The 115343-nt window shown below is 67.4% G+C and carries 92 protein-coding genes (2 of these 92 cut by a window edge); 45 read left to right on the top strand and 47 right to left on the bottom strand.

What is annotated here, in order from left to right:
- The 3 genes from AK36_RS05690 to AK36_RS05700 form a co-directional block, all read right to left on the bottom strand.
- Nucleotides 1-748, bottom strand: partial view of a GMC family oxidoreductase gene (locus AK36_RS05690; RefSeq protein WP_034193481.1) — the start only. The gene continues 1031 nt to the left of window position 1, outside the view; 748 of the gene's 1779 nt are visible here — the first part of the coding sequence; the start codon lies at nucleotides 746-748; the stop codon falls past the left edge of the window.
- Complete coding sequence (locus AK36_RS05695) at nucleotides 748-1488, bottom strand: gluconate 2-dehydrogenase subunit 3 family protein (RefSeq protein WP_045578068.1); 741 nt, start codon at nucleotides 1486-1488, stop codon at nucleotides 748-750. Before AK36_RS05695 ends, AK36_RS05690 begins: the two co-directional genes overlap by 1 nt.
- A gap of 533 nt (nucleotides 1489-2021) precedes the next feature.
- A complete protein-coding gene (locus tag AK36_RS05700) occupies nucleotides 2022-2438 on the bottom strand; it encodes a DUF3995 domain-containing protein (RefSeq protein ID WP_014724998.1) in 417 nt (138 codons plus the stop codon).
- A 322-nt stretch (nucleotides 2439-2760) separates the two neighbouring features.
- Here AK36_RS05700 and ald point away from each other — a divergent pair, with 322 nt between their 5' ends.
- Complete coding sequence (ald, locus tag AK36_RS05705; protein WP_011882076.1) at nucleotides 2761-3876, top strand: alanine dehydrogenase; 1116 nt, start codon at nucleotides 2761-2763, stop codon at nucleotides 3874-3876.
- 66 nt (nucleotides 3877-3942) lie between these two features.
- Here ald and AK36_RS05710 read toward each other — a convergent pair whose 3' ends face one another.
- Nucleotides 3943-4335 carry a TraR/DksA family transcriptional regulator gene (locus tag AK36_RS05710; RefSeq protein ID WP_011882075.1) on the bottom strand — a complete coding sequence of 131 codons (393 nt, stop codon included), beginning with the start codon at nucleotides 4333-4335 and terminating at the stop codon, nucleotides 3943-3945.
- A gap of 335 nt (nucleotides 4336-4670) precedes the next feature.
- Here AK36_RS05710 and AK36_RS33900 point away from each other — a divergent pair, with 335 nt between their 5' ends.
- Nucleotides 4671-4844: a hypothetical protein gene (locus tag AK36_RS33900; protein WP_014724999.1), complete on the top strand. Its 174-nt coding sequence runs from the start codon at nucleotides 4671-4673 to the stop codon at nucleotides 4842-4844.
- A 142-nt stretch (nucleotides 4845-4986) separates the two neighbouring features.
- Here the strand turns inward: AK36_RS33900 and AK36_RS05715 are convergent, their stop codons facing one another.
- From AK36_RS05715 to AK36_RS05725, 3 genes are all read right to left on the bottom strand, one after another.
- Nucleotides 4987-6159: a glycosyltransferase family 4 protein gene (locus AK36_RS05715; protein WP_052691546.1), complete on the bottom strand. Its 1173-nt coding sequence runs from the start codon at nucleotides 6157-6159 to the stop codon at nucleotides 4987-4989.
- 154 nt (nucleotides 6160-6313) lie between these two features.
- The gene (locus tag AK36_RS05720) at nucleotides 6314-7720 is read right to left on the bottom strand and encodes an undecaprenyl-phosphate glucose phosphotransferase (protein ID WP_045578436.1); all 1407 of its coding nucleotides are present in this window, start codon (nucleotides 7718-7720) and stop codon (nucleotides 6314-6316) included.
- Nucleotides 7721-7731: 11 nt separating this feature from the next.
- A complete protein-coding gene (locus tag AK36_RS05725; protein ID WP_011882072.1) occupies nucleotides 7732-8514 on the bottom strand; it encodes a Crp/Fnr family transcriptional regulator in 783 nt (260 codons plus the stop codon).
- A 957-nt stretch (nucleotides 8515-9471) separates the two neighbouring features.
- On the opposite strand from AK36_RS05725, the gene AK36_RS05730 reads away from it, so the two are divergent.
- The 6 genes from AK36_RS05730 (at nucleotide 9472) to AK36_RS05755 (ending at nucleotide 16325) form a co-directional block, all read left to right on the top strand.
- Nucleotides 9472-10212, top strand: a complete 741-nt coding sequence (locus tag AK36_RS05730) for a Crp/Fnr family transcriptional regulator (protein ID WP_011882070.1) — start codon at nucleotides 9472-9474, stop codon at nucleotides 10210-10212.
- A gap of 168 nt (nucleotides 10213-10380) precedes the next feature.
- Nucleotides 10381-10632 carry an acyl carrier protein gene (locus AK36_RS05735; RefSeq protein WP_011882069.1) on the top strand — a complete coding sequence of 84 codons (252 nt, stop codon included), beginning with the start codon at nucleotides 10381-10383 and terminating at the stop codon, nucleotides 10630-10632.
- Entirely contained in the window at nucleotides 10629-11825 is a 1197-nt protein-coding gene (locus tag AK36_RS05740; RefSeq protein ID WP_014725002.1) for an acyl-CoA dehydrogenase family protein, read from the top strand. The genes AK36_RS05735 and AK36_RS05740 overlap by 4 nt, the downstream gene beginning before the upstream one ends.
- Nucleotides 11822-12802, top strand: a complete 981-nt coding sequence (locus AK36_RS05745) for an amino acid--[acyl-carrier-protein] ligase (RefSeq protein ID WP_041494149.1) — start codon at nucleotides 11822-11824, stop codon at nucleotides 12800-12802. The genes AK36_RS05740 and AK36_RS05745 overlap by 4 nt, the downstream gene beginning before the upstream one ends.
- Complete coding sequence (locus AK36_RS05750) at nucleotides 12799-13854, top strand: DUF1839 family protein (protein ID WP_041494294.1); 1056 nt, start codon at nucleotides 12799-12801, stop codon at nucleotides 13852-13854. Before AK36_RS05745 ends, AK36_RS05750 begins: the two co-directional genes overlap by 4 nt.
- Nucleotides 13855-13883: 29 nt before the next feature.
- A complete protein-coding gene (locus AK36_RS05755) occupies nucleotides 13884-16325 on the top strand; it encodes a glycosyl hydrolase 2 galactose-binding domain-containing protein (RefSeq protein ID WP_224383359.1) in 2442 nt (813 codons plus the stop codon).
- A 45-nt stretch (nucleotides 16326-16370) separates the two neighbouring features.
- Here AK36_RS05755 and AK36_RS05760 read toward each other — a convergent pair whose 3' ends face one another.
- A complete protein-coding gene (locus AK36_RS05760) occupies nucleotides 16371-17762 on the bottom strand; it encodes a sigma-54 dependent transcriptional regulator (RefSeq protein WP_011882064.1) in 1392 nt (463 codons plus the stop codon).
- A 689-nt stretch (nucleotides 17763-18451) separates the two neighbouring features.
- On the bottom strand, nucleotides 18452-19684 hold the full coding sequence (locus AK36_RS05765) for a glycosyltransferase family 4 protein (RefSeq protein WP_034193476.1): 1233 nt from the start codon (nucleotides 19682-19684) through the stop codon (nucleotides 18452-18454).
- A 278-nt stretch (nucleotides 19685-19962) separates the two neighbouring features.
- Between AK36_RS05765 and AK36_RS05770 the strand changes: the two genes are divergently transcribed.
- Nucleotides 19963-20547 carry a GNAT family protein gene (locus tag AK36_RS05770; protein ID WP_045578069.1) on the top strand — a complete coding sequence of 195 codons (585 nt, stop codon included), beginning with the start codon at nucleotides 19963-19965 and terminating at the stop codon, nucleotides 20545-20547.
- The gene (locus tag AK36_RS05775; protein ID WP_014725008.1) at nucleotides 20544-22064 is read left to right on the top strand and encodes a mannose-1-phosphate guanylyltransferase/mannose-6-phosphate isomerase; all 1521 of its coding nucleotides are present in this window, start codon (nucleotides 20544-20546) and stop codon (nucleotides 22062-22064) included. The genes AK36_RS05770 and AK36_RS05775 overlap by 4 nt, the downstream gene beginning before the upstream one ends.
- A gap of 82 nt (nucleotides 22065-22146) precedes the next feature.
- On the opposite strand, the gene AK36_RS05780 is transcribed toward AK36_RS05775, so the two are convergent.
- The 4 genes from AK36_RS05780 to AK36_RS05795 all read right to left on the bottom strand — a co-directional run bounded on the left by AK36_RS05780 (nucleotide 22147) and on the right by AK36_RS05795 (nucleotide 28741).
- A complete protein-coding gene (locus tag AK36_RS05780; RefSeq protein WP_045578070.1) occupies nucleotides 22147-23379 on the bottom strand; it encodes a right-handed parallel beta-helix repeat-containing protein in 1233 nt (410 codons plus the stop codon).
- A 96-nt stretch (nucleotides 23380-23475) separates the two neighbouring features.
- Nucleotides 23476-24621, bottom strand: a complete 1146-nt coding sequence (locus tag AK36_RS05785) for an acyltransferase family protein (RefSeq protein WP_011882058.1) — start codon at nucleotides 24619-24621, stop codon at nucleotides 23476-23478.
- Between the two features lie 220 nt (nucleotides 24622-24841).
- Nucleotides 24842-26266 carry a DUF6418 domain-containing protein gene (locus AK36_RS05790; RefSeq protein WP_011882057.1) on the bottom strand — a complete coding sequence of 475 codons (1425 nt, stop codon included), beginning with the start codon at nucleotides 26264-26266 and terminating at the stop codon, nucleotides 24842-24844.
- 159 nt (nucleotides 26267-26425) lie between these two features.
- Nucleotides 26426-28741 carry a GNVR domain-containing protein gene (locus tag AK36_RS05795; protein WP_045578438.1) on the bottom strand — a complete coding sequence of 772 codons (2316 nt, stop codon included), beginning with the start codon at nucleotides 28739-28741 and terminating at the stop codon, nucleotides 26426-26428.
- A 590-nt stretch (nucleotides 28742-29331) separates the two neighbouring features.
- Here AK36_RS05795 and AK36_RS05800 point away from each other — a divergent pair.
- Nucleotides 29332-30513, top strand: coding sequence for a polysaccharide biosynthesis/export family protein (locus AK36_RS05800; RefSeq protein ID WP_034193548.1), 1182 nt, complete (start codon nucleotides 29332-29334; stop codon nucleotides 30511-30513).
- Nucleotides 30514-30640: 127 nt separating this feature from the next.
- On the opposite strand, the gene AK36_RS05805 is transcribed toward AK36_RS05800, so the two are convergent.
- From AK36_RS05805 to AK36_RS05815, 3 genes are all read right to left on the bottom strand, one after another.
- Entirely contained in the window at nucleotides 30641-31894 is a 1254-nt protein-coding gene (locus AK36_RS05805; RefSeq protein WP_045578071.1) for a flippase, read from the bottom strand.
- Between the two features lie 37 nt (nucleotides 31895-31931).
- Nucleotides 31932-33122 (bottom strand): glycosyltransferase family 4 protein, encoded by a 1191-nt coding sequence (locus AK36_RS05810; RefSeq protein WP_041494151.1) that lies wholly within the window; start codon nucleotides 33120-33122, stop codon nucleotides 31932-31934.
- Nucleotides 33123-33477: 355 nt separating this feature from the next.
- A complete protein-coding gene (locus AK36_RS05815) occupies nucleotides 33478-35253 on the bottom strand; it encodes a serine aminopeptidase domain-containing protein (protein ID WP_045578072.1) in 1776 nt (591 codons plus the stop codon).
- Between the two features lie 1016 nt (nucleotides 35254-36269).
- On the opposite strand from AK36_RS05815, the gene AK36_RS05820 reads away from it, so the two are divergent.
- Nucleotides 36270-38471, top strand: a complete 2202-nt coding sequence (locus tag AK36_RS05820) for a glycoside hydrolase family 3 C-terminal domain-containing protein (RefSeq protein WP_045578439.1) — start codon at nucleotides 36270-36272, stop codon at nucleotides 38469-38471.
- A 195-nt stretch (nucleotides 38472-38666) separates the two neighbouring features.
- Here the strand turns inward: AK36_RS05820 and AK36_RS05825 are convergent, their stop codons facing one another.
- The 3 genes from AK36_RS05825 to AK36_RS05835 form a co-directional block, all read right to left on the bottom strand.
- Nucleotides 38667-40235 carry a methyl-accepting chemotaxis protein gene (locus tag AK36_RS05825; RefSeq protein ID WP_045578073.1) on the bottom strand — a complete coding sequence of 523 codons (1569 nt, stop codon included), beginning with the start codon at nucleotides 40233-40235 and terminating at the stop codon, nucleotides 38667-38669.
- A gap of 326 nt (nucleotides 40236-40561) precedes the next feature.
- Complete coding sequence (locus tag AK36_RS05830) at nucleotides 40562-41839, bottom strand: ATP-binding protein (RefSeq protein WP_045578074.1); 1278 nt, start codon at nucleotides 41837-41839, stop codon at nucleotides 40562-40564.
- Entirely contained in the window at nucleotides 41823-42581 is a 759-nt protein-coding gene (locus tag AK36_RS05835; RefSeq protein ID WP_045578075.1) for a response regulator, read from the bottom strand. The genes AK36_RS05830 and AK36_RS05835 overlap by 17 nt, the downstream gene beginning before the upstream one ends.
- A gap of 327 nt (nucleotides 42582-42908) precedes the next feature.
- Here AK36_RS05835 and AK36_RS05840 point away from each other — a divergent pair, with 327 nt between their 5' ends.
- The 3 genes from AK36_RS05840 to AK36_RS05850 are packed head-to-tail and all read left to right on the top strand — an operon-like array spanning nucleotide 42909 to nucleotide 48841.
- Nucleotides 42909-44192 (top strand): efflux RND transporter periplasmic adaptor subunit, encoded by a 1284-nt coding sequence (locus AK36_RS05840; protein WP_011882046.1) that lies wholly within the window; start codon nucleotides 42909-42911, stop codon nucleotides 44190-44192.
- A 12-nt stretch (nucleotides 44193-44204) separates the two neighbouring features.
- Nucleotides 44205-47417, top strand: coding sequence for an efflux RND transporter permease subunit (locus AK36_RS05845; protein WP_045578076.1), 3213 nt, complete (start codon nucleotides 44205-44207; stop codon nucleotides 47415-47417).
- Nucleotides 47414-48841 carry an efflux transporter outer membrane subunit gene (locus AK36_RS05850; RefSeq protein ID WP_045578077.1) on the top strand — a complete coding sequence of 476 codons (1428 nt, stop codon included), beginning with the start codon at nucleotides 47414-47416 and terminating at the stop codon, nucleotides 48839-48841. The genes AK36_RS05845 and AK36_RS05850 overlap by 4 nt, the downstream gene beginning before the upstream one ends.
- A gap of 70 nt (nucleotides 48842-48911) precedes the next feature.
- Here AK36_RS05850 and AK36_RS05855 read toward each other — a convergent pair whose 3' ends face one another.
- On the bottom strand, nucleotides 48912-49817 hold the full coding sequence (locus AK36_RS05855) for a LysR family transcriptional regulator (protein ID WP_045578078.1): 906 nt from the start codon (nucleotides 49815-49817) through the stop codon (nucleotides 48912-48914).
- A gap of 95 nt (nucleotides 49818-49912) precedes the next feature.
- Here AK36_RS05855 and AK36_RS05860 point away from each other — a divergent pair, with 95 nt between their 5' ends.
- From AK36_RS05860 to aroE, 5 genes are read left to right on the top strand one after another with little or no spacing between them, the layout of a single operon-like run.
- Nucleotides 49913-50863: a ketopantoate reductase family protein gene (locus AK36_RS05860; RefSeq protein ID WP_045578440.1), complete on the top strand. Its 951-nt coding sequence runs from the start codon at nucleotides 49913-49915 to the stop codon at nucleotides 50861-50863.
- Nucleotides 50860-51252: a VOC family protein gene (locus AK36_RS05865; RefSeq protein ID WP_011882041.1), complete on the top strand. Its 393-nt coding sequence runs from the start codon at nucleotides 50860-50862 to the stop codon at nucleotides 51250-51252. The genes AK36_RS05860 and AK36_RS05865 overlap by 4 nt, the downstream gene beginning before the upstream one ends.
- Before the next feature lies 1 nt (nucleotide 51253).
- Complete coding sequence (locus AK36_RS05870) at nucleotides 51254-51712, top strand: MaoC family dehydratase (protein WP_011882040.1); 459 nt, start codon at nucleotides 51254-51256, stop codon at nucleotides 51710-51712.
- Nucleotides 51712-52932 carry a CaiB/BaiF CoA transferase family protein gene (locus AK36_RS05875; RefSeq protein ID WP_045578079.1) on the top strand — a complete coding sequence of 407 codons (1221 nt, stop codon included), beginning with the start codon at nucleotides 51712-51714 and terminating at the stop codon, nucleotides 52930-52932. Before AK36_RS05870 ends, AK36_RS05875 begins: the two co-directional genes overlap by 1 nt.
- Nucleotides 52932-53765, top strand: coding sequence for a shikimate dehydrogenase (aroE, locus tag AK36_RS05880; RefSeq protein WP_014725027.1), 834 nt, complete (start codon nucleotides 52932-52934; stop codon nucleotides 53763-53765). The genes AK36_RS05875 and aroE overlap by 1 nt, the downstream gene beginning before the upstream one ends.
- A 189-nt stretch (nucleotides 53766-53954) precedes the next feature.
- Here the strand turns inward: aroE and AK36_RS05885 are convergent, their stop codons facing one another.
- Entirely contained in the window at nucleotides 53955-55595 is a 1641-nt protein-coding gene (locus AK36_RS05885; RefSeq protein WP_034193458.1) for a methyl-accepting chemotaxis protein, read from the bottom strand.
- Nucleotides 55596-56242: 647 nt separating this feature from the next.
- Here AK36_RS05885 and AK36_RS05890 point away from each other — a divergent pair.
- Nucleotides 56243-56830, top strand: coding sequence for an IMPACT family protein (locus AK36_RS05890; RefSeq protein WP_011882035.1), 588 nt, complete (start codon nucleotides 56243-56245; stop codon nucleotides 56828-56830).
- 33 nt (nucleotides 56831-56863) lie between these two features.
- Here the strand turns inward: AK36_RS05890 and ppk2 are convergent, their stop codons facing one another.
- Both ppk2 and ggt read right to left on the bottom strand, forming a co-directional pair.
- On the bottom strand, nucleotides 56864-57814 hold the full coding sequence (gene ppk2, locus AK36_RS05895; RefSeq protein ID WP_014725030.1) for a polyphosphate kinase 2: 951 nt from the start codon (nucleotides 57812-57814) through the stop codon (nucleotides 56864-56866).
- 107 nt (nucleotides 57815-57921) lie between these two features.
- The gene (gene ggt, locus AK36_RS05900; protein WP_045578080.1) at nucleotides 57922-59643 is read right to left on the bottom strand and encodes a gamma-glutamyltransferase; all 1722 of its coding nucleotides are present in this window, start codon (nucleotides 59641-59643) and stop codon (nucleotides 57922-57924) included.
- Nucleotides 59644-60085: 442 nt separating this feature from the next.
- Between ggt and AK36_RS05905 the strand changes: the two genes are divergently transcribed.
- Nucleotides 60086-60610 carry a metal-dependent hydrolase gene (locus AK36_RS05905; RefSeq protein ID WP_011882032.1) on the top strand — a complete coding sequence of 175 codons (525 nt, stop codon included), beginning with the start codon at nucleotides 60086-60088 and terminating at the stop codon, nucleotides 60608-60610.
- On the opposite strand, the gene AK36_RS34195 is transcribed toward AK36_RS05905, so the two are convergent.
- Nucleotides 60543-61028 (bottom strand): hypothetical protein, encoded by a 486-nt coding sequence (locus AK36_RS34195; RefSeq protein ID WP_144410627.1) that lies wholly within the window; start codon nucleotides 61026-61028, stop codon nucleotides 60543-60545. The two genes, AK36_RS05905 and AK36_RS34195, sit on opposite strands and share 68 nt — an antisense overlap.
- A 126-nt stretch (nucleotides 61029-61154) precedes the next feature.
- Between AK36_RS34195 and AK36_RS05915 the strand changes: the two genes are divergently transcribed.
- Nucleotides 61155-65672: a DEAD/DEAH box helicase gene (locus AK36_RS05915; protein ID WP_045578081.1), complete on the top strand. Its 4518-nt coding sequence runs from the start codon at nucleotides 61155-61157 to the stop codon at nucleotides 65670-65672.
- 131 nt (nucleotides 65673-65803) lie between these two features.
- The gene (locus tag AK36_RS05920; protein ID WP_034193867.1) at nucleotides 65804-67078 is read left to right on the top strand and encodes an APC family permease; all 1275 of its coding nucleotides are present in this window, start codon (nucleotides 65804-65806) and stop codon (nucleotides 67076-67078) included.
- Nucleotides 67079-67299: 221 nt separating this feature from the next.
- Here AK36_RS05920 and pcaQ read toward each other — a convergent pair whose 3' ends face one another.
- On the bottom strand, nucleotides 67300-68286 hold the full coding sequence (gene pcaQ / locus AK36_RS05925; RefSeq protein ID WP_011882029.1) for a pca operon transcription factor PcaQ: 987 nt from the start codon (nucleotides 68284-68286) through the stop codon (nucleotides 67300-67302).
- Nucleotides 68287-68364: 78 nt separating this feature from the next.
- Nucleotides 68365-69102 carry a helix-turn-helix domain-containing protein gene (locus AK36_RS05930; RefSeq protein WP_011882028.1) on the bottom strand — a complete coding sequence of 246 codons (738 nt, stop codon included), beginning with the start codon at nucleotides 69100-69102 and terminating at the stop codon, nucleotides 68365-68367.
- A gap of 120 nt (nucleotides 69103-69222) precedes the next feature.
- On the opposite strand from AK36_RS05930, the gene AK36_RS05935 reads away from it, so the two are divergent.
- The 7 genes from AK36_RS05935 (at nucleotide 69223) to AK36_RS05965 (ending at nucleotide 76698) form a co-directional block, all read left to right on the top strand.
- A complete protein-coding gene (locus AK36_RS05935; protein WP_045578082.1) occupies nucleotides 69223-69786 on the top strand; it encodes a YiiX/YebB-like N1pC/P60 family cysteine hydrolase in 564 nt (187 codons plus the stop codon).
- A 287-nt stretch (nucleotides 69787-70073) separates the two neighbouring features.
- Complete coding sequence (pcaH, locus tag AK36_RS05940) at nucleotides 70074-70781, top strand: protocatechuate 3,4-dioxygenase subunit beta (protein WP_014725036.1); 708 nt, start codon at nucleotides 70074-70076, stop codon at nucleotides 70779-70781.
- A 3-nt stretch (nucleotides 70782-70784) separates the two neighbouring features.
- Nucleotides 70785-71378 carry a protocatechuate 3,4-dioxygenase subunit alpha gene (gene pcaG, locus AK36_RS05945; RefSeq protein ID WP_011882025.1) on the top strand — a complete coding sequence of 198 codons (594 nt, stop codon included), beginning with the start codon at nucleotides 70785-70787 and terminating at the stop codon, nucleotides 71376-71378.
- A gap of 580 nt (nucleotides 71379-71958) precedes the next feature.
- Nucleotides 71959-72900 (top strand): class A beta-lactamase, encoded by a 942-nt coding sequence (gene bla / locus AK36_RS05950; protein ID WP_224383346.1) that lies wholly within the window; start codon nucleotides 71959-71961, stop codon nucleotides 72898-72900.
- Complete coding sequence (locus AK36_RS05955) at nucleotides 72897-74099, top strand: acyltransferase family protein (RefSeq protein WP_045578442.1); 1203 nt, start codon at nucleotides 72897-72899, stop codon at nucleotides 74097-74099. Before bla ends, AK36_RS05955 begins: the two co-directional genes overlap by 4 nt.
- A gap of 427 nt (nucleotides 74100-74526) precedes the next feature.
- Nucleotides 74527-75846, top strand: a complete 1320-nt coding sequence (locus AK36_RS05960; protein WP_045578084.1) for an NAD(P)/FAD-dependent oxidoreductase — start codon at nucleotides 74527-74529, stop codon at nucleotides 75844-75846.
- A 9-nt stretch (nucleotides 75847-75855) separates the two neighbouring features.
- A complete protein-coding gene (locus tag AK36_RS05965; protein WP_011882021.1) occupies nucleotides 75856-76698 on the top strand; it encodes a VOC family protein in 843 nt (280 codons plus the stop codon).
- 67 nt (nucleotides 76699-76765) lie between these two features.
- On the opposite strand, the gene AK36_RS05970 is transcribed toward AK36_RS05965, so the two are convergent.
- The gene (locus tag AK36_RS05970; protein ID WP_014725042.1) at nucleotides 76766-77725 is read right to left on the bottom strand and encodes a LysR family transcriptional regulator; all 960 of its coding nucleotides are present in this window, start codon (nucleotides 77723-77725) and stop codon (nucleotides 76766-76768) included.
- Nucleotides 77726-77844: 119 nt separating this feature from the next.
- Between AK36_RS05970 and AK36_RS05975 the strand changes: the two genes are divergently transcribed.
- From AK36_RS05975 to AK36_RS05995, 5 genes are all read left to right on the top strand, one after another.
- Nucleotides 77845-79056, top strand: coding sequence for an MFS transporter (locus AK36_RS05975; RefSeq protein ID WP_045578443.1), 1212 nt, complete (start codon nucleotides 77845-77847; stop codon nucleotides 79054-79056).
- Nucleotides 79057-79317: 261 nt separating this feature from the next.
- The gene (locus AK36_RS05980) at nucleotides 79318-79746 is read left to right on the top strand and encodes an ester cyclase (protein ID WP_045578085.1); all 429 of its coding nucleotides are present in this window, start codon (nucleotides 79318-79320) and stop codon (nucleotides 79744-79746) included.
- Entirely contained in the window at nucleotides 79743-80195 is a 453-nt protein-coding gene (locus AK36_RS05985; protein ID WP_045578086.1) for a MarR family winged helix-turn-helix transcriptional regulator, read from the top strand. Before AK36_RS05980 ends, AK36_RS05985 begins: the two co-directional genes overlap by 4 nt.
- A gap of 593 nt (nucleotides 80196-80788) precedes the next feature.
- Nucleotides 80789-81943: a bacteriohopanetetrol glucosamine biosynthesis glycosyltransferase HpnI gene (hpnI, locus tag AK36_RS05990; RefSeq protein WP_014725045.1), complete on the top strand. Its 1155-nt coding sequence runs from the start codon at nucleotides 80789-80791 to the stop codon at nucleotides 81941-81943.
- A 220-nt stretch (nucleotides 81944-82163) separates the two neighbouring features.
- Complete coding sequence (locus AK36_RS05995; RefSeq protein ID WP_041494158.1) at nucleotides 82164-83138, top strand: lysylphosphatidylglycerol synthase transmembrane domain-containing protein; 975 nt, start codon at nucleotides 82164-82166, stop codon at nucleotides 83136-83138.
- A 398-nt stretch (nucleotides 83139-83536) separates the two neighbouring features.
- On the opposite strand, the gene AK36_RS32650 is transcribed toward AK36_RS05995, so the two are convergent.
- The 3 genes from AK36_RS32650 to AK36_RS06005 all read right to left on the bottom strand — a co-directional run bounded on the left by AK36_RS32650 (nucleotide 83537) and on the right by AK36_RS06005 (nucleotide 85877).
- Nucleotides 83537-83767, bottom strand: coding sequence for a hypothetical protein (locus AK36_RS32650; protein ID WP_106919417.1), 231 nt, complete (start codon nucleotides 83765-83767; stop codon nucleotides 83537-83539).
- A gap of 415 nt (nucleotides 83768-84182) precedes the next feature.
- The gene (locus tag AK36_RS06000; protein WP_011882013.1) at nucleotides 84183-84944 is read right to left on the bottom strand and encodes a hypothetical protein; all 762 of its coding nucleotides are present in this window, start codon (nucleotides 84942-84944) and stop codon (nucleotides 84183-84185) included.
- Between the two features lie 153 nt (nucleotides 84945-85097).
- Nucleotides 85098-85877, bottom strand: coding sequence for an AraC family transcriptional regulator (locus AK36_RS06005; RefSeq protein WP_041494159.1), 780 nt, complete (start codon nucleotides 85875-85877; stop codon nucleotides 85098-85100).
- Between the two features lie 142 nt (nucleotides 85878-86019).
- Between AK36_RS06005 and AK36_RS06010 the strand changes: the two genes are divergently transcribed.
- Entirely contained in the window at nucleotides 86020-86790 is a 771-nt protein-coding gene (locus tag AK36_RS06010) for an alpha/beta fold hydrolase (protein ID WP_045578087.1), read from the top strand.
- A 35-nt stretch (nucleotides 86791-86825) separates the two neighbouring features.
- Here the strand turns inward: AK36_RS06010 and AK36_RS06015 are convergent, their stop codons facing one another.
- The 9 genes from AK36_RS06015 to AK36_RS06060 form a co-directional block, all read right to left on the bottom strand.
- Entirely contained in the window at nucleotides 86826-87653 is an 828-nt protein-coding gene (locus AK36_RS06015; protein WP_011882010.1) for a M55 family metallopeptidase, read from the bottom strand.
- Nucleotides 87650-88750 (bottom strand): DmpA family aminopeptidase, encoded by a 1101-nt coding sequence (locus tag AK36_RS06020; RefSeq protein WP_045578088.1) that lies wholly within the window; start codon nucleotides 88748-88750, stop codon nucleotides 87650-87652. The genes AK36_RS06015 and AK36_RS06020 overlap by 4 nt, the downstream gene beginning before the upstream one ends.
- The gene (gene gsiD, locus AK36_RS06025) at nucleotides 88750-89643 is read right to left on the bottom strand and encodes a glutathione ABC transporter permease GsiD (RefSeq protein ID WP_011882008.1); all 894 of its coding nucleotides are present in this window, start codon (nucleotides 89641-89643) and stop codon (nucleotides 88750-88752) included. The genes AK36_RS06020 and gsiD overlap by 1 nt, the downstream gene beginning before the upstream one ends.
- A 7-nt stretch (nucleotides 89644-89650) precedes the next feature.
- Entirely contained in the window at nucleotides 89651-90571 is a 921-nt protein-coding gene (gene gsiC / locus AK36_RS06030) for a glutathione ABC transporter permease GsiC (protein ID WP_011882007.1), read from the bottom strand.
- A 76-nt stretch (nucleotides 90572-90647) separates the two neighbouring features.
- Nucleotides 90648-92210, bottom strand: a complete 1563-nt coding sequence (gsiB, locus tag AK36_RS06035) for a glutathione ABC transporter substrate-binding protein GsiB (protein WP_011882006.1) — start codon at nucleotides 92208-92210, stop codon at nucleotides 90648-90650.
- 165 nt (nucleotides 92211-92375) lie between these two features.
- A complete protein-coding gene (locus AK36_RS06040) occupies nucleotides 92376-94358 on the bottom strand; it encodes a dipeptide ABC transporter ATP-binding protein (protein WP_045578089.1) in 1983 nt (660 codons plus the stop codon).
- A gap of 28 nt (nucleotides 94359-94386) precedes the next feature.
- Nucleotides 94387-95373 (bottom strand): isoaspartyl peptidase/L-asparaginase family protein, encoded by a 987-nt coding sequence (locus AK36_RS06045; protein WP_045578090.1) that lies wholly within the window; start codon nucleotides 95371-95373, stop codon nucleotides 94387-94389.
- Nucleotides 95370-96314 (bottom strand): MurR/RpiR family transcriptional regulator, encoded by a 945-nt coding sequence (locus tag AK36_RS06050; protein ID WP_011882003.1) that lies wholly within the window; start codon nucleotides 96312-96314, stop codon nucleotides 95370-95372. The genes AK36_RS06045 and AK36_RS06050 overlap by 4 nt, the downstream gene beginning before the upstream one ends.
- Before the next feature lie 512 nt (nucleotides 96315-96826).
- Nucleotides 96827-101755, bottom strand: coding sequence for an autotransporter-associated beta strand repeat-containing protein (locus tag AK36_RS06060; RefSeq protein WP_045578444.1), 4929 nt, complete (start codon nucleotides 101753-101755; stop codon nucleotides 96827-96829).
- 668 nt (nucleotides 101756-102423) lie between these two features.
- Between AK36_RS06060 and AK36_RS06065 the strand changes: the two genes are divergently transcribed.
- Nucleotides 102424-102735, top strand: a complete 312-nt coding sequence (locus tag AK36_RS06065; RefSeq protein WP_011882001.1) for a hypothetical protein — start codon at nucleotides 102424-102426, stop codon at nucleotides 102733-102735.
- Nucleotides 102736-102989: 254 nt separating this feature from the next.
- Here the strand turns inward: AK36_RS06065 and AK36_RS06070 are convergent, their stop codons facing one another.
- A complete protein-coding gene (locus AK36_RS06070) occupies nucleotides 102990-103838 on the bottom strand; it encodes a class I SAM-dependent methyltransferase (protein WP_043292440.1) in 849 nt (282 codons plus the stop codon).
- Nucleotides 103839-103984: 146 nt separating this feature from the next.
- On the opposite strand from AK36_RS06070, the gene AK36_RS06075 reads away from it, so the two are divergent.
- The 6 genes from AK36_RS06075 to AK36_RS06100 all read left to right on the top strand — a co-directional run bounded on the left by AK36_RS06075 (nucleotide 103985) and on the right by AK36_RS06100 (nucleotide 109703).
- Nucleotides 103985-105445, top strand: coding sequence for a metallophosphoesterase family protein (locus AK36_RS06075; protein WP_045578092.1), 1461 nt, complete (start codon nucleotides 103985-103987; stop codon nucleotides 105443-105445).
- 164 nt (nucleotides 105446-105609) lie between these two features.
- Nucleotides 105610-106947, top strand: coding sequence for a cytochrome-c peroxidase (locus AK36_RS06080; RefSeq protein WP_045578093.1), 1338 nt, complete (start codon nucleotides 105610-105612; stop codon nucleotides 106945-106947).
- 399 nt (nucleotides 106948-107346) lie between these two features.
- On the top strand, nucleotides 107347-107919 hold the full coding sequence (locus AK36_RS06085) for a PAAR domain-containing protein (RefSeq protein WP_045578094.1): 573 nt from the start codon (nucleotides 107347-107349) through the stop codon (nucleotides 107917-107919).
- A 2-nt stretch (nucleotides 107920-107921) separates the two neighbouring features.
- A complete protein-coding gene (locus AK36_RS06090) occupies nucleotides 107922-108557 on the top strand; it encodes a type VI secretion system amidase effector protein Tae4 (protein ID WP_080938614.1) in 636 nt (211 codons plus the stop codon).
- Nucleotides 108554-108889, top strand: coding sequence for a hypothetical protein (locus AK36_RS30740; RefSeq protein ID WP_080938615.1), 336 nt, complete (start codon nucleotides 108554-108556; stop codon nucleotides 108887-108889). Before AK36_RS06090 ends, AK36_RS30740 begins: the two co-directional genes overlap by 4 nt.
- Before the next feature lie 514 nt (nucleotides 108890-109403).
- On the top strand, nucleotides 109404-109703 hold the full coding sequence (locus tag AK36_RS06100) for a CppA family protein (protein ID WP_011881997.1): 300 nt from the start codon (nucleotides 109404-109406) through the stop codon (nucleotides 109701-109703).
- Nucleotides 109704-109844: 141 nt separating this feature from the next.
- Here AK36_RS06100 and AK36_RS06105 read toward each other — a convergent pair whose 3' ends face one another.
- A complete protein-coding gene (locus tag AK36_RS06105) occupies nucleotides 109845-111329 on the bottom strand; it encodes an aminotransferase-like domain-containing protein (RefSeq protein ID WP_085954507.1) in 1485 nt (494 codons plus the stop codon).
- Nucleotides 111330-111532: 203 nt separating this feature from the next.
- Here AK36_RS06105 and AK36_RS06110 point away from each other — a divergent pair, with 203 nt between their 5' ends.
- The gene (locus AK36_RS06110) at nucleotides 111533-111883 is read left to right on the top strand and encodes a hypothetical protein (protein WP_045578096.1); all 351 of its coding nucleotides are present in this window, start codon (nucleotides 111533-111535) and stop codon (nucleotides 111881-111883) included.
- Between the two features lie 202 nt (nucleotides 111884-112085).
- Here AK36_RS06110 and AK36_RS06115 read toward each other — a convergent pair whose 3' ends face one another.
- The 6 genes from AK36_RS06115 to AK36_RS06140 form a co-directional block, all read right to left on the bottom strand.
- Nucleotides 112086-112505, bottom strand: coding sequence for a DUF6691 family protein (locus AK36_RS06115; RefSeq protein WP_045578097.1), 420 nt, complete (start codon nucleotides 112503-112505; stop codon nucleotides 112086-112088).
- A gap of 1 nt (nucleotide 112506) precedes the next feature.
- Nucleotides 112507-112941, bottom strand: coding sequence for a YeeE/YedE family protein (locus tag AK36_RS06120; protein WP_014725065.1), 435 nt, complete (start codon nucleotides 112939-112941; stop codon nucleotides 112507-112509).
- Nucleotides 112931-113281: an ArsR/SmtB family transcription factor gene (locus AK36_RS06125; RefSeq protein ID WP_045578098.1), complete on the bottom strand. Its 351-nt coding sequence runs from the start codon at nucleotides 113279-113281 to the stop codon at nucleotides 112931-112933. Before AK36_RS06125 ends, AK36_RS06120 begins: the two co-directional genes overlap by 11 nt.
- A 164-nt stretch (nucleotides 113282-113445) precedes the next feature.
- Nucleotides 113446-114720, bottom strand: coding sequence for an NAD(P)/FAD-dependent oxidoreductase (locus AK36_RS06130; RefSeq protein WP_045578099.1), 1275 nt, complete (start codon nucleotides 114718-114720; stop codon nucleotides 113446-113448).
- Nucleotides 114717-114950, bottom strand: coding sequence for a 2Fe-2S iron-sulfur cluster-binding protein (locus AK36_RS06135; protein WP_045578100.1), 234 nt, complete (start codon nucleotides 114948-114950; stop codon nucleotides 114717-114719). The genes AK36_RS06130 and AK36_RS06135 overlap by 4 nt, the downstream gene beginning before the upstream one ends.
- Nucleotides 114947-115343, bottom strand: the end of a protein-coding gene (locus tag AK36_RS06140; protein ID WP_045578101.1) for an NAD(P)/FAD-dependent oxidoreductase. The gene runs 734 nt beyond the window's last position; only the last 397 of its 1131 coding nucleotides appear in the window; the start codon falls outside the window, past its right edge — the gene reads right to left on this strand; the stop codon is at nucleotides 114947-114949. The genes AK36_RS06135 and AK36_RS06140 overlap by 4 nt, the downstream gene beginning before the upstream one ends.

A 115343-nucleotide genomic window follows, 5' to 3' on the forward strand; every position in this document is an offset into this window, starting at 1 on the left:
TGTAGCACGCGTAGCCGCTGCAATAGCCGCAGAAGTTGCACGGCCCCATCTGCACGCCGTACGGGTTCGTGTACGGCCCCGACGTGTTGGCCGACGGCAACCGGTACGGATGCAGCCCGAGCGACTTCGCGGCATCGAAGAAGCGCTGTGCCGAATAGGTATTGAGCTGCGCGGGCAGCGGAAAGTGGTCGCTGCGGTTCGCCTCGAACACATTGCCGTCGCCGACCACCTTGCCGCCGACCTGGTACGCCTGCCCCGACGTGCCGAACACCTTCTCCGCAAAATCGAAGTACGGTTCGAGCTCGTCGTAGCTGACGCCCGTGTCCTGGATCGTCATCCCGTCCGGGATGAACTTCTTGCCGTAGCGTTCTTCGTAGTGGCTGCGCAGCCGCAGTTCTTCGGGCGTGATCCGGAAGTGCACGCCCGACCAGTGCAGCCCCGCGCCGCCCACGCCCTCGCCCGGCAGGAACGCCGCCAGCTGCCGGTACGGCAGCGCGGTGTCCTGCACGCCGTGCCGGATCGACACGGTCGTCTTCGACAGGTCGAGGAACAGCTTCTTGCGCACGTTGTAGGTCAGTTCGTCGATCGTGTTCGGGTACGCGCCGTCCGGATAGGTGTCGCGATACTCGCCGCGCTCCAGCGCGACCACGTTCAGCCCCGCTTCGGTCAGTTCCTTCGCGAGGATCGCGCCGGTCCAGCCGAAGCCGACGATCACCGCATCGACGTGCGGCTTGTGTTCTGCGGCCATCAGGTGCGCTCCCCGTTGATCGAAACTGGGCCGTACGGATACGGCTTGCCGTTCTGGTTGACGAAGTCCATGAAGTCGGCGCGCGCGCCCGGAAAACCGATCATCTTCCACGCGGCCATGTCGCGATTGCCGCCGTGCACCGGATCGCAGAAATACCCTTCGCGCGTGTTCTGCAGCAACTGGCCGAAGAACACCGCGGACGGCACGTCGTCGATCGGCGTCGCGCCCTTCTCGAGCGCGCCGAGCACGCTATCGCGCGTGGGCGCGTCGAGATCGGCGAAGGCCTTGCCGTGCGCCTTCTCGCAATAGCGGTTGACGGCCGCGATGCCGAGCCGGTAGATGTCGCGCGGCACGAGCTTCAGCTGGTAGCCGAGCTCGGGCACGCCCTGCTGGAACGGCCCCTGCATGTACCAGGTCGCGCCGTGCGCATACGGCGTTTCCATCTGCCGGTCGATGAACTCCGGCACGCCGGTCTCCAGCGCGCCGGGGCCTTCCGCATCGGCCGGAATCAGACGGTCGACGGCGGCCTGGACGAACGCCCACTCCTTCGCGTCGAAGAAGGTCGGCTTGTACGGCGCGCGTTCGGCGCTCGCCGATGCCGCGGAGGCCGCGCCGGACGGGCTGCCGGAAGATGGCGGCGAGCGCAGATCGCAGCCTGCGACCGAGGCGATCGGCACGAGGGCGACCGACGTGCGCAGGAAGCGGCGCCGCGAGTTGGATTTGTCGGTGGGCGTGGACATGGTCGGGATGTTGATCGTTGGGGGCGAGATCCGGGAAGGCGCGTTCCGCATGCGGCATGCCCGGCACGGCAGCCATGCCGCGTGCGGCCGGCCGTCCTGGATTGGCAACACTGCGAACCTCGGCGCGTCCGGCATCGGCCGGACGCCGCACGCGGTGCGTCAATGCCCGCGCGCGGCGTGCCGGCTGCGGCCCGCCGCGCATGGTCGGCCTCTTCGCGGGCCTATCGTCTGGCAAACGCACGGCTATTGCCGTCATCCGCCCTCATCGCCCTTCCCCCGAATTACCTCGAACGCCGCGCCCGCCACCGGCAAGCGCGACGCGCACGGCCCTCGTCAGGGGCAAGCGACGTGCTGCGCATTATAAATGGAACCGGTTCCATTGCAAAATGAGTTCGAGGCATGCCATTGCATCGCGAAGCGCAACAGTTGAAAAATGGCGCGGCGCGATCGCCGGCCGCCGCAGCGCGAGACGGCGGGCGGCAGGCAGGAGCGCGCCAGCCGGATGGCTCCGGTCGACCCGGCGCGCGCGCCGCTCACCTCGCCCAGTACATCGACGCGAAAGCCAGCGCCAGCGCCACGCAAAGCGGCGAATAACACAGCGTGTCCATGCGCGCGAAGCGCGACCCGCGGACACGCTTGAAGAAGCCGACGTATCGGAAATCGCCGACCGCCCGAACCGCGAAAATGAGTGCGAACGCAACGATCGCGAACGCGGTCGCGCCGGGCAGAACCTTCGGCCCCAACCAGCCCGCGCGCGACGCGACCGCGGCGGCGCCGCACAGCAGCGCCGCCGCGACTGCGAGCGTGCCGCGCCGGGTCGGACGCAACAGCGGGACACCGTCCTGCTCCGGAATGGCCGCGCGCTTGCCGCGCTGTCCACCGAGCGCCCAGTAGACGTGAACGAGTGCGATCGCACAAAGCGTCGGCACGCTGAAGTACGCGCCGGTCATGTCGGTAGGGTCCCCTGTCTCATCTGGTCGTCGTGTGGTCGTGTATCGGTCGGGCATGGACCTGCCCGCACGCGCGCGCCTGCGCGTGCCCCCGAGACGATACCGAAATCGCGCGCGGCCTGCAGTGTGGCGTCCGGTCGCAATCGGACACGCGGACACGCGCATGCTGCGATGCGGTGCGCATCCGCGCGCGCGGGGCCGGCACTTGACTTCCCACCGGCCACCACTACCCTTTGATTGCAATCGCGCAATCGCGCCGGTGCATGCGCAACCGCCGCGCGCCCGGCACGACCGCGATGACGAAAGATCATGGAGACGACTCATGCTGATCGGCGTGCCGAAGGAAATCAAGAACCATGAATATCGCGTCGGCCTCACTCCGGCCGGCGCACGCGAGCTGGTGCGCCACGGCCATCGCGTGCTCGTGCAGCGCGGCGCGGGCACGGCGATCGGCCTGCTCGACGACGACTACGCAGCCGCCGGCGCCGCGCTCTGCGACGACGCGCGCGACGTCTTCGCGCGCGCCGACCTGATCATCAAGGTGAAGGAGCCGCAACCGGCGGAATGCGCGATGCTGCGCCGCGGGCAGATGCTGTACACGTACCTGCACCTCGCCCCCGATCCCGAACAGGCGGCCGCGCTCGTGAAGTCGGGCGCGGTCTGCATCGCGTACGAAACCGTGACCGGCGTCGGCGGCGGACTGCCGCTGCTCGCGCCGATGAGCGAGGTCGCGGGGCGCATGTCGATGCAGGTCGCGGCCGCCTGCCTGGAGAGCCCGCGTGGCGGCCGCGGCGTGCTGATGGCCGGTGTGCCGGGCGTGCCGGCCGCGCACGTGGTCGTGCTCGGCGCGGGCGTCGTGGGCACCGGCGCATTGCAGATGGCGGTCGGCATGGGCGCCCGCGTCACCGTCCTCGACACCAACGTCGCGCGGCTGCGCCAACTCGATCTCGTGTTCGCGAACCGGATCTCGACCGTCTGCTCGAACACGCACACCGTCGAAGAAGCCGTGCGCGACGCCGACGTGGTAATCGGCGCGGTGCTCGTGCCGGGCGCGTCGGCGCCGCGGCTCGTCACGCGCGACATGATCGCGACGATGCGCACGGGCGCCGTCGTCGTCGACGTCGCGATCGATCAGGGCGGCTGTTTCGAGACGTCACATGCGACGACGCATGCGCAGCCGACCTTCGTGGTCGACGGCGTCGTGCATTACTGCGTCGCGAACATGCCGGGAGCGGTCGCGCGCACGTCGACGTTCGCGTTGAACAACGCGACGCTCGGCCATGCGCTCGCGCTCGCCGACAAGGGCTGGAAACGCGCGATGACCGACGACCCGCATCTGCGCGCGGGCCTGAACGTATGCGACGGACACATCACCTACGAGGCCGTCGCGTTCGCGCTCGGGCTGCCGTACGTCCCTGCTGAAGACATGCTGGGTTGATTGCGGAATCGGGCGACGCAACCGGGTGCCGGCGGTCGCCCTCTTCGCCGCCATCGGCCGCCGACGTCACAGCGATGCGCGCGGTGTCGTCGCGTAACGGCGCTCGTATACGGACTGGCAATGCGTGCAACGCTCGGCCGTCGGCCGCGCGAGCAGACGTTCATAGCCGACCGCGGCGTCGCAATCGACGCATTCGCCGTAGCTGCCGTCGCGCATGCGCTGCTGCGCGCGGTCGATCGCACGCAGCTCGGCCAGCTTCATCCCGATCAGTGCGTGATCCACGTCGACGAACAGATCGGCGTTGGCCTCGTCTCCTTCGTCCGGCGCGGCGCCGGCGAGGTCCGCATAGGAGGTCGACGCGCGCTGATCCTCGCTCGTCCGAATTTCCGCGCGCAACGCCTGTTCGCTTTCCGTCAGCCGCTGCTGCAACGTCTGCCGTTGTTGGGGGTCGAGCGCCATCGCCGTGTCTCCTGTTCCGGGTTCCGCGCGACGCTGCACGTCGCGCGGCGGTCGCCGGTCACGGCGGGCCGGATTGCCCCGTATGCCGCGCCCGGAGGTGCGCCCGGGCGCTCGAAGCGCCGGACGTTCGACGCAGCATAAACCCATTGAACGCGGACGTGTTGACCTGCATCTGCAACCGCGCGCGTTGCACGGAAACCGGGGCCGGAGGCGACGGGCCGATGCGCGCCATTCGTATGACGCTCCCGCCGTTGAGGTCGATCAATTCCCTGCTGAAACTTGCGACATAGATTGACAGCATGTGCGGTATATCCGCGGCTCTGCGGGAGAACGTCATGCTGTTCGGCGTCGTGGTCTGGGTGGCACTCGCGGTCTTCGTCCCGACCGTGGTCGTGCCGACGGTGCAGCACGCGGTGCAGCCATCGGGCCCGCAAGCCGCGCCCGACGCGCGCCCCGCAGGCGCGCCCGCCGTGCTGCCGGCGAGCGGGCGGTCGAACGAGGACGGCTGAGGCGAACGCGTCGGCTCGTTACGCCGACGCTCGGCGGTTCGCGACGCAACACGTCACGTCGATCATTCGGATGGCTATCGGTCTCGGCGAATTCCCAGCGCACCGTGTGATCCACCCACGAGCGCGCCGCACCGCAGCTGCATCACGTCACCGCATCCGCCCGCAGGATCTCGAGCAAAGCCCGCGCCGAGCGCTGCCAGCTGTATCGCTGCGCGTGTTCGCGACCCAGTACGCGTAGTCGATCCCGCAGTTCGGCATCGTCCATCACGCACGCGATCGCCGCCGCGATATCGGGCGGCGAATACGCGTCGCAGAACAGCGCCGCGCCGCCGCACACCTCCGGCAGCGATCCCTCGTGTGACGCGATGACCGGGCAACCGCATCGCATCGCCTCGAGCGGCGGCAAACCGAAGCCTTCATACAGCGACGGAAACACGAACGCGCCGGCGTTCGCATACAGCGCCTTCAGTTCCCCGTCTGTCACGTAGCCGGCCCATGTGACACAAGGGTCGTCTTCGCGCAGGCCGGCCTCTCGCACGCCGAATATCTTCGCGTTGGCGCCGCCCGCGATCACGAAGCGCAACGTCGGGTGCGACTCGCGCATCAGCGCGATCGCGGCAAGCGCGCGCACGAGATTCTTGCCAGGCGCGAGCGAGCCGACGAACAGCACATAGCGGTCGGGTTCGAGGTTCAATCGCGACAGCACGCCGGGGTCGGCGTCGATCCGGTCGATATGATCGACCGCATTCGGCACGACCGACACGCGCGCCGGCGATATGCGCAACCTTGCGGCCAGCCGCGCGCGCGAGAAATGCGACACCGTCACGAGGTGGCGCGCGCGTCGCTTGATCATCCAGAACGCGAAGCGGTACCACAGCCGGAACGCGAGCGAATAGCCGTCGGGCAGGTCGAAAATCGCCGCGTCGTGAATCATGACCAGCTGATCGCGCTTGAACAGCGGGCCGATGTTGCACAGGCTCAGCAAGGTCCGGCCGCGCGTCGTGCGCGGCAGCGCCCACTGTTCCCACAGCGTGCCGCGCAGGTGCGTCGACGGCTGCGCGCGCGCGCCGGCCGGCAACGCGGCCGGGTCGTGATCGGGCGGCACGATCAGCGACGGCGCATCGTCGGCGATCCGCGCGAGCTCGCAGGTCAGCTCGTACGCGGTGCGCTGCACGCCCGTCATGCGCTGGGCCGTGAATTTTCCGTTGATGACGAGGCCGCGCGCGCGCGCGGCATGCGCTGCTGCACCAATGCCCCGCTCCGTGCGGGCGTCCTGCAGCACGGCCCCGTTGCGCTCCCGAATCGACGTTGACATGATCGTGACTGTTCCGATGGCGGCGGCGCACCAGCGCGCCGCCGGACATCCCGCCGGGCGGGATGCTGCTATACGGCCAGTGTGTGCGCCGCGCGCGCGCCGGTCGGTACGTTCGCTCTCACAACGCCGCGGTTCCGGGCGGATTTTCGAGGCGTCAGAATGCGTTGCGGCCGATGAAGCCGCGCACGATCGTCAGCACGATGATCTTCATGTCGAACGCGAAGCTCCAGTTCTGCATGTAGAAGAGATCGAACTTCACGCGCGCCTCCATCGCCTCGACCTTGCGCGTCTCGCCGCGATAGCCGTTCACCTGCGCCCATCCGGTGATGCCGGGCCGCACGCGATAGCGGTACATGTAGCAGTCGATCAGCTGCCGGTAGAAGTCGTCGTGCTCGACCGCGTGCGGACGCGGCCCGACGACCGACATCTGCCCGCACAGCACGTTGAAGAATTGCGGGAGCTCGTCGAGCGACGTGCGGCGCAGGAATGCGCCGACGCGCGTGATACGCGCGTCGTGGCGCGACGCCTGCCGGATGACGCCCGGCTGTACGCGGTGCACGCGCATGGTCCGGAACTTGAGGATGTCGAATTCGCGGCCGTCGACGCCCTTGCGGCGCTGCCTGAACAACACCGGCCCGGGCGACGACAGCTTGACGGCGAGCGCCAGCACCGACAGCAGCGGCAGCAACGGAATCAGCACGCCGAGCGCGAACAGCCGGTCGAACGCGAACTTGGCCCACAGCTCGGGCGCGGCGCGCGGCGTGGTCGCCAGATTGATCGCCGGCATGCCGAGCACGTCGGTCGCGGAGCGCTCGACCACGGCCATCTGCCGCACGTCGGGCAAAAGCCGCAACTGCACGAATTCGTCGCGCAGCTCGCGCACGATGCGCTGGATCCGCCACTCATGCGACATCGGCAGCGTGAGCCACACCTCGTCGATCCGTGCGCCGCGGATCATGTCGCGCAAGGTATCCCAATCGCCGATCACCGGCACGCCGCCGATGCCTGCCGCATTGGCCGGCGCTTCGTCGTCGAAAACGCATGCGGCGACGAACGGCCCGCCTGGCGTCAGCTGCATCCGCTCGACCGCCACGCGCCCGTATGCGGTCGCACCGACGACGGCGACGCGGCGCCGGTGCACGTGCGAGTCGTCGCGCGTCAGCACGAACGCGAGCAGCATCGCGCGGCCGATCAGCACGGCGGCGTCGCCGGCGAGCACCGTGCGCACGATCCAGCGGGTGTTCACCGTTGCGCTGCGATTCATCAGCCACATCGTGCCGGCCACCGTGAGCGCGCTCGCGCACACCAGCGCCAGCGCCGTGCGCGTGAGCACGTGCGGGCCGTCCGGCACGGCCACCCCGTTGCGCACGGTCCGCACGTAACGCGGCAGCAACGCGACCGTCAGCACGCACAACAGCGCGATCGCGCCGTGCTGCGCATCGGACAGGTCGCGCCATCCGAGGCCGGCCGCCCGCTGTGCGGCAAGCGCCCCGGCCAGCACGAGCGCAACGTCGGCCGCCGCGATCGCGGCACGCCGCAACGCATTCGCTCCTCCGGACATCGACTGCATCGTCACGCACCGTGCGCCGGATAACGGCTCTGCAGTTCCGGCATGCGCGCGCGCAGCGGCGCGGGCGTTGCATTCGTGCGCGTGCCGAGCAGGCGCCGATAGTCGGCGCGAATCAGGTCGTAGCATTCGCACGCGTGATGTTCGAGACCATGGCGGTCGAGCACCGTGATACGGCCGCGGCGCTGCCGGATCAGCCCGGCTTCCTGCAGGTCGCCGGCCGCTTCGGTCACGCCTTCGCGCCGCACGCCGAGCATGTTCGCGATCGTCTGCTGCGTGACGGCCAGCTCGTCGCCGTCGATGCGGTCGTGCGCGAGCAGCAGCCAGCGGCTCAATTGCTCGCTGACCGAGTGATGCCGGTTGCACAGCGCGCTGCGCGAGATCTGCGCCATCGTGGCCTGGCTGTAGTTCAGCATCAGGCGATAGGTCGCCGCGGACCGTTCGAATTCCGCGCGCATCACGCAGGTCGGCACGCGATACGCCATGCCGGCGGCGCGCACTTCGACGCGGCTCGACACGGCCACGCCACCGACGAGCGTCGCGAGACCGACCGCGCCTTCGCGGCCGACCACCGCCACCTCCACCATCGCACCGTCCTCCATCAGGTGCTGAACCGACATCATCGCCGTCGTCGGAAAGTGCAGATGACGCATCGGTTCGCCGACGCGATCGAGCATCCCGGCCTTGATCCTGACCAGTTCGAGGTGCGGTGCGATCGCATGAAGGGTGTCCTCCGGCAGCGCATCCAGAATGGCATTGGCGGAGTAACTCGAGTGAAGATGAAGCATGGCTGTATTCCTTTTATTGTCCGCGCCGCGCGCAGCCGCGGCAGCGAAGCTCGTTATCGCGATGCGCGTCGACGGCGACGCAGGTTGAGGCCCACAACCCTCGCTCCGATCGACCCTCGGCTTTCCACCGCCTCCGGAAATCGGCAATCCCGTTTCGACACGCCCGCTCGAATAAGCGATTTACGTGCCAATACCCGTCCATCCTTAATATATGAATGACGACCGCATTAGAACGACGGATTAATCGCGCTGAAACTTCAAAAAATGTCTCATTTCCGGACACCCCCACGCGTCGCGGACGCGGCAGGTGATTCGACTGATCAATAAGCGCCGCGCGCGGCCGGGTGGCCGACGCGCTTCCGCGACGGCTTGCCGGTCAAATACTTACGACGCGTTTTCATTTGATTCCATGATGTCCGGGCGACCCGCAGGCGGCCATCACGCGACTCGAAAGGTCGTTTGAAACTGTCTCAAAATTGATTCGATCGCTTGATTTACGGGCTTGTAACCTAGCGCACATACATATCGCAACACCTTGATTCTATTGTTGAACTTCAAGTCAATATCTCAATTGTCAAACAATGTTCAACGCCTTTTATATTTTTTCCTGTAGCATGCGAAGCGACGCTCAATTGATTCACGATCGGTACTTCATTCCGGAGCGAGCATCCCAATTCGTGCGCGACGGGCAAATTATGGATAACCAAATCTTGGGCTCCATATGACAGTTCCTTACCGACGTCCGAAGCGTCAAACTTTGTGAAGTGACGTAATACGCAATTGAGGGAATTCAATTGCGTGCTAGCTTTTTTAGCCATAGACATTCCAATTCCGACGAACAGAAATCGAACGTTCGTGCCGAATCCGCGCGGATACACGGCACGAAGTCGATTGCTCACCCTATGAGGATGCGCCGTGACTCTTCAGGCCAATGACGCCGTTGCCGCCCCGAGCGGCATGATCGAGCTCTCCCACAGCTTCGACGCGAACCGGTTCATCGCGGCGCTCGACCGCGACGAACGCGCGGCGCTGGTCGCTCACCTTCAGCTGGTTCACCTGAGATCCGGTCAGGTGCTGTGCGAACCCGGCGAAATGCTGAGCGCCGTCTATCTGCCCGTCACGACGGCCGTTTCGTTGCAGTACGTATCGTCGGGCGGCATGACGCTGGAAGTGGCCGAGATCGGCAGCGAGAGCATCGTGTGCGACGACGTGATCGGCGGCAGCGGCAGCATGCCGTGCCGCGCGGTCGCATGCCGCGACGGCTTCGTCTATCGGCTCGACCGGCGCGTGTTCGCGCGCGCGTTCGACGCGTCCCCGGTGATTCGCCATCTGGTGTTCGTGTGCGTGCGGCTGCTGATGGCGCAGGTGTCGCAGATCACGTTCTGCAGCCGCCACCATGTGCTCAAGCACCAGTTGTGCAGATGGTTCCTGCTCGCGTACGACCGCTCGCGCAGCATCGAGATCCAGGTGACCCACAGCATGCTCGCGCAGATGCTCGGCGTGCGGCGCGAGACGGTCACCGACGCGGCGGGCGAAGTCCAGAAGCTCGGCCTGATCCGCCAGTATCGAAGCTCGATCGTGCTCGCGAATCTCGGCGGCCTCGAGAAGATGTCGTGCGGCTGCCGCGCGATCGTGCGCGACGAGATCAACCGGATCCTGTCGGCCGACTCGGGCGTGACGACCGCCGCGCGCGCTTGACCGATTCGGCATTTCGGCGCGCCCGGTCGATCGCGTTCAGCCGACTGTAGGGTGGCGAACAGAACGTCGTGCATGCGGATGGTCTACTGATGCCGGACTGCCGGGGGGATGTCAGCGCGCTGCGCGCGTTCGCCCGAGCGGACGACACCACGCACGCCGGAGCAGCACGTGAAAAACGAAATCAGAACCATCCTGAAGCACGTCGCCAATCTCGAAGCCGCGATCGATTCGATCGGCGACGGGGACGACCTTTACGACGCGGGCCTCTCGTCGCTCGACACGATCCAGCTGATGCTCGCGATCGAGAAGCACTTCAACGTCGAGATCCCCGACGAGATGCTGAACCGCAACCTGTTCCGCAGCGTCGACGCGCTCGCGGACGCGGTCGCCAGCCTCCAACGCTCCGAGCATTCCGCATGAGCGCGCTCCTTCCCGAACTCGCGCCCCCCGACGAAGCGTATCGGCTCGACGAGGCCGCCCTCGCCGTCGCGCAGGTCGCCGCGCAACACGCGGATGCGGTCGATCGCGACGCCCGTTGTCCCGTCGAGGCCATCGAGGCGATGCGCGCCCGCCGCCTGCTCGGCGCGATGGTGCCGACCCATCTGGGCGGCGCCGGCGCATCGCTCGCCGACGTCGCATCGGCCTGCTCGATTCTCGGCCGCGCCTGTGCGTCGTCGGCGATGGTGTTCGCGATGCACCAGATCCAGGTTGCCTGCATCGTCGATCACGCGGCCGACCAGGGATGGCATCGGCTGTTCCTGCAGCAGCTCGTGCGCCATCAATGGCTGCTTGCATCGGCGACGTCCGAAGACGGCGTCGGCGGCAACCTGCGCACGAGCCAGTGCGCGCTCGAGACGAACGGCGGCGAGTTCAGGCTGCGCAAAGCGGCGCCGGCGATCTCGTACGGCGACTACGCGGACGGCATCCTCGCGACCGCACGCCGCGACGCCGACGCACCGGCGTCCGAACAGGTGCTCGTGACGCTGCTGCGCGACGGCTATACGCTCACGCGCCGCAACGAATGGGACACGCTCGGCTTGCGCGGCACCTGCAGCAACGGCTTCGTGCTGGAGGCGCAAGGCGCGACGGTCCAGTGCGCGCCGGTGCCGTTCGCGCAGATCGCCGAACAGACGATGGTGCCGGTGTCGCACATCCTGTGGGCCGCCGTGTGGATCGGCGTGGCCGGCGACGCGTTCCAGCGCGCGCATCAGTTCTTCCGCGCGCAGGCGCGTCAGTCCGACGGCGCGCCGTCGCCCGCGGCACGACGGATCGCCGAATCGCTGGACCTGATGCAGGCGATGCAGGCGCGCGTCGACAGCGTGCTGCGCCTCTACGGCTGCGCGTCGGCGCGTTCGTGGTCGGCCGGCATGGCGTGGGCCGCCGAGGTCAACACGCTGAAGACTTACGTATCGACGGCCGCGCTCGAAGTCGTGCAGCAGGCCATGATGATCTGCGGGATGGCCGGCTACAAGAACGGCACACCGTACAGCGTCGGCCGCCATCTGCGCGACCTGCAGGCCGCGCCGCTGATGATCAGCAACGACCGCATCGCCGCCAACACTTCGAACCTGCTGCTCGCCTTGCGTCCGTCGACGCTGGAGAAACTCTCGTGAACGATCGCCTCTCCGTGACTTCGGCCGGCTCCGCCGCCACGCCCGCCGACGCGCCGCTCGACCGCGCCGGCGTGAACCCGCTGCGCGACGAACTGGTGGACGCCGGCCTGCTGGTGTCGACCGGCATCCAGGGCCTGTTCGGCCGCAGCGAGCGGTTCGAGCGCGTCGTCGAAGCGCTCGACGCATTCGTCACGCGCCTCGGCGCCGACCAGCATGCGGAGGTCCTGCGCTTCCCGCCGGCGATGAGCCGCACCGAGTTCGAGCGCAGCGAATACATGAAGAGCTTCCCGCAACTCGCGGGCAGCGTTCACGCGTTCTGCGGCGACGAACAGCGGCACCAGCGCGTGCTGCAATGCCTCGATCGCGGCGAAGACTGGACCGAAAGCCAGAAGCCGACCTACGTCGTGATGACGCCGGCCGCCTGCTATCCGGTCTATCCGGTCGTCGCGCGCGCCGGGGCGCTGCCCGACGACGGACGCATCGTCGACGTGTTCTCATACTGCTTCCGCCACGAACCGTCGCTCGACCCGACCCGCATGCAGTTGTTCCGGATGCGCGAGTACGTGCGAATCGGCACGCCCGAGCAGATCGTCGCGTTCCGCCGCACCTGGATGGAGCGCGGTACGCGGATGATCGACGCGCTGCGCCTGCCGAACGAAATCGATCTCGCGAACGACCCGTTCTTCGGACGCGGCGGCAAGATCGTCGCCGACAGCCAGCGCGAGCAGAACCTCAAGTTCGAGCTGCTGATCCCGATCGAGCACGACGGCCGTCAGACCGCCTGCCTGAGCTTCAATTACCACATGGACCACTTCGGGCTGCTGTGGGACATCCGCACCGCGAGCGGCGACGTCGCGCACACGGGCTGCGTCGGCTTCGGCCTCGAGCGCCTCACGCTCGCGCTGTTCCGCCATCACGGCTTCGACCTCGACGCGTGGCCGGCCGACGTGCGCGACGCGCTGTGGGGCACGCGATGAGCTTCGTGTCACGCGACGGCGAGGATGCGTCGTTCGACGACGTGCGTCATCGCGCGCGCCACTACCGGCCGCACCCGCTCCACAGTCAGGAGATGGTCTGGAAGCAGACCAACTGCTACGTCGACATGTGGCTCGAGGTGCTGCGCTGGTGGGGGCTCAATCCGTACGCGGCGCTGCCGTTTACGATCGCGATGGACTTCGAGGGCGACCAGTTCACGTTCTTCAAGTTTCCGCACGACGAGCTGGAGCGGCTGTACGGCATCGTCGTGCAGGAACACTCGATCTACGAGCCGCTCGCCCAGCACATCGAGACGCAGGTCGCGCGCGGCCATCTGATGATCGTCGAGGTCGACGCGTGGTTCCTGCCCGATACGCGCGGCAGCGCCTATCGCACGCAGCATACGAAGACGACGATCGGCATCGACGCGATCGACCGCGTGCGCCGCCAGCTCGGCTACTTCCACAACAGCGGCTATTACGTGGCCGAGGAGATCGACTACGACGGACTCGTCGGCGGCAGCTCGCCGATGCCGTTGCCGCCGTACGTCGAGTGCGCGAAGCGGCGTTTCGCGCCGCTCGACGAGCGCGTGCTGTGCGACGTGTCGCTCGCCGCCTTGCAGCGGCATCTGCGGCGCCTGCCGCTGGTCAATCCGGTGGCGGCGTTCCGCCGCCAGTTGCAGGCCGATGCGAAGTCGCTCGCCGCGTCGCCGCTCGAACGCTTCCACGGGTACTCGTTCAATTCGGTGCGGCAGCTCGGCGCGAACTTCGAGCTGTTCGGTCATTACGCGCGCTGGCTGCAGGCGAGCGGCTGCATCGGCCCGTTCGCCGACATACGCACGGCGTGCGAGCGCATCGCGGCGGAATCGATGGTGCTCGAATTCCGGCTTGCGCGCGCCTGCGCGCGCGGCAAGGAGGAGCGCGGCGATGCGACGCTCGACGCGATCGAAGCGGCCTATACCGACCTGATCGCATGCGCGCAGCAGATCAGCCCGCCGCTGCGGCACCCGGCGCCCGTTCGCTGCGAAGCGGCCGCCGTGCCGGCGACGCGGTGACGCGCGCGTCGGCAATGCCGGCGTGGTCGATGCTCGCGACGCCGGCAGGCGCGGCGCCCGCGCCGTCCGATCTTCCGGCCGGCGCCGCGTGGATCGCGGCGCCGGTGCCGGGCACCGTCGCGCAGGCGCTCGCCGTCGCGGGCCGTCTCGACGAGGCCGCGTCGCTCGACGAGCGCGACCACTGGTATCGGGTCGAGCTGCGCGGGCACGGCGCGCGCCTGCTGCGCTTTCACGGTCTCGCGACGCTCGCGCAAGCGTGGCTCGACGACACGCCGATCCTGCACTCGGACAGCATGTTCGTCACGCACGACGTGCGCGTGACGCTCGCCGGACAGCACACGTTGTTCGTCTGTTTTCGCGCGCTCGCGCCGCACCTGCGCACCGCACGCGCGGCGCGGCGCGCACGCTGGCGCACGCGGCTCGCGGAGCCGGCGACGCTGCGCACGGTACGCACGTCGCTGCTCGGACACATGCCCGGCTGGTTTCCGCATCACGTGCCGACCGGTCCGTGGCGGCCCGTCGACGTGCTCGACCCGGCCGACGGCACCGTGCCCGCGCATTGCAACCTGCACGCGCGCGTCGATGGCGACACCGGCTGGCTCGACGCCGAGCTCACGTTCGCCGCACCGCTGCCCGACGCGTTCGCGGCCCGGCTGTCCTGCGGCGAGCACCACGCGACGCTCGAACGCGCCGGCGCCGACCGGCTGCTTGCGACCGTCGCCGTGCCGAACGTGCGGCTCTGGTGGCCGCACACGCACGGCGAACCGGTGCTGTACGACATCGCGCTGCATGTCGGCGCCGAGCGCATCGTGCTCGGTGCAACCGGGTTTCGCACGATCGAGCAGCACGCGGGCGACGACGGCAACGGCTTCGGGCTGCGCGTGAACGGCACGCCCGTGTTCGCGCGCGGCGCATGCTGGAGCAGCGCGGCGCCGCTCGCGCTGCATGCGGACGATGCGACCTACGCGCGCCTGCTCGGCCTCGCGCGCGACGCGGGCTTCAACATGATTCGGGTCGGCGGCACGATGACCTACGAAGCCGACGCCTTCCACGCCTGGTGCGACCGGCTCGGGCTGATGGTCTGGCAGGACTTCATGTTCGCGAACTTCGACTACGCGCTCGACGATCGCGCGTTCGCCGACGCCGTCGACGCGGAAGCCGACCAGTTCCTCGCGCGGCGCCGCGCATCGCCGTCGCTTGCGGTGCTGTGCGGCGGCAGCGAGATCGCGCAACAGGCGGCGATGTCGGGGCTCGGCCCGAAACAACGCGCCGTCGAATTGACGGCCGAGCGTCTCGCCGCCCGCGCCGCGGCATGGCGGCCCGACGTACCGTACGTCTCCGATTCGCCCGACGGCGGCGTGCTGCCGTTCGTGCCGCGCGAGCGCGTGTCGCACTACTACGGCGTCGGCGCGTACCTGCGGCCGCTCGACGATGCGCGGCGCGCCGACGTGCGGTTCGCGAGCGAATGCCTCGCCTTCGCGAACGTGCCGTGCGATGCGACGCTGGAGCGCATCGGCCGGCCGCATCCGCACGAACCGCGATGGAAGGCGGCCGTCCCGCGCGATCCCGGCGCGTCGTGGGACTTCGACGACGTCCGCGACCACTATCTGCGCACGCTGTACGACGTGGCGCCCGAGCGCCTGCGGCGCGAAGACCCGGCGCGCTACTTCGAACTGTCGCGCGCGGTGATCGCCGACGTGATGCGCGAGACGTTCTCCGAGTGGCGACGCAGCGGCTCGCGCTGCGCGGGCGCGCTCGTGTGGCAGTTCCAGGACGTGATGCCGGGCGCCGGATGGGGCTTGCTCGATGCCGCGCATCTGCCGAAATCGGGATGGTACGCACTGCGCCAGGTGCTGCAGCCGGTGCAGATCGTCGTGGTCGACGAAGGACTGAACGGCCTCGACGTGCATGTGATCAACGAACGCGCGGCGCCGCTGACGGCGAGCGTCGAGCTGGTGGCGTTGCGCGACGGCCGCACGCCGGTCGCGCGCTGCGGCGGGCAGGTTCGACTCGCCGCGCACGATGCGGTGCGGCTCGGCTCAGCCGAATTGCTCGGGCGCTTCTTCGACTGGACCTACGCGTATCGCTTCGGACCGTGCGAGCACGACACCGTCGTCGCGTCGCTGCGCGGCGACGACGGCGCGCTGCTGTCGCAGGCGTTCCACTTTCCGTCGCGCACGCATCCGGCCGTGTTCGCGCGACGCGATCCGGGCATCGAAGCGCGCGTGTCGCGCGCCGGCGACGCGTGGCACGTCGACATCGACACGCGCCACGTCGCGCGTCACGTGCAGATCGATGCACCGGGCTTCATGCCGCTCGACGACTGGTTCCATCTCGCGCCCGGCGCGACCGCGCGCGTCGCGCTGATCCCGCAACCTATCGGCACGCCGCGCATCGACGACGCGCCGCCGAGCGTCAACATTCGCGCGGTCAACGCCGCGCGAACGGTACGCGCAGCGTTGGCCGTCTGACGCCGAGAGAAATGAACCGCCCGCTGCAGCGGCGGCCGTCGCGCGTCAGTCGGACGAGCCCGTGCCGCGCGGCCGCTCGATGCCGTACGCTTCCATCCAGCGATACAGCGTCGCGCGCGACACGCCGAGCTCGCGCGCGGACGCGGCGACGCGCCCGCGCGTGCGCAGCAGCGCGGTTTCGATCGCTTCGCGCTCGATCGACTTGCGGATGTCGGCCACGGACGGCGATGCCGCATCGAGGCAATATTCGAGCTCGAGATCGTGCGCGGTGATCAAACGTCCTTCCGTCATCACGACCGCGCGTCTCACGCGGTTGATCAGCTCGCGGACGTTGCCGGGCCAGTCATGCTTGTAGAGCGCGGTGATCGCATCGCTCGAGAAGCCGCGCACGCGATGGCGCGCGTCGCTGCGAAAGCGCTCGAGCATGTGATGCGCGAGCAGCTCGATGTCCTTGCCGCGCGCGCGCAGCGGCGGCTGGTCGATCCGCATCACGCAGAGGCGATGAAACAGATCCGCGCGGAACCGCCCTTCCTCCATCGCTTCGCGCAGGTCGACGTGCGTCGCGGACACGATGCGGACGTCGACCGGCACCGGATCGCTGCCGCCGAGCCGATGAATCGAGCGCTCCTGCAGGAATCGCAGCAGGCTGGCCTGGCTCTCGTGCGGCAGGTCGCCGATTTCGTCGAGCAGCAGCGTGCCGCCGTTCGCAGCTTCGACGTAGCCGACCTTGCGCGCGTTCGCGCCGGTAAACGCGCCGCGCTCATAGCCGAACAGCTCCGACTGCAACAGGTGCGGCGGAATCGCGCCGCAATTGACCGCGACGAACGGGCCGTTGCGCCGTTCCGAATGACGATGGATCGCGACCGCCGTCAGCTCCTTGCCGGTGCCGGTCTCGCCGAACACGAACACCGGTGCGTCGGTGCGCGCGAAGCGCCGCACCGTGTCGAACAGCCTCAGCATCGCGCTGCAGGTGCCGACGATCCCGTTTTCCTGCGATTCGAGCCGCTCGCGATCGCGCGCGAACAGACATTCCATGCCGTACGCATGGCCGACGGTATCCGCGATCCTTTGGTGCGACGCGGGCAACGTGATGTAGTCGAAGCAATAGTCGCGCAACAGCGCGCGCACGTTCGCCGACGCCGTCTGGCCGGTCTCGACGAGCGCGACCCACACGACGCCGCGCATCGACGCACAGGTGGACGCGATGCTGCCGATCGCGTCGGCATGGCCGCCGCTCAGGTCGAGGATGCCGCAGGTGATTTCGCCGGAGGTGTCGCGCAACTGGCTCGCGTTCGCGACTACCGTGACCTTCCAGTTGCGCCGCGTCAGTTCCTTGCGAAGCATGACGGACGGCGACTGGGTCCAGTAGATCAGCGGACGCTGCCCGTTGGCCCTCCCTTCGCCGGCACTTTTATCGCGCGTTATTGGGATATTCATAGCGCACCATCACTTTCTCCTCTCCGCGAATCGTTCGCGTGCGCTCCGGGCGGCGGCGCATAGCCACCGGTCCGCGCTGCGTTGCCGCAGCCTTGGCGAAGATCGAAACTGCACACGGCGAGAACCCCCGGAGGTCGAGCCGAATGTCATCCGGCCTCGTTTTCATCGAACTTGAAGAGGAACGTGCGGCCGCGAAGCCACGACGTCCCGGCTTACATGCGACGCGCCATTACCAATGGGCACGCCGGTAAACGGAATTTCCGCTTGCAGTCGCGTCGAGTCGTACACGACAGCCGTGCTCGATACCGAACCGCCGGCCGCCATATCGCTCCCGGACTGGCCGCCTCGTTGCATCCGCCCCGAATTTACACCCGGTCGCCGGACGGTCGTGTTACCAAAAGATAATGCTGAATCCGGCGGTAACCGCGCCGGCACGCCGCCTCCAGCCGACTTTCGATCACCAGTTTTGATTATCCATGAACAATCGAGAGGTTTAGTGGCGAATACCACATTTTCGCAACATACGCGCCGCGGATTATCCGCGATTTTTGTCGAAATACCCAAGAACGACCGCCACCATCGCCCTCACGTCACATAATTGCCAGCGTGGCCGGGCCGCCGCTTCGAGGCCAGGCGGCGCGCAGCGCGCACGACTGTTACACGTCGTATCGCCTCCGCCGCCCGGCCGCTCAGACCCTCCCCAGCGCCGCGGGCCGCCCGGCCTGCCCGTCGCGCGCGAGGCCGTCGACCGCCACGTCGTCGTGCTGGGCCAGATCGGCAAGGCCGGGAGCGCCGGCCATCTCGTCCAGCAACGCGGCATGGCCGTCCAGCACGAAGCGCGTCAGCTCGCGCCGGAAGCGCGCCGCGCCGAACAGCTCCGCATTCGCGCGACATGCGTGCGGGCTGATCGAGCCGCGCGGCAGCGCCTCGAAGCGCGCGAGCGCGTCGAGCAGCGCGTCGACCGACTGCGTGCGAAAGAACAGGCCGGTAGCGCCCGCGCCCGGCCACGCGCGCACCGACTCGCGCACGCCGCCCTTGCCGTATGCGATCACGGGCGTGCCGCAGGCCTGCGCCTCGACCGGCGAGATGCCGAAATCCTCTTCGGCCGCGAACACGAAGGCGCGCGCGCGCTGCAGGTGGTCGTGCAGCACGTCGAACGGCTGATAGCCGAGCAGCGTGACGTTCGGGCCGGCCAGTGCGCGGATCTTCGCCATCTCCGGCCCGTCGCCGATCACCACGAGACGCCGCTCCGGCGTCCGCGAAAACGCCTCGACGATCAGGTCGATCCGCTTGTACGGCACCAGCCGCGACGCGGTCAGGTAGAACGCCTCCTTGTCGGTGCGCAACGCGAGATGCTCGACGTCGACCGGTGGATAGATCACCGTCGCGTCACGCCGATAGGTCTTGCGGATGCGCCGCGCGATGAAGCGCGAATTCGCGGCCACGCGATCGACGCCGTTCGCCGAGCGCGCATCCCAGTTGCGGATGTAGTGCAGCAACGCGCGCGCGAGCGCCGACTTCGCGCCGTGCGCGAGGCCGGCTTCGTTCAGATACTGATGCTGCAGATCCCACGCGTAGCGCACCGGCGAATGCACGTAGCTCGCATGGAACTGGTCGGGGCCGCTCAGCACGCCCTTCGCGACCGCATACGAGCTCGACAGCACGACGTCGTAGTCAGACAGGTCGAACTGTTCGATCGCCAGCGGAAACAACGGCAGATAGCTGCGATAGCGCGTGCGCGCGAACGGCAGCTTCTGGATGAACGACGTGCGTACCGCGCGGCCGCGCAGGCACTCGCGATCGTCGAGGAAGTCGACGAGGCTATAGAGGTCGGCCTGCGGAAAGCAGTCGATCATATGTGCCAGCACGCGCTCGGCGCCGCCGGGCGACACCAGCCAGTCGTGAACGATCGCTATCTTCAAGTGCGGCCCCTGGTTCTTCCTTCACGTTCGCCATGAGCCGGCCACACGGTTCGTGCGCCGGCCGTCTGCAGCAATTATCCGAAGGGAGCAGCGCGGCCGATGTGTGCTGCCGCACACTGCGCCGTTCGCGCTGCGCGCTCCTGCACGTATACGTAGCGTCAGTACGCTTTCGAACAGACCGGCATACGGCGCATCCGGATCATCGACGTTGCCGCACCGCACGCGCCGCACGGCCCGTGCGGCACTGCGTGTTGAATGCTTCACGCGAGGACCGCATCATGGAATGGCATTGTTGTGAATTCGAACATCTGAGCGCCGTCGATCTCTACGCAATCCTGCGCGCGCGCAACGCCGTGCTGGTGGTCGAGGATGCGCATACGCATCTGGACATCGACGGCAAGGACGCCGGCGCACTGCACGTCTACGCGACGCAGCGCCACGGCGACGCGGCCGAAGTCGCGGCCTACGCGCGCATCCTGCCCGGCGACGACATCGATCCCGACGTCGTGATCGACAAGGTGCTGACGAGCGAGGCGTGTCGCGACGACGATACGCTCGAGCATCTGCTCGAACGCGCGCTGACCGCCGCGCACGCCGCGTGGCCCGATGCCGCGCTGCGCACGCACGTGCCCGCCGCGCGGCAGGCGTTCTACAAGCAGTTCGGATTCCGCAAGGCTTACGGTCCGTTTCTCCATCAGGGCGCGCCGTTCGTCGGCATGATCCGCCCGGCGCAACGCGCTGCCGGCGCGCTGCGTCAGCTGCTGTCTCGCGCGGTGTCGGTACAGCGCGACCGCAACGAAGAGGCGCGCGCCGACGGCCGCGCTCATGGCCGACTGGCCGCCGATTCCGGAGCCAACCGATGATCCGCACCCTTCGCCAAGTCCCCGATCCCGCGCTGCCGCGCATCCTTCCCGTGATCCTCGCCGGCGGCTCCGGCACGCGCCTCTGGCCGCTGTCGCGCGAGCAGTTTCCGAAGCAGCTGATCGAGCTGACGTCGAACGAATCGCCGCTGTCGGCGACCGCGCGTCGTCTGAACGGCATCGCGAACGCGTCGCTCGACGACACGCTGCTGCTCGTCTGCAGCGAACAGCATCGGACGCTGAGCGCCGCGCAGGTGACCGACCGTGCCGCGCCGGCGCGCATCCTGCTCGAGCCGGCACCGCGCAACACGGCGCCCGCGCTCACGCTCGCCGCGCTCGACGCGAGCGCGTTCGCGGACGATCCGGTGCTCGCGGTGATGCCGGCCGATCACGTGATCGTCGACGTCGGCGCGTTCCAGGACGCGATCGCACGCGCGGCGCGTTACGCAGAGGAAGGCGCGATCGTCACGCTCGGCGTGTTGCCGCGCCGCGCGGAAACGGGCTACGGCTACATCCAGGTCGGCGCGCCGCGCAACGGCTGCCACGGTAGCCAGGGCGGCTATTCGATCGGGCGTTTCGTCGAGAAGCCCGACGAGGCGCTCGCCGAGCGCTATCTGCAATCGGGCGATTACTGGTGGAACAGCGGGATCTTCGTCACGCGCGCGTCGGTCTGGTTGAAGGCGATCCGCGCGCTCGCGCCCGCGATTCATGCGTGTTGCGAAGCGGCATGGCGCGCGGGTATCGCCGAAGATCCGTTCTTCCGGATCGACGCGGCCGCGTTCGACGCATGCCCGTCCGATTCGATCGACTATGCGGTCATGGAGCGCTTGCCCGAACACGGCGAGCTCGGCATCGAAGGGATCGTCGTGCCGCTCGCGGCCGGCTGGTCGGACGTCGGCACCTGGGACGCGATCTGGGAAATTATGCCGAAGGACGATCACGGCAACGTCGCGCGCGGCCCGATCGTGTTCGAGGACACGCAGGACAGTTTCGTGCGCTCCGAAGGGCGGCTCGTCGCGTGCGTCGGCATGAGGGACGTGGTCGTGATCGAAACGCCCGATGCCGTGCTGGTCGCGAACAAGCACGACGTGCAGCGCGTGAAGAACATCGTCGCGCGGCTGAAGAACGACCGGCGGCCGCAGGCGATCGAGCACCGCAAGGTGCAGCGGCCGTGGGGACACTACGATTCGATCGACCTCGGCGAACGGTTCCAGGTGAAGCGGATCGTCGTCGAGCCGGGCAAGCGCCTGTCGCTGCAGATGCACTATCACCGCGCCGAACACTGGATCGTCGTGCGCGGCACCGCACGCGTCACGCGCGGCAGCGAGACGTTTCTGCTCAGCGAGAACGAATCGACGTACATCGCGGTCGGCGAAGTGCATCGCCTCGAGAATCCCGGCAGGATTCCGCTCGAGATCATCGAGGTGCAATCGGGCGACTATCTCGGCGAGGACGATATCGTGCGGTTCGACGATCAGTACGGCCGGCCGGTCGACGCGCTGCCTGCGGAGCAGGCATAGCGCGGCGGCGATACCGTGCGTCGTGAGCGGCGCGCGGTCGAGCGGTGCTTACGCGCTGGCGCTCGACCCGTGCTTGCCGCCGTCAGTTGCGCTTGGCGACTGTGCGCACATGCGGCAGCAGCGCGACGTTCGCGCCAACCACGTCAGGCGCGATCGCTCGTGATCGCAGTGCGCCCGCACACGGTGCGGCCGTCGCGTCGGCGGCCGTGCAATCGCGTCCCGGACCGACCCGCACCGGCATCCCGCCGATCTCCGACAAGCGGTTGTCGGCAAGCTGAACACCCGACACGTTGCCCCACAGCCGAATGCCGTCGAACCGCGCATGCGACACGCGGTTGCCGATCACGGCCACGCGCGTCACCGTGCCCGACCACGTGCTGACGTCGATCGCCGCCTGCTGCGTGAGCGGCCGCGGATCGCTGCGCCCGCTCGCGGTCTGGATGGATGCGATCACGTTGCGCTCGATGCGGACGTTGGACGCGCCATAGGTGTGGTAACTGTCCTCCTGCGCGACGAGGATGCCGGCGCTCACCTGCACGTCGTGCACGACGTTGTCCGAGATCGTCACGTCGGCGCCGCCGACCACCGTGATCCCGCGGCCCCATGCATTGCCTTCGAGCACGTTGCCGGTGATGAGCACGTTGCGGCTCAACGCGCCGTCGGCAACGTAGCTGACCACGGCGATCATGTCGTCGCCGGTGTCGCGCACGACGTTGTGCCGGACCAGCACGTTGCGCGCGCCGTGCGTGATGTGGATGCCGTCCGCGAGCGTGGACAGTACGCGATTGTCGACGATCGCGACGTCCGCGCCGCCGAACACGAAGATGCCGGCGCTGGCGCCGCCGTCGATCACGTTGTCGAGCACCTGCACGTCGCGCCCGGTGACCTCGACCTTGGTCGACGCCGGTGTATCGAGGCGCGTCGCGCCCGTTCCGCTCAGGCGGAAGCCGGCGAGCGTCGTGCCGTCGCCGCGCAGCTCGATCGTCTGATCGGCGGCATCGGTTGCGCTCAGCGTCGCGCCGTAACCCGATACCAGGACGTGCGGCTGCCGCACGACGAGCGAACGGCCGACGACATAACGCCCCGGCACGAACGTCAATCGCTGACCGGGCCGCAGCGCGTCCAGCGCGCGTTGCAGTTCGTCCGCCTGGTCGGTCGCATTCGGCGCGGGACGAACGTAAGCGTTGGCGCTGTCGGCGGGACGCGCGCTGCGTGCCGGCGCGCGCGACACATCGTCCGCGTGCGCCGGTGCACCGAGCGCGCCGGCCAGCGTCATGCCGGCCAGCACGCGAGACAAGCATCCCGGTCTGCGCATATCGAAACGTTTCTCCGTATCGGCCGCGCGTGGCGGTCGGCGAGACGATCGAGCGCCGCTCAACCGACGCCTCGACGAATCCGCCATTCGATCCGCTCAGCCATTCGCTTCGCCGGTCGCGAGCACACCGCTCGCGCGCCGCGACGTGAGTGCATGCGCGAGCTTCACGAACGGCGCTTCGCACAGCAGGTAACCGGCCCACGACAACGGGATCAACGGCAGCAGCGGCACGATCATGTAAACGCCGAGCGGCCATCCGACCAGATGAAAGCGCTGGCACAACCAGAACGCCCCAAACAGCGGAAGGCTGTGCAACAGATAGACCGAGTAACTGATCTTGCCGATCCACGCGAGCGGACGGTTGCGCAGTTTGAGCACAGTCGCCAGCATCGCGAACGCCGCGATGCCGATCATGTATGCGAGCGAGATCGGCAGATGAAACGCGTTGTGATGCCGCCAGTCGTCGATCGCGCCCGCGAGCGCGACGCCGACCACCGCTATCGTCACGTACGCGAGCGCCGCCCGGTACGTCATCGACAGCCGGGACAACGGCCCGCTTGCGGCCAGCCGCAGACGCAGCAGTTTCGACGGAGCGTCATAGGCCTGGCGGAAACAGGCGCCCCAGAACATGATGCCGAGGTGATACGGCATCGTCTTGTACTGACTGAGCATTTCCGCCGGGAACACGTGCAGCGCGACCGTCGACGCGAACAGCGCACACAGCGCGACCGTGACGACACACAAATGCAGCATCCGATGCAGCCAGCCGCACCAGAACAGAAGCAGGCACACGACATAGAAATACAGCTCGGTCTCGAGCGTCCAGCCATGCGGCAGGATCAGGCTCGCGCCGAACGCAGCCGGGATCATCGTCACGTTCGCCAGCATCCCGTGCGGGTCCATGGTCTTGTCGAACAGCACCCAGTGAACGAAGTAGCCGGCCGGCAATGCGAGCCAATACGCGGGATACAGCCGGAAGAAGCGCCGAATGACGAACCGCTTCGTGCCCGGGCCGAGGTCGCCGTGCAGGCTGGTCGGAATCAGCATGCCGCTGATCGCGAAGAAGATCACGACGCCGATCCGGCCGAAGTTCACCGACCGCTGCAGCGCGTCGAGCGCCTGCTGCGAGCCGGCCAGCTCGACGAACCGCTCCGCGTAATGCGTCCATATGACGAGGATCACCGCAATCGCGCGCATCGCGTCGATATGCTGAAATCGCTCCGGATCTTTCGCTGTTGACATGACTGGAATGGTGACGGCTCAACACACGGGGCTGCCCGTACGGGAATCGGAACATCCGGCGCCGATCACCGACAACGCAGACGGAATCGCCCGCCCCGTTCGCAGGCGGATCACCTGCGTGCCACGGCCGAGCGTGCTTTGAAAACTTCGTCGCGCCACGCCGCGTGGCGACGACGACGACACGAGCGCGGCGGCCACGTCCGGCATCGCCCGCCGTGCTTCACCTGGCGTGCGCATGTCTCGCGTCGACGCAATACCACCAGATCAGCGCGAGCAACGCGTAAAACGCCGTGCGCGAGCCGAACATCATCCAGTACTCGCCCTGCTGAACCGCGAACGTCGCATAGGAGAACACCTTGGCGATGAGCCACAGCATCACGACGCCGCCGCGCATCGCGACGAGGATCTGCAGCGCGCCGAGCGCGCCATACACCAGCCCCGTCATCGCGACGAACAGCGCGCCGCCCGCATAGCCGAACCAGTACACGGGCACGGCCATGTTCCCCATCGTGAACGTGACGTCGTCGAACATGTACGCGCGCAGCACGCTCGGCTCGGTGTACGACATCATCAGATCGCGCAAGCCGCTCGGCTCGGATTCGTCGAAGAAGGTCGGCATGGTCCACGAGCGCAGCGAACTCACGAAACGCCAGAACGCATCGGTGCCGCCGAGCCGTGGCGCGGTGAACATATGGGCGTCGTTGTCGACCACGTACCACGGCTGCCCTTGCAGCAGGAAGCGCGACGACAGCATGTCAGCCACTTCCAGCCCTTGACCGCGATACGAGTAGATGATCGACACGGCGCCGAGCAACAGCGCGAGGCCCGCGCCGATGCCCAGATAACGCACGACCGGCTTGCCGTTCATCGCATGGATCGCGATGAACGGCGCGAGCGAGCACAGCCCGATGTGCAGCACGGCCATGAACTGCTCGCCGTGCATCACGTTGAGCGCGAGATCGACCGCCATCGTCAGGATCGCGGCCGCCCGGATGCGCTTGTCGGGGCTGGTCGCGATCGTGCCCAGCAGGAAGCCCATGAACGACTGGTTGTTCAGGAACAGGTTGAACATCGTCCCGTTCGACGAGTCGTTGCGCAGCGCATAGCGGTTGATGCCGGAAAACAGCGAGAACCCGGACGTCAGCCCGGCGAGCACGCCGATCGCGATGATCGTCGCCGCGAGCACGAATCCGATCGCGATGCTGTGCGGCTGTAACGTGATCCGCGCCTTGATCGGTACGCGCACCGGACGCTCGTCCAGGAACCGGTCGAACGCAACGAGCGCACAGACCACGAAAATCACATAGAACGACAGCAGCCGGCTGAACGCGCCGGTCGCGTCGCCGATCACGTCCGTTTCCGTCAGATAGCCGCCGTTCTCCAGCCCCACGCCGGCGAGGAACGCGGTCATGCCGATCGCGAGCACGTACAGCATCGACACCGCGAACACCGGCCGCGACCTGACCAGGCCGACCAGCGCCGCCGTCGCCAACAGCAGCGTGCACAGCGCGCTCGATTCTTTCAGGCCGAGCGCCGGCATCGCCGCATTGAACAGCAGCGCGAGCGCGAACAGCGTCAGCAGCATCACGCCGCTCGCAGAAGCGACGCCGCGGCCGCCGCCCATCGTTCCCGTGGTTCTATTCATGCTGGCTCATGCATGGCTCATGCTGATTCATGCTGCTGCAACCCGAAGTTGCGTTCGACCGTCGGCGCCGCGCGTTGCGGCCGGTAAGGCGCGCCCGGCTGCCGCGCGCGGTCCATCCCGTAGCGATCGGTCATGTGTCGCGCTCCGTGGCGATCGCCGTCACGCAGCCTTGCCGAGCAGTTCCTTTCTTACGCGCGTCCATGCCCTGAACAGGAACGTCTCGGCCGCAACGTCGCGACGGTCCGGCTGCGCGCGCGGCCCCTTCGCATCGCGATACGCGTTCGCGTAATAACCGTAGCGAAGCGGCGAAGGATCGAAACCGTTGAATACGAGGCCGTCGACCTTCGTGCCGATCCGTTGCAGGTTCTCGACCGCTTCCGCAACGTCGGCGCTGCCGATCGAGCCCTGCCGCGCGACCATCAGCGTGATGTCGGCGAACCGCGCCAACATGGCGACGTTGGCGGCCGGACGGGTCAGCGGCGCGTCGACGACGATCATGTCGTATTGACTGCGCAGTCGTGCGAGCAGCGCGTCGAGCTTGTCGGCGCCGTACAAATTGCGCGCGGGCTGCGCGTGGGTTCCGGCCGGCAGCACGTCGAGGTTCTCGTCGACGCGGCGAATCGCCCGCTCGGGATCCAGCGATTGTTTCAGTACGTCCGACAAGCCTCGGTCCGCCTTCACCCGCAGCGCGTGCTCGATGCCGGATTGCCGCGCGTCGGCGCGCAGCAGCAACGTCTTGAGGCCGTCTTCCGCGAACAGGCACGCCAGGTTCGCGGCGATCATCGACTTGCCCTGCCCCGGCTCCGGCGACGTGATCAGCACCGTCTTCGAGCGGCCGTGCTCGACGCCCGTCTTGCAACGCAGCAGCAACGCGAGATTGGCGAGCGCTTCGGCGAGCGGCGTGTCGGGGTCGTCCCTGACGGCGACCGACGCCGGGCGACCGAGTGCATCGCCATCGACCGGCTGCGGCAACGACGGCAATATGCCGAGCATCGGGACGCCGACCGCCGCCTCGAGATGCTTCGGATCGCGCACGCGCCGGAAGAACCACGCGTAGCCTTGCGCGGCCGCGGCGCCCAAGATCAGGCCCACCGCGGCGCCCAGTGCGAGCACGAGCATCCGCTTCGGGCGAATCGGCTTGTCGGTCGGAACCGCCTTGTCGACGATCGACGCATTGCCGACCGTGCCTGCTTTCGCGATCTGCAGCTGCTGAGTGTTGTTCAGCAAGCCGACGTACAGCTGGTTGTTGACCTCGACATCGCGGGCGAGCCGCAAATAGGTCTGCTGCTGCGAAGGCAGATGCGCGACCTTGTCTTTCAACTCGGCCGACTGCTGATCGAGCGTCTTCAGCTTGTTGACGACGGCGGTCAGCTGAGGCTGCCCGGCGACGTACTTCGACGACAAGTCCTGATACTCGAGCTTGGCCTCGAGCCGCGCCTTGTCGACGAGCGCCAGTTGATCGATCAGCAACCTCACGTCGCCCTGCGAATCGATCGAGCCCTGCGCGTTGCGAAACGAATTCAGCGCCTGCTCCGCCTGCTCCAGGCGGGCCTTCACCACCGGCAGTTGCGTCTCGAGGAACGCGAGGCTGTGCTCGGCGTCCTCGGAACGCCGCCTTGCGTTCACGTCGAGATAAGCGGCGGCGATCGCATTAAGCAGCCGCGCGGCGGACACCGGGTCACGGCTTTCGAGGCTGAGCTGCATGACCCCCGACTGCCGCTTCGTTTCCGCGCCCGCCAGCTTCGTCAGGACCGAATCGAGGCGCTCGGCTGTCGTCACCCGCCGTACGCGGAATTCCGTACCGGCGCGCGCGACGATGCGCGCGATGTCGACGCGATAGCCGTTCGCTTCGCTCGGCTTGCCGATTACGCCCTTCAGCACTTCCTGTCCGTCGCTGTCCTTCAGCGAGAACCGGTTGCCGGCCAGATAATCGAGCTCCAGCTTCTTGTCGATCTGCGATTCGGGTACGTCGAACCTGCGGAATTCGATCCGCTCACCGCCCCAGGCGAAGAACGGCGTACTGAACGGCGCGATGACGAGCCCGTCCGCATCCTTCGGCAACACCGATTCGACGAACCCGCCGACGAGCGGAATCCGGTTGCCGACGGTCGCCTCGGCCTGCGCGACGGTTTCTTCGATGGCTTGCGTGACGACCGTGCGCGAACGCGCGACGTCGATTTCGCCGATCACCGCAGAGTTCTGAATGTCGAGTGCGTTCGATATTTCGGAAAGCGCGCCCAACGCGCTATGTTTGTTTTCCTGAACCTGAATCAGCGTATCGACGGAGTAAACCGGCGCAGCCGAAACGGCATAAATCAATGCCAAAAAAAAACAGCCCAGAAAGACCGAAATAAATGCATAACGATAATCGAGCACGTTCTCCAGCAATTCGGTCAGCGCAAACCGCGGCGCGTCGCGGGAAATAGTGCCCGCTCCGTCCCGGTATTCATTAGATGCGGCTCTATCCAATGTCATGCATATGCTCCCAAATTGCTGCCCACACAGGCCGGTGGCGACGATACGCGCATGGCCGTCCGTGCCGCGCGGCTCGTCCGGGCACGGCCCGCCGGTGCGCCTGCGCCGCACCGGATGGCGGGCCGGCGAAGCATGCACGCGCCGGCCGCCGCCCACGAAACGCCATTGATTCTGTTTACCCGAGCCACTATGCGTTAAACCCGCCGGCCACTAAGTGCGATGGCTTACATTAATGGCCACTCAGTGCGCCGACCACTGGGTCGCCGACCGGTCTCATGCTATGTTGGGTGGCCTGTTGTTAAACGTGCGCGCAAGCGATGACATCAAGAACCGGTGCCGTTTCACGAGCGCGCGATTCCATCTCGTTCGTCCGTCGCTTCACCTCGATTTAACGGTCTTTATCAAACGACGTGCAATCGCCCGCTTGATTCGAATCCGGGTCATGGCCGGCCGGCAAGCCGAATGGCCGATCGCGCGCCGGGCAACATCGTGTCGCGTCGGCGTCCGTGCTGCGTCGCTTCGAACCGAAGCGACGCAGCACTTGAGAGACGTCGCGCAATGCTCTTCTGTCTACCATCGCGAATGACGACATGAACAACCACTCGCTATCCGATACGCTCGCGCCGACGCGCAACGATGCGCCGCTGCGGCTGACGCGCGTCGCGCTCTCCGTGGCGCTTGCCGTGCTGCTGTCCGCCTGCGCAATGGCGCCGGGCCAGCACATGACCGCGCCGGCCGCGTTGCCGGTCACGACGGCCGACAACGGCGACGTGACGAGCGACATGAAGGTCGCGGTCAAGCAGATCGATCTGACGCTCATCGGCCAGATCCATGCGGCCCAGAAAGGTCATACCGCCGCGCCGATCCCCGGCAATCTGCTCGGCAAGCCGAGCGGCTACAAGCTCGGCCCCGGCGACGTGCTGCAGATCACCGTCTGGGATCACCCCGAATTCGCGGCCGCGGTCGGCCAGCCGACGCCGAATACCAGGCCGTCCGACGCGGCGCCCGGCTTCGTCGTCGACAGCGACGGCAACGTGCAGTTTCCCTTCGTGCCGCAGCCGATTCACGCGGCCGGCAAGACGGCCGCGCAGGTGCAGCGCGAGCTCGACGCCGAACTCCGCAAGGTGTTCATCAAGCCGCAGGTGACCGTGCGCGTCGCGTCGTTCCGCGCGGAGCAGATCTATGTGGACGGCGAAGTGCGCGCGCCCGGCTCGCAGGCGATCAACGACATCCCGATGACGCTCGTCGAAGCCGTCAATCGCGCGGGCGGCTTTGCGCCGAGCGCCGACCAGAGCCGCGTGACGATCACGCGCAACGGCACGATCTATCCGGTCAACGTCGCGCAGATGACGAAGACCGGCCGCAGCCCCGCCGCGATCATGCTGCAGCCGGGCGACCTGCTGCACGTGGCCGCGCGCGACGACAATCCCGTATACGTGATGGGCGAAGTGAACAAGCCGCTGGCCGTGCCGCCGCAGCGCGACGGCACGCTCACCTTGAGCGCGGCGCTGTCCGAGGCCGGCCAGTTGAATCAGCAGACGTCGAACGCCGGACAGGTATTCGTGTTGCGCAAGGATGCCGACAGCCCGCCGGTCATCTATCACCTCGACCTCGAATCGCCCGTTTCGATGCTGCTCGCGAACCAGTTTCCGCTCGCGTCGAAGGACATCGTCTACGTCGACAATACCGGACTGGTCCGCGCGAGCCGCGTGCTGAACCTGCTGCTGCCGGCCATCAGCGCCGGGTTGACCGGCGCGCTCATCACGAAGTAGGCGGCAGATCGCGGAAAGGCGGCGGCAGTGCGCGCCGCCTTTCCGGCGCAGCACCGCGGCTGCATGGAGATCCGGCGCGTCACACCCTCACCGCTCTCCCTACCACCCCACCCCGCGCATGATCGCGTCATCCCGAACGCGCCGACAGGTTCAGCAAGCCCACGCGTTCGCGGCACAGCACGTATGCGAGCGCGACCGCCACGGCCGATTCGGCGATCAGCACCGCGATGGCCGCACCGCGTTCCGCGAACAGCATCGCGAGCGGCGGCAGCAGCGTCACGTTCAGCGCGCCGGACGAAATCAGGATGATGCTGAAAATGCGCTTCATGCCCATCGGCAGCATCGTCTGAACGCCGAACAGGTCGGTCATGCAGGCCATGAACGGCACCAGCGCGAGGCAGCGCAGCACGCCGACCGTCGGCGCGAACGCATCGCCGTACAGCATCCTGACGACGAACGGCGCGCATACGTAGATCGTCGCCGACATCGCCAGCACCAGCGCGCCCTGCAGCACGATCAGCTTGCGCAGGAACGCGAACGCGTCGTCGCGCGCGTGGTGCATCAAGTACGTGACGTGCGGATAGGTGGCGGCCCTCAGCGGTTGCAGCAGCCCGACCGCGGCGCGGATCAGCTTGTCGCCGGCGGCAAAATAGCCGGCCGCGACACTGCCCGAGACGATGCTCAGCAACACGGTGTTGGTCGACGCGTAGAACGAGATCGACGTCGAGGCGAGAAACACCTGCGAGCCGCCTTTCAGCGCGGCGGCGATATCGGCCACGCCGACGCGCACGCTGTCGACCTCGCGCCGCAGGAACAGGTACGCGAGCAACGTCACGCCGCACAGCACCGGCACCGCCGCGTTGATCGCGACCGCGTGCAGCAGATCGTCCGGCGTGCGCACCCAGGCGAAGAACGCGACGACGCTGCATGCGCGGTACACGACCACCGTGACGCTGTAGACGCTCAACTTCTGGATGCCCTGAAAGTACCAGCCGGGCGTCAGCGCCGCGCCGACCGCCATCCCGAACCCGATCAGCAGCGCCGTGCGTTCCGCCGCGAAATGCGGGACGAGCAGCGTCAACGCGAGCAGCACCGCGAACCCGGCGACCGTGATCGCCCATTGCGCGCTGACGGTCGCCCAGAAGATGCGCGAGCGCTCCAGCTTGCCGTCCGCGAGCGCGACGCGCGGCGTCGCCGTCAGGTCGAAGCTGTAATTGGCCAGATTGATGAAATACGTGGTGACCGCGAGGACGAACGACAGCCGCCCATACTGCTGCGGCCCGAGCACGCGCGTCAGCAGCGGCAGCGTCACGAGCGGCACGACATACGTCGAGATTTGCAGCGCGAACAACAACGCAAAGTTTTTTCGAACAGCGGTCATCGGGCTTTCTGGCGGTGAGAGAACGGTGTGCCGACCGTCAAGGCGCACACGCGCGCGGTGCGTGCGCGTCGATGCCGAGCACCGCACACAGCGACGCGGCGTAGCACTCGACCGAGTAAGGCGACCAGTCGTAGCGACGATCGGCGATAGCGAGATGCGTGCGCAATTCGGCGAGCGCACGCGCGAAGCCGTCGGGCGTGTTGCGGTAGAGAATCTTGTGGCCGATCTCGTCGCCGAACGTCGACAGGCTGCCGATGTCGTGGACGAGCGCCGGCAAGCCGAGCATCGCAGCCTCGACGATCACGAGCGGCGCATTCTCGGCCCAGATCGACGGCAAGATCAGCGCGTCATGGAGCGGGAGCGCGGCAAACAGCGTGGCATGGTCGACGCGGCCGGCGAAACGCAACCGCCCCGATTCGACGAGCGCCGCGTATTGCCGCTCCAGCTCGCCGCGCTCCGTTCCGTCGCCGTAGACGGTCAGCGACGCGATCGCATCGCCGGCCGGCCCGCTCATCAGCGCGAGGAACGGCGCGAGGCCCTTGTCCCAGTCCACGCGGCCGACGAAGGCGAGATCGAGCCGCTCGCCGCGCGGCGGTTTCGGCGGACGCGGCACCAGCGTCGAATCGATCGGGTTGCGCACGAGCGTCGCGCGGGCGCGACCGCGCTGCGCGATCAGATCGCGCATGAACGGACTCGGACACAGAATCTCGTCGAACAGCCCAAGCGGATCGAACAGCGTATCGACCGCATGCCAGTGCAGCTTCTTCACGACGTCGTGGACGAAGCCGCGCGGGCTGGCCGTCATCGCGATGCGCCGGCGGCTGCGCAATCGTTCGATCGACAACGGCTGCGCGCGGCCGCGCGAGTAGACGAGCAGGCTCGGGTTGTAGAACAGCAGGTGGTAGTCGTGCGCGGTCATGAACAGGCCGCAATCTGCGTGGCGCTTGTAGCGCGCGAGCACGGGCAGGATCGCGCTCGACAACAGGTTGTGGTAGTTGTGCACGAGGATGCGTTGCGGGCGAAACCGGTCGAGCAGCGCGTCGAGCGCGCGGGCGGCGGCAGGCGACCACGCATGCGCGCGCGCGCTGCCGGCCAGCTCGGGCACCGCCTGCTGATCGAACGTCTCGACTGCGACGCCGTCGCGTGCGCGCAGCACGTCGGCGGACAGCCGGTACACCTCCTCCGCGCCGCCCTTGCGCGCGAAGTCGTTGATCACCAGCACGCGCATCACGCTCGCCCCCGGCCGCCGCAATGCCGGGCGCGCGAGGCCGCGTCGTGCGCCGACGCGTCGAAGCGCGCGCGCATCGCGCGCTCGCCGTGACGGCCTTTCCACTTCCGATGTTTCCGGCACGCTTGCTTCATTGTCATTCCTGGGCGGGGTCGCGGCTGCGCCTGCGAACAGGCTCGCATGAAAATTCGACAGCGTCAGGATACGGCCGCCGACGCGCGCGATCTGTTCGTCCGGTTACGTTGGCGGCAGGCGCCGTGCTGCGGCGATGCGGCTCGCGAAGCGTACGGGCGGCTGCGACGATGCGATCGCCGCATGCCGCGCGAACGTGCCGCTCGAATGTTCCGTAAGCGCGCTACAGCGGTGCGTGCTCGGGCTGCGCGGGCATGGCGAGTTCGGCCGGCGCATCCCAGCCGGACAGCAGCGTCGCGCAGCGGGTGACGACGTACTGCGCGGCGGCATCGCCGTGCAACGAATGATCGAGCGCGTCCTGCATGTCGACGGACACGTTCGGCAGATGCGCGAACGCATGCGCCGCAGGACCGAAGTGGCGGACGAGCACGTCGACGCCCGGGTCGAAGGTGCCGTAGACCAGATGCGTGCGGATGCCGCGCGCCGACATGTCGCGCAGCATGCCGCGCGGCGTGTCCTTGCCGGGCCGCCAGCCGAGATGTTCGCCGACCCGCTTGAGCGGCCCCGTCGCGACACCCGCGGCGAACCGGAACATCGCACGCAGCACCGGCCGCAGGTCGCGTCCTTCGGTCAACAGCCGGCGCAGCTTGCGACCGCAGCGTAGCGACGCCCAGTAGCCGCGCATCGAATTCGTCTGGTTGTTCAATGCATCGGCGAGCGTTTGCCCGCGCGGCCAGACGAACGCCGGCAGATTCACCGCGATCACGCCGGCCAGTTGCTCACGCGCGGCCGCATGAAGCGACGCGTACGCGCCGGAGCAGATGCCAAACGCGACGATCTCGCGATGCCCGTGCGTGTTCAGCCAGCGCGCCGCCGTGACGACATCCGCGATCGCCTGATCCGAGTACGGAATGTTCGACTGATCGTCCGTCGCGCGCGGGCCGCTGTCGCCGACGCCGGTCGAATCGATGCGCAGGCTGCTGATCCCCGCCGCCGCGAGCGAGCGCGCAAGCCGGACCGCGAAGCGACCGTCGGCGACACGCGGATTGGTCGCCGTATTGGCGATCAGCAGCGTCGGTGCGGCAGCGCGCCGGACCATGCCGGCCGGCTCGCACAGCACGCCGATCATTCGAGCCGGCTCGACGGCGACGATACGTTCGACGCTGCTCTGCGCCGTCAACGTCACGCCCGGCCCGGCGCCGGGTAGCGGCCCGCGTACGCCGCCGTCGGTGCCGTCGTCGATCCAGTTCACGACCGTGTCGAGCAAGCCGGCGGGCAGCCGCGACCACACCGGCTCGCGCATCATGCCGCCCCAGTCGGCGCAGGTGCGCATCTCCACCGACACGCCGCGCGCCTCAAACGCATCCGCGAGCGCGGAGCCGTCGCCGTAGGGCGCATCGACGAGTAACGCGCGCGCGGGCAACACGCGCGCGCTTGCGACGCACTCGCTCAGATTGATGCTGCGCAGGCGCGCGACGAGATCTTCGGGATACACATGGCCGAGCACGCGCAGCGGCCGTTCGTCGCGAACCGCGTCGCGCACCGCGGGCGATACGTTGTCGAGCCAGCTTTGTGCGACGAGCGACAGCTCGCGCAGATAGCCGCGTCCGCGCACCACCGGCGCCAGCGCGACGAAGCGGGTCAATTCGGGAATGCCGTCCGCGGCCAGCAACGCCAACGTGGCACCGGCGCGCATGCCGACGACGGACAGCGTATCGACGGCGACGCGCTCGCGCAGTGCGTCGACCGCATGCCGGACGCTCGCGAGCATGCGGTCGAAGCGTTCGGCATCGTGTTCGTCGCCGAGCGAGTCGCCGCTCGCCGGGTAATGGAATCGCAGCACCGGAAAGCCGCGCTCCGCGAGGCGCTCGGCGAGCGAGCGCACGAGCTTGTGAAGCCACAACGCCTCGTGGCCGAGCGGCTCGCAGATCACGATCCCATGCGACCGATCGCCCGCGTGAAGCCAGCCGACACAACCGTCGAACTGAATCGGCATCATGATGCGGTCCTCGCGCTGAACGCCCGATGCGCCGGCGCTCCGCCTCGGGGCGAGCGGCCGGGCCGGGAACAGCATTGAACGTACATCGGCGGGCGCAGCCGCAGCGTGTGCGCGAAGCACACTCGCATGCCCGGGCAGCCGCATTCGACGGATCGGGAACGACTGACGTTGCGACGCGTTGAGCCGTATCCCCGTAGCCGGCTCCGTCCTTGCGTATCGATTTGGGTTCCCACGAATACACCCGTATATGAAAACACCCGCATGCCCGAGCGGGCCGCGCGTGTCTGTCGAGCATCACCTGACGTGCAGGCGCCTCTGGGTTGAGCTTGGTCTTTGCAATTGTTTGATTCGTGCTGCGCCACCTGGCCGTTACGCGCTCGCGAAATCGGCGTCGCAGGCCTGGCACTCGGCCTGCTCCCACGCGGCGATTAGACCATTCGATGCCGCCGCATTCGGTACGGCACATTACATTTTCAAAACACGCCCTCCGGCGCGCACACAGCGATGCGGCATCACGCGATTGAATACCGTCCCGCGCGATGCGTATGTGAGCCACCTCACTTACGTTCGTCGCAGTGCACCAACGGCGTTTCGGCGGCCGGTTCAGTGCGCGGCAATGTGCAGCGTTTTCGACGCAACCGCCGGAATGCAGGTAGTTGTTACGACGCTGCATCGCGGCACTCGGGAACGATGACCGCGTTTTCGCGACCCCGCACGACCGCGTCAAAAAAAGATCGTACGTATCGGTACAAACACCGATGCTGTAGCCAAACTACATTCGTAGGATTGGTCGCTGCAGAGAATCGCTACATACGATTCGGCAGCGTTCGACGGTCCGCGTCGCCGTCGTCGGTGCCGTTCGCGCCCAACCGGCCGTAACGATTCCCCGCCCGGCGTGGCGTGCCGACGCGCAATCACCGTGCATCGCCGGCCGAAGGCGTTCGATGCGAATCGATCGAACGTGTGCAGCTCCAGACATCATCCGAACAACCGGCAATACGATCATGGAGAGCAACATGCGGGACAAACTCTGGCCGGCCGCCGTGCTGGCAGCGACCCTCTGCACCAGCGTCTATGCGGCCAACGCCGATTTCGATTCACCGGGCAGTGCAGCCGACGCGTTCGCGTCGTCGGCCGCGCAGCAGCGCGCCGACCTGCTCGTGCGCAAGATGACGCTCGACGAAAAGCTGCAGTTCATCCATTCCCAGTACGAGATGTCGAAGGTGCCGGGCGGCGGCGCCGGTTATATCCAGGGCGTGCCGCGGCTCGGCATTCCCGACCTGAACATGGTCGACTCGGCAACGGGCTCCGGCAGCACGTCGCAGCCGAGCACGACGTTCCCCGCGACGATCGCGCTCGCCGCGAGCTGGGACCGCCGGCTGTCGTACGACTTCGGCAAGCAGGTCGCGATTCAGTTGCGCGCGCAAGGGTTCGGCATGGGCCTCGGCGGCGGCACGAATCTCGCGCGCGAGCCGCGCGGCGGCCGGCTCTTCGAGTATCTCGGCGAGGATCCGCTGCTCGCCGGCGAGCTGCTCGCGGAACGCACGATCGCGACGCAGCAGCACAAGGTGATCGCGACGATCAAGCACTACGCAGGCAACGAACAGGAGCATGGCCGGATGGGCGGCAACACGCAGATGGACGAGCGCACGCTGCGCGAGCTCTATCTGCTGCCGTTCGAAATCGCCGCGAAACGCGGACAACCCGGCAGCGTGATGTGCAGCTACAACCGCCTGAACGGTACGTATGCGTGCGAGAACAACCATTTGCTCAACGACGTGCTGAAGAACGAATGGGGCTTCCAGGGGCAGGTGCAATCGGACTGGGGCGCGGCGCACAGCACCGCCGCCGCGATCAACGCCGGGCTCGACGAGGAAGAGGACGTCGGGCCGACCGTCTACCTGACGCCCGAGGCCGTCAAGCAGGCGATCGCGAACGGCTCGGTATCGACCGCGCGCCTCGACGACATGGTGCGCCGCAAGCTGGCCGTGATGATCCGCGTCGGCGTGATGGACGACCCGGCCAAGGCCGGCGGCACGATCGATTTCGCGGCCGCGAACCGCTTCGCGCAACGGGTCGCCGAGCAGTCGATCGTGCTGCTGAAGAACGACGGCAACCAGTTGCCGCTGGTGGCGTCCGCGCTGTCGCGCATCGCGGTGATCGGCGGGCACGCCGATGCGGCCGTGCTGTCCGGCGGCGGCTCGGGCAACACGCGCGACCCCGTCACCGGTTCGTTCGCCGGCTGCGGCGGGCTGGTGTTCGGATCCTCGACCGGTTGCAGCTGGTGGCGCAATCCGTGGCTGAAGGTCGACGTGCCGATCGTCGCGGCGATCCGCGCGCTCGCGCCGTCCGCACGCGTGACGTTCGCGGGCAACAGCGATCAGCAGTCGCCGTTCCGCGCCTACACGCAGCAGGAAATCGATCAGGCCGCGACGCTCGCGGGCCATTCCGACGTGGCGATCGTCGTGGTCGCGCAGCCGGCCGGCGAGGACTTCGGCGATCTGCAGAGTCTGCGCCTCGCGAATCCGTCGAATCAGGATGCGCTCGTCGAAGCGGTCGCGCGCGCGAATCCGCACACGATCGTCGTGGTCGAGAGCGGCAATCCGGTGTTGATGCCGTGGAAGGATCGCGTGTCGGCGATCGTCGAAGCGTGGTATCCGGGCGAAGGCGGCGGCAATGCGATCGCGAACGTGCTGTTCGGCGCGGTGAATCCGTCCGGCAAGCTGCCCGTGACGTTCCCCGCGCGCGATCAGGACTCGCCGGCGTGGGTGCAAAACGGCGGGTTCGACAACGATCCCTTGTACGCGGAACGGCTGAACATGGGCTATCGCTGGTACGACGCGCACAACATCGCGCCGTTGTTCGAGTTCGGCCACGGGCTGTCGTACACGCACTTTGCGTACTCGGGGCTGTCGGTGTCGCGGCAGCCGGACGGCTCGCTCAACGTCGCGTTCACCGTGCGCAACGACGGGCGCGTCGCCGGCACGGAAACGCCGCAGGTCTACCTCGGCGTGCCGTACAAGGATGAACCGCCGAAACGCCTGGTCGGCTGGGACAAGGTCCAGCTCAACCCCGGCGACGCGCGACGCGTCAGCATCACCGTGACGCCGCGCATGCAGAGCGTGTGGGACACGTCGCACAACGGCTGGCGTTACGTCGCGCGCGGCACGGTGTATGTCGGTGCGTCGTCGCGCGATATCCGTTTGCAGGGCAGTTGAGCAAGCGGCTGGCAGCGGCGGACGCCGGGGGGTGATCGGCGTCCGACTGCCCGCCCCGACGTGCGCGATTGCCGTGCGTCGTGCGCAGGGCCGGTCCGCGCGGACCGGCCGCTGCGGATCTACGAAAGCATCGCCACGCGAGCGGCTCGGCTCCCGCTCGCATCGACTTCCGGCGAAGCACCGAGGGCCAAGTCCTCAGCGCGCGGCGACGCGTCCGATCCTGAATACCCCGACCACGTCGCGCAGCGTGGTCGCTTGCTGCGCCATCGCCTGCGCGGCTGCCGACGCCTGCTCGACGAGTGCCGCGTTCTGCTGCGTAACCGAATCCATCTGGCCCACGGCGACATTGACCTGCTCGATACCCGTTCCCTGCTCGTCCGAGGCCGATGCGATTTCATTCATGATGTCGGTCACTCGCCGCACGGATTGCACGATATCCGACATGGTCGAGCCCGCGCGTTCGACCTGCTGGGACCCCAGCGCCACGCTCTCGACCGAACCCGTGATGAGGTCCTTGATCTCTTTCGCCGCATTCGCGCTGCGTTGCGCCAACGTGCGAACCTCGCCGGCCACCACCGCAAACCCGCGCCCCTGCTCGCCCGCACGCGCGGCCTCGACTGCCGCGTTCAGCGCGAGAATGTTCGTCTGGAACGCAATTCCTTCGATCACGGCAATGATTTCGGCGACTTTGCCGGAACTGCTCGAAATGGCGCGCATGGAGTCGACCACCTCGTTCACCACTTCGCCGCCGCGCATCGCGACCTCGCAGGCGCTGCCCGCAAGCGCATTCGCCTGCTTCGCGTTTTCCGTATTCTGACGAACCGTCGCGGTCAGCTGCTCCATGCTGGCCGCCGTTTCCTCGAGCGAAGCCGCCTGCTCTTCCGTTCGCTGCGAGAGATCCAGGTTCCCCTGCGCGATTTCGCCGGCCGAAGTCGTGATCGATTCCGCGGTCGACTGAATTTCCGACACGATGCCGCTCAGTTGCCGCCGCATCGATTCGAGCGACGCCATCAGGCTGCCGCGATCATTCGGCGCGACCGGCACCGGTGCTTCGAGATTGCCTTCGGCAATACGTCCGGCCACGGCCGCGGCGTCGGCCGGCTCGCCGCCCAGCGACCGCATGATGCCGCGCGTGATGACGGTTCCCAGCACGATCGACAGGATGACGGTGATGACGCCCGCTGCCGCGAGCGTCACCTTGGTCAACGCAGTCAAGCTGGCCACCTCGCCTGAACGTTGATCGAGCAGCGACTGCTCGGCCTCGTTCAACTCGGCGGCTACCGCTCGATAGCGATCCATGAACTGCTTGTCGTCGCCCTGCTTGAAGTAGTCGATCAGCACGTTGACAGGCTGCGTACCGGCATTGACATCACGCCGCATCGCGATCAGCTTGTCGTCGACCTCCGCCACCTTCCGATGCATGTCGCGCAGCGTCTCGAGACGGCGCTGTTGCGCGGCATTGTCGGATGTGAGGCTGCGCACGACGTCGAACGACTTGGCGAACTGCCTGAGGCCGGCCTTATAGGGCTCCAGAAAGCGGTCGTCTCCCGCGGCCACGTAGCCGCGCACGCCCGTCTCCATGTTGACCATGCTGGTCAACATGTCGTCGTTCGCTCGCAGAACCTGATAACTATGAACGTTCCAGCCGTTCGCCTGGTTCAGCTTCAGAAAATTGACGATCGAGATGGCGCTGCCGATCAACGCAATTAGTACGACGATACCGAATGCTGCGGCCAGCTTCCTGCCGACTGTCATGGAGCCCATACGTTCTTCCTCCCCTTGTGTTGTTTCGTTATGTCGGCAAGCAGGAAGACTTACTGTAATTCGCGCTTTCCGTGCCTGAGGAAGTATTCCTCACGATGGCTGAATATATCGGTCAATTCGCCCTGACACGGGGTCGAATCCGGTGACTATCCGTCCTCGCAAACGATCCACGACGTCTAGTCTTTTTATCGGTCGCCGCACCACCGAGGACCTCAACGAACGCGCCCGCACGCTTGCCGACGCGATGCGCGCATGGAAGCTCGACTAGCCGCCGCGGGCGGGCATGCAAACGGGAGAAGGCACCGCATGCGGCGCCCCATTACGCCTCACCGCGCGCCACTGTTGTTCGGAAACCTCATCGCAATGACGAGCCCGCCGTCGGCCGCGTTGGCAATCTGCAGCGTGCCGCCGTGATGGCGAACGAGGCGGCGCACGATGGCGAGGCCGAGGCCGCTGTGCGCGGTGCCGCCGCGCGCCGGATCGAGCCGGACGAACGGACGCAGCACGCGGTCGAGGTCCGGCTCGGACACGCCTGGCCCGTGATCACGCACCACGAGCTCGTAGTGCCCGTCATGCGCTCGCGTGGCGATTTCCACGGGCGGCTCGCCGTAGGTCAGCGCATTTTCGACGAGGTTCGAGAGAATGCGGTCGATATCCACGATGGGCAGCGTGAAGTCCGGCCCGGCGCGCAGATCGAGCGTCACGAGCGCGTCGGTGTCCGCTGCACCGCCGGGAGCCAGCGCGTCGGTGTAATCGCGCCGGCAGTGGGCGTCCACGCTCGTCTGCGGCGAACTTTCAGGGCTTTCGCGGGCGAAGTCCAGAAACTGCGTGATGACGCGCGACATCGATTCGGTGTCGCGCAGAAAGCCGTCGCGATCGCCGGGATCGGTCAGCAGATCCGCACGCACCTGCATGCGCGTGAGCGGCGTACGCAGGTCGTGCGCGATGCTCGCGAGCATCACGGCGCGCTCGCGTTCGGCCTCGGCCAGTTCGCGCGTCATGTCGTTGAAGTCGTCGATCAGTTCGCGCACTTCACGCGGTCCGCGCTTGCGCACGAGGCTCGCATGAACGCCCGTACGATGCTCGCGCGCCGCGGCAGCGAGGTCGCGCACCGTCCCGTTGAACCGCCACGCGAGCATCACCGCGACCACGACGGCAAACGCCAGCGTCAACGCCAGCGCGCCAGTGAAGCGGTAGAGCGGCACATCGGCCTGCGGCAACACGATGCCGCGCGCGCTGCCCGCGGGGAGCACGCGCAGCGTGCCGTCGCCGTCCATTGCCACGTGGGTGCCCGACGGCAGCACGTGCCGCAATTGCCGTTCGATCGGCCCATTGGTGTCGCCGCGAAAGCGCTGCGCGTCGGCGGCCGGCAATTGCTTCAGGTCCGCGAACGAAATACCGAGGATGTCGGCCACCGACCGATCGCCGCCGCTCTCCCGCCCGCCCATGCTCGCGGCAGCCTCCACGACGCGCGAAATATGGAAGGCGGCAAGGCTCGCGCGGCTTTGCTCGATCAGCAGCAGCGACGTGAGGTGAACCAGCACGAGCAGGCCCACCGTGGTTACGACGAGCCGCCCGAACATCGAATCAAACGGATTCTTCATCGGCCGGGTTGTCGGGAATGAACATGTAGCCGATGCCGCGCATGGTCTGCAGCCGTCGGGGATTGGACGGGTCGTCCTCGATCAGGCGGCGCAGGCGCCATACCGGCACGTCGATGCCGCGCTCGGTCACGTCGGCGTCCGGACCGTGGAGCAGCTCGATGAGCCGCGTACGCGACAGCGTTTCCATCGGATGCGAGGCCAGCACTTCGAGCAGCGCGTACTCGCCGCCCGTGAGCTTGACGGGCGCGCCTTCGCACAGCAGCGTGCGCGTCGAGAAATCCAGCTCGAAACGGCCGAACCGGCACGGGGCGCGCTTCTCCTGGACCACCGCGGGCGGCGGCGGCCCCTGCCGGCGCAGCACTGCATGGATGCGCGCGAGCAGTTCCTGCGGCATGAACGGCTTGCCCAGATAGTCGTCCGCGCCCAGTTCGAGCCCCAGCACGCGGTCCACGCCTTCGGCGCGCGCGGTCAGCATGATGACCGGAATCGTGTCGCCGCGCGCGCGCAACTGCTTGAGCGCGGTGAGGCCATCGACGCCCGGCATCATGAAATCCAGCACGATGATGGACGGCCGTTCGCGCTCCAGCCGCCGCGCGAGATTCGTGGCGTCGTGCAGAACGGAGAACGCAATGCCGCGCTGCTGGAAGAACTTGCGCAGCAGGTCGCGCAGTTCGGCGTCGTCGTCGACGAGCAGGACTTGCAGCGCGGAGTCGGGGATGGAAGGTGCGTGCACTTCGGGCATTCAGGGCGGCGTGAGGACGAAATGATGGTAGCCCGGAGAGGGCCCGGCTGGCTTTCGGAATATTACCGAGAATTGCGCCCGCTAACGAAACCCGCACGAAGACCCGGCCGCGACGGTAGTTCGTACGCCGAAAGCCCGGTTCTCTTTCGGCCGTATTCGCGCGTCACGGGACAGTAAGTTTCCGTAAGCACGAAAAAATGCGCCGTCGGTAGCGTTACGCCTTGCCCAGTACCGGTTCCGTCGGGGCGCCACCAAGGTGCGCCGGAAGCGTCCGGTGCCGTCCCGTTCTCGCATCGCGCGACGTCGCGATGTCCAAACAGGTCCAAGATGAAAACGCCAATCCTCCCCAACCACGCGCACCGCCGCATGACGTGCAGGCCGCGCCAGCTGTTTGCCGCCCTCTCGATACTGGCGATAGTCGGCACCGCCGGCTGCAACAGGCAAGCAGGCGGGCCGCCCGGCGGCGCCGCCGCGCAGACCGCGCAGGTGGGCGTGCTCACGCTCGCGCCGCAGCGCATCGTCGAAACCACCGAACTCTCTGGCCGCCTTTCCTCGCAGAAGGTCTCCGACGTCCGACCGCAGGTGAGCGGCATCATCCTCAAGCGCCTGTTCGTGGAAGGCGGTGACGTGAAGGCCGGCCAGGTGCTCTACCAGATCGATCCGGCCACCTACCGGGCGGCCTACGACCAGGCGCGCGGCACGCTCGAAAACGCCCGCGCCACGTTGGCCGATGCGAAGACGAAAGCGGACCGCTACACGGAACTCGTGAAGATCAACGCCGTGAGCAAGCAGGACTACGACGACGCCGTCGCCGCCGTCCACCAGGACGCCGCCACCGTGACGGCCGACGCGGCCGCGCTCGAATCGGCGCGCGTGAACCTCGAATACACGCGCGTGCGGGCGCCCATTTCAGGACGCATCGGCGCCTCCACCGTGACCGAAGGCGCGCTCGTCACGTCCGCCCAGACCACTGCGCTCGCCACCATCCAGGCGTTCGATCAGATGTATCTCGACGTCACGCGTCCCAGCACGGAGTGGCTGAAGCTGCGCAAGGCCTTCGCTTCGGGGCGCCTCAAGAAGACGGGCAGCGACAGCGCCGCCGTCACGCTCGTGATGGAGGACGGCACCGAATACGCCCACGCCGGCACGCTGCAGTTCTCCGGCGTGACGGTCGATGCCACGACGGGCTCGGTCACGCTGCGCAGTACGTTCCCGAACCCCGAACGCGAATTGCTGCCCGGCATGTTCGTGCGCGCCCGCCTGGAAGAAGGCGAGAACGACGACGCGATACTCGTGCCGCAGATGGCCGTGACGCGCGCGTCGGACGGCAAGGCGAGCGTCTACGTGGTGGGTGCGGCCGGCAATGCGCAGCAGGTGCAGGTGACGGCCGACAACGCATTCCGCGACCAGTGGATCGTGACCTCGGGCCTGCACGCCGGCGACCGCGTGATCGTGAGCGGCCTGCAGAGCGTGCATGCGGGCGCGCCGGTCAAGGTGGCCGCCGATACGCCGCAGACGCAGGGGAACGCGGTATCTGCGGCATCTGCGGCGTCCGCTGCCACCGACACATCCGCAGCCGGCACGGCCTCGCCCGTGTCGGCGCAACACTAGGCGGAGCGCGGCATGGCAGAGTTCTTCATCAAGCGTCCCATCCTCGCGTGGGTCATGGCCATCGTCATCATGCTGGTGGGCGCGGCGGCGGTGACGACCCTTCCCGTTGCGCAGTACCCCACCATCGCGCCGCCCTCGGTGCAGGTGACGGCCACCTACCCCGGCGCCTCCGCCGACACGGTGGCCGCAACCGTGACCCAGGTGATCGAGCAGAAACTGAGCGGCATCGACAACGTGCTGTACATGTCATCCACGAGCAGTTCCGCGGGACAGGCCACCATCACGTTGACGTTCAACCCCGGCACCAACCCCGACATCGCGCAGGTGCAGGTGCAGAACAAGGTGTCGCAGGCCACGCCCACCCTGCCTCAAACGGTGCAGGAGCAAGGCGTGCAGGTGGCGAAGGCGTCGACGAGCTTCCTCATGATCGTCGCGCTGTCGTCGCCGGGCGGCACCTGGAATTCGGTGGACCTCGGCAACATCATCGCCACGCAGATCGAAGACCCGCTCTCGCAGTTGAACGGCGTGGGCGACGTGACGCTGTTCGGCGCGCAGCACGCCATGCGCATCTGGCTCGACCCGGTGAAGCTGCACAGCTTCGGACTCGCGACCTCGGACGTCACCACGGCCATCACGAACCAGAACGTCGAGCTTTCCACCGGCCAGTTGGGCGGCGCACCGGCCACGGATTCGCAGGCCATCAACGCGACCATCCGCTCGTCGAGCCTGCTCACGAGCGCCGACCAGTTCGCCAACATCCTGCTACGCGTGAACAGCGACGGCTCGCGCGTGCTGCTCAAGGACGTGGCGCGCGTCGAAGTGGGCGGCGACAGCTACGAAACGTCGTCGCGTCTGAACGGCAAGCCGGCATCCGCGCTCGCCATCAAGCTCGCGACCGGCGCCAACGCGCTCGAAGCAGCCAACGCCGTGCGCGCGAAGCTCGCGGAACTGCAGCCGCAGTTGCCGAAGGACGTCGCGATCAGCTATCCGTACGACACCACGCCGTTCGTGCGCATCTCGATCGAAGAGGTCGTGAAGACGCTGCTCGAAGCGGTCGTGCTGGTGTTCCTCGTGATGTACCTGTTCCTTCAGAACGTGCGCGCCACGCTGATTCCCACCATCGTCGTGCCGGTCGCGCTGCTCGGCACGTTCGGCGTGATGTCGATGATCGGCTTCTCGATCAACGTGCTGTCGATGTTCGCGATGGTGCTCGCCATCGGCCTGCTGGTGGACGATGCGATCGTGGTGGTGGAAAACGTCGAACGCATCATGAGCGAGGAACGGCTCGAACCGAAGGAAGCCACCCGCAAGGCGATGGGCCAGATCACGGGCGCGCTGATCGGCGTGACGACGGTGCTCACCGCCGTGTTCATTCCGATGGCGTTCTTCTCCGGCTCGACGGGCGCGATCTACCGGCAGTTCTCCATCACGATCGTCTCGGCGATGCTGCTGTCGGTCATGCTCGCGCTCACGCTCACGCCGGCCCTCTGCGCCACTCTGCTCAAGCGCGCGGACGTCGAGCACCACGAGAAGCGCGGCTTCTTCGGCTGGTTCAACCGCTGCTTCGCGAAAGGCAACGCGGGCTACAGCAGTTCGCTCGCCCGCGTGGTCGCGAAGCCCGCGCGCTACATGCTGGTCTACGGCGCGATCGCCGGCATCGTGGCGTTGCTCTACGTCACGCTGCCCTCCTCGTTCCTGCCCGACGAAGACCAGGGCTACTTCATCGTGTCGATCAGCGCGCCGGCGGGCACGCCGGCATCGCGCACGCTGAAGACGGTGGAGGCCGTCGAGCAGTACGTGCTGAAGGACGAACCGGGCGTCAAGCAGGTGATCGCCATCAACGGCTTCAGCTTCAACGGCCAAGGACAGAACAACGCCATCGCGTTCGTGACGCTCAAGGACTGGAGCCTGCGCGGTTCGCGCGACAGCGCGCAGGCCATCATCGCGCGCGCCAGCCAGCATTTCGCCGCGAATCGCGATGCGCGCATCTTCGTGCTGAACCCGCCCGCCATTCAGGAGCTCGGGACCCAAAGCGGCCTCGACTTCGAGATAGAAGACCGCGGCGGCGCGGGCCACGACAAGCTGCTTGCCGTGCGCAACCAGTTTCTCGGCATGGCGTCGAAGGAACCAACGCTCGCGATGGTGCGCCCGTCCGGCCTCGAGGACACGCCGCAGCTCCAGGTGGACATCGACCGCGAAAAGGCCAACGCGCTGGGGCTTTCCGTCGCCGACCTCAACGACACGTTGCAGACGGCCTTCGGTTCGTCCTACGTGAACAACTACATCGACACGGGGCGTGTGCAGAAGGTCTATGTGCAGGCGGATGCGCCGTATCGCATGATGCCTTCCGACCTCGGCGACTGGTACGTGAAGGCGAGCGGCAGCTCGTCGGGTTCGTCGTCTTCGTCCTCGGGCACCACCACGGGCACGAGCACCGTGACGAACACCACCGGCTACGACGCCACGATGGTGCCCTTCTCGTCGTTCGCAACGAGCCGCTGGACGTTCGGCCCGCCGCAGATCGAACGCTACAACCGGCAACTCGCCATGGGCATTTCGGCTGCCACGCGGCCCGGCGTCAGCACCGGCGAAGCGATGAATGCCGTGGAGCAGCTCGCGCGCAAACTGCCGCCCGGCTTCGCCCTCGAATGGACGGGACAGTCCTACCAGGAAAAGCAGGCCGGCTCCCAGGCCACGACGCTCTATGCGATCTCGCTCGTCGTCGTGTTCCTGTGCCTGGCGGGTCTCTATGAAAGTTGGTCGATTCCGCTCGCGGTGGTGCTCGTGGTGCCGCTCGGCGTGCTCGGCGCGCTGCTCGCCGCGCACGGCCGCGGTCTGTCGAACGACATCTACTTCAAGGTCGGGCTGCTGGCCACCATCGGCCTCTCCACGAAGAACGCCATTCTGATCGTCGAGTTCGCAAAGGACCTGCAGGCCCAGGGGCACGGCCTCGTGGACGCCGTGCTCGAAGCCGCCCACCTGCGGCTGCGCCCCATCCTCATGACCTCGCTCGCGTTCGTGTTCGGCGTGCTGCCGCTCGTCATCAGCACGGGCGCCGGCGCCGGTGCGCGTCATGCGATCGGCACGGGCGTCACGGGCGGCATGATCGCGGCCACGGTGCTCGCCATCTTCTTCGTCCCGGTCTTCTTCGTCGTGGTGCGCAGGCTGTTCAAGGAACACGGTCACGCCACCGACTCCGCTGAAATCAACGAGAGCAACGCATGAAACGCACACTGATCGCCCTTCTTTGCGCGGGCGCACTCGGCGCCTGCTCACTGGACCCGACGTACCAGCGGCCCGCGGCGCCGATCGACGACACGTGGTCCACCGTGGCCGCGCCGGCGCAGCCGCAGGAGGCGCCGAGCACCGCTGCGGCACCGCTGGGTGCCGACCTCGGCTGGCGCGACTTCTTCAAGGATCCGCGCCTGCAAAAGCTGATCGAACTCGCGCTCGCGAACAACCGCGACATGCGCGTGGCCGCGCTCAACGTGGCGCAGTACGAAGCGCAGTACCGCATCGCGCGCGCCAACCTCGGGCCGGCCATCGACGCGTCGGGGTCCGTCACGCGCGAACACATGGCCGGCTCCACGAGTGCATACAGTTCGAGCAGCGCGAGCGTGGGCCTCACGTCGTGGGAAATCGACTTCTTCGGCCGCCTGCGCAGCCTGAAGCGCCAGGCGCTGGAACAGTACCTCGCCACGGACGCCGCGCGCACCAGCACGCAGATCAGCCTCATCGCGACCGTCGCGACCGACTATCTGCAACTGCTCTCCGACGAGGCTTCGTTGCAGATCGCGCAGAACACCGTGGCCGCCGACCAGCACACCTACGACCTCACGGCGAACATGATGAAGCTGGGCAGCGCGTCGCTGCAGGACGTGCGCCAGGCCGAAAACTCGCTGGCGAGCGCGCGCTCGAGCCTCGCGTCGTACACGCGTGCGGTGGCGCAGGACCGCAACGACCTGGTGGCCGAAATCTGCGCGCCGCTGCCCGACGATCTGCCCCGCGGCCCTTCGCTGATGGAAAGCGAGCACACCCTCGCGGACATCGGCGCAGGCGTGCCGTCGGATCTGCTCGCGCGCCGGCCCGACATCGTCGAAGCGGAGCACACGCTCAAGGCGGCCAACGCCAACATCGGCGCGGCGCGCGCCGCGTTCTTTCCGAAGATCGAGCTGACGGCTTCCGCGGGCACCACGAGCAGCGGCCTCTCGAACCTCTTCAAGGCGGGCACGGGCGCATGGGCGTTTGCGCCGTCCATCTCGGTGCCCATCTTCGACTTCGGCTACAACCGCGCGTCGCTGGACGTGGCGAAAGTCGAAAAAGACATCGACGTCGCCAACTACGAAAAGGCCATTCAGACGGCGTTCAAGGAAGTGTCGAATGCGCTGGCGGGACGCACGACGTACGTCACGCAGGTGGCCGCGGACCGCGACTACGTGAGCTCGGCGCAGCAGTACTACGACCTCGCGCAGGCACGCTACCGCAGCGGCACCGACAGCTTCCTGACCCTGCTCGACGCGCGGCGCACGCTTTACACGGCGCAACAGCAGCTCGTCACCGACATGCTCGCCAAGCAGTCGAACCTGATCACGCTGTACAAGGTGCTGGGCGGCGGCTGGTCGGAGACGAGCGCGGTGGCGCAGCGGTAGTCGGGCGAATCGGCGATGGGTCGCGTGCGTCGGCGATGGGGCATCCCGTTCGGCCGCACGCCCCGTCGGATCACCCCCCACTGCAAAACAACTGCGCGACCAGACTCCGCAGCCACCGGTTTCCCGCTTCGTGGTGATATCTGGCATGCCAATGCTGTCGGACCGCAAATCCATCGACGGGAACCGGACAGGCGTGCACGGTCAGATCGTTGATTTTCGCCAGCGTCTCGCCGATGTGGCGCGGCAGTGTCGCGATCAGATCGGTGCTTTCGATGATCGCACCGAGCCCAAGGAACCCCGGCAACTCCAGCACGACTTCGCGCTCGATCTGCTCGCGCAACAGCGCCTGTTCGAGTAGCTGCGCGCCCGTGCCGGCCGTGATCGCGACATGCCCCTCGGTGCGGTACTGCTTCAGCCCCAGTCGGGTCTTTAGCCGCGGATGATGGCGATTCGTCAGACAGACCCAGTCCTGCAGGTACAGCTGCTGCTGATAAATCCCGCCGCCAAGCCAGGGCACGTGACCGATGGCCAGGTCTGCCTCGCCGGACTCCAGCGCCCGTTCCGTGTTGCCGTCGATACGCGCCGCTTCCAGCCGGATACCGGGCGCCTGCTCGCGCACGTGCGCCAGCATTCGCGGCAGTAGCGTGATGTGACTGGCGTCGGTCATGCAGATCCGGAAGCGCCGTTTCGCGGTGACCGGATCGAACGCAATTTCCCAGGCCGCAAAGCGCCGCAGCGATTCCAGAATTTCCCGGCAAGGGCCGATCAGCGCATCGGCCTGCGGCGTCGGCGCCATGCCGGTCGGCGTTCGTATGAAGAGCGGATCCTGCAGATGTTCCCGCAGACGCCCCAGCCAGATGCTGATCGTCGGCTGACTTTGTCCCAGCTGTTCGGCCACGCGCGTCACGCTGCGGACATCGTAGAGGAGATCGAACAGCTGCAGCAGCTTCAAATCCGGGAGTGGGGCCGAACTCATATCACTATTGCTCTACGTAATGACGTCATTGCGATCATAGCATTGCGAGAATGGGCGTCCGCTCGTATCTTGATCTGCACGTTAAGGAGACGGCAGTGAAGATTGCAATTCTGGGCGCCGGCGCATTGGGCTGTGCGATTGGGGCCGCGCTGACCGAAGGCGGCAATGAAGTCTGGTTGCTGAACCGCTCGGCGGCGCACGTCGAGGCAATGAGGCGCGACGGTCTACGGGTAGACGACAGGAACGGCTCGCGTCACGTGAAAGTTCACGCCACGACGCGGGCCGCTGAGGCCGGTGTCGTCGATCTGGTCATTGTGCTGGTCAAGTCGTTCGATACCGACGCCGCGATGCGCGGCGCAGTCGAACTGATCGGGCCGGAAACGCTGGTGCTGTCGTTGCAGAACGGCCTTGGACATGAAGATGCGCTGGCCGACATCGTGGGGCGCGAACGCGTGCTGGCCGGCAAGACCTATGTCGGCGGCGTCATGCGCAATCCGGGGCACATCGAATCGGGCGTCGCCGGCAAAGCCACTCACATTGGCGAGCTGGACGGTCGTATCACCCCTCGCGCAAACGCGATCGCCGACACGTTCAACGCATCCGGACTGGACACGACCGTCAGCGCCAATATCGTCGGCACGATGTGGGACAAGCTGCTGGTCAACGTCGCGACCGGCGCACTGACCGGCACGACCGGCCTCACCTACGGCCAGCTTTACGACGAACCGCTCTTGAAGGCGACTGCACTCGCAGCAGTCGCAGAAGCGATGGCGGTCGCCCGCGCCGCCGGCGTGACTCTTTCCACGGACGATCCCGAACGCGCCTGGACGCTCGCCGGCGAAGGGCTTTCGCCGGGCTTCAAGACGTCGATGCTGCAAAGCCTCGAGAAAGGATCCATCACCGAGATCGACTTCATCAACGGCGCAGTCGTGCGCTGGGGACGACGGCATGGTGTGCCGACCCCGGTCAACGCGACGCTGGTCGCGTGCATCAAAGGCATCGAGCGCGGCATGGCCGACCGGAAAAAACAGGAGACAACCGCATGAACGGCAGCAAGGCTTATCTGGAACACGTGGCGATCTGGGTCAAGGATATCCACTGGCATATCCGCTTTTTCGAGGACGTGCTCGGCATGACGATGCGCGAGGTCGACGGCACCGTCGACGCACCGCGCCAGTACTGGACGCTCGGCGGTCTGCAATTCATCCACGCCCCCGACCACGATGCCCCGGAAGGCCGGCTCGGCCATCTCGGCGTGATGTGCGAAGACATGGAAGCCGCGCTCGCCGCCGCGCAAAGGTACGGCGTCACCGAGATGCCGCAGGGACGCAACTGGTTGCGACTGCCTGACGGTCTCGCCATCGAACTGATCCAGGCAAGGCCCGCCTCGTGCGTGGCGCGCGCATTGGCTATCGACCCGCGTGCGGAGGCTTGAGATGACGATCGTCGAGAAATACTGGGACGACGCCCGCGAAGGCGACGAGTGCGTCAGCCCGACTTACACCGTCACCAAAGCGCGCATCCTGGCTTATGCGGAATTGACCGGCGATCACACGCCGGTGCACGTCGATGAGGACTACGCGAACGCGAGCCACTTTGGCTCGATCGTCGCGCACGGCCTGTTCGGCTTGTCGATTGCGGACGGCCTCAAGACTCAGAGCGCGTACCGCTTTCTGCCGGGCATGTCGCTCGGCTGGACCTGGGACTTCGATCTGCCGATCAAAGTGAACGACGTGCTGCACGTGAAATTCCGCGTCGGCACGATGCGGGCCAGCAAGAGCCGTCCGGGCTGGGGCATCGTCGTGCTGCCGTCGCAGCTGATCAATCAGGACGGCCAGGTCGTCCAGCATGGCGAGCACCGCTTGATGGTGCCGCGCCGACCGGGAGCATTCTGATGCAGGCACGTCCGCTCGAAGGTATTCGCGTCGTCGACTACAGCCACTTTCTCGCCGGTCCGTATGTCGGGCGCTGTCTTGCGGCGCTCGGCGCCGAAGTCATCAAGGTTGAACGTCCCGCCACCGGCGACGCAGGGCGTCAGCATGCGACCGTGCTCGATGACGAGCAAAGCGCCTATTTTCTGCAGATGAACATGGGCAAGCGCGGCGTCAGCGTCAACATGCGCGACCCGCGCGGCAAGGAGTTCATGCAGCGCCTGTGCGATTCGGCCGATGTGTTCGTCGAGAACTACCGGCCCGGCGCGCTGACCCGGCTCGGACTCGGCTACGACGAACTGTCGGCGCGTAATCCAGGCCTCGTCTACTGCTCGATCTCCGCCTACGGCCACACGGGACCGGACGCGCACCGCGCCGGTTTCGGCCTGATTGCCGAGGCCAAGAGCGGGATCATGCAGATGATCGGAAATCCGGGCGAACCGCCGCCGCTGATGCGCATCTCGCTCGGCGACATGTACACCGGCATTCACGCGGTGGCGGCCATCAATGCCGCACTGTTCGGTCGCGTGAAGAGCGGCCGGGGACAGCACATCGACATGGCGCTGTACGACACGCTCGTTTCGATGCACGAATACGCGGTGCAGTGCTACACGATGCAGGGCATCGTTCCCGAACAGACCGGTCAGGACATGCCTGCCTCGACGCTCTACGGCGTGTTTCGTGCGGCGGATGGCGACCTCGTGATCGCCGCCCAGGTCGACGACGCGTGGAAACGCTTCGCGGCCCTGGTCGAGGCGCATGGCGGACCTGCCGGCTTCGGTGCGGACCCGCGGTTCCACACGCTGAACGGGCGCAACGCCAACCGGCTCGAGATTCTGTCGGTGGTGAAGCCGTGGATTGCCGGACGAGCGGTCGCGGCGGTGCTGGAACTGCTCGACGGCATCGACGTACCGTGCGCGAAGGTGCAGCGCATCGACGAGGTGCTCGCCGACCCGCAGATTATCGCGCGCGGCATGGTGCTCGAGCAGCAACACCCCCGCTTCGGCACCTTGCGCCTGCCCAATCTGCCGTTCCGCTTTTCCGACTGCGATACGACCATCCGCGAAGTCGGGCCGGACCTCGGTCAGCACAATGCGGAGGTGGCAACGTCGCTGGGCTTCACTGCGGCCGAGATTGACGCCATGCAGACCGATGGCGTGTTGTATTCGAAAGCGAGGCCGTGATGAGCGACCAGTACGCAGTGATCGGCAATCCGATCGGACACACGAAGTCGCCGCTGATTCACGGGTTGTTTGCTGAAGAATCGCATCAGGACATTTCGTACACGGCGATCGAAGGACCGTTGGAGCCGGACGACGCTTTCGCGGCGACGGTGCGGTCGTTTTTCGCCGCCGGCGGCAAGGGCATGAACGTGACGGCCCCCTTCAAGCTGAAGGCGTTCGCGATGGCCGACGAACGCAGCGAGCGCGCCGCACTCGCCGGCGCGGCGAATACGCTGAGCTTCAGGGACGGCCGCATCATCGCGGAGAACTTCGATGGCGTCGGCCTGGTACGCGACATCGAAGTCAACCTGAACCTGCCGATGGCCGGCAAGCGCGTGCTGGTACTCGGCGCGGGAGGCGCAGTGCGCGGCGCACTGCTGCCGTTCATCGCGGCGCGTCCTGCGGAACTCGTCGTCGCGAACCGGGATGTCGCGAAGGTCGAGGCGCTGATCGCACGAGTCGCGACAGGCGATTCTCTCGTCGCTTGCGGCTACGACGACCTCGCAGCCATGGGACGCTTCGACCTCGTCGTCAACGCGACGTCGGCGAGCCTCAGCGGCGAACTCCCGCCAGTGCCGCCGAGCGTATTCGACCCGCGCGGAGCAGCTTACGAGCTCGTCTACGGCAAGCGTCTCACCCCGTTCCTGAGACACGCGCGCCACGCCGGCGTGCTGGGTATCGCGGATGGTGTCGGGATGCTCGTGGAGCAGGCGGCCGAAGCATTCGCATGGTGGCGGGGCGTACGGCCTGAGACGCGCGCGGTGATCGACCGGCTGACCGTTCCGCTCGATTGAACGGGCGCGATCGACAACAGTCGCTCCCGTTCGATATCCGTCGGATGCATTTCCCCCATGACCTGGGTCCGAACCCAGGTCGGGGCGAATTCAATGACGCAATCGACTCGTGGTGAACCGGCCTCGCCATCGCGTGCCGCTCGCAACCGGGGTGTTCATGACTGCGGTCGGCGTGGACGTCGCCGCCCTCTACGCTGCGACCGCGGGCGGGCGAGCGGCGGTTGCCGAACGAGGCGCTGCCGTTTGGGGGGCAGCGACGCGCGGCGCGGATGCGCTCACGTCGTCGATCTTGAAGACGGACACCGCGTCACGCAGCGCCTGGGCCTGCTGGGCCATCGACTGCGTAGCAGCCGATGCCTCCTCGACCAGCGCGGCATTCTGCTGGGTCACCTGGTCCATCTGGCTGACCGCTTGACTGACCTGCTCGATACCTGTGCTCTGCTCCGCCGCGGCGGCAGCCATTTCGCTCATGATGTCCGTCACGCGCTTGACCGACTGGACGACCTCGCTGATCGTGCTGCCCGTTTCCTCAACGAGCTTCGAACCCGCGTCCACCCGGCTCGCCGAGTCGCCGATCAGATCCTTGATTTCCTTGGCCGCGCTGGCACTGCGCTGGGCAAGCGTGCGGACTTCGCCTGCCACGACGGCAAACCCCCGCCCTTGCTCACCGGCGCGAGCTGCCTCGACCGCCGCATTGAGCGCGAGGATGTTGGTCTGGAATGCGATTCCTTCGATGACCGTGATGATCTCCGCCATTTTGGCCGAGCTGTCGGAGATGCCGTGCATGGTCTCGACCATCCGCCCGACCACTTCGCCGCCGCGCTGCGCGATGTCTGACGCGGTATTGGCCAGCGAGGTCGCCTGCCTTGCGTTATCGGCGTTGTGACGAACCGTGCCGGCCAGTTCTTCCATGCTCGACGCCGTTTGCTCCAGTGACGCTGCCTGCTCTTCGGTGCGGGAGGACAAGTCGGTGTTGCCGCTCGCAATTTGCGCGCTGGCCGTCGCCACGCTTTCCGCATTGCTGCGGACACTGCGCACGACGTCGGCGAGCGAACGCTGCATGGCGCCAAGCGCAGCCAGCAATGGCGAGATTTCGTCGGCATGGGAATCGACGACTGCAACGGTAAAGTTGCCATCGCGAACGCGTTCAGCCACTTTCTGCGCTTCGCCAATACGGCTGCGAAGGCTGCTTCCGATATACCAGGAGAACGCAATGAGGCCGCTCGCGATTATCGCCACCAGGCTCACCAGCAGCACCCGGATCGACCGCAAGGCTCCCTCGATTGCCGCGACCTGGTCGCCGAGTTTCTCGCCTTGTCTCGCCCGCTCCTCGCCCAGCCATTTCTGAATACGCGCGAAGGTGGGGGCCGTTTGCGCTGTCAACATCTGGAACGCTTCATCACGATGGCCCTCCTGAACCAGCCGAAGATTGGCATCCGCCACCGGCCATGCATCGGCTTGCATTTTGAGCCAGACATTCCGAAAGGCTTCCCTTCCTTCCTCGGTGGCAATGTTGCTCAAGAACGCATCATCGTTGCGACGAATCTGTTGGCGCGCCGCATCGATGCTCTGCGCGGCGGCCAGTACGTCGCCAGGTGACGACACCAGCATCGCGTGCCGCAAATTCAGCAATACCTGCGTCACGCTGAGTTCAGTGCTTGCAATGCGCTCCAGCTGTTGCATTCGCACATTGCCCGCAGCGGCTGCAATACGCTGCGCGTCGGTCAACTGGATCCACGAGATGGCGGCAACTGCCGTCAAGGCAACGATCAATGTGGCCGACACTGCGTACAGTCGATGAGTCAGGCTGAATCGCGCAAGGAGTTTCATGGGGAATGAATGGAGAGAGTGATCGATCAAGCGGCAAAATCCGCGCAGCGGGCATGGGCCAGCGCCCGCCGACGCGGCGCCCACTGACACAATTGATTTACGGCTTGAACGCCGGCCAGGATTAGCGCTCGATCCAGGAACAGTGCCTTCCGACAATTGCAATGTGTTGGCTTGACAGGTTGCGATAGAGCGACTGCGGAGAGATTTCCAACGCTTGCGACACCGTGACGCGTTGCTTTGAGCGACAACACTTGGCCATGTTGTTCGGCCCGATCATTGCGTGTGGCTTAAGGCCTGCCGCATCGTTGGGAGCATCGAATGAAGTTTCGCGAGTTGCCGCTGGCAGCGTCGAGCCTTGCCGCGATCCGAAGCCTCTCACCCATCGCGACAACTTGCTGCCGCTTCTTGCGCTCGTGCGCCTCGTGGGCCCCCGCCGCTTCGCCCTCGACACGCGCGCATCCCTACCCTCATCGACACGCATCCGGCCGCAACGAAAGGCACTGACGCGCGGCACGGTAAAATTCGTGCTCGCCGCATTGCGGCGCCGCACCGGGCATGACGTCCGGCGCCGCTTTCCGACGATCGACGACCCCGTGCATCGGCGCCGCCGTCTCGCCGCGTTTCACCCCTTCATCGTGTCCCGGACCATGACTTACTCGCTCGCCACCACCTACACCCGGGAACTCGAAATCCGCAAGAGCCGCTTCATCGCATTCGCGATTCCCGTCGAAGACCGCGACGCCGCGATGCAGGCGCTGCAACAGCTGCGCGACGCGCATCCGGCCGCGACCCACGTCTGCTGGGCGCTGCTCGCGGGCGGACAGTCGGGGATGTCGGACGACGGCGAGCCGTCGGGCACCGCAGGCCGGCCGATCCTCGAAGTGCTGCGCCATCACGATCTGGACGGCGTGCTCGGGGCGGTGGTGCGCTACTACGGCGGCGTGAAGCTCGGCGCGGGCGGCCTGGTGCGGGCATACACCGATGCGATCGCATCGACGCTGCTCGATGCCGAGCGCGTCGAACGGATTCACTACACGCGGCTCGCGATCGAAATCGGCTATCCGGACGAGGCGCGCGTGCGGCGCTGGATAGAACAGGCCGGTTACACGCTCGTCGACAGCGCGTACGGCATGACGGTGCGGCTCGTGATCAAGCTCCCCGAAACCGCCGCCGCCGCGGCCAAAACGGCGTTGTTCGACCTGACGCAGGGCCGTTCGGGCTTCCCGGCGCTGTGACGCAGGCGGCCGCGCGCGGCCGCCTGCGAATGCTCAATACACCTCGGGGACGATCATGCTGTCCGGCACCTGACGACGGATGTAATCCTCGTGATGCTCGCGCTGCGGCAGATCGATCGTCGGGCGCGGCACCTCGTGATACGGCACCTGGGTCAGCAGATGGTGGATGCAGTTCAGCCGCGCGCGCTTCTTGTCGACGGCCTGCACGACCCACCACGGCGCGTCCGGGATGTGCGAACGCTGCAGCATCTCCTCTTTCGCGGCCGTGTAGGCTTCCCAGCGGCGACGGCTCTCGAGATCCATCGGGCTCAGCTTCCACTGCTTCAGCGGATCCTCGATGCGGCTCTGGAAGCGCAGCTCCTGCTCGGGGTCGGTGATCGAGAACCAGTACTTGACGATCTGAATCCCGCTGCGCACGAGCATCTTCTCGAACTCGGGCACCGAGCGGAAGAACTCCTCGTATTCGTCGTCGGTACAGAAGTTCATCACACGCTCGACGCCCGCGCGGTTGTACCAGCTGCGATCGAACAGCACGATCTCGCCGCCGGCCGGCAGATGCGCGACGTAGCGCTGGAAATACCATTGCGTGCGCTCGCGGTTGTTCGGCGCCGGCAGCGCGGCGACGCGGCATACGCGCGGATTCAGCCGCTGCGTGATGCGCTTGATCACGCCGCCCTTGCCGGCCGCGTCGCGCCCCTCGAAGATCACGACGAGCCGGTGCCCGGTGCTGACGACCCAGTCCTGCAGCTTGACGAGCTCACCCTGCAGCCGGAACAGCTCGCGGAAATACTGCTTGCGTACTTCGCGCCGCTCCGGCGAAAACAGCAGATCGTCGGCATTGTCGAAGCGGCGATCGTCGAGCTCCATTTCGAGCTCTTCGTCGTACGCGTCGACGAGGTCTTCCTCCAGACGGCGGCGGCGGTCCTCGCGCGCTTCCGGAGCGGTGAAGTCGTCGGTCTCGGTGCGGTTGTCGTTGTCGCCCATGGGGCCTCCTTCCATCAATTGACGCAAGCAAACGCTTCCATTATCCCAGCGTCGCGCGTCAAATTGATGAAAAAGGGGCCGGTCCGCCGGCGGACCGGCCCGCGCCGTCAGCGGATGATGCGCGTGACGCCGCGCCCGCGCGGGTCGGCCATCGCTTCGGGCGTCCTGCCGTCGATCTTGATCACCTGGATGTCGCCGCTGAAATCCTGCCCCTTCAGCGTATAGCCGCGCGCTTCGAGCTGTGCCGCCAGTTCGCCTTCGATCGGGCGATACGGCTCCCAGTAGATCGTATTCGGCGGCAGCAGCTGATGATGAAAGCGCATCGCGGCCACCGCGTCCTTCAGCGGCATCCTGAAGTCGTAGATGTTGTTGATCACCTGGAAGATCGACGTGAAGATCCGCGAGCCGCCCGGCGTGCCGATCACGAGCGACACCTTGCCGTTCTTCGTCATGATCGTCGGCGACATCGACGACAGCGGGCGCTTGTTCGGCTCGATCGCATTCGCGTCGCTGCCGACCACGCCGAACATGTTCGCGACGCCGGGCTTCGCGGAGAAGTCGTCCATCTCGTCGTTCAGCACGATGCCGGTGCCGTCGGCGATCACGCCCGAACCGAAATAGCCGTTGATCGTGTACGTGTTCGACACCGCGTTGCCCCACTTGTCGACGACCGAGAAGTGGGTCGTCTCGGCCTTCTCCGGCATCGACGTGCCGAGGCCCGGCTGGACGCTCTTCGTATCGCTGATCCGCGACGGGTTCACCTCGGCCGCGCGCTTCGCGAGATACGCGTCGTCGATCAACCGCGCGATGGGCACCTTGTAGAAGTCGGGATCGCCGAGATACTGCGCGCGATCGGCGAACACGCGCTTCTCGATTTCGGCGACGAGGTGGATGTACTGCGGCGAGTTGAGCTTCACGCCGGCGAAGTCCTGCTTCAGGTCGGCCTTCATCTTCAGCAGCTGCACGAGGCCGATGCCGCCCGAGCTCGGCGGCGGCGCGGTGATCACGTCGTAGCCGTTCCATTTCGCCTGCACCGGCTGGCGCCACACCGCGCGGTATCGCGCGAGATCCTCGGTCGTGATGAGCCCGTTGCCGTCGCCCGTCTTCATCGACGCGGCGATCAGCTCGGCCGTCTTGCCCTTGTAGAAGCCGTTCGCGCCGTCGTTCGCGATGCGTGCGAGCACGTCGGCGAGATCGGGCTGCTTGAAGTTCTCGCCGGCCTTCATCGTCGAGAAGTACTTGTCGAAGTTGGTCTTGCCGCCGAACTCCTTCGATGCGTCGACGCCGCGCTGCGCGAGCTGCTCGTCGACGACGAAGCCGTCGCGCGCATAGTGGATCGCCGGCGCGAGCACCTGCTTCCATTTGAGCTTGCCGAAGCGCTTCTGCGCTTCCCACATGCCGGCCACGGTGCCCGGCACGCCGGCCGCGCGCGGGCCGTAGAGGCTCATGCCCTCGACGACGTTGCCGCTCTTGTCGAGGTACATGTCCTTGGTGGCGGCGAGCGGCGCGCGCTCGCGGTAGTCGATGAAGTACGGCTTGCCGTCCTTGTAGATCGTCATGAAGCCGCCGCCGCCGATGTTGCCGGCCTCGGGATACGTGACGGCGAGCGTGAAGGCGATCGCCACGGCCGCGTCGATCGCATTGCCGCCTTCCTTGAAGATCTGCTCCGCAGCGTCCGCGCTGTACTTGTCGGCCACCGCCACCGCCGAGCTCGTCAGCAGCGCCGGCTGGGGCGCCTTCGCCCAGGCCGGCGCGGCCGGCACGAAGCCGAGGCCCGCTGCCGTTACCAGCACCACGGCGGATGATTTGAACCGGTTCAGCGTAGTCATTGGATGTTCCCCATGTTGAGTTGCGGGGGCCGGGATCAGGCCCTGATCCGCTTATAGCCGCAGCCGCGGCGACGCCGATATGTCGATTTCGTAGTCGAGAGGGGAATATGCAGGAAGAAGTCGTCGGTGGCTACGGATTGCGATGGGCTGTGTGGGGTTGGGTACATGTTGGCGGGGCGGTGAGCGTGAAGTGTGGGGGCGGGTCGGGGCGCGGTGGGCGAGTGCCGTTTGCCGTTTGCCGTTTGCCGTTTGCCGTCTGCCGAGTGCCGTCTGCCGAGTGCCGTCTGCCGAGTGCCGTCTGCCGAGTGCCGTCTGCCGAGTGCAAAAAATCCGCGCGCGAATCGCCCGCTACGCGGGCCGATCTGCGAAGATAGCGCCCCGCTTTCGCGTGCGATCCCGCCCGCCCGGATCGCACGCTTCACGTTTTTTCGTTTCGTCTCGTATGGCATCACACAATGCGCATCATGCGTCGGGATTCGCAGCCGGCGTCGCCGCCGCCGTTCTCGTCGTGCAAACCGGCGCCAGCGGCCCTTGGCATGCGGGCCTGTTCGCCGCATTCGCGGCCGGCGTCGTCGGCGGCACCGCGCCCGACTGGCTCGAAGTCGCGTGGTGGACGCGCAAGCGCCGCCTGTGGATCACGCACCGCACCATCACGCACTGGGGCATCGCCTGGGTTGCGCTGCTTGCGCTCGGCTGGCACGGCCTCACCCATCGTCCGCATCCGCTGTGGGCCGCGCCGCTGTTCGGCTTCGCGTGCGGCGGCGTGATGCATCTGCTCGCCGACTGGCCCAATCCGCTCGGCGTGCCGTGGATCTGGCGGCGTCACTCGCTGAATCTCTGGAAGAGCGGCCACTGCGATCTGCTCGTCGTCGCAGCCGCATGGGGCGGCACGCTTTGGCTCACGCAGTCGCTGTGGACGCGCACGCCCTTGCTCGAGCACTGGCTCGGCTGGTTGCAGCGCGTGTAGGCGCGTTCGGCGCGTCGGTCTCGTCGGTCTCGTCGGTCTCGTCGGTCTCGTCGGTCTCGTCGGTCTCGTCGGTCTCGTCGGTCTCCTCGGTCTCCTCGGTCTCCTCGGTCTCCTCGGTCGCGTCGGTCGCGTCGGTCGCGTCGGTCGCATCGGTCGCATCGGTCGCATCGGTCGCATCGGTCGCATCGGTCGCATCGGTCGCATCGGTCGAATCGGTCGAATCGGTCGAATCGGTCGAATCGGTCTCGTCGGTCTCATTGGCCGCACGAGCCGCACGTGCACCCGCAAGCAGCTCGCCCGGCCGGCCGCTCCCAGCGCCATTCACACAACAACACAGCCTCCCCCAACCACCCGCCCCCCGTAACCAACCGGCGCCATCCCCGCGCGCGCCTATTGAAACCCCGCGCGCGCACCTCATCTGCATTCCTGAAGCGCGCGTTCGCCGCGCGGCCCACGCCCGACACGCGCACGCGACGTCTGGCACACTGACGATGCGCGTCGCCGTTCGCGCGCCCGCTCGCTCGCACCCCATTTCAACGCACCGATGGACGTCACCGCCACCCGCCCCGCCCAAGCGCTCGACGCGTTCCACCCGGCCGTCGCCGCGTGGTTCCGCCGCACGTTCGCCGCGCCGACCGGCGCGCAGGCGCTCGCGTGGCCGCACATCAAGGCGGGCCGCTCGACGCTGGTCGCCGCGCCGACCGGCTCGGGCAAGACGCTCACCGCGTTCCTGTGCGCGCTCGACGATCTCGTGCGCGACGCGCTCGCCCACGATGGCGCGCTGCCCGACGCGACGCTCGTCGTCTACGTGTCGCCGCTGAAGGCGCTGTCGAACGACATCCACGTGAACCTCGACGCGCCGCTCGCCGGCATCGCCGAGTCACTCGCCCGCCTCGGCCTGCCGGTGCCGGCGATCCGCACCGCGGTGCGCACCGGCGACACCACGCAGTCCGAGCGCGCCGCGCTGCGCAAACGCGCGCCGCACATCCTCGTGACGACGCCGGAGTCGCTGTACGTGCTGCTGTCGTCGACGTCCGGGCGGCAGATGCTGTCGAGCGTGCGTTCGGTGATCGTCGACGAGATCCACGCGCTCGCGTCGTCCAAGCGCGGCAGCCATCTCGCGCTGTCGCTCGAGCGCCTCGACGCGCTGACGGGCCGCGCGCTGCCGCGCATCGGGCTGTCGGCCACGCAAAAGCCGATCGAGGCGGTCGCGCGCTTCCTGGTCGGCGGCCCGGCCGACGCGCCGCGCGACTGCACGATCGTCGATACTGGCCACACGCGCGAACGCGACCTCGCGCTCGAACTGCCGAACGTGCCGCTCGAACCGGTGATGGCGACCGACGTGTGGGACCAGGTGTACGACCGCATCGCCGCGCTCGCGGCCGCGCATCGCACGACGCTCGTGTTCGTGAACACGCGGCGCACCGCCGAACGCATGGCGCGCCATCTCGCGGAGCGTCTCGGCAAGGACGCGATCGCCGCGCATCACGGCAGTCTCGCGAAGGAACACCGCTTCGAGGCCGAACAGCGGCTGAAGCGCGGCGAGCTGAAGCTGCTGGTCGCGACCGCGTCGCTCGAACTGGGCATCGACATCGGCGACGTCGATCTCGTCTGCCAGGTCGGCTCGCCGCGCGGCATCGCGCCGTTCCTGCAACGCGTCGGCCGCTCGGGCCACCACGTCGGCGGCGTGCCGAAGGGCCGCCTGTTTCCGCTGTCGCGCGACGAGCTGGTCGAATGCGCGGCGCTGCTCGACTGCGTGCGGCGCGGCGAGCTCGACACGCTGCGCATTCCCGAAGCGCCGCTCGACGTGCTCGCCCAGCAGATCGTCGCCGAGGTCGCCTGCACGCCGTGGCAGGAAGATGCGTTGTACGCGGCCTTCACGCGCGCGGCGCCCTATGCGCGCCTGTCGCGCGAGCGCTTCGACGACGTGCTCAAGATGCTCGCCGAAGGCTTCACGAGCCGGCGCGGCGTGCGCGGCGCGTATCTGCATCGCGACGTGGTCGGCGGCACGGTGCGCGGCCGCCGCAACGCGATGATGACCGCGACGACGTCGGGCGGCACGATCCCCGACATGGCCGACTACGCCGTGCTGCTGGAACCGCAGGGCATCCAGGTCGGCACCGTCAACGAGGATTTCGCGGTCGAGAGCCTGGCCGGCGACGTGTTCCAGCTCGGCAATCAGTCGTACCGGATCATTCGCGTCGAGACGGGCCGCGTGCGCGTCGAGGATGCGCGCGGCCAGCCGCCGAGCATTCCGTTCTGGCTCGGCGAAGCGCCGGGACGCAGCGACGAGCTGTCGGCAGCGGTCGGCCGGCTGCGCGCGCGGCTCGACGGGTTGCTCGCCGAAGGCGACCGGCTCGTGCAGGCCGGCGAGCGCGAGCCCGCGCGGATCGATCGGCCGCGCGGCGCGAGTGCGGGCGCGGGCGCGAACGGCGCAGCGGCCAAGTCGAAATCGAAGTCGAAGCCGATCGAAGCGTCGCGCAGCAATGCGACAGACACCGCCCTCGCCGCCGCGGAAAGCCGTCTCGCGCCGGCGCTGCGCTGGCTCGTCGACGAGCTTCGGCTATCGCCCGAAGCGGCGCGCCAGATCGTCGATTACCTCGCACGCACGCGCGCGGCGCTGGGCGCGCTGCCGACCCAGCACACGCTCGTGATGGAGCGTTTCTTCGACGAGTCGGGCGGCACGCAGCTGGTGATCCATTCGCCGTTCGGCAGCCGCATCAACCGCGCGTGGGGGCTCGCGCTGCGCAAGCGCTTCTGCCGCAGCTTCAACTTCGAACTGCAGGCGGCCGCGACCGACGACGCGATCGTCCTGTCGCTGTCGCTCGCGCACAGCTTCGCGCTCGACGAAGTGTGGCGCTACCTGCGCTCCGCCAGCGCCGAGCATGTGCTGGTGCAGGCCCTCCTCGACGCGCCGCTGTTCGGCGTGCGCTGGCGCTGGAATGCGACGACCTCGCTCGCGCTGCCGCGCTTCACCGGCGGCCGGCGCACCGCGCCGCAACTGCAGCGGATGAAGAGCGACGATCTGCTCGCGACCGTGTTCCCCGATCAGGCCGCCTGCCTCGAGAACGTCGTCGGCGAACGCGAGATCCCGCATCATCCGCTCGTCGACCAGACGCTCGACGATTGCCTGCACGACGCGATGGACACCGACGGTTGGCTCGCGCTGCTGCGCCGGATCGAAAGCGGCGAAATCGAGCTGATCGCGCGCGACCTGCCCGCGCCGTCGCCGCTCGCGGCCGAGATCCTGAACGCGAAGCCGTATGCGTTCCTCGACGATGCGCCGCTCGAGGAGCGCCGCACGCAGGCCGTGCAGTCGCGCCGCTGGAGCGACCCCGAATCCGCCGACGATCTCGGCGCGCTCGACGCCGATGCGATCGCCGCGGTGCGCGACGAAGCGTGGCCGCTCGCACGCGACGCGCATGAAATGCACGATGCGCTGCTCACGCTCGCGTGCGTCGCCGACAGCGAGGCGAACGCGCACGACGGCTGGCCCGCATGGCTCGCGGCGCTCGCCGAACACCGTCGCGCGACGCGCTGCGTCACGCCCGACGGCCAGGTGCTGTGGGTGCCGGTCGAACGTCTGGTGTGCATGCGCGCGCTGCATCCCGACGCACGTTTCAGCCCCGCGCTGAAGGTGCCCGCGGCGTGCGCGCAGCCGTGGGAAGCGGACGCGGCGCTCGTCGACGTGATCCGTGCGCGGCTCACCGGCTTCGGGCCGCTGACGGTCGGCGCGATCGCCGAGCCGCTCGGCCTGCCACCCGCGTCGGTCGAGACGGCGCTCGCCGCGCTGGAGCGCGAGGGCTACGTGATGCGCGGCCGCTTCACGCCCGGCGCGACGAACGACGAATGGTGCGAACGCCACCTGCTCGCCCGGATTCATCGCTATACGGTCAAGCGCTTGCGCCGCGAGATCGAGCCGGTCGAGCGCGCGGATTTCATGCGGTTCCTGTTGCACTGGCAGCACCTGACGCCCGACACGCGCGGCACGGGCCGCGACGCGCTCGCGGCCGTCGTCGAGCAGCTCGAAGGATACGAGGCGGCGGCCGGCGCCTGGGAAGACGCGCTGCTGCCTGCGCGCCTGACCGACTACACGGCCGGCGGCCTCGACGAGCTGTGCCGCTCGGGCAAGCTCGTGTGGACGCGCATCGGCGCACCGGCACGCGCGGCCGGCACGCCGGTGAAGACCACGCCGGTCGTGCTGCTGCCGCGCCGCCACCTGCGCGCATGGCAGGCGCTGCGCGACCCCGACGCGCAACCGGCGTTGTCCGCGCGCGCGACGCAGGTACGCGACGCGCTCGTCGCCCATGGCGCGATGTTCTTCGACGCGCTGCTCGACGAGTTGCACATGCTCCCCGTCGAGCTCGAGCAGGCGCTCGGCGAGCTGGTGTCTGCCGGCCTCGTGAATGCGGACAGCTTCGCCGGGCTGCGCGCGCTGCTGAAGCCGGCGGTCAAGCGCAGCGCGACGTATGCGCCGCGCACGCGGCGCGGCGGCGCATTGATCGGCGGGATGGACGATGCGGGCCGCTGGGCGCTCGTGCAGCGCGGCGCGGTGCCGGACGATGCCCCGGCGCCCGCGCCGAAGCGCGGCGCAACGGCGACCGATCCCGATGCGCTCGAGCACATCGTGTGGACGCTGCTGCGCCGCTATGGCGTGGTGTTCTGGCGGCTGCTCGAGCGCGAGGCCGACTGGCTGCCGAGCTGGCGCGAGCTCGTGCGCGTGCTGCAACGGCTCGAGGCGCGCGGCGAGATTCGCGGCGGCCGCTTCGTCGCCGGCATCGCGGGCGAGCAGTTCGCGCTGCCGGAAGCGATCCCGGTCCTGCGTGAAGTGCGCCGGCAGCCGGGCGACGGGCAGTACGTGTGCGTGACCGGCGTCGACCCGCTGAACCTTGCCGGCACGCTGCTGCCCGGCGACAAGGTGCCGGCGCTCGCCGGCAATCGCGTGCTGTTCCGCGACGGCGTGCCGATCGCGTCGCTCGTCTCGGGCACGTTCCACTACGCGGCCGACCTGATGCCCGCCGCGCGCGAGGATGCGCGGCTGCGGCTCGCGCGCCGCCACTGACACAGGCTGACACGCCGCAGACCGCGGACTACTGAACGCCGCGCCGTTTCGCCATGCCGGTTCGGGTAGCATCGAACGACTCGACGCGCGCCCGACCGCGCGCATCCCACGCGTTCCGGAGACTGCCTTTCATGCCCTCGCATGCCGATTCGCCTGCCGTCCATCACGCAGGCTCGTTGACGATTTTCCAGGGCGCCGCGCTGTATATCGGCGCGGTGCTCGGCACCGGCGTCATTGCGTTGCCGGCGCTCGCCGCCGAGGTCGCCGGGCCGGCCTCGCTGCTCGCGTGGGCGGCGCTCGTCGTGCTGTCCGGGCCGCTGGCGGCGACCTTCGCCGCACTCGGCGCGCGCTATCCCGACGCGGGCGGCGTGTCCACCTACGCGCGCCGCGCGTTCGGGCCGAAGGCCGCGGCGATCGTCGGCTGGTGTTTCTATTTCGCGGTGCCGGCCGGCGCACCGGCCGCCGCGATGTTCGGCGGCGCATACGTGGCGGCCGTGATCGGCGGCGGGCATACGACCGTCGTGGTCACGGCCGCCGCGCTGATCGCCGCCGTATCGGCCGCGAATGCGTTCGGCGTCACGGTGTCGGGCCGCATGCAGCTCGTGTTGTCGGCGTTGCTCGTCACGCTGTTGCTCGCCGCCGTGCTCGCGTCCGCGCCGCATGCGCGCCCGGAGAACCTGCAGCCGTTCGCGCCGCACGGCTGGCTCGCGGTCGGTCAGGCCGCGGCGCTGCTGGTGTGGAGCTTCGCGGGCTGGGAGGCGATCACGCACCTCGCCGCCGAATTCCGCCGGCCGGCGCACGACATGCCGCGCTCGGCCGGCATCGCCGTCGTGGTGGTCGGGTTCCTGTATCTGTCGGTCGCCGCGGCCAGCGTGACGGTGCTCGGCCCGTCGGCCGGCGCGTCGGGCGCGCCGCTCGCGGAACTGATCGCGCGCGGCATCGGCGGCCATGCGCAGGTGCTGGCCGCGGCCGCGGCGCTGCTGCTCACGCTCGGGACGATGAACGCGTATTTCGCCGGCGCGGCGAAGCTCGGGGCCGCGCTCGGGCGCGACGGCGCACTGCCCGCGTGGCTCGCGCAAGGCAGTCAGGTGGGCGGCGTGCCGCGCCGCAGCCTCGGCGTGATCGCGGCGCTGGCCGCCGCCGCGCTGGCCGCGACCGCGTTCTCCGACGTCGGGCCGAAACCGCTCGTGCTCGTCACGTCGGGCTGCTTCGTGATGGTGTACGGGCTCGGCGCCGCCGCCGCGCTGAAGCTGCTGCCACGTGCGAGCGCCGCGTATCGCTGCGCGTGGGTTTCGCTGATCGCCGTGGCCGGGCTGTTTCTGACGACCGGTTGGTATTTGTTCTTCCCGTTGCTGCTGGCGGGCGCGGCGCTGCTTTATCTGCGGCTCGCGCGACGGCGCGCGTGACCGGCGCACTAACGTGCACTAACGCGCATTCGTGCGCGAGGCGCGGCAGCGTGCCGCGTTGCGTCGCCGCACGGCGCGTCGCCGATCGAATCTGTCGGCGCAACGAATCACCCCGATGACGTGAGGCCGGCGCTGAAGCCGCTGCCGGCGCCAGCCGCATCGCCGACCGAACGCTTCGCCGCGAACGACGACACCCGGCACCGCGCACCGGCCAGCCCAACTCAGCGCTCGCGGCGCCCCGGCTTGCGTGCAGCGCGCGGCGCGCGGCTCGCCTGCACGTCGCGCAACCGTGTGCGAGCGATCTCGCGCAGCGCGTCGATCAGCGTCCGGGCCACGGGCGACGGCTGAGCATCGGTGCGCAGCACGAGCCCGACCGGTTCGTCGGCACCGGCCGACGGCAACGGCAAGCGCGCGAGCGTACCGGCCGCGAGATCATATTCGGCCGCGTAGAGCGGCACGAACCACACCGCGTCGTTCTCGAGCGCAAGCGCGCGCGCGACCGACACCGACAACACCTCGATGAACGAATCGAGCGGCGGCGCGCCGCATGCGCCGAGCACCTGCTCGGCCGACTGGCGGATCAGCGTGCCGAACGGCGGCAGCACGACCGGATAGCGCGCCAGTTCGGCGGCCGGCGCGGCGCTGGCGAGCAGCGGATGGCCGGCGCGCACGACCGCGACCAGCGGCTCGTTGTACAACTGCTCGAAGGCGAGCCCGATCATCCGCTCGGGCTCCGACAGACGCCCGATCGCGCATTCGATCGCCCCCGCCTTCAACCGCTCCAGCAGCTCGGCATTCGCGGCCGTCGCGATCCGCACGACGACGCGCGGCCAGCGCGCGGCCAACGCCTTCATCAACGCGGGCGCGAGCGATGCGGCAACCGTCGGCAGCATGCCGATTTCGAGCGTCGCCGCAGCAGCCCCGCCCTCGCGCGCGAGCAGCCCGACGCCCTGCCGCAGCGCGAGCACGCACGCGTTCGCATGCGGGATGAACAGTTGCGCTTCGCGGGTCGGTTGCGCGCCGTGCCGCCCACGCTCGAACAGCTTCACGCCGAGGATCGCCTCCAGTTCGGCGATCGTCTTCGACACGGCCGGCTGCGTGATCGACAGACTTTCGGCCGCCTTCTGCACGCCGCCCAGTTGCGCGACCGCGAGAAAACACTGCAGGTGCCGGAATTTGACGCGGCCGTCCGCGATACGGTTATTCATAACGGGCAGTTATACGAATGACGATGTAGCGCCATTTTGCATAACTTTCCGGAAAGACCCAAGCGCGCCGCTGCGGCGTTACCCGTGACGCCGCAGCGCGTGGAAACCGGTCGGCTCCCAGATGCGCTTCGCGATCAGCAGGCCCGTTCCGCGCTTCTGCCCGAGCGGCGCCGACGACGACTCCGCGTGCAGCGCCGCCGCCTTGCTGCCGAGCCGCCGCAGTTCCTGCTCGAGTTCCGCCGCGGCCGCGTCGGTCAGCATCCCCTGCGAGAACATCATCGTCTCGCCCGGCCCGTCGAAGCGGCTGCCGAGAAAATCGTCGAGCACGTGCGCGTGGAAATACCGGCGAATCGGCCCACCCGGCAGCCAGTCGAAATCGCGGGCGACGCGCACGCGGATGCGGTCGCCCGGCAGCAGCGCGATCACGTTCATCCGGTCGAGCATCAGCAGGTACTTCACGCATTCGGCGTGCGTCAGGCAGTAGGCCGACACGATGTCCTGCACGGTCCAGTAATTGACCGCGCAGACGGCGACCAGCAGCAGCTTCTCGTCCGAGACCAGCAGCGCCTCCTGCTGCTCGGTCAGCACCCGCAGGCGCGGCGCGGACGCCGACGCCTCCTGCACCAGCTCGGCCAGCGTATAGCCGAGCAGTTGCGCGATCTCCACGACGCGCTCCAGCGTGAAGCGGCCGCTCGCGAACAGGCGCTTCACGCTCGTCTCGGACACGTCGAGCGCACGCGCGACGTCGCGATAGGTCATTCCATGCGCCTTCAACAGGCGCTTCAACGTGTGGATGAGTTGGGCGGTTTCGGTCATTCCAGTATCGAAAAATGATGCTCCAGGTCGGATATTAGGCTACCGACGCATCCGCGTGAGCACTTTGGGTTACTCATCTGCATAATCCGCTCCGTGCTGTCACCCACCGACGGAGCCGCGATGAACACCCGCACCGACGCCCCTGCCTTCGAGCCGCATCACCCCGCGCTGCGCGCGGCGCGCGACACCGAGCGCATGCTGCCGCTCGCCACGCTGCGCACGCTGGCGGCCGGCGCGCACGTCGGCGATCTGCTGTTCATCCGCGCGCCGTCCCGCAAGCCGGGCGACGCGGCCGACCACGGCGGCTCGTGGGCCGACCGGTTCGGCATCGTCGTCGATACGTCCGGCGACGAGCCGCTGATCGCCGAACCCGCCTGGGCGCGTACGAAGCTCACGCCGCTGTCGCGTTTCGTCGCCCGGGCCGACGGCGGCCGCATCGCACTGGCGCGCCGCGTCGCGGCCGCGACTGCCGACGCGCAGCGCAGCGTGCACGCGCTGGCCGAACAGCGGATCGATGCGCTGCTCGGCGGCCACTTCAGCTTGCTGGCGGGACGCGGGTTCTGCGCCAACTACGTCGCCGACGTGATCGGCGTCGACCGTGCCGCGACGGCCGCCGCGCTGCTGCGCAGCGGCCGGCTGTCGGTCGAGTTCGACGGGATCGTGTTCGATCCCGCCCGCCCGTAACGACGAACCGCGCGGCGCGCGGGGAGACCTTCGAACAACAACAAGAAGAACCGACAAAAAGCAGCGACGGGCGGGCTGGAGGGCCGTGCACGGAGTCGTCACCGACGATGCGACGCCCGATCGCTTTCTCCGCCGGACGGATCTTCTGTCCGGCGGATTTTTCATTGGGCGGCCGACCATAACTCCCGGTTATGCAATTCGCGAAAAAAGGTCATTTTTCATAACTTTCCGGATTGGCTAAAGTCCTGCCATCCACTCACGCGAAATAACCCAACAGGAGACGCCCGATGGATTCCCCCACGATTCTCACGCCGCGCGACTGGCCGTCGCATCCCGCGTATGTCCATCCCGACTACCGTTCGTCGGTCAAGCGCGGCCCGACGCGCCCGATGATCCCGCTGAAGGAGCGGCTGCGCGACCAGTACGCGCCCGTCTACGGCGCGGAAGATCTCGGCCCGCTCGACCACGACCTGACGAAGAACGCGGTGAAGAACGGCGAGCCGCTCGGCGAGCGCATCGTCGTCACGGGCCGCGTGCTCGACGAGGGCGGCAAACCGGTGCGCAACACGCTCGTCGAAGTGTGGCAGGCGAACGCGGCCGGCCGCTACGTGCACAAGGTCGACCAGCACGACGCGCCGCTCGATCCGAACTTCCTCGGCGCGGGCCGCTGCATGACCGACGCCGAAGGCCGCTACCGCTTCCTGACGATCAAGCCCGGCGCCTATCCGTGGGGCAACCATCCGAACGCGTGGCGTCCGAATCACATCCACTTCTCGCTGTTCGGCGACTACTTCGGCTCGCGCCTCGTCACGCAGATGTACTTCCCCGGCGACCCGCTGCTCGCGTACGACCCGATCTTCCAGGGCACGCCGGAGGCCGCGCGCGATCGCCTGATCTCGCGCTTCTCGCTCGACACCACCGAAGAAGGCCATGCGCTCGGCTACGAATTCGACATCGTGCTGCGCGGCCGTGACGCTACCCCGATGGAGCGCTGAACCATGACGACGCTGAAGCAAACCCCTTCGCAAACCGTCGGCCCGTACTTCGCGTACGGCCTGTGCCCGCAGCAATACGGTTACGACCTGAAGAGCCTGTTCACGCCGACGATCGCCGCACCGCATGCCGACGGCGAGCACGTGCTGCTGGTCGGGCAGGTGTTCGACGGCGACGGCAACGTCGTCAGCGACGCGATGCTCGAATTCACGCAGGTGGACGGCGCCGGCCGCTTTCCGGCATCGCGCGACGACGTCGCGAAGTCCGGCTTCACGGGCTTCGCGCGGGTCGGCACGGGCACCGATGCGCAGCACCGCTTCGTCGTCGAGACGGTGAAGCCCGGCCGCATCGCCGCCGACGAAGCACCGCACATCAACGTGACGGTGATGATGCGCGGGATCCTCACGCATGCGTTCACGCGCGTGTATTTCGACGACGAAGCCGCGGCGAACGCGGCCGATCCGGTGCTCAACCTGGTGCCCGCCGAGCGTCGCGCGACGCTGGTGGCGAAGCGCGACGCGCAGCCGGGGCGCCCGGTCGTGTATCGGTTCGACGTCCGCATGCAGGGGCCGGACGAAACCGTGTTCTTCGACGTGTAATTGCGCCGGCCGGTATCGGCCGGTCGATCACACCGGACCGCCGGGTCGACGCGCCGCCAGCAGGCGCGTCGTCCGGCGGTTTCGTTTTTCTCGCGAGCTTCGATGCCGTGTCGCAACATCCACGACCGGCGTGGGCGGATGCGCGCCCGTTCGGCGAATTCTGAACATGTATCAAACATGCGCTTGAAACGCATGCTGCACGAGCACATCGATTTCCTCAGACACGCGATATCGTTTGCGTGTTGTGCGGCGTATGCTTTCTTATCGCAAGCGAAGTGCCGCGATTGAATCGGGCCGCGCAGCAATTGCCCGAGCGATGCGTGATTTAAGCGGCGGCTCATTCGCGCGGTTTTTCTGACCGAGTGCCTTTACACGCGCCTGTCCCATACCCGGCAGGCGCTTTTTTTGTTCTTCGAGGCCGTAATCGATGCCCGTGTGTCGCAGCGCAGCGAGAGACCCAAGCGGCTCGAACGTGCCGTGCAAACAGCGCCTCTGCTCTGCGAAAATCCCCCGACGTACGGCGACGATGTACTCGAAGCGCGCGCGGTCATCGGCCGTCGCGACGTGATACTCGATTCGCGTGACACGCTTCGACGTGTCGAGCGTGTCTCCTCCTGTTCCTTGCCCTAACCCACCGGACCCGACCGTGCCCCACTCGCTCCTGCGCAGAAAACTACTGATCGGATTACCGCTGCTCGCCGGCACGTGCATGGCTCCCGCGCTGCGCGCAGCCGAAGAATCGCCGCTTGCCGAAATCGAGCGCAGAAGCGGCGGCCGCCTCGGCGTGTTCGCGATCGATACCGGCTCGGGACGCACGCTCGGCCATCGCGCCGACGAACGTTTCCTGATGTGCAGCACGTTCAAGGGACTGCTCGCCGCGCAGATCCTGGCACGCGTCGACAGCGGCTCGGAGCGGCTAGATCGCCTCGTCCACTACACGGAAAAGGACCTGATTTTCACGTCGCCGGTGACGAAGGCCAACGTCGCTCAGGGTGCGATGTCGATCGAGGCGCTCTGCCGCGCGGTTTTGGTGGAGAGCGACAACACGGCCGCGATCCTGCTGGTGCGCAGCGCCGGCGGCCCTGCGGCGCTGACGCGCTTCGTTCGCGGCCTCGGCGATACCGTGACGCGCTCCGACCGCTACGAGCCCGACTCGAACCGCTATCACGGCGTGCTCGACACCACCACGCCGAAGGCCATCGCCGCCACGGCGCAGCGCCTGCTGCTCGGCGACGTGCTCAGCGCCGGCTCGCGCGCGCGACTGGAGCGCGGCATGACCGACTGCAAGCCGGGGCTCAACCGGATTCGCGCCGTGTTGCCCGCCGGTTGGCAAGCCGCCGACCGGCCCGGCACCAGCGTCGACCGCGAGACGAACGACTACGCGCTAGTCCGTCCGCCCGGGCGCGCGCCGTTGCTCGTCGCCGTCTACTACGACGCGCCGGGTGTCAGCATGGACGCACGCGAGGCCGTGTTGCGCGAGGCCGGCTCGGCATTCGTGCAGTGGGCGACGAACGCGGGATGAACGGCGCCGACATGCGAAACCGGAAGATCGATTTCCTGCGGGGCTTTTCGATCCTGCTCGTGCTGTTTCACCATTTCAATATCGCTTACCGGCTCGACGACACTGCGCTGTCGCACGTATTCGGCTGGAATGCGGTGCGTGCCGTTGCGCGAAACGGCAACTACGGCGTCACGATGTTCTTCGTGATCTCCGGCTATCTGATCACGACGAACGCGATGCGGCGCTGGTCCGAACTCGGCCACGTCGATCTCGGAACGTTCTATGCGCTGCGCATCGCCCGCATCGTCCCCTGCCTCTTGCTGTTGTTGGCCATCGTCAACGCGCTGGCGCTGGCCGGCATCACGATCTTTCAGAATCATTCGCCGGCCGGCACGCCGGTTTCGTTCTGGCTGGTGAATCTCGCGTCGTTGACGTTCTGGATGAACGTGCTGGTCGGCTCTCACGGCTGGACCAACTATGCGCTCGGCGTGTTGTGGTCGCTTTCGGTCGAGGAAGTGTTTTATCTGTCGTTCCCGCTGCTGTGCGTCGCGCTTCGCCGGGAGGCGCGGCTCGTGGCGTTCTGGCTGCCGTGCATCGTCGCCGGCCCCGCCTATCGTTTCTTCCACCAAGGCGACGAGGGCGACTATCTCTATGCGTATCTCGCCTGCTTCGATGCCATCGCCATCGGTTGCTGCGCGGCATTGCTCGCACGCAAAGTCAAATGGCACGGCCGCGCGCAGACCATGTTCACGGGGTTGACGGCCGCGGGCATGGCGCTCGTCTACCTGTCCTGGCCGATCGGGCAAAGCAACGTGCTCGGCGTGACCGCCATTGCCTTCGGCACGGCGGTTCTGTTGCTGTCCGCGAATTGCGCAGCCGGCACGTCGCTGCGGCCCGCGCGCGTGTCCGCGCTCATCGAAGCGCTCGGCAAGCTCAGCTACGAGCTTTATCTGTTCCACCTTATCGTGCTCGGCTTGCTGAGGACCAGTTATCCGCCGTCGCATGTCACCGGCGACGAGAAATTGGCGCTTCTCGTCGGCTATCTGCTCCTTTCCGTCGGCCTGGGCGCAACCATTGCGCGCAACTACGCCGAGCCGTCGAACCGCATCGTCCGGAAGTGGCTGACGCCGAGACGTGCCAATCGGCAAGCGAACGCTCCGCGCCGAATCGGCGCGACGTCGAACCTCCCCGATCTGGATTCGCGCGAGCGGCTCGAATGAGCCGCCGCGGCGTCCGCAAGTTCGCCGGGCTTCCGCGCGCCGCTCGGCATCGTGTACCGCGCCTGCGTTAGATAGAAAAAATATCTCCAAATCATCGGAATCAAAAAAGATAGGGAAATTGGCTTCTCCTTGCCGGACGATATGATTCCCCAATCGCACGCACTACCCGATATGTGGGAAGCAGTCGCGCGCCGCAAGCGAGCCTTCGTCGACCGGCTCGCGCGGTGCCCGCTCTGAACGGAAAGGACACGCATGGCCCTCGACGCAAGACAACCTTCGATGCAAGCCCGTCTCAGTCATGGCGGACGGCATCCCGGCCGTTTGCCAGGCACGCTCGGCCAACCCTCGGCGAACCTCACCCGCACGTTTTCTTCAACGACACCTATTCATGCAAACGCACCGGACCATTCCGGACGGGGAATCTGCCATGCCTGACGCGAGCCTCGACCCAAGCCGCCTGCCTCCATCGCTGTGGGCGGCCACCGCCGCGCCCGCCGCTGCAACTGCGCCGCTGCCGAGCGGCACGTACTTCGCGGACCTGCTCGTCATAGGCGCCGGCTTCACGGGCCTGAGCGCCGCGCTGCATGCGGCCGAGCGCGGCGCCCGGGTGGTCGTGCTGGAGGCAGCGGAGATCGGCTGGGGCGCGTCGGGCCGCAACAACGGACAGGTGATCCCGGCCATGACGCGCGCGGATCCTGACGCGATCGTTGCCGAGTACGGCGCGGACAAGGGCGAAACGCTCGTCTCGCTGATCGGCGAATCTGCGAACACCGTGTTCGAGCTCGCACGCCGGCACCGGATCGACTGCGCGGCCGTGCAGGCTGGATGGATGCAGCCCGCACATCGCGCGAGCCGCCTCGCGCTTGCGCGCTCGCGCGTCGAGCAATGGCGGCGTCGCGGCGTCGAAGTGGAGTTGCTGGATCGCGATCGCACCGCCGAATTGACCGGCTCGTCGTTCTGGCACGGCGGCTGGCAGAACCCGACCGGCGGGCACGTGAATCCGCTTGCGTTCGTCCGCGGACTGGCGCGCGCCGCGCAGGACGCGGGCGCGTGCATCCATACGCACACGCCCGTGTCGTCGCTGACGCGACAGGGCACGCACTGGGTGGCCGCGCACGGCGACGCGGCGGTGCACGCCAGCCGGGTCGTGATTGCCACGCACAGTTACAGCGGCCACTCCACGCGCGCGCCGTGGCCCGGCATTGCGAAGGCGCTGCTGCCGATGCGCTCGTATCAGATGGCCACCCAGCCGCTACCGGCCGATCTGCGCGCCTCGATCCTGCCGCTCGATCACGCCATGTCCGATACGCAGTCGGATCTCCACTTCGCCCGCTTCGATCGCGACGGGCGACTCGTGACCGGCGGCGCGCTCGTCATGCCGATGGGTTATGAGCGCCGGCTGCCGCAGCGCATCGGTGCGCGCGTGCGGCGGATGTTTCCGCAGCTGAACGACGTGCCGCTTCGTTTCGAATATCTGTGGCATGGCGACTTCGCCGTCACGCGGGACCGGATGCCTCGCTTCGTGAAACTGGATGACGGTCTGTACACGTGGTTCGGCTGCAATGGTCGCGGCGTCGCATTGTCGACCGCGGTCGGCCCCGAGCTTGCGGAAGTGGCGCTGACGGGCGACGAGCGCGCGTCGCGGCTGCCGTTTTCCACGTTGCGGACGATCGCCGCCCATGCGCTCGTCAGGCGTGTTGCGATCGGCGCGATGCTCTATTACCGCTGGAAAGATCACCGAGATTAGGAACCTGCCATGACACAGCATCTTTCGGGAATCGACCATTTCGTCATCGCGGTGCGCGACCTCGATGCCGCGCGCGACGACTTTGCGCGGATGGGATTCGCACTCACGCCGCGCGGTTATCACACCATGGGCTCCGAGAATCATTGCGCGATGTTCGACGGCTGCTACCTCGAACTGCTGACGGTTCGCCGGCCGCATCCCGTCACGGCATTCTTCTCCGACTTTCTCGAACACGGCGACGGAGCGGCTGCGATGGTGGTCGCGACCGACAGCGCGGACGCGCTGTATCGCGACTGGCACGCGGCGGGCGTACCGGCCGAGCCGCCGGTGGCGTTTTCGCGGCCCGTCGCGACGCGCAACGGCACCGGCGATGCGAGCTTCCGCATCACGCAGGTCGACGTCGCCTATACGCCGGGCGGCCGCGTGTTCGCTTGCGAACATCTGACGCCGGAACTCGTCTACCCGCCCGGTGGCGCGCTGCATCCGAACGGCGTAACGAGCCTTGCGGGGATAACGATTGCCGTCGACGCTGCCGCGCTCGAGATGACCGTCGATCGCTACGAACGCGTGCTCGCAGCGAGCGCGACGCGCCTGGACGATGCGAGCTATCTGATCCGCTGCGGGAAGGTCGAGGTTCGTATCGACGGCGCAGCGCGCGCAGAGGCGCTGCGCGCCGGACCGCACTTCACCGAGCTCGCGTTCACGGTGCAGTCTCTCGATCGGCTTGCCGATGTGCTGGGCGGTGCCGGCGTCGAGATGCGGCGAAGCGAACGCGGTGTGGTGGTCGAGGGAGCGGTTTCGCACGGGGCGATGCTGCGCTTCGTCGAATGCGCGAGCGTGGGGCGGTTTTGAATGAGGCGGAGCGCGGGTGGGCCCGCGCCGGGCGTACAACCGGCGCACAGCACTCGCGCGACGGCAATCAGTCCGCGTTTTCCGACACGGATGGCGACGGGAGCCCGGCCAGGATGCCGTCAGATATCGCACGTTGGAAGCGCTCGACCAGGAAGTCCAGTAGCACTCTCACCCGCGGCGTCATATAGCGATTCCGGTTCAACACGGCATAAATGCCGGGTTCGCTTTCGATCCAGTCCGGCAGAACGACCTGGAGTTTGCCGGCGCGAATATCCGCTGCGGCGTCCCAGATCGTTTTTCGAGCGATGCCATATCCGGCCAGTGTCCACGCGCGAGCCAACGCGCCGTCATTGGTTTCCCACGCATTTTCCATTGCCACGGTGTGATTGCAACGCTTGCCTTCCGACACCAGGCGAAACTCGTTCAGTGGCCCTGCAGCCGTAACCAGAACGACGAACTCATGCGCAACCAGATCGGCCGGAACGAGCGGCGTGCCGCATTTGGCCAGATAGTCGGGGGACGCACATAGCACTCGCCAGTTCGGTGCAAGCCGGCGTGCAATCAGTGAGGGGGTGTTCGGCCGGCCAAATCGGATCGCGAGATCGACCTCGTCTTGCAGCAAATCCGATACCGAGTCGGTAAGGTCGAGTGCGATTTTGAGCTCGGGCTGCGTGCGGACGAAGGCTTCCAGCCAGGAGTTCAGCAGATGGCGACCGAAATCGGCCGATGCCGAGATCCGGACTTTGCCCCGCGCTATGCCCCGGCTCGCAGTGAGAGCAGCCTCGCCATCCTCGATGGCCCTCAATGCAATGCTGCAGTGATGGTGATATAGCCGCCCCTCTTCGGTCAGGCGTAGTTGCCTCGTATTGCGGTCGAATAGCCGCGTCGATAGTGCCGCTTCCAATTTGGCGAGCCGTGCGCTCGCTGCTGCTGGGGAAAATCCCAGCTTCCGGCCGGCGGCCGACAAATTGCCCAGTGCCGCCGCTTCCACGAACAAACGCATATCACCCAGTCGATCAGTTGCCATTCTTCATCCAGATTTGAGATGTATTCAAACGGGCGGCCAATTATCAAATCCGTATTTACCAAGCAGACTGCCACTTCGCAAGCCCGGATGCAGGCAAGCGAGGAAACATGGAGAGAAAGATGGATGAAGATTGCGGTGTAGCGGCCATTGGTATTGGATGCGCGGCGACGGTAAATCGTCTCCCGATGGCAGCGTTGCTCGCGTTGACGATGGCCAGCTTCATCGCCACGGCAAACGAAGCCGTACCGGCCGGCTTGCTTCCGGAGATTGCACGAGGGTTTCATGTGAGCGAAGCGTGGGCCGGGCAATTGGTGACGTGCTGCGCGCTCGGCTCCGGTGTAGCGGCCATCCCGCTGACCGCAGCCGTGCGCAGGTGGCAGCGCCGGCATGTCCTGCTACTGGTGCTCGGCGTCTTTGCGGCTTGCAATGCGATCACCGCAGTGTCGTCGAACTACATGCTGACGCTGGCGACGCGCTTTGCCGTGGGACTCGCCACCGGGCTCGCGTGGAGCCTTTTGGCGTCTTACGCGCGGCGCATGGTTCCCCCGGCGATGCAGGGACGCGCACTCGCGGTGGCGATGATCGGCATCCCTTTGGCGTTGTCGGTCGGTGTGCCGTTAAGCGTGTGGCTCGGCAGTATGGTCGGCTGGCGCAGCATCTTCGGCATCATATCCGGAATGTCGCTCGCGCTGATGGCCCTGGTGTGCTGGAAGGTTCCCGACTATCCCGGCGAGATGGCGGGCCAGCGTCTGCCGATGCGGCGAGTTCTCGCTATCCCGGGCGTGCGGTCCGTGCTGTTCGTGGTCAGCGCGTGGATTCTTCCGCACTACATTCTCTACACCTACATTGCGCCGTTCCTCGCATCCGTCGGACTCACCCGCGACATGGATTCGGTGCTGTTGCTGTTTGGTATCTCCGCCATGCTCGGGATTTGGGTAATCGGTGCTCTCGTTGACGGATCGCTGCGTCTGCTGGTGCTGGCTGGACTGGCGGCCTTCGCGATGGTTTCGCTGATATTCGGGCTGGGCGTCACGTCACCCGCGGTTATCTGGGTCGGCGTGGTGATATGGGGCTTCAGTTTCGGCGGTGCGCCGACACTTCTTCAAACTGCCCTGGCCGATGCAGCCGGCGATGGCGCCGACGTTGCGCAATCCGCGCTGGTGACGGTGTTCAATCTCTCGTTTGCTGGCAGTGGGATCATCGGTGGCGTATTACTTGAAACGACTGGTGTCGTTGCATTTCCGTGGGTGGTCTCGTCGCTGCTTGCGATTGGGCTGTTCACGGCATGGCGAGCGAAGACCCACGGCTTTCCGTCCGGGAAGCGCCGGTGAACGGACCGGGTGCCTCGTCAATGGCAACAGATTGAATGCGTTGATGTGCGCGACCGCTTGATTACGGCGAGCATCCCGATATGCGCGCTTTCGGCACCAGGCGGCGTAGCAAGTCCTCGTTCATATCGAATAGATCGAACGCCCGGGTCGGGCACCTACCGAGCCGGGCACTCATTCGGTTGAAATATACAGCCTTGCTGTATATTATTCGTTCACCCCTTCGGCCGGGGCGAACGAATTTCCGAACAATTGAGGACAAGCATGAACAGCAACGATCCCAAAGCTGTCGTCGAGCAGTTCAACTACGAAGTGATCCGGGACGGCAATCGAGCCTGCTTCGAAGCGCTCATGGCGCCCGACTTCGTCAACTGGTCCGCGCCGAATGAGGCGAGCCGAGGTGCCGAAGCGATGTGGGCAACGTTTGCGTCCGTGCTTCGGCCGGCCATTGCCGACATGGAGATCCACATTCACGAACAACTATGCGACGGTGACAAAGTCACGACGCGGAAGTCGATCACCGGCAAACATGTCGGGCCACTGCTGGGCGTCGACGCGACTGGCGACGACATTTCGATCGACGTCATCGATATCGTCCGCATTCGGGACGGGCAATATGTCGAGCATTGGGGCGTCAATACGCTTGCCGCCGTCGTTGCGCGACTTCGCGAACGCGCGGTGCAGCCGAAATGAGTCGGATCTCCAGGAATGCCTCTAGCGACCGCGCCGCTGAAGCCGCGGCGTTGGGCGAAGCGATTCGCGATGTCGTCAGCCGTCTGGTCAAGGTCGTTCGCGAGCAAAGCGGTACGCAATCGAACGCGCAGAACGAGACGCTTGCGCTACTCGAACGCTGCGGCCCGGTGAGTATCGCGACACTCGCCGTGCGCAGAGCCGTGACCCATCAGACCATGCGGCTGATCGTGCAGAAACTGGTCGAACAAGGGCTGGTGACCTTGACGGTAGACAATGAAGATCGCCGCGCCTGGGTCGTGGATCTGACCGATACGGGGCGTGCACAGACTGCGCAGGCGCGAGATGCACGTTCGCAATGGCTTACCGAGCAACTGCTGACGAAGACGAGCCGCGAAGAACGCGCGGTGTTGGAGGCCGCGGTTCGAACGCTCAACAAGCTGATCGACTGAATCGGGCTCGCTCCATCCCTGTTGCGGATGATGACCACGGGGCTGGGTGAAGTGCAAAGGGAGACGGCAGCAGTTTGCTGATCCAGACCCCGCATAGCAACTCTGCGGTGGACGATACTTGCACCGCCGTCCGAAATCCGCCGAGGCACGGGCCGGTGCAGACCCCGTGGCGCTTGGCGGACGAAAATCTTCGAAGATGGCATCCCGGATTCCCGCACCACGCAAACCGAGCGTTCTGATGCTCGGCGTCCGTACACGTAAACGTATGCCGCAGCAATACAGCAGCCTGTAAAGGAGCTGCACGACCTGACGGTAGGAACAATCCAGCGGCGAGCATCAAGATGTAAGAATTTAGGCGTAGTCTTGCCAACCTGGATCGTTTTCAGGATAGCTAGTTCCATGCCGGACAGAGCACATGACCGTTTTCACGACAACCGGAACGATCTTTTGACCGACGCTAGTCCCATCAGGAGCGTGTTCGACACCTCCACACGTCAAAATTTTTCGGCTGCACTGATCGACCACTGCCTGAGTCGATCATTCTCCCACCCGGTCTGCTGCTCATGACCGGACTGGCCGCATTCGAAGGTACGATGCGGGCAGCCCATCTGCTGCTCGTTGCGCTGCTGGGTATCTCAGCTTCGGCGGCCGTAGGCGGCATCATTTATACGTTGCTGGCAAGCGTATTGATGTCGCGCTTTTTTGCGCGCCCGACTTCAGTTCCCTCCAGCTATCCGCCTGTCACGGTCGTCAAGCCGCTACACGGTAACGAGTGGAACCTGCTCGATAACCTGTCGAGCTTCTTTCAGCAGGATTATCCGGGCGACGTGCAGTATCTGTTCGGCGTGCACGATGCGGCTGACCCTGCGTTGGAGGCGGTCGAGATGCTGCGCACGCTCTACCCCGACGCGTACATCACGGTGGTAGCGGATGCCCGCCTGTACGGGCCGAACAGGAAGATCGCCAACATCGTGAACATGCTGACGCAGGCGGCCCATGATGTGATGATCTTTGCGGACAGCGACGTCAGTGTGAGCCCAGAGTATTTGCGCAGCGTCGTAGGCGAATTGCAAAAGCCGGGCGTGGGCCTCGTGAGCTGTATCTATCGTGGAAAGTCCGCGCCGGGGTTCTGGCCACGCCTGGCTGTCAATGCGATCAACTATCAGTTCGTTCCGGGCGTGGTGACCGGCCTGACACTGGGGCTGGCCAAACCCTGCATGGGACCGACCATCGCAATGCGCCGCGCGACGGTGGACAAGATCGGCGGTTTCGAACAGTTTGCGCATCACCTCGCCGAGGACCACGCGATCGGTCAGGCCGTGCGCAAGGCCGGCGAGCGCGTCGTGATTCCACCGTTCTTCATTTCCCACGCCTGTGCTGAAACGAGCGCCGCAAGCCTGATCTCGCACGAATTACGCTGGAGCCGCACGATTCGCTCCATCGATCCGGCGGGCCACCTGGGCTCTGCGCTGATGCATCCGTTTGCGTTCGCCACGCTGACCATCGTACTGTCGGGCGCCGCAAGCTGGTCGTGGTCGCTCGCCGCGATCGCCCTGCTGGCCCGCCTTTGGCTGAAGCTCCGGGCGGACCGGGCCTTGTGCCATCCCCATCGCGAGCTGTGGCTGCTGCCGATATGGGATATTGCGTTGTTCCTGATCTTCCTCGCGAGCTACAGTTCGACCCTGGTCACCTGGCGCGGCTTCACTTTTCACGTGGACCGGAACGGCATGCTACATTCAAAACGCTGAAAGCTGGTACGAGTGCGGCCGCCGGCCGTGCTATGCAGCGTCGCGCTTCGCACTCGGGGTAACGCCGCTGCTGCTGGAACGATCCTTACATCCGCATGCTTATTCATATTCTTCCGCTTACGTCGGCGCAGCGCACCTCGCGAACGCCAGGCCACGTTGCCCCGCGGCGAGTTCCGGGGCGGCTCCTTTGAGCAGGCCTTTCAAACGTAATACGGCGACGATGCTGGCTGTGCTTGGCGTTGGACTGGCCGTGGGGGCACCTTTCATAGTGGGCTCCCACCAGTCGCTTGCCTGGCTGCGGACCGTCTCGATGCAGATGTTCCTGGTGTTGGCGGCAAGCGCCGCTGCGAGCGCGCTCGGCAAGGCTGGCAAACAGCACCTGATACAAACGGCACTGGGCTTGCGTCTTCCTTTCGGACGCACATATGGGATCGCCCTCGTGACCGATTCTGCCTTTCTCGTCTCGCCCCTGGGGGCGGCAGGATATGGCGTCAATATCGGGTTGCTGCAGCGCGCTGGAGCCTCGTGGGCAACGGCCACGACGGTCGTCGGCGCCGACCAGGCGCTCGACCTGGCTTTCTTGGCCGTGGCGGTTCCAATCGCGATTGCGTTCGCTGTCGGTCCGCTGGCTCAGGTCGTGCCGAGGCCAAACGTGTCGATGGTCGTCGGAATGCTGGCAGGTGTCGCGATTCTTGTAGCGACGCTATGGGCGTGCCGCCGGAAAGTCGCGAGCGCGCTGGATGCTGCATGTGGCCGCATTCAGTGGCTCGGGAGCCAGCGAGCCCGGTGGGACGGGTTCCGCCAGAGTGTGCGCCGGCAAGCGGGGCTGCTCATGATGGGGCCTCGCCACCGGTTTGCCGGCTTGCTCGTCTTCACTACGCTGCAATGGCTGCCGCGCTATGGCGTCCTGTGGTTCGTGCTGCTCGAACTCGGCTACCAGTTGCCATTCGGATTCGTTGTGGCGGTGCAGGCCGTGGTCCTGCATGCGGCGCTTTGGACCGGGATACCGGCCGGCGGTGCCGCCGGCGACTTGGCGCTTGCGGCAGCATTTGCAAACTGGATTCCGCAAGATGCCATGGCGTCGGCTCTGGTTCTTTGGCGCTTCGCGACGCTTTATTTCCCGCTGATCCTCGGTGCCGCGGCCTTCTTTGCTTTTGCCTGGCGGCGGGGTTCGGTAAGGCCGACTACGGAATAAGGACCTCGGAAATCATTGAGGCATGCTGCCGCACGTCTTTCCGATCCGGACCGAAAACGCTGCGCGTTCAGCATGATCGGGCGATTCCGAATGTTGAAGCGCGCAGCAGCTTGCCGATCAGACGCGCCTTCGCGCTCCATCAGATCCGGCACGGATTGCTCGAACGGCGGGCTTTAGTCCTCGTCCGGACGCTCGCTACCTGCTTACCCGCTGCCCGTAGCGCCGGGTAGCGCAGCCATGTACTTCGCCATGGAAAACACCCCAAAGGTCGGATCGGAGCCAACTTCTGGGGTGCAGTGTGCGGGCTTAGCGCACGTCAGCGAAGACGTGCGAAGGACGCGTCCAGGCCGCGAGAAACCTCATGCCGAGGAACGCGGTTGCTGAAACGAATCGCGCGCTCAGGCCTTGACGTTGATGATCGTCCCGACTTGCTGGCCGCTGCTGTTCACGCTCGGCGCCGGCTGCGCAGCTGCTGCCTGGACCGCCTTTGCGCCCGCATCGTCGCCGTCACCGTCGACATCGGGACCGACTTCGCGGGCTTCCGACGACGTCATGCCGCGTTGTGCCGTTTGCGCAGTCTGAATCGGGAGTTGGAGTTGTTGGTTACCGCCAACAGAAGAAACGCTCATGTACATCTCCTAGAGGTTGCGAGCATACGTATGCTGCTCACCTCGGTTAACGGTCGTCGAGCGCGAAGGGAATAGGCGGATATATGGAACGCAGTATTGTGCTGGGCAGATAGCGCGCGAAATATTGATGCAATAAAGCCCGCACTCTGCGGGCGACGAGAACTGGCCGATTGCGGTCGCGGTCTCGAAACGTAATCTTGCGCCAACTGTTGGCCGAGGCTCCGGCATGGCCCGCATGACCTTCGGTTCCGGGAATGCGAATTCATCCCGTCGATGCAGCGAATGGATAAGACCGCTGCGCCGGCGTATCGAAGGCGCCACCATCCTCTGCGGGCATTGGCCACCACACCGCGCGTTCCATGAGCCGCGCCTATTTGCACCCTCGTCGCCCGCGGCCCCCTCCTGACGCTATCCGCTAACGCGGAATCGAATCGAGCAACTTGTTGAACGGATCGACCTGCGCCATCAGACCTTCGTCGAGCCCATCGATCGCACGTCGGAGATCGCTGTCCAGCGCATCGATCGACGAATAGCTGTACGGGTCGCCAGACTGTTTCCAGTTGACGTGTTGTCGGAGAATCGCATCGTATGTGTCGCTCTGGAACATGACGATGTCGCCGATCACCCGGCGTGTGAAACCGTGAAAACCGCCGGGCGTGACATAACCGGTGCCGACGCGCAGGAACAAGACCGCATCGCTACCCTGATAGGGCGAGCCGCTTGCCTGCCACATGCGGTGTGCGTCCGGTTTGAGCGTCGGCAAGCCCGGCGCCGATGCATCGACCTCCTGCACCGTGAAGCCATGATTTCGCAGGACCGTTTCGATACTGTCGGTGAAGCGCCGGTTAAGCCCCGTATCGCCGAATCTGGCGGTGACGAGATCATTGAGGGATGTCGGCGAATCGTTGTCGTGCTTGCCGAGCCCGACGCCGACGGCCCCTGCGACAGCCCCCATGGCGAGCGCGCCCACTACGCCGACACCTGGAATCGGAACCGGAATATGAATCGGGCCGGACGGCCCCACCGTGATGTACACGGCCTTGCCTGGATAGACGACCGTCACAGTCTTGACCGCACTCACTCTTTCAGCATTGACTTCGGAGGTCGTATCGCGCGCATGGCCCGCGATCGAAATCAACAGCATCAAAGCGGCGAAACCGGTTTTTTTCAGCAACATGTCCGTCTAATCTCCACGCGTATTCATCGGCCAAACATCTACTGGACCCACGCGTTAACGGATTCGCGACACAAAGCTTGAGCAACAGACGGACAAGCGCAAGTGCGCTACGGCAATTACCGGCCCCCACATTTCTGCAATTGCTGCCACTCCCTACCGCCGCACCTCCACATACCGACTCGGCGTCTCGCCCAGAATCCGCCGAAACGCGGACGTAAACGCGCTCGCGCTCGCATATCCGAGGTCGAACGCGACACGCGTGACCGGCTGTCCGTCGCTCAGCCGCGCGATCGCCGCGAGCATGCACACCTGCTGACGCCACGCCGCGAAGCTCACGCCGGTCTGCGCGCGGAACAGTCGCGTGAAGGTGCGCCGGCTCACGCCCGCATCGGTCGCCACCTGGTCGAGATCGGCCGAGATCGACGGCGACTCCAACAAATGCCGGCAGATCTTCGCGAGCCGCGCGTCGGCCGGCAGCGGCGCGTGCAGCGACAGCTGCGGCATCGTCGCGATTTCCGCGACGAGCAGCGCCATCAGCTTGCCCGGCCGGCCCTCGACGTCGTACATCGGCGGCAGATCGATCGCGTCGTCGAGCAGTTGCCGCAACAGCGACGACACGCCGTACACGCCGCACCGGTCCGGCAAGCCGACGGACTGCGCCGCATCGGGCGACACGAACGCGTTCAGCATCGTGACCGGCCCGGTCATCGTCATCTCGTGCCGCACGCCGGCCGGTACCCAGCACCCGCGCTGCGGCGGCACCAGCCAGCGCCCGTGCGGCGTCGACACGCTGATCGTGCCGCGCGACGCGAACGCGAACTGCCCGCGCGCATGTGCGTGCTCACGGAAAGTCGTGCCCGCCGCGTAGTCGTTGGCAGTGACCACCACGCTCCGCGGGATATGTTCGTAAGGGTCCAGCAGCGTATTTCTCACGGCCCGAATTCCATCGTCAATGACCCGATATCGAAGGCGGGTCACCTTCGATCGATCTACGATCCGCTCCACGCCTGCGCGACCGCACGGCCGCGCAACCCGACGGCCGAACCGGCCGGATAGCGACTTCATCGGAGCGAACATGCCCAATACGTTTCATCGCGTGGGGGACGGCCCCCACCCTGTTCTCGTGCTGCACGGCTGGTTCGGCGACGCACATGCGTTCGAGCCCGTCGAACCGTGGCTGTCGCGCGAGCGCTTCACCTATGTCTTCATGGACTACCGCGGCTACGGCCGCATGCGCAATGCGCACGGCGCGTATTCGATCGCCGAAATCGCCGCCGACACGCTCGCGCTCGCCGACACACTCGGCTGGCGCACCTTCAGCCTCGTCGGCCACTCGATGGGCGGCATGGCGATCGAGAAGGTTGCCGCCATCGCGCCCGAACGCGTACGCGCGCTGGTGCCGATCGCGCCGGTCCCGTGCGGCGGCCTGCCGTTCGACGCGGCGCGTCACGCGCTATTCGAACGCGCGGCCGACAGCATCGCCGCGCGCCGGACCATCATCGAGCGCAGCACCGGCAGCCGCCTGCCCGCCGCCTGGGTCGAGTGGAAAGCCGCGTATTCTGCATCCCGCTCGTCGCCGACGGCGTTCGGCGCGTACTTCCGCGCCTGGGCCGACACGGATTTCAGCGACGAAATTGCAGGCCGTCATCCGGTCAAGGTGCTGATCGGCGAACACGACCCGGCGTTCGACGCCGCGCTGATGGCGCGCACCTATCTGCGCCGCTACCCGCGCGCAAGCGTCGACGTGCTGCGCAATGCCGGCCATTACCCGATGAACGAAACGCCGCTCGCGCTCGTCGCCGCGATGGAACGCTTTCTCGACGATGCAGCGACCGCGCCCGCCTGATGCGCCGCCGCTGCGCGGCATCGGCTCGGCACGCATCACCGCAGCATGAACGACATGGCCGACAGGCTGTTCAGCGTGCGCACGACGTGCTCGACCGACGGCGCGTCGAAGCGCAGCGTCACCGCATCGACCCGCTCGAGCGACGGCAGCACGCAGAACAGATCGGCGAGCGCGGCGCTCTGCACGCGCACCGTACACGCGGCCGGGGCAGTCCGATGCGCATCCGCGTGCCAGCCGGACGCAAGCGCATGCTCGACGGTTTCGCGTGCCGCGACCGCAATGCGCCCGCACGCTGCGGCGGGCGTCAGCGTGTCGCCGCTCGATGCGCCGCCGGCCGTCTTGAGCACCTCGAAACGCGCGTCCGGAAACAGCGGCCGCGTTTCGTCGACGAACACGTCGTCGCCGGACGCCAGCGCGACGTGCGCGCCGTATTCGCGCGCGAGCGCGCCATACAGCCCCGCTTCGCCGAGCTCGACGCCGTTCACCCAGACCTGCGCGAACGCGAAGCTGTTGATCGTGTGCGCCAGCACGCCGCGCGTCTGCGATTTCGAGTGAAAGCCGATCATGAACACGAGATCGGGCCGCTGCTCGAGGCCCGCCATCATCCCCAGCGTGCGCGGCTTGCCGAGCACGACGCGCGCGCGTGCATCGAGCCCGTCCGGCAGCAGGTTGCGGTATCCGCCATGCGAATCGTTGACCCACACGGCCTGCGCGCCGCCGGCAAATGCGCCTTCGATCGCCGCATTCGCCTCGCCGGTCATCCAGCGGCGCGCGCGTTCGTATTCCGGATTGCCGGCGCGGGTCTGCTCGACGGCGAATACGCCGGCCACACCTTCGATATCGGTTGAAATCAGAATTTTCATGAGCGGGTAGGAAGTCCGTCGTCTTGGCCGCCGAACAGGCGGTCGAGGTCGTTCACCGCATCGCGCAGCGACTGCCGCACGTGGCCGTCGCGGCCGGTCACCGTCACGGCCTGCAGCAACGCGTCGACGATCGCGTGCTCGACGCTTTCGGCCGCGGCCATGAACAGCGGATCGAGTGCCGCGTCGGCGACGAGCGCCGGCAGCGACACGGTCGACGCATCGTGCGCGATCGTGTACGCAGTGGAAAACGCCAGCGCGAGGTCGCCGCTGCCGTGCCCGTAGACCGAACCGGTCCGAGCGAGGCCTGCGCCCGCGCGACGGGCGAGCCGTGACAGCTGGCGCGCGTCGAGCGGCGCATCGGTCGCGAGCAGCACGATGATCGAGCCCTGCTCGGGCGCCGTCGCGTCGGTTGCCTGCGCGCGCGATACGCACGATACGGCGCGCCGCTGCGCGACGATGCGCCCGACCGGCACGCCGGCGAGCGTCAGCATCGGCAGCCGGCCGAAGTTCGCGAGCACGAGCGCGCCGACCGTATATGGCCTGCCGGCCGCGACCGTCACGCGCGACGCGGAGCCGATGCCGCCCTTCAGGTCGAAGCACGACATGCCGCGCCCCGCCCCCACCGCGCCGCGCGCGAAGTCGCGCGACGCGCTGAGGCACGCTGCGTCGTAATGCGCGGCCGTCACCGCGAACGCCTGGATGTCGTTCAGATAGCCGTCGTTGCATTCGAACACGAGCGGGTTGACGGTCGGCCAGTCGCGGCCGATCTGCGGGTTCTGCGCGATCGCCGCGCGAATCTGCGCGTTGGCGAGCACGCCGACGCCGAACGTGTTGGTCAGCGCGATCGGCGTCTCGAGCGTGCCGAGCTCGTCGACCTGCACGAGCCCGACGCTCTTGCCGAAGCCGTTGATCACCGCAGCGCCCGCCGGCACCTTGCTGCGATACAGGTCGCCCGCGTGCGGCTTCACGACGGTGACGCCCGTCTGCACGTCGCCGGCCGCGAGCGTCGCGTGGCCGACGGTCACGCCCGGTACGTCGGCGAGCGTGCCGCGCGGGCCGGCCGGCAGCGTCGCCGACCACATCGGTACGCCAGCCATCAGCGGCGCTCCAGCTTCGGGTCGAGTGCGTCGCGCAGCCCGTCGCCGAGCAGGTTGAACGCGAGCACGGTCAGGAAGATCGCGAGGCTCGGGAAGATCGCGACGTGCGGCGCGCTCACCATGTCGGCGCGCGCCTCGTTGAGCATCGCGCCCCACTCGGGCGTCGGCGGCTGCGCGCCGAGGCCCAGGAACGACAGGCTCGCGGCCGTGATGATCGACGTGCCGATCCGCATCGTGAAGTAGACGACCACCGACGACACGGTGCCCGGCAGGATGTGCCGCATGATGATGGTCCAGTCGGACGCACCGATGCTGCGCGCCGCTTCGACGTAGGTCATGTGCTTGAGCATCAGCGTGTTGCCGCGCACGAGCCGCGCGAACGCCGGGATGCTGAAGATCGCGACCGCGCAGATCACGTTGACCATCCCGTTGCCGAGGATCGCGACCACGCCGATCGCGAGCAGGATGCCCGGAAACGCGAACAGCACGTCGGCCACGCGCATCGTGATGCGGTCCCACCAGCCTTCGTAGTAGCCGGCGAGCAGCCCGAACAACGTGCCGACGAGCGCGCCGAGCGCGACCGAGAAGAACCCGGCCGCGAGCGAGATGCGCGTGCCGGCGACGATCCGGCTGAAGATGTCGCGGCCGAGCGAATCGACGCCGAACCAGTGCACGGCCGACGGCCCGGCGTTCAGCGCGTCGTAGTCGAAATAGTTCTCCGGATCGAACGGCACGATATGCGGGCCGACGAATGCGAGCACGACGAGCGCGAGCACGAAGCCGCCGGCCACCAGCGCGACGGTCTGCTTGCGGAACTTGCGCCAGAATTCGCGCCACGGCGTGCGGATCGCGGTCGATGCGGCCGTCGCCGCCGGCTGGACAGTCGCGTTCATGCGCGCCTCACTTGAACCGGATGGTCGGGTTGATGACCGCGTACAGCACGTCGACGGTCAGATTGATCAGGATGAACTCGAGCGAGAACAGCAGCACGATGGCCTGGATCACCGGGTAGTCGCGCATCGTCACCGCATCGACCAGCAGGCGCCCGAGCCCCGGCCAGTTGAACACGGCCTCGACGACGATCGAGCCGCCGAGCAGGAAGCCGAACTGCAGCCCCATCATCGTGACGACCGGGATCATCGCGTTGCGCAGGCAGTGCTTGAGCACCACCATCGGCTCGTGCACGCCCTTCGCGCGCGCGGTGCGCACGAAGTCCTCGTTGAGCACCTCGACGAACGACGCGCGCGTGAAGCGCGCCATCACGGCCGCGACCGCCGCGCCGAGCGTCAGCGACGGCAGCACGTAGCTCTTCCACGTGCCGTCCGGCACGACCGGCAGCCAGCCGAGCTTCACCGAGAAGATCTCCATCAGCAGCATCCCGAGCGCGAACGCCGGAAACGAGATGCCCGACACCGCGATCGTCATCCCGAGACGATCGGGCCAGCGGTTGCGCCACACGGCGGACGCGATCCCGATCGCCATGCCGAACGCGGTCGCCCACACCATGCTGACGAGCGTCAGCAGCAGCGTCGGCATGAAGCGCTCGCCGATCTCGGTCGACACCGGCCGCTTGCTGCGCGTCGACGTGCCGAAATCGCCGTGCGCGATCTTCACGAAGAAGTTCGCGAACTGCGCGGGCAGCGGCCGGTCGAGCCCGAGATCGGCGCGCACCAGCGCGACCGTCGCGTCGTCGGCTTCGGGGCCGGCCGCGAGCCGCGCGGGGTCGCCCGGCAGCAGGTGCACGAACAGAAACACCAGCACCGCGACGAGCGCGAGCGTGGGCAGCAGGCCGAATAGGCGTTTGACGAGAAAATTCAGCATGGGGCACCGATCGAATCAGCGCGCGGGCAGCGCGGGCAACGTGCGCCACCCGCGCCGCGCGGCAGGCGAAGCGCCGTCATTTCACCGAGATTTCGTCGAAGTTGAACGAGCCGTCCGGCATCACGTAGATGCCGTGCAGCCGCTTGCTGCGCGCGTACACGATCTTCTCCTGCACGAGGAAGATCCACGGCGCATCGGCCCACACCTGCTTCTGCGCGTCGGCGTACAGCGTGGCTTTCTTCGCGTTGTCGGTCGTCTCGAGCGCCTTCGAGAGATCGTCGTCGACCGCCGCGTTCTTGTAGTACGCGGTGTTGTAGAGCTTCGGCGGCGCGGAGGTGGACGCGAGCAGCGGCGACAGCGCCCAGTTCGCCTCGCCGGTCGACGCCGACCAGCCGCTGTAGTACATCCGCACCGGCGCCGTCGCCGGGTCCTGCGCGCTCTCGACCTTCGCGACCCGCTCGCCGGCCTCGAGCGCCTGCACCTGCACCTTCACGCCGACCTGCGCCAACTGCTGCTGGACGAACTGGATCAGCTTCTGCGCGGTCGAGTGGTTGTACGCGGACCACAGCGTCGACTCGAAGCCGTTCGGATAGCCGGCCTCCTTCAGCAGCGCGCGCGCCTTGGCCGGATCGTACGGCCACGGCCCGAGCTTGGTCGCGTATTCGACGCCGACCGGCGCGACGCCCGTCTGCGGCGTCGCATAGCCGGCGAACACGACCTTCGCGAGCGCTTCCTTGTTGACCGCGTAGTTCAGCGCTTCGCGCACCTTCGGATTGTCGAACGGCTTCTTCTGCGTGTTCAGCGAGATGTAGCGCTGGATGATGGACGGACGCTCGATCAGGTCGACCTTCGGGTTGTTCTTCAGGTCGGCGGCCTGCTCGAACGGGATCGTGAACGCGAAGTCGGCCTCGCCGGTCTTGAGCAGCGCCGCGCGCGTGTTGTTGTCGACCACCGGCTTCCAGTCGATCGAGTCGATCTTCGGATAACCCTTCTTCCAGTAGCCGGCGAACTTCTTCACCTTCATGTCGTCGGTCTGCTTCCACTCGACGAACTCGAACGGCCCGGTGCCGACCGGATGCAGCGACACGTCGCGCCCCCACTTCTTCAGCGCGGCCGGCGAGATCATCACCGCCGACGGGTGCGCGAGCGTGTTGATGAACGCGGAGAACGGCTCGCGCAGCGTGAAGCGCACGGTCAGCGGATCGACCACCTCGGTCTTCTCGATCACGCGGAACAGCCCGTAGCGCTTCAGCTTGTTGGCCGGGTCGGTCACGCGGTCGAAGTTCGCCTTGACCGCGGCCGCGTTGAAGTCGGTGCCGTCGTGAAACTTCACGCCCGAGCGCAGCTTGACCGTGTAGGTCTTCGCATCGGGGCTCGCCTCATAGCCGGTCGCGAGCACGTTGACGAGCTTCATGTCCTTGTCGAAACCGAACAGCCCTTCGTAGAACGACTTGACGACCGCTTGCGACACGGTGTCGTTCGCGTCGTAGGGGTCCATCGTCGTGAACGTCGAGTACACCGCGACCACCACGTTCTGCTGCGCGAAGGCCGGCACGGCGGCCGTCAGCGCGAACGCGCCGGCGAGCGCGACGAAGGATGCGCGCGGACGAAACATCGGAAACGGATGCGGCTGGTTCATGTTGCTGGGCTCCTTTACGTTCCTCTACGTGGATCGACGACGCCCAACGGGCGTTTCGGTTTCGACTTCCTGCTGCGTGACGCGCATCGGATGCGCTGCCGGGGCGACCCCGAACCGTGGGCCCGCGGGCACTCGATTCAAATCCGGTTCGACGGGACATCCCGGCTAATACGCGCCGCCGACGCGATGCGCCGCGACGTAATGATCGGGGCCGACCGCGACGAGCGGCGCGACGACGGGCTCGTCGCCGATCGCGCGGATCGGGCTCGGCATCTCGTCGGCGGCCAGCTGGCGCGGCGCATGCCGGCGCGCGGGATCGGCCACCGGCACCGCGTTCATCAGCTTCCTGGTGTACGGATGTTGCGGCGCCTCGAACACCGCGCGGCGCGGGCCGATCTCGACGATCTGGCCGAGGTACATCACCGCGACGCGATGGCTGATGCGCTCGACGACGGCCATGTCGTGCGAGATGAACAGGTAGGCGACGCCGAGTTCGCGTTGCAGGTCGAGCATCAGGTTCACGATCTGCGCCTGCACCGACACGTCGAGCGCGGACACCGATTCGTCGGCGATCACGACCTTCGGGTTCAGCGCGAGCGCGCGTGCGATCGCGATCCGCTGACGCTGGCCGCCCGAGAATTCGTGCGGATAGCGACGGGCGGCGTCGGGCGGCAGGCCGACCTTGTCGAGCAGCCAGTCGACGCGCGCCTGCGCGTCGCGGCCGCTCGACACGCGGTGCACCAGCAGCGGCTCCATGATCGAGAAGCCGACCGTGAGCCGCGGATTGAGCGAGGCGAACGGGTCCTGGAAGATGAACTGGATGTTCCGGCGCAGCGCCTGCAGGTCATGGCCCTTCAGCGCGCTGATGTCGCGGCCGTCGAATTCGATCGAGCCGCTCTGCGATTCGACGAGGCGCAACAGCGAACGGCCGGTGGTCGACTTGCCGCAGCCCGATTCGCCGACGAGCGCGAGCGTCTCGCCCGCGTGCAGATCGAAGCTCACGCGCTCGACCGCATGCACGTACTGCAATACGCGGCCGAACACGCCGCTCTTCACCGGAAACCGCGTGACGAGATCGCGCACGCGCAGGATCGGCGACGCGGCGCGATCGATCGAGGCGTGTGCGCTAAGGTCGGTGGCGGGTTGGGGGGCGTCGACGGGGTTCAGTGCGTTGGGTGTACTGGCTGCGCTGGTTTTGTTGGCTACATTGGCCGTTGCGGCCGCATCCTCCGCCGACACGGTCGCGCGCGTCCCATCCACGCTCAACAACGGGAATTTCTCCGGCGTATCGGTGCCCTGCATCGAGCCGAGCCGCGGCACGGCCGCGAGCAGCGCACGCGTGTAGCGATGCGCTGGCGTCGCGAAAATGCGCTCCGACGCGCCCTCCTCGACCTTCTCGCCGCGATACATCACGAGCACGCGATCGGCCACTTCGGCGACCACGCCCATGTCGTGCGTGATGAAGATCACGCCCATCTTCATTTCGTCCTGCAGCCCGCGGATCAATTGCAGGATCTGCGCCTGAATCGTCACGTCGAGCGCGGTGGTCGGCTCGTCGGCGATCAGCAGCGCGGGCCGGCACGACAGCGCCATCGCGATCATCACGCGCTGGCGCATCCCGCCGGACAACTGGTGCGGATAGCGCGCGAACACGCGGCGCGCCTCGGGAATCCGCACGAGATCGAGCAGGCGCAGCGTCTCCGCGCGCGCTTCCGACGCGCCCTTCGACTGGTGCAGCGCAATCGCCTCGCTGATCTGGTCGCCGACGGTAAACACCGGGTTCAGCGAGGTCATCGGCTCCTGGAAGATCATCGCGATGTCCGCGCCGCGGATGCCGCGCATGGCCGCCGCGCTCGCCGCGGCCAGATCGACGAGCGCGCCGCCGCGACGCCGCAACACCATCCGGCCGCTCGTGATCTCGCCGCCGCCGTGCTCGACGAGCCGCATCAGCGCGAGCGACGTGACCGATTTGCCTGAGCCCGATTCACCGACGATCGCGAGCGTCTCGCCGCGATCGACGTGAAACGACACGTCGCGCACGGCGTCGAACGTCGCGTTCTCCCGGCGGAACGTCACCGACAGGCCGTCGACGGCGACCACGCGCTGCTCCGGCAGCACCAGCGCGGACGGGGTTCGGCTCGAAGTCATCGCGAAGGTCTCCTGGTTCGATCGGCAATCACGCCGCGTCGTCGCGGTAGATGCCGACCACGGGCGCCGCGCCGACACGCGCGTAGCCGCGATACATGCCTTCCGTGTTGAACGGCATCGCGACGTTGCCGTGCGCATCGACGGCGATGATCCCGCCGCGGCCGGCCAGGCGCGGCAGCTTGTTCATCACGACGTCGTGCGCGGCATCGGCGAGCGACGCGCCGCGATACGCGATCTGCGCGGCCACGTCGTGTGCGGTCGCGAGCCGGATGAACATCTCGCCGGTGCCGGTCGCGGACACCGCGCAGGTCGCATCGTCCGCGTAGCAGCCGGCGCCGATGATCGGCGAATCGCCGACGCGGCCGGGCTGCTTGTTCGTGATGCCGCCCGTCGACGTCGCCGCCGCGACATGGCCGTGCACGTCGCACGCAACCGCACCGACCGTGCCGTGCTTGCGGTCGGGGTCGAGCGGTTCAGGCGGCTGGCCGGCGCCGAATGAGAAAGTCGCCGCGTCGTGGTCGAGCATCGCGCCGGCCGCCGCGCGCGCCCGCAGCCATTGCGCATGACGCGCTTCGGTGTCGAAGTAGCCGGGTTCGACGAGTTCGAGCCCCTGCGCGGCCGCGAATGCATCGGCGCCCGCGCCGGCGAACAGCACGTGCTCGCTCGCTTCCATCACGCGCCGCGCGGCCAGCACCGGATTGCGCACGCGGGTCGCGCAGCAGATCGCGCCGGCCGCGAGCGTCGCGCCGTCCATCACGGCGGCGTCGAGTTCGTGCTTGCCTTCGGCCGTATAGACGGCGCCGCGCCCCGCGTTGAACAACGGGCAGTCTTCGAGCATCCGCACCGCGACGGTCACCGCGTCGAGCGCGCTGCCGCCGCTGGCGAGCACGCGTTGCGCGGCTTGCAGGATCGCGTCGAGCTCGGCGCGGTAACGGCGTTCGGTATCGCTGTCCATCGCGTCGCGCAGGATCGTGCCTGCGCCGCCGTGAATCGCGACGATCGCGCGTGAAGTCATGTCTTGTTCCGATCGGTGGAAGATGGGCTCGGCGCCGACGGCGCGGCTTGCGGCTGGAGCAGCCACGGCAACAGGAATTCGGTCATCTCGGCCGCGGACTTCGCCGAGCGATGCGTGCGCAGCGCGACCGCGTCGATCAGCGCTTCGATCATCGTCAACACGGCCGCTTCCGAGGTGGCCGCGAAGCGCCGCTCGGCCTTCACGTAGAGATTCAGCGAGGCGACCGGGGCCAACGGCGAGCCAGGGCCGTCGGAAATGCCGAGCACGCGTGCGCCACGCGCGGCCGCGCGGCGTGCGAGCTCGACCGTGTCCTTCACGTAGCGCGGCAACGCGAGCGCGATCACGAGATCGCGCGAATCGGCCGTGTACAGGCGCCGCGCCGCATGCGTAGGGCCGCCGAGCAGCGCGAGCGACTGCACGTTGTCATGACACACCGACAGGCCGTGCTCCATCAGTCCGGCCAGGAACGCGCTGGAGCCGGCGCCCAGAATCAGCACGCGCCGCGCGCCGACGATCGCCTCGACCGCCGCCTCGACGTCGGCCGCATCCAGTTGCGTGCGCGTGTTCTCGATGTTGGCGACGGCCTGATCGAACACCGCGTCGATCCACGCCGCGCCGCGCACGCCCTGCTCCTGTTCCTGCGCGGAGCGCAGCCGCTCGACCGGGCCGAGCGTCGCCTCGAAGCCGCGCACGAGCGCCGCGCGCATCGCCGGATAGCCGTCGAAGCCGAGCGCTCTCGCGAAGCGGTTCGCGGTCGCGATGGACGCGTTCACCGCTTGCGCGAGTTCGTCGATGCGCATCGTCGCTGCGCGAAACGGATTCGCGAGCACGTATTCGCCCATCCGGCGGTGGATCGGCGTCATCCTCGGCATGGCCGACGCGATGCGCTCCGCGATCGCGGACTCGTCGTGATTTGCTTCGGGCGGAACGAGTGGCGTCATGAATGCTGACTGGAAGGTGGATGAAAATCAATTTACACAATCCACCGGCAGGAAAAAAATAAATTTTCAGCGGCGGTGTCACGTGCTCGTCGCGTTTAGTACGACGGATCGGTTTTGCGGCGGAGGGTGGGCGGCGGCGCGCCAGCGTGCGCGCGGGCGTAGAGCGTTCGGCCGGTGCAGAGAGGGAGTGGGATCGAACCGCTCGCCCTCGGGAAAACCCCGAGCAAGTCGGTTCGCGTGCGGATGTGGGAGGAGCGGAGTTGGCTGTGGTGTTGGCTTCGATATCAGTGCGGTTGGCGGCTTTGGCTTTGGCTTCGGCTTCGGCTTCGGCTTCGGCTTCGGCTTCGGCTTCGGCTTCGGCTTCGGCTTCGGCTTCGGCGCCAGCATCGGCAGGGGCATCGTCAACGTCAACTTGAAACCGACGCCGCTCGACAACGTCCGCCCGTCGCGTGACAGCAGTTCGTCGATTGCCGTCACGCGAGCGGCCGCCCCCGTTCCCCTGGGCAACGACATCAGAACCGGTGATTCACCCGCACATACGCGGACTGCGCCGACACATGACTCGTGTCGATCGTCGCATCGAACCCGAGCGATACGGTGGTCGTCTTCGCGGCCTGCAGCGTGACGCTGGCGCCCGTGGTCAGGAACGAACGCGGCAGGTCGGTGCCCGGCGCGGCGAACACGGTGCCGTCCTGGCTCTGCACCTGCACGACGCGGCTGCCGCGCAGCACCTCGTGCGCATAGCCGACGCGAAGCTGCACGTCGAGCGACCGCATGGCATCGCCGAACGCCTTGTCGAGCGACACGCCCACATAAGGCTGAAGGCTGCGCGCGTTGTCGGGGCCGACGTTCAGGTTCTGGCCGTTCGCGCCGCTCTCGCCGAAGCCGCTGCCGCGCACGTACGCATACCGCAGCCCGACGTGCGGCGTGAAGCGGAAACCGCCCGCCTCCATCGGCAGGCTCGCCTGCGTCGCCGCGGTGAACTCGTGGCCGAGATGGTCGCCTTCGGCCGTACCCGCGCTGCCGAACGGCCGCTTCTGCGACAGGAAATCGAGCCCGTAGCCGAGCGTGGCCGACAGGTTGACGGCACCGACCGGCTGCGCGCCGTACAGCGCGACGCGCAGCGTGTCGATGGTGCCCGATGCACCGGTCGTGTCTTCGCCGAGCGTGGTGTGCGTGTAGCCGCCGGCCCCACCGACCGTGGCGCCGCCGAGCCGTCCCTGCGCGCCAGCCAGGAATCCGTACGCGTGCGTCAGGAAGCCCGGCGCGCCGCCCGTGCCGCCCACCTTGGTGCTCGAACCGCTGGCGACGGCCCATACGTTGCGGGAGCCCGCCGGGTCGTCCTGTGGGCCGGCGAGACGGCCGAGCAGCGTCGAGCTGGCGTCCTGCGCCTGCAGCAATGCGGTCGTGCCGAGCGCCGTGTAGATCGACGTCTTGGTCGGCGCGATGACCGTCGGGCCGGTCGGCGTGCCAGGGCCGCCCGGCTCCGCGAGCAGCAGGTCGACCGCGTTCGCGCCGTAGTCCACCGACGGCTGCAACGCGCCGAGATTCGCGCCGGCCGTGGTCGCGCCGATGTTCGCGAAACGGCCGGTCACGCCGTTGGCCGCGCTGAGCACCGTGTAGCGGCGCGCGGTATAGGTGCCGGGATCGAACAGGACGGCCAACGAACCGCCGAGCGTCGCCGCGCCGCCTACGCGCAGCTGCGACGCTTCGGTGGGGCTGACCTCGATCGACAGCGTGCCGCTCGCCGCCTGCGCATAGTTGCCGCCGACGGACAGCGTTCCGATCGAGCCGCCCGGCGCCACGACGCCACTGCTGCTGACGTCGCCCGCTACCGTGCCGTGGCCGCGCAACGTGCCGAGTGCATTCACCACGACATTGCCGCCCAGCACCGCACCGGCATTCGCCGCGTCGCCGACGGCCACCGTGCCGCCCGCCACCGTCGTCGTCCCGGAGAACGCGGTGCTGACGCCGTTCAGCGTCAGCGTGCCCGCGCCTTGTTTGACGAGGCCGCCGGTGCCGACGAGGCTGCCGCCGAAGGTCTGCGACGAGTCGTCGGACAGCGTGAGCGCGCTGCCGCCGAGCACCACGCGACTGCCCGTCACGCCGGACAGATGCGCGACCGTCTGGCTGCCGGCCGCGGACAGGTCGAGCGCGGCCGTCGAGCCGGCGAGCGTGACCGACGTGGACGACGCGAGCTGGCCGGCGCCGGACAACGCGAGCGTGCCCGCGTCGACCATCGTCGCCCCGGTGTAGGTGTTCACGCCGGACAGCGTTTGCGTACCGCCCGCGACCGTCAGCCCGCCCGTGCCGTTGACGGTCCCGCCGAACGTGCCGGCCGCATTGGCGAGCGTCAGCGTGCGAGCGCCGAGCAAAACGGTACCCGTGCCGGTGAGCGCATTGATCGTGGCGCCGAAGGTCGTCGCCGAAATATCGAACGTACCGTTGTTGACGACGCCGCTGGACGCCACAAGGCTACCCGACCCGGTCAACGCCAGCGTGCCGACATTGATCGACGTCGCACCGGTGTAGCCGTTGGCACCCGATAGCGTCTGCGTGCCGCCCGCGATCGTCAGTCCGCCGCTGCCGTTGATGGTTCCACCGAACGTGCCAGCCGCGTTCGCGAGCGTCAGCGTGCGGCTGCCGAGCGCAACGGCGCCCGTACCGGTAAGCGCATTGATCGCGGCCCCGGAGGTGGTGCCGGAGATGTCGAACGTACCGTCGTTGACGATCCCGCTCGATGCCGCGAGGCTGCCCGAACCGGTCAACGCGAGCGTGCCGGCATTGATCGAGGTTGCGCCGGTGTAGCCATTGGCACCCGACAAGGTCTGCGTGCCGGCCGTGACCGTCAACCCGCCCGTGCCGTTGATGGCGCCGCCGAACGTGCCGGCCGCATTGGCGAGCGTCAGCGTCCGGCCGCCGAGCGCGACCGTACCCGTGCCGGTGAGCGCATTGATCGCGGCCCCGGAGGTCGTCGTCGAAATATCGAACGTACCGTTGTTGACGATGCCGCTGGACGCGGCAAGGCTGCCCGAGCCGGTCAACGCCAGCGTGCCGGCATTGATCGACGTTGCGCCGGTGTAGCCGTTGGCGCCCGACAGCGTCTGCGTACCGCCCGCGACCGTCAGTCCGCCGCTGCCGTTGATGGCGCCGCCGAACGTGCCGAACGCATTCGTGAGCGTCAGCGTGCGAGCGCCGAGCGCAACGGCGCCCGTGCCGGTGAGTGCATTGATCGCGGCCCCGGAGGTCGTCGCCGAAATATCGAACGTGCCGTTGTTGACGACGCCGCCGGACACAGCGACGCTGCCCGATCCGCTCAACGCCAGCGTGCCGGCATTGATCGAAGTTGCACCGGTGTAGACGTTGGTACCCGACAGCGTCTGCGTCCCGCCCGCAATCGTCAGCCCGCCGCTGCCGCCGATGGTGCCGCCGAACGTGCCGGCCGCATTGGCCAGCGTCAGTGTCTGGCCACCGAGCGCGACCGTGCCTGAGCCGGTGAGCGCATTGATCGTGGCGCCGGAAGTCGTCGCCGAGATGTCGAAGGTGCCGTCGTTGACGATCCCGCTCGATGCCGCAACGCTGCCCACCCCGCTCAACGCCAGCGTGCCGGCGTTGATCGACGTTGCACCGGCGTAGCCATTGGCGCCTGACAGCGTCTGCGTGCCGCCCGCCACCGTCAGCCCGCCCGTGCCGCCGATGGTTCCGCCGAACGTCCCGGCCGCGTTGGCCAGCGTCAGCGTCTGGCCGCCGAGCGCGACCGTGCCCGAGCCGGTGAGCGCATTGATCGCGGCGCCGGCGGTCGTCGCCGAAATATCGAACGTGCCGTTGTTGACGACGCCGCTGGACCCCGCAATGCTGCCCGCGCCAATCAGCGCTAGCGTGCCGGCGTTGATGTTGGTGCTGCCCGCATAGCCTGCGGCGCCGGAGATCGCGAGCGTGCCGCTGCCCGCCTGTACGATGCTGCCCGTGCCGCTGATGGTGCCGCCATACGCGACCGTGTCGCTGCGGTTGAACGCCAACGTGCCGTTGTTGACGATGTCGCCGGCGACGGAGCCGGTGGTCCCTCCATTGCCGATCTGCAACGTGCCGGCGTTGATCGTGGTGCCGCCGGTATAGGTGTTCTCGCCCGTGAGCGTGATCGTTCGGCTCCCGCTCACGGCCACGCCGCCGGCCCCGGATACCACGCCCGACACCACGAGGTTGGTCGTGGTCGAATCGAAGGTCACGCGGGATGCCGCATCGCCGAGCGTGATCTGGTTGGACAGCGTGAGCCCCGCGGAGCCCGCGGTGATCTTGGTCGCCGCCCCCGCCGACACCTCGATGTCACCGACGATGTTGGACCCGGTGACCAACTGCAGCGTGTTGTTCGTGCCGTTGAACTGGATCGCTGCGGCCCGCGTCACGCCGTCGGCGTACAAGCCGCCCGCGATCGTGCCGCCGTTGACGATGACACTGGTGCCGTTCACGATGATGCCGGCTCCCGCGGCCCCGCCATTGCCGGCGCCGCCGGTGATCGTGCCGACGTTGGTCAGCACGGTGAACCCGCTCGCCAGGTTGACGCCCGCGCCGCTGGCGCCGGCCGTGCTCGCGCCCCCGCCGCCGGCCCCGCCCACGCCGCCGACGATGGTGCCGATGTTGGTCACCTGCGAGCCGCTGCCGAGCGTGAGCAACCCGTCGCCACCACCGCCGCCGCCGCCGGCGAAGCCACCGCCGCCGCCGTTGCCGCCGTTCCCGCCGATCAGCGTGCCCTGGTTCGACACGTCGGCCGCGGGCGTCACCATGACCAGCGCCGCGCCGCCGCCGCCGCCGCCGCCGCCGTTCGACACCGGTCCCGACGTGCCGGCCCCGCCATTGCCGCCGGTGCCGCCCTGCACCGTCATGCCGCTGTTGACCGTCACGCTGGTGCCGGTCGAATACACACCCGCGCCGCCACCACCGCCACCGCCGGCGAAGTTGAAGCCGTCGAACGCCTGACCTGCGCCGCCCTGCACGTTCGCGTTGATTACCACATCGCCGGCGAGCGCCGCGGCAGGGGCTCCGCCCGGGCCGCCCTGGCCGCTGTCGTTCATCGCGCCGGTGCCGCCTGTCCCGCCCGACGTGGCGCCGCCCGGAATCTGGACCGTGTTGGGGCCGCTCAGCGTAGATGCACCGCCGCCGCCGCCGTTACCGCTGCCCCCGTTGCCGCTGCGGTCAGGGGTGCCGCTGCCGCCCGCGGCGCTGCAATTAGCGATGGTGCTGGGCGCACATGTGACGGCCCAGGCCGGGACGGCCGCGCCGGCCAGACCCAGCGACACGCCAATGGAAACGATGGAAGCGCAGCGGCGCGCGGGTGTGGCGCCATGGCTGGCGTCGACCCCGCCGTGGGATGCTTTGGTGTGCTCGGATACCACTTGCGGAGCGCGCAAGCTGCGGCTCCAGACCAGCCGATAAACGCGGTTCATGTCGGTCCCCTCGGTGCGTAGACGCATGGGCCGGGCGTTGGTCCAGGAGACGCTGGACCGATGGCGCGACGGACCCGTTCTAGTTGAATTTCTTCTGTTGCGCGCCGGTCCGCGGATACTGATTTTTCTGGCCCATCGGTCGGGCGCACGCGCGCGCAATATAACATCTGCGCGCCGATTATTGCCTGGTGGTTACGAAAAACGCGCCGCTTCGCGGAGGCACGTCGTTTGCTCCCGTGCGGCGGCGAGCGAGCCGCTTTCGCGCGTTGTCGGGCGTGCAAATCGATGGTCGCGGCAACGATGCACGGCGGGCGCTGCGCAGCGCCTGCGGCGCGCCGGTCACACGCCCCTTCCCGCCCGCGGCGATCACTTACAATTCGTCCGGTTCGATCGTCGCTGCAGGTTCCGTTCTTGCAGCCCTCACACCGCGACACACGCGCCGTGTCTCGTTGCGCCTACAACTGAATACCAGCCATGCCGGATTTCCGTTCTTTGCCTCGCACGACATTCGAGGCTGTCGCGTCACCGCAGGCGTCGCGTGCCGCCGGCGGCCGGCCGGCGCGCGTCTTTGCCGCGCCGTGCGCCCGAACACGCGATGGACGCCGCACGAACGTGCATGCGGTTGCGATCGCGTCGCGCCGGCGCGCGCCGGCCGACGGAGCAACGCGATGAGCAAGCTCCTGAACGGCAGCACCGGCGACATCGTCGCGCTCGCGACGCTCGCGGTGCTTTACCTCGGCGGCGTCGGGCTCGCGCTGTGGCGAATTCGCGCGGCCGCGCCGCGCGGCAAGCTCTACTGGATCGTCTGTATCGCGCTGCTGGCCGGCGGCGCCGTGGCGATCACGCAAAACCTGTCGCCGGAGCACGACCACGGGGAAATGCCGCCCGGTTTCGCGCTCGGCGTCGAAGCGGTACTGCTCGGGCTCGCACTCGTTGCCGCCGGTTGCGCTTGGGTGATGTTGCGGGGGCGTCGCGGTTGATATCTGCGGTGTCAGCCGCGCGTCCGTCACGCGTGAACGACGATGCATATGCCGGGCAGCATTAGCCGTTGCGCCGCGGCCACCTCACGCAGACGGCGCCCGTGCCGTGACCAGCCAGCACGCTGCATCGAAGCGCAGATCCGTGCCCTGCACGTAGCGATCGAGCGTCGCGGCTGATACCGGCGGTGTCATCCGCATATCCGTCACGCGTGAGCGACGACGCATATGCCTGGCAGCGCTGCCCCGTGGCCGCCTCACGCAGACGGCGCCCGTGCCGTGACCAGCCAGCACGCTGCATCGAAGCGCAGATCCGTGCCCTGCACGTAGCGATCGAACGCGCCGCGCACTTCGTCGAGCACACGCTGCCGCGTCGCAACATCCACCTGCCGCAGCGCCAACCCGACCGGGCCCAGCCGCGCGACGTAGTCGTCCAGCGCGGCCGTCGGCAACGCGCACGCGACATCGACCGGCTCGACCGCGAGGTCGGCCCAGCCGCTGTCCGACAGCACCGACACGACGCGCTGCCGGTCGCCGAACGCGAACTGCCCGGGCGCGCCCGGCTGGCGCGCAGGCAGATCGGCCAGCAACGGCGCGGCGGCGCGTTCGGCCGTCGTCATGAACGGATTGTCGGCCGCGGCGCGCCAGGCGACGAACCGCAGTTGCGCGTTCGCGCGCGCCGCACGCCGCAGGTTGGTGAACGCGCGAACCGGATCGTCGAAGAACATGACGCCGAAACGCGACACGATCAGATCGAAGCGCTCGCGTGCAAACGGATGCGTCTGCGCGTCGGCATGCACGAATTCGGCAGCGACGCCGTCGCGCTCGGCCCGCTCGCGTGCCGCGGCGATCATCCGCGCCGAAATGTCGACGCCCGTGCACTGCGCGTCCTTCGCGAGCCGTCGCGCGATCGCGAGCGTGACCGCGCCGGTCCCGCATCCGACGTCGAGCACGCCATGCGCGGACGTGGCTGCCGCCGCGTCCGCGAGCAGCGTCTCGAACGGCTCGAACATCCGGTCGAGCGTGCGCTGCGCCTCGACCCATGCGAGCCCGGACGGGCCGTTCCATAGCGCGCTCTGTGCTTCGTTGGGGCGGCTGTCTGTCATCATCGTCATCCTTTGCGCTGCAGCGTTGATCGGAATCGCGACTATGCTGCTTCAAGCCGGCTTGAAGTCAAGGCTGCGCTCGCCGACCGTTCATATTTCTTACATTCGCGCTGCGTATCGTTGACGGCTTTCCTACGGTGCCTTCCATGCCACGACTGCTCTCATCCGCGCTGTTCGCGCGCTGCGCCGCGCTCGCCGCGGTCGCCCTGTCCGCGTGCTCGAACCACATCGACTCGCCCGCCGACCCCGCGAGCGCCGCGATCAACGTCCAGGCCGCATGGGTCGAGATCGGCGACGCGAACCAGGCGATCGCACGCGTGATCACCAACTACAGCCCGGCTTCCGCGAGCGATCCGGTGTGTCCGCAACTATCGGTCGACGGCAAGCAGTCGCGCATGACGCTGCGCGCCGGCGCCGCGACCGTCGCGCAACGGCCGACGGCCAGCGACCCGGCCGACTCGAAGCCGTCGAGCTTCCCCGTGTCGGTGTGCGAGGCGACGTTGCCGGCCGATGCGCAGGCGGCGAGCGTCGCGGGCCGCACGCTGCCGCTGCCGAAGGCGCAACCCCAGCGCGTCGCGATCATCGCCGATACCGGCTGCCGGATGAAGAAGGCCGACAACGCATGGCAGGCGTGCAACGACGCGACCGTCTGGCCGTTCGACACGATCGCGGCGAGCGTCGCGAAGCTGTCGCCGGACCTGGTGCTGCACGTGGGCGACTACCACTATCGCGAGAACGCTTGCCCGCCGGACATCGCCGGCTGCAAGGACAGCCCATGGGGTTACGGCTGGGATGCGTGGCAGGCCGACCTGTTCCGCCCGGCCGCCCCGCTGTTCGCCAAGGCGCCGTGGGTGGTCGTGCGCGGCAACCACGAGGAATGCGCGCGCGCGGGACAGGGCTGGTATCGCTTCCTCGATCCGCGCCCGTATGCCGCGACGCGCACGTGCGACGATCCGGCCAACGACGCCGACGCGAACTACTCCGAGCCGTACGCGGTATCGCTCGGCGGCGGCACGCAGGTGATCGTGTTCGACAGCGCGAAGGTCGGGCGCAATCCGCTGAAGACGACCGACGCGCAATTTCGCATCTACCAGAAGCAGTTTCAGTCGGTGGCGTCGCTCGCGTCGAAGGCGGGGATGTCGACGACGATCTTCACGAACCATCATCCGATCCTCGCGTTCGCGCCGATCGCGGGCAGCACGCCGGCGCCGGGCAACCTCGCGCTGCAGTCGGTGATGGCGAGCCTGAACGCGCAGGCGTACTACCCGCCCGGCATCCATGTCGCGCTGCACGGCCACGTGCACGACTTCCAGGCCATCAACTTCTCGTCGGGACATCCGGCGACGATCGTGTCGGGCAACGGCGGCGACAACCTCGACGTCGCGCTGCCCGATCCGTTCCCGGCCGGCCTCACGCCTGCACCGGGCGCCGTGATCGAACGGCTGTCGCACAACAACAGCTTTGGCTTCCTGATCATGGAGCGGCGCCCGGCGCCCGCGACGGGCTGGCTGTTCCATGCCTATTCGGCGGCCGGCAAGCTGCTCGCGTCGTGCAGCCAGTCGGGCACGACGCTCGCCTGCGACAAGACCGGATTCATCACGCCGTGATCGACGCGATTCGAGCGACGGGTCGTTCGCCGAGGGATTGCGGCGAGGTGCTCGTGCGGCGCGCGGTTATGGTCGGATCGGCGGGCGCATATGGGTGGGCGAACGGCGCAGTCGCCGGTCCGGCGACTGCCTCGACTTCCAGCGTCGGCAGCCGGACGATACGCATGGCCGCTGCAGCGGCACTCGTTGGGATCGCCCTATCGGCGGCGCCGTCGACGCGGGCCGCACTGCCGGAAACGACGCTGCTGGCGGGCGCACCGCCGTCGCGCGTGGTCGGCACGATCGGCGACGGCACACCGCAGGTGGCGGGCAAGATCGATGCGGCTACCGCCCGTTTCGCGCCCGACCCGACGCTCGTCGCGCTCGGCCGTCGGATCTTCTTCGATTCGCGGCTGTCCGAGCCGCGCGGCATGTCGTGCGCGGGCTGCCACGATCCGGCGCGCGCATTCGCGCCGACGCTGTCGGCCGCCGCACTCGCGGGGCCCGGCGTGCCGGAAGGCAGCCGCCCGGGCCGCTTCAGCCGGCGCAACGCGCCGTCGCTGCTGTATGTGCGCTACGTGCCGCGCCGCCACTTCTACCAGGACGACGACGCGCCGGCGCCGGCGCCGTTCGGTGGGCTGTTCGACGACGGCCGCGCGGATACGCTCGCCGAACAGATCCGCGGGCCGCTGTTCGATCCGAACGAAATGAACAACCGGTCGCCGGCCGCGCTGCTGCGCAAGGTTGACGGCACCGAACTGGCCGGCGATCTCGCCGCGAGGTTCGGCGCGTCGGTGCGGCGCGATCCCGAACGGCTGGTGCAGGCGCTCGGGTCGGCGATGGAGGCTTATCTGCAGAGCGATGAAATGGCGCCGTTCACGTCGCGCTTCGACGCGTTTCTGCGCACGCGTGCGCCGCTTGCTCCGGCCGAGATGCGCGGCCTGGCGCTGTTTCGCAATCCCGACAAGGGCAACTGCATGAGTTGCCATACGCTGTCGGAGACGTCCAGCCGGCCGGAGCGCTCGCTGTTCACCGATTTCGGCTACGACGCGATTGCGGTGCCGCGCAACCGGGCGCTCGCCGCGAACCGCGATCCGCGGCATTTCGACAACGGACTGTGCGACACCGCCGCGCGCCTGCGCTGGCCGGAGCCGACGCAATGGTGCGGCTACCTGCGCACGCCGGGGCTGCGCAACGTCGCGGTCAAGCAGACGTTCATGCACAACGGCGTGTTCCGCACGCTGCGCGACGCCGTCGCGTTCTACAACACGCGCTCGACCGACCCTGCGTTCTGGTATCACGGCGCACGGACGTTCGACGACGTGCCGGTGGCCTATCGCGGCAACATCAACGTCAATTCGACGCCGCTGAATCGTCGGCCGGGCACGCCGCCGGCGCTGACCGACGCCGAGATCGACGACATCGTCGCCTTCCTCGGCACGCTCACCGATGCGCGCTATGCGGAACTCGTGCCGCGGGGCGGTTCCGATGGAGTGGCCCGGGGCGCGGCGCGGACGCGCTGAGTGGGGGGGATGGGCGCGTATGGGCGCGCGGGCTCGCCGGAGCCCGCGTACCGTTGCCTCGTCGCGCGAGGTTGTCGAAGCGAACCTGGCGGGAAGGCGCGGGGCGAACGGGGTGTCTGCACGTTGGGCGGTCGCTTCGCGTTGTAGTGCCTCGGATGCGACGGCCAAGGGGGCGAGAGTCGCTGCGCACGCGGTCTACCGTGTCGTCGGCGAGTGATTCATCTCGCGTATCGGCAGAGCTTTTTAAACGACCTCAACAAACCAGATTCCTGACGGGCCCAATGCCCCGCGAGAAGATCAACTGATTCTTCAAAAGAACGATATAGCGGCCCTCGGCAATATTGAGAGGAATTGCGGAGCCACGCGACTACGATTCGCTTTTTCCGCGAGGGCCAAATAATGAAAAGAAGAATCGCGTCTGTGGGCGACACGCTATCCAGTGGCGGCACTGTCCTACCGGCAGACGGGCCGCCAATGATCTTCATGGGCCACCAAGTCGCCCTGATTGGCGGTCAAGCATTTTGCACAGCGTGTGAAAGCAACGGCGTCATTGCCAAGTCCGGGGGACACTACCGCATACGGTTCATAGCGGAGGTCGCGCTGGACGGCGACATCGTACTGTGCAGATGCCCGCGGCCGCCGCGTATTATTGCGGCGCTCAGCGGTGAGTCATGGTGCGATGACGACCCGGGCGGTAGCGGGCAGCACAGCTACTCCCGTTTCGCTGCTGGTGATGTTGCCGCAGCCGGGACCGTAGCGCCCACTTTGGCCGATGCCTACGACGAGCAAGTGAAGGTGACTGCTGATGCTCCGGAAGGCTACCCTTACTACGTTGAAACAACAGAAGGTCGTTTGTTTCAAGGGCAACTCGACGCAAGCGGCATGCTACCGCGCATCCATACCGGCCATAACCCAAATGACTACACGGTTTACTGGGGAGACGATGCTATCGCCAAGCAAAACGAGGCTTAACAATGCCGAACAAACCGCTGAAGATTCGCTCGAACAATACGCCTGATTCAGTCAAGCCGGTCCAGTTGAAATCGATCACGTTTCAGGCGCTTTGGAACGCCTATCCAGGCAAAGATCCATACGACGACCCGACGGGTCAATACGAGAATCAATGTGCCATCCGCATGAGCGTCACCTTTCACAATATCGGAAGCGATATGAAGTCGTTTTCGCAGAAGGTCGTGAAGCCCATGCCTGGGAAGAAAGAGTTGGGCCGTCTCATACTCAACGGCAAGGCTACGGCGACCCGCGCCTATGAGCTGGCCGAGTGGTTGAAATTGCAACCGTTCTTGGGACTGGGCAAACCGGAGAACATCACTGGCACGGATTGGCAGAGCACGGTAAAAGGTCGAACGGGCATCATCTACTTTTTCGGTTACTGGCGACAAGAAGGCGATTCCTCCGACAGCACCCTGACGGGCGGACACATCGACTTGTGGAACAAGGACACGTTGACCCCCAACTTGGCGTCGTTTCTTCGGTTCCGCGTGGGTATGTCCTCCATGCCGAACCCGTTGTCGTGGTTGCGAGGTCGAAGAGACAACGCGTTCTCCGATCTGGCCAACTCGAAAGAAATCCTTTTTTGGGAAGTGAAATGAAACGTACAGGGCTCGCGTTGTCGGGGTTCGTGTGGGGTTTGCTGGTCACATGGGCGTCCGGCTATACATTCAGCCATATGCACTGGCCCGCGCCTCCGTCACATTCCACGGGCTGTAACGATCTCGAGCATTGTGGCTCTCATGCCGCCTTTTTTCTGACGACGCTAGGACTGCTGCTTTGGCCGGCGATCGTGTTCTGCGCGTTGAATGCAGTCGCCTATAAGCGATGGTCGAGTCGGAAATGGGGCGTTGTATTTGCCGTCGTGACGCTCTTCTCCGCGTTGTTCTATCTCGCCACTTACGCCGTACCTTCGTTGGGCCTCTTCGGCTGAGGGCGAGGACTATCCGAAAGTCACCTGGGTCGGGTTGCGACGTGCCAGAGCGCCCATGCCAGACGCGCTCTGACCACTACCACCTTGAAGAAGCCATACCGCGTCAAGGCGGTCATTTGCTCAGTAGTTCCCTAACCATCGGTCTATCGCCGCGTCGACCAGGGAACGCTGAAACTTGTCACGCTGCGAGAGCGCTAGCGGCATCAGCGTCGAAAGCGTCGAGGTGATCATGGCCTGCAACGGACGCCGCTCAACTGCCCCTTTCGCGCTCCTACAGCGCGGCCCTTCCTGCCACCTCCCGCACCTCCTAAGCCCCACATAGCTCGTCATTGCACTTGACAACCCGCTTCGCCCCAAATACTGTATGGATAACCAGCTGTATAACCAACCAGTATTGGCGGCACCGGCACGAAGCACGCGCCACCGTCGGCAGGACTGGTTGTCGGCTCCGGGTCCGGCGTAGCGTTGCATCGCGGCCGGCCCGGTCGATCGACGAGAACACCCGGAGAGCCTTATGCAACAAGGGTCCCTGTTTAAAGCGGAACATCTGGTCCGTATCGTCAACGACACCGATCGGCAAGTGCTCGCCTGGCTGCGTGCACAGGTCGGCGACGCCCGCGTCGAGCGCGCGGCGCGCCAGCTCGGCCATACGCGCAAGCCGTTTCCGTCCGCGCTTTGCCGCTATCTGGGCGTGAGCGCGCCGGCAACGCTGCGCCAGCCCGAGCGGTCGCGTGTCGCGCGCGACTTCTCCGTCGGCGATCGCTATCTGTCGCTGATCCGTCAGCACCTCGCCACGCATACGGTCGGTCGATGAACGCGCCGAAGTCATACCGGTGGCGCAGCGTCGCACGGCGCGCGACCGGCGCAAGCACGACCCGCCATATCGGCCGCCCCGTCCCGCCGTCGCGGCAAACGGGCGCGGAAGGCTACGCCCGTGCCGAGCCGGCGCCCGCGCTTACGCAGCGGCCGCCGCATCGCGTATCAATCGGCCAAGCGTTTGGATCGCCTCTTCGTGCGCCGCATCGAATACCCGCGTGCAGGCAAGCCGAATGTACGCGTCGAAGCGGTCGGAATTCGAGAAGATCGAACCCGGCGCAATCCGTATCCCTTGGGCCAGCGCCACGTCGAACAAGGCTTCGGAATGCACGCCGTCCGGCAGCGCGATCCACAGAAGCATGCCGCCCGGCGGGCGGTTCATTCTCGTGCCTGAAGGAAAATGCCGCGCGATCGCATCGATCGTCACGTCGCGCTGCACGCGAAGCTGTTCGCGGAACCGGTGCAGATGGCGATCGAACGCGCCGGAGCCGACGAACTCGGCCGCGACGGCCTGCAGCAACGCCGCGTTGTGCCGGCTGTGCGCGAACTTGAGCATCTTCACGCGCGCGTGCCAGCGGCCCGCACTGATCCAGCCGAGCCGCATGCCGGGCGCAAGCACCTTGTTGAACGACGGACAGTAGATCACCGTGCCGTCGCGATCCCAGGCCTTGACGGGCTTCACCGCGTGCGGCGCCTCGACGAGTTCGCGGTACGGTTCGTCTTCGATCACGGCAACGCCGTGTCGCGAACACAGCGCGACCAGCGCGGCCTTGCGCTCGTCCGGCATCACGCTGCCGAGCGGGTTCTGCAGATTCGGCACGACCACCACGGCGCGGATGTCCGGATACGCGGTCAGCGCCACGTCGAGCGCTTCGATCGACAGCCCGGTCGTCGGGCTCGCCGGAATCTCGAGCGCGCGCAGCCCGAGGCTCTCGAGCATCTGGATCAGGCCGAAGAAGGCCGGCGATTCGATCGCGATCGTGTCGCCGGGCTGCGCGACCGCACGCAGCGCGAGATTCACCGCGTCGACACCGCCGCTCGTCGACATCACGTCGTCCGGCGCGACGGTCACGCCGTAAGACAGCGCGCGTCGGGCCATCGTCTGCCGGAATTCGGGCGACCCGCCCACCGGCCCCGCATCGGTCAGCAGCGTCGGTTTGCGCCGCAGCAGCCGGATCGCGAGCGCCTGCAGCGGCTCGGCCGGATAGAGCGTCGCCGACGCGGAGGCACCACCGAGGTTCAGCGCATCGGACGCCGCATTGCCGCGATCGATTACGCGCGACACGCGCTCGTGCAGCCCCGCGAACGGCGGCGCGACACTCAGCGGCGGCGCTTCGGTTTCCGGCAACGTGCCGAGCGCCGCCGCGGCGCGGCGTCGCACGAAATAGCCCGAGCGCGGCTTCGCCTCGCACCAACCCGTATCCTCGAGCCGCCGGAACGTCTGGATCGCGGTCGACAAACTCACCGCATGTTGCGCCATGAACGCGCGGACCGACGGCATCCGGTCGCCGGGCGACAGTGTGCCGGCCGCAATGATGCGGCGGTAATGCTCGGCGAGCCGCTCATAGAGCGGTGCGCCGGTCATCGGCAAGGGCGTGCGGGACGGGGCGTCGATGGGCGTCATGCGAGCGATCGTGCCCGCGCGCCTTCCCGGGCGCCAGATACAGATGTCAGGAAAACCCACCGATACAGCGCGACCAAATCGCCGCCTGCACCGCAACAGATCGCGGCTCGCTGAATCTGTCCCGCTCGCACGCGTTTTCTTAATCTTGTCTCACGCTATCGTCCCGCCGTCGCGGGGCCGCGGAACCTGGAAAACGACTCGCCATGCGCACGGAACATATCCGGCTCGACGCCGGGCAAAGCCACTTTGCGTGGTTCGACAAAGGCAGCCGGATCGTCGTGCTCGACGGCGCGCTCGCGGTCACTTGGCGCCACGGCGGTCTCGACTGGCTGCCCGAGACGCCGCCGTACATGCGCCGCGTGCTCGACGAAGGCGAATGCATGGCGATCGACACGGCCGGCCACCTGATGTTGTCCGCTGACGGCTCGCGGCCGAGCGGCGCGAGCATCGCGCCACCTGCGCCGCGGCCCGGTATGTTCGCGATGTTGCAAGCATGGCTGCGGCGGTGCGTGGCGCAGGCGCTCGGCGCGCGTCATGCGCGTGAACGGCCGTAACGCGGCGGCTATAGACGGGCCGCGTCGTCACGACCCCGTACGCCGTGTTGCCGCGTGCCCTCGGCGTTTCGCGCCGTCTGCCGTCTGCCGTGTCACCGTGCGTCCGTGCACCTGCAGAAGCAATTCAAACGAGCGACCCCACCGCTGTCACCGCCCAGCGATGAACACCGCCCGACCACGCCCGCTCCCCGCCTCCCTGCCACTAAGCGTTCCGCCGCCGCTCGATCCATTCGAACAACACCATCCCGACCAGCATCGCGGCAACGAACGCGCTGCCCTTGAGCGAGCCGAACCCGACCGATACGATCGCCGGCCCCGGGCAGAATCCGGCCAGCCCCCAGCCGATGCCGAACACGGCGCTGCCCGCGACGAGCCGCACCGTAATCGCCCGCGCAGCCGGCAACTGGATCGGCAAGCCGAGCAGCGATAGCGTGCGGCGCTTCGCCCATGCGAACGCGAACACGGCAACGCCGATCGCGCCGGCCATCACGAACGCGAGCGACGGATCCCAGCGACCGGCCAGATCGAGAAAACCGAGCACTTTTTCCGGATTCGCCATCCCGGACACGATGAGCCCCGCGCCGAACAGCAGTCCCGCCAGAAACGCAAATCCTGCCTGCATGTCAGCCTCCGAGCACGTGCCTGCGCACGAATACGGTCGCGAAACCCGCCACCATGAACACCGCCGTCGCGACGATCGATCTGACCGCGCCGCGCGACAACCCGCACACCCCGTGACCGCTCGTACATCCACCCGCATAGCGCGTGCCGATGCCGACCAGCAACCCGGCCGCCAGCAGTTCGCCCCAGCCGGCATTGACCTGCGGCATCGCACCGCTGCCGGCGACGCGCATCATCAGCGGCGCGGCGATCAACCCGGCGACGAATGCGGCGCGCCACGCGCGCTCGCCGCCGCGGGCCGTGAGCAGCCCCCCGACGATGCCGCTGATCCCCGCGATACGCCCGTTGAACGCGACGAGCCACGCGGCGGCCAGTCCGATCAGCACACCACCGGCAAGCGATAGCGCCGGCGTGAAATGAAACGTATCAATCTGCATGACGCCTCCTCGTCGCGGCCGGGCCGCAGAATTGTTCGTAGAGCACACCCATCACCGCGATCGCGGCCGGGCTGTCGAGCGAGTAGTGAATGTTCTTGCCTTCGCGACGCGTTCGGACGAGCGCGTTGTCGCGCAACACGCCGAGTTGCTGCGACAGCGTCGGCTGCCGAATGTCGAGCCGCGCTTCGAGATCGCTCACACAGCGCTCGCCCTGCGACAGTTCGCACAGCAGCAGCAGCCGGTCGGGATTGGACAGCACCCTGAGCAACGCGCACGCCGACTCGGCGGCGGCGCGCATTTCGTCGGGCTCGGGCAGTCCAGAGACGGAATCTGCGTTCATCGGTACCCTCGCTACGATTTCAGTTGGAATATTATATCGTTGTATATATTGTTTGTCGGCAGTGCGCTCGCGCGGCACTCGGTCGCAGCGAGACGGAAAAGGCAAACGGAGGGATGCGCGACGCGACAACTGCGCCGCGCCGCGTGCTGCTTCGCTGCGACGGCTCAGACGCCGTCGCAGGACGCCGTATCGGTATCGTCGAGCATCAGCGTGCCGACCCGCGCGGGCACGAGCGGCGTGCGCGGCGCGGGCGGCGTCCAGCCGAACAGCGCGTGCGCGGCCGCGCCGCACACGCGGCCTTGGCACGCGCCCATCCCGCAGCGCGTCTGCAGCTTCGCGGCCGTCCAGCCGTGGGCCGGCGCGACGGCGTCGTAGCGCACGTCCTCGCAACGGCACAGCAGCGTATCGGGCCGTGCGAGCCGGCGGATCGGCTCGCGGATCGCAAAGCGCTCGCGCACCGCATCGCCGAATGCCTGCCAACGCGCGCGCTGCTCGACCAGCGCGGCGAGCCGCGCCGTCTGCCCGGTCGCCGCATGACCGGCGATTTCGCCTTCGACCATCGCCAGCTCGCTGCCGCCGACGCCCGTACATTCGCCCGCCGCGAAACAGCCGTCGCGGCTCGTGCGCTGGTGCGCGTCCACCACGACCGCGCCGTGCTCGATCCGGCAGCCGAGATGGCTCGGCAACACGGTGTTCGGCACGAGCCCGAAGCCGCACGCGAGCCGATCGCAGTCGACCTCGTACTCGCGCTCGCCCTGCCGGATCCGCACGCGCTCGAGCCGTTGGTCGCCGAACGCTTCGACGACGTACGCATCCGGCCGATAGACGGCCGTGGCGAGCTTCGCGGCCTGCGCGAGCTTCGACGGCCAGCGCCACAGCCCTGCGCCGAAACCGGCGACATCGCGCCACGCGGCCTGTTCGAGCACGTGCGACACCCGCGCGCCGGCGTGCCGGGCCGTCGCCGCGCTCGCGAGCAGCAGCGGGCCGCTGCCGGCGATCACGATGCGCTGTCCGCGCACGTCGAGGCCGTATTTGATCAGCGCCTGCAGGCCGCCCGCGCCGGTTACGCCGGGCAGCGTCCAGCCGGGGAACGGCAGCAGCAGCTCGCGCGCGCCGCTACAGACGATCAGCGTGCGGAATTCCAGCAGAAAGCCACGCTCGTCGTCCTCGAGCAGCAGCGTGCCCGGCTGCGTTTCGGCGACGATCCGCGTAGCTGCGAGATGCGTGACGTTCGGCCGGCGCAGCACCGCGAGCCGTTCGGCGGCGGCCGGCGCCGGCGTCGCGTCGACTGCCTGGCGCCAGATCTGCCCGCCGGCGCGCGGGTTGTCGTCGACGATCGCGACCGTCGCGCCGCTGCGCGCGGCGGCGCCCGCGGCCGACAGCCCCGCCGGCCCCGCGCCGACGACCGCGACGTCGACGCTCAGTCGTTCCTGTTTCATCGCGTGCGCTCCACCCGCATCCCGTCGCGGCACAGCGTCTGGCAAGCCAGCCGGCGCCGGCCGTCGATCGTCATCCTGCACTCCTGGCAGATTCCCATGCCGCAAAACGGCGCACGCGCGGTGCCCGTGCACGACACGCGCGTCGTATCGTCGCCGCTCGCCGCGACGGCGGCCGCGACGGTTGCGCCGTCGGCCACGGTCAGCGCGCGGCCGTCCAGATGAATGATCATGAAGAATGCGCTCCGGCTACGGGGGACGTCGCGAGAAAACGTCCCGGCAAATACGGTTCGATGTCGATGGGCGGCCGCTCGCCGGTCATCGCCGCGGCGACGAGCCGGGCGCTGACCGGCGCGGTCGTCACGCCGAGCCCTTCGTGCCCGACCGCGAGCCACACGCCCGGCCGCGCCGGATGCTCGCCCAGCAGCGGCAGGCCGTCGGGGCTCGCCGAACGGAAGCCCGTCCATGCGCGAATGCCGTTCAAGTCGGCCAGCTCCGGCAGATAGCCGGCCGCGCGGCGCAGCATTCGCGCGAGCACCGGCTGCTCGACGCGCGCGTCGTCGGTGTCGAACTGGCGCGATGAGCCGATCAGCAACTGGCCGGTCGGCCGCGGCTGCACGTTGAAC

It is taken from the genome of Burkholderia vietnamiensis LMG 10929 (genome assembly GCF_000959445.1).
In the GTDB taxonomy this organism is placed as follows: Bacteria; Pseudomonadota; Gammaproteobacteria; order Burkholderiales; family Burkholderiaceae; genus Burkholderia; species Burkholderia vietnamiensis.

Excerpts from the sequence above, each read along its gene's own strand:
- AK36_RS05790 (WP_011882057.1), bottom strand. The coding sequence starts at position 26,266 with ATGAATAGAACCACGGGAACGATGGGCGGCGGCCGCGGCGTCGCTTCT.
- AK36_RS06015 (WP_011882010.1), bottom strand. The coding sequence starts at position 87,653 with ATGAAAATTCTGATTTCAACCGATATCGAAGGTGTGGCCGGCGTATTC.
- AK36_RS33900 (WP_014724999.1), top strand. The coding sequence starts at position 4,671 with ATGCTGTTCGGCGTCGTGGTCTGGGTGGCACTCGCGGTCTTCGTCCCG.
- AK36_RS32650 (WP_106919417.1), bottom strand. The coding sequence starts at position 83,767 with ATGAGCGTTTCTTCTGTTGGCGGTAACCAACAACTCCAACTCCCGATT.
- pcaH (WP_014725036.1), top strand. The coding sequence starts at position 70,074 with ATGGATTCCCCCACGATTCTCACGCCGCGCGACTGGCCGTCGCATCCC.
- AK36_RS05715 (WP_052691546.1), bottom strand. The coding sequence starts at position 6,159 with ATGTCAACGTCGATTCGGGAGCGCAACGGGGCCGTGCTGCAGGACGCC.
- AK36_RS05885 (WP_034193458.1), bottom strand. The coding sequence starts at position 55,595 with ATGAAACTCCTTGCGCGATTCAGCCTGACTCATCGACTGTACGCAGTG.
- AK36_RS05960 (WP_045578084.1), top strand. The coding sequence starts at position 74,527 with ATGCCTGACGCGAGCCTCGACCCAAGCCGCCTGCCTCCATCGCTGTGG.
- AK36_RS05955 (WP_045578442.1), top strand. The coding sequence starts at position 72,897 with ATGAACGGCGCCGACATGCGAAACCGGAAGATCGATTTCCTGCGGGGC.
- AK36_RS05740 (WP_014725002.1), top strand. The coding sequence starts at position 10,629 with ATGAGCGCGCTCCTTCCCGAACTCGCGCCCCCCGACGAAGCGTATCGG.
- AK36_RS05840 (WP_011882046.1), top strand. The coding sequence starts at position 42,909 with ATGAAAACGCCAATCCTCCCCAACCACGCGCACCGCCGCATGACGTGC.
- AK36_RS05760 (WP_011882064.1), bottom strand. The coding sequence starts at position 17,762 with ATGAATATCCCAATAACGCGCGATAAAAGTGCCGGCGAAGGGAGGGCC.
- AK36_RS05785 (WP_011882058.1), bottom strand. The coding sequence starts at position 24,621 with ATGTCAACAGCGAAAGATCCGGAGCGATTTCAGCATATCGACGCGATG.
- AK36_RS06010 (WP_045578087.1), top strand. The coding sequence starts at position 86,020 with ATGCCCAATACGTTTCATCGCGTGGGGGACGGCCCCCACCCTGTTCTC.
- gsiB (WP_011882006.1), bottom strand. The coding sequence starts at position 92,210 with ATGAACCAGCCGCATCCGTTTCCGATGTTTCGTCCGCGCGCATCCTTC.
- AK36_RS05825 (WP_045578073.1), bottom strand. The coding sequence starts at position 40,235 with ATGGGCTCCATGACAGTCGGCAGGAAGCTGGCCGCAGCATTCGGTATC.
- AK36_RS06125 (WP_045578098.1), bottom strand. The coding sequence starts at position 113,281 with ATGAACGCAGATTCCGTCTCTGGACTGCCCGAGCCCGACGAAATGCGC.
- AK36_RS06080 (WP_045578093.1), top strand. The coding sequence starts at position 105,610 with ATGGCCGCTGCAGCGGCACTCGTTGGGATCGCCCTATCGGCGGCGCCG.
- AK36_RS05835 (WP_045578075.1), bottom strand. The coding sequence starts at position 42,581 with ATGCCCGAAGTGCACGCACCTTCCATCCCCGACTCCGCGCTGCAAGTC.
- AK36_RS05930 (WP_011882028.1), bottom strand. The coding sequence starts at position 69,102 with ATGACCGAAACCGCCCAACTCATCCACACGTTGAAGCGCCTGTTGAAG.
- ggt (WP_045578080.1), bottom strand. The coding sequence starts at position 59,643 with ATGACTACGCTGAACCGGTTCAAATCATCCGCCGTGGTGCTGGTAACG.
- AK36_RS06100 (WP_011881997.1), top strand. The coding sequence starts at position 109,404 with ATGCAACAAGGGTCCCTGTTTAAAGCGGAACATCTGGTCCGTATCGTC.
- AK36_RS05815 (WP_045578072.1), bottom strand. The coding sequence starts at position 35,253 with ATGATGCCGATTCAGTTCGACGGTTGTGTCGGCTGGCTTCACGCGGGC.
- AK36_RS06060 (WP_045578444.1), bottom strand. The coding sequence starts at position 101,755 with ATGAACCGCGTTTATCGGCTGGTCTGGAGCCGCAGCTTGCGCGCTCCG.
- AK36_RS05810 (WP_041494151.1), bottom strand. The coding sequence starts at position 33,122 with ATGCGCGTGCTGGTGATCAACGACTTCGCGCGCAAGGGCGGCGCGGAG.
- ppk2 (WP_014725030.1), bottom strand. The coding sequence starts at position 57,814 with ATGGGCGACAACGACAACCGCACCGAGACCGACGACTTCACCGCTCCG.
- ald (WP_011882076.1), top strand. The coding sequence starts at position 2,761 with ATGCTGATCGGCGTGCCGAAGGAAATCAAGAACCATGAATATCGCGTC.
- AK36_RS06070 (WP_043292440.1), bottom strand. The coding sequence starts at position 103,838 with ATGACAGACAGCCGCCCCAACGAAGCACAGAGCGCGCTATGGAACGGC.
- AK36_RS05920 (WP_034193867.1), top strand. The coding sequence starts at position 65,804 with ATGCCCTCGCATGCCGATTCGCCTGCCGTCCATCACGCAGGCTCGTTG.
- AK36_RS05865 (WP_011882041.1), top strand. The coding sequence starts at position 50,860 with ATGAACGGCAGCAAGGCTTATCTGGAACACGTGGCGATCTGGGTCAAG.
- pcaG (WP_011882025.1), top strand. The coding sequence starts at position 70,785 with ATGACGACGCTGAAGCAAACCCCTTCGCAAACCGTCGGCCCGTACTTC.
- aroE (WP_014725027.1), top strand. The coding sequence starts at position 52,932 with ATGAGCGACCAGTACGCAGTGATCGGCAATCCGATCGGACACACGAAG.
- AK36_RS05975 (WP_045578443.1), top strand. The coding sequence starts at position 77,845 with ATGGATGAAGATTGCGGTGTAGCGGCCATTGGTATTGGATGCGCGGCG.
- AK36_RS30740 (WP_080938615.1), top strand. The coding sequence starts at position 108,554 with ATGAAACGTACAGGGCTCGCGTTGTCGGGGTTCGTGTGGGGTTTGCTG.
- AK36_RS06090 (WP_080938614.1), top strand. The coding sequence starts at position 107,922 with ATGCCGAACAAACCGCTGAAGATTCGCTCGAACAATACGCCTGATTCA.
- AK36_RS06000 (WP_011882013.1), bottom strand. The coding sequence starts at position 84,944 with ATGTTGCTGAAAAAAACCGGTTTCGCCGCTTTGATGCTGTTGATTTCG.
- AK36_RS05855 (WP_045578078.1), bottom strand. The coding sequence starts at position 49,817 with ATGAGTTCGGCCCCACTCCCGGATTTGAAGCTGCTGCAGCTGTTCGAT.
- AK36_RS05755 (WP_224383359.1), top strand. The coding sequence starts at position 13,884 with ATGCTCGCGACGCCGGCAGGCGCGGCGCCCGCGCCGTCCGATCTTCCG.
- AK36_RS05995 (WP_041494158.1), top strand. The coding sequence starts at position 82,164 with ATGCTGGCTGTGCTTGGCGTTGGACTGGCCGTGGGGGCACCTTTCATA.
- AK36_RS06085 (WP_045578094.1), top strand. The coding sequence starts at position 107,347 with ATGAAAAGAAGAATCGCGTCTGTGGGCGACACGCTATCCAGTGGCGGC.
- AK36_RS05780 (WP_045578070.1), bottom strand. The coding sequence starts at position 23,379 with ATGCGCAGACCGGGATGCTTGTCTCGCGTGCTGGCCGGCATGACGCTG.
- hpnI (WP_014725045.1), top strand. The coding sequence starts at position 80,789 with ATGCGGGCAGCCCATCTGCTGCTCGTTGCGCTGCTGGGTATCTCAGCT.
- AK36_RS05905 (WP_011882032.1), top strand. The coding sequence starts at position 60,086 with ATGGCATCACACAATGCGCATCATGCGTCGGGATTCGCAGCCGGCGTC.
- AK36_RS06065 (WP_011882001.1), top strand. The coding sequence starts at position 102,424 with ATGAGCAAGCTCCTGAACGGCAGCACCGGCGACATCGTCGCGCTCGCG.
- AK36_RS06040 (WP_045578089.1), bottom strand. The coding sequence starts at position 94,358 with ATGACTTCGAGCCGAACCCCGTCCGCGCTGGTGCTGCCGGAGCAGCGC.
- AK36_RS05820 (WP_045578439.1), top strand. The coding sequence starts at position 36,270 with ATGCGGGACAAACTCTGGCCGGCCGCCGTGCTGGCAGCGACCCTCTGC.
- AK36_RS05695 (WP_045578068.1), bottom strand. The coding sequence starts at position 1,488 with ATGTCCACGCCCACCGACAAATCCAACTCGCGGCGCCGCTTCCTGCGC.
- AK36_RS05875 (WP_045578079.1), top strand. The coding sequence starts at position 51,712 with ATGCAGGCACGTCCGCTCGAAGGTATTCGCGTCGTCGACTACAGCCAC.
- AK36_RS05965 (WP_011882021.1), top strand. The coding sequence starts at position 75,856 with ATGACACAGCATCTTTCGGGAATCGACCATTTCGTCATCGCGGTGCGC.
- AK36_RS06115 (WP_045578097.1), bottom strand. The coding sequence starts at position 112,505 with ATGCAGGCAGGATTTGCGTTTCTGGCGGGACTGCTGTTCGGCGCGGGG.
- AK36_RS05750 (WP_041494294.1), top strand. The coding sequence starts at position 12,799 with ATGAGCTTCGTGTCACGCGACGGCGAGGATGCGTCGTTCGACGACGTG.
- AK36_RS05775 (WP_014725008.1), top strand. The coding sequence starts at position 20,544 with ATGATCCGCACCCTTCGCCAAGTCCCCGATCCCGCGCTGCCGCGCATC.
- AK36_RS06050 (WP_011882003.1), bottom strand. The coding sequence starts at position 96,314 with ATGACGCCACTCGTTCCGCCCGAAGCAAATCACGACGAGTCCGCGATC.
- AK36_RS06120 (WP_014725065.1), bottom strand. The coding sequence starts at position 112,941 with ATGCAGATTGATACGTTTCATTTCACGCCGGCGCTATCGCTTGCCGGT.
- AK36_RS05890 (WP_011882035.1), top strand. The coding sequence starts at position 56,243 with ATGACTTACTCGCTCGCCACCACCTACACCCGGGAACTCGAAATCCGC.
- AK36_RS06105 (WP_085954507.1), bottom strand. The coding sequence starts at position 111,329 with ATGACGCCCATCGACGCCCCGTCCCGCACGCCCTTGCCGATGACCGGC.
- AK36_RS05830 (WP_045578074.1), bottom strand. The coding sequence starts at position 41,839 with ATGAAGAATCCGTTTGATTCGATGTTCGGGCGGCTCGTCGTAACCACG.
- AK36_RS05970 (WP_014725042.1), bottom strand. The coding sequence starts at position 77,725 with ATGGCAACTGATCGACTGGGTGATATGCGTTTGTTCGTGGAAGCGGCG.
- AK36_RS06020 (WP_045578088.1), bottom strand. The coding sequence starts at position 88,750 with ATGGCTGGCGTACCGATGTGGTCGGCGACGCTGCCGGCCGGCCCGCGC.
- AK36_RS05935 (WP_045578082.1), top strand. The coding sequence starts at position 69,223 with ATGAACACCCGCACCGACGCCCCTGCCTTCGAGCCGCATCACCCCGCG.
- AK36_RS06045 (WP_045578090.1), bottom strand. The coding sequence starts at position 95,373 with ATGACTTCACGCGCGATCGTCGCGATTCACGGCGGCGCAGGCACGATC.
- AK36_RS34195 (WP_144410627.1), bottom strand. The coding sequence starts at position 61,028 with ATGAGGTGCGCGCGCGGGGTTTCAATAGGCGCGCGCGGGGATGGCGCC.
- AK36_RS05795 (WP_045578438.1), bottom strand. The coding sequence starts at position 28,741 with ATGACATTGGATAGAGCCGCATCTAATGAATACCGGGACGGAGCGGGC.
- AK36_RS05870 (WP_011882040.1), top strand. The coding sequence starts at position 51,254 with ATGACGATCGTCGAGAAATACTGGGACGACGCCCGCGAAGGCGACGAG.
- AK36_RS05915 (WP_045578081.1), top strand. The coding sequence starts at position 61,155 with ATGGACGTCACCGCCACCCGCCCCGCCCAAGCGCTCGACGCGTTCCAC.
- pcaQ (WP_011882029.1), bottom strand. The coding sequence starts at position 68,286 with ATGAATAACCGTATCGCGGACGGCCGCGTCAAATTCCGGCACCTGCAG.
- AK36_RS05985 (WP_045578086.1), top strand. The coding sequence starts at position 79,743 with ATGAGTCGGATCTCCAGGAATGCCTCTAGCGACCGCGCCGCTGAAGCC.
- AK36_RS05770 (WP_045578069.1), top strand. The coding sequence starts at position 19,963 with ATGGAATGGCATTGTTGTGAATTCGAACATCTGAGCGCCGTCGATCTC.
- AK36_RS05730 (WP_011882070.1), top strand. The coding sequence starts at position 9,472 with ATGATCGAGCTCTCCCACAGCTTCGACGCGAACCGGTTCATCGCGGCG.
- AK36_RS06075 (WP_045578092.1), top strand. The coding sequence starts at position 103,985 with ATGCCACGACTGCTCTCATCCGCGCTGTTCGCGCGCTGCGCCGCGCTC.
- AK36_RS05700 (WP_014724998.1), bottom strand. The coding sequence starts at position 2,438 with ATGACCGGCGCGTACTTCAGCGTGCCGACGCTTTGTGCGATCGCACTC.
- AK36_RS05725 (WP_011882072.1), bottom strand. The coding sequence starts at position 8,514 with ATGCTTCATCTTCACTCGAGTTACTCCGCCAATGCCATTCTGGATGCG.
- AK36_RS06130 (WP_045578099.1), bottom strand. The coding sequence starts at position 114,720 with ATGAAACAGGAACGACTGAGCGTCGACGTCGCGGTCGTCGGCGCGGGG.
- AK36_RS05805 (WP_045578071.1), bottom strand. The coding sequence starts at position 31,894 with ATGACCGCTGTTCGAAAAAACTTTGCGTTGTTGTTCGCGCTGCAAATC.
- AK36_RS06110 (WP_045578096.1), top strand. The coding sequence starts at position 111,533 with ATGCGCACGGAACATATCCGGCTCGACGCCGGGCAAAGCCACTTTGCG.
- AK36_RS05980 (WP_045578085.1), top strand. The coding sequence starts at position 79,318 with ATGAACAGCAACGATCCCAAAGCTGTCGTCGAGCAGTTCAACTACGAA.
- AK36_RS05845 (WP_045578076.1), top strand. The coding sequence starts at position 44,205 with ATGGCAGAGTTCTTCATCAAGCGTCCCATCCTCGCGTGGGTCATGGCC.
- AK36_RS06135 (WP_045578100.1), bottom strand. The coding sequence starts at position 114,950 with ATGATCATTCATCTGGACGGCCGCGCGCTGACCGTGGCCGACGGCGCA.
- gsiC (WP_011882007.1), bottom strand. The coding sequence starts at position 90,571 with ATGCTGAATTTTCTCGTCAAACGCCTATTCGGCCTGCTGCCCACGCTC.
- AK36_RS05850 (WP_045578077.1), top strand. The coding sequence starts at position 47,414 with ATGAAACGCACACTGATCGCCCTTCTTTGCGCGGGCGCACTCGGCGCC.
- AK36_RS05710 (WP_011882075.1), bottom strand. The coding sequence starts at position 4,335 with ATGGCGCTCGACCCCCAACAACGGCAGACGTTGCAGCAGCGGCTGACG.
- AK36_RS05800 (WP_034193548.1), top strand. The coding sequence starts at position 29,332 with ATGAACAACCACTCGCTATCCGATACGCTCGCGCCGACGCGCAACGAT.
- AK36_RS05720 (WP_045578436.1), bottom strand. The coding sequence starts at position 7,720 with ATGTCCGGAGGAGCGAATGCGTTGCGGCGTGCCGCGATCGCGGCGGCC.
- gsiD (WP_011882008.1), bottom strand. The coding sequence starts at position 89,643 with ATGAACGCGACTGTCCAGCCGGCGGCGACGGCCGCATCGACCGCGATC.